We start from the raw sequence: 115343 nt of genomic DNA on the forward strand, positions 1-115343 counted from the left end.
CAAAATCGCGCAATGAATGCAGCACATCTGCTCAACGGTTTGTGAAACGGTAATAAGCTGAACAGAATACGAATGCTGAATCGGCCGCAGGCAATAGCCGCATTGATTGGCGCTTCGTTCTGAAGCGGGAGGGAGCGTAATGCCGCCGGGTGTCCGGATAATCCGGTTTGCATCCGCCAGCTGATTGACGTCTCTGTACACGGTCATCTCGGAGACGCCGAATCTCTCGCTTATGTCAGAGATTTTCAGCGCGCCCTCTTCTTTCAGCCATTCAAGCAAGGTTTGCTGTCTGTGAATCGGAAGCAATTCTGCATCCTCCTTTTTATGCGAATGAGTGATGAACCTCCCTCTAAGAGTAGATGTTTTCACAAATGCACACAAGAGCCTGATGATAAAATATGTGAAAAAATGTTGAACAATCACAAATGTAAAACACGCAGTCAGACTCTGTTATAATAGAAGAGTTGAATGGAGGAATAAACATGAAAGAAACGACCTGCCCGAACTGCGGCAAGCCGATTACAGGCGACATGGTCAGATCATCGATGATCCCGTGCCAGTTTCAGTGCGGGCATTGCCATGTGAAATTGCGTGAATATAAAGTATCAGCTCCGATTATGGCTGCGGCCATTGCGATCACGGTGCTTTTGATTTATCTTGTGCAGATGGCCAGAACCGCCGTCATGCCGATGTTTCCGGCAGCGCGGTATGTGCCGGCCGCCATTTTCGCGCTCGTATGTGCGTATCCGGTGTTTATTGTCAGTGAGCGGCTCATTGCCAAGCTCGTCGTCACAAAAGGACACATTATATACAGAAAGCGGTAAGACACCTTTGATGAGGTGTCTTTTTTTGTTAAGGATTTGTCACAGTCTCTGTGCCAAACTCCTCTTTACTTTTCATTGAATGAGGATTGTAAGCGTTTTATGATGAAGACACAGGGGAGAGAGAAACCCCGTGTCTTATTTATTTTCATCTGAAGGCAGGCAAACAGGGAGGGAATGAACATGCAGCAAGAACAGCAAGCTGGCATGAAAGTGAAGATACAGCGGTTCGGCAGTTATTTAAGCGGTATGATCATGCCGAATATCGGCGCATTTATCGCATGGGGAATTATCACCGCGCTGTTTATTCCGGCGGGATGGTTTCCGAATCCGCAGCTGAATACATTGGTAAGCCCGATGATTACGTATCTTCTGCCGCTTTTAATCGCATATACGGGCGGAAAAATGATCTATGATCACCGCGGGGGAGTCGTCGGAGCGACGGCCGCCATCGGAGTCATTGTCGGAGCGGACATTCCGATGTTCTTAGGGGCAATGATTATGGGACCTTTGGGCGGTTATCTCATTAAACAATTAGACCGTCTGTTTAAAGATAAAGTCAGACAGGGTTTTGAAATGCTGATCAACAACTTCACGGCGGGAATTATCGGCGCGGTGCTGACGATTATCGCGTTTTATGCGATCGGCCCGGTCGTCCTGTCTCTTAACAAATTGCTGGCGGCGGGTGTGGAAGTCATTGTTCACGCGAATTTGCTGCCGATTGCAAGCGTTTTCGTAGAGCCGGCGAAAGTCCTGTTCCTGAATAACGCGATCAACCACGGCATTTTAAGTCCGATCGGAATCGAGCAGGCCGCCAAAGCGGGAAAATCCATTCTGTTCTTAGTGGAAGCGAACCCCGGACCGGGACTCGGTATTTTACTGGCCTATATGTTCTTTGGGAAAGGCTCTTCAAGATCGACAGCTCCGGGAGCGGCGATCATTCATTTCTTTGGGGGGATTCATGAAATCTATTTCCCTTACATTTTAATGAAACCGATGCTGATCCTCGCGGCGATCGCCGGGGGAGCGAGCGGACTGCTCACATTCTCGATCTTTAACGCTGGTCTTGTCGCCGCATCATCTCCGGGAAGCATCATCGCCATTTTGGCGCTGACGCCGAAAGGAAGCTATCTCGGTGTGCTGGCGGGCGTCATCGTGGCCGCGGCCGTATCGTTTATCGTCTCGGCGCTTATTCTGAAATCGTCTAAAGCGGGCGAAGAAGATTTGACAGCCGCGGCGGAAAAAATGCAGGAAATGAAAGGCAGGAAAAGTGAAGCGGCGGCCGCATTGGCAGACAAAGAGGAAGAGCCGGAAAACAGCGCCGCTGATATTTCCGCTGACCAAGTCAGCCGCATTATCTTCGCATGTGACGCGGGTATGGGATCGAGCGCAATGGGCGCCTCCATTTTAAGAAACAAAGTGAAAAAAGCAGACCTGGATATTGATGTGACAAATACGTCGATCAATAATCTTCCGAATGACGCGGATATCGTCATTACGCATAAGGACCTGACTGACCGCGCGAAAGCGAAGCTGCCGCAGGCGGTGCACATTTCGGTTGATAATTTCTTAAACAGCCCGAAATACGATGAACTGATTGAAAAGCTTAAAAACTAATCAAACAGAAAGAGGGATCTTCATCATGGAAGTATTGGCTAAAGCGAACATCAAACTGAACCAGACAGTGAACTCAAAAGAGGATGCCATCCGCCTGGCGGGACAGACGTTGATTGATAACGGTTACGTGAAGAACGGCTATGTGGAAAAAATGTTCGAACGTGAAGAAACATCATCCACGTTTATGGGAAATTTCATTGCGATCCCGCACGGAACGGAAGATGCGAAGGATGAGGTGCTTCATTCAGGCATTTCCGTCATCCAGATTCCGAACGGTGTGGAATATGGTGAAGGCAATACGGCAAAGGTCGTTTTCGGTATCGCCGGAAAAAACAATGAACACTTAGACATCCTGTCAAACATCGCCATCATCTGCTCAGAGGAAGAAAACATCGAACGGCTGATCAGTGCAAAGACGGAAGAAGAACTGGCCGCTATTTTCAGTGAGGTGAACTGACATGATTGCCCTTCATTTCGGAGCGGGAAACATCGGGCGGGGCTTTATCGGCGCCCTGCTCCATCATTCCGGCTATGACGTAGTTTTCGCTGATGTGAATGAAACGATGGTCAGCCTTCTCAATGAAAAGAAGGAATATACCGTGGAGCTTGCCGACGGCGGCAGGCAGACAGAAATCATCGGCCCCGTTTCAGCCATCAACAGCGCGGTGCAAGAACAAGAGCTGTACGGGCTGATCAATGAAGCGGCGATCATTACGACGGCGGTGGGCCCGAACGTTCTCAGGCTCATCGCCCCGTCCATCGCGGAAGGTCTGAAGCGCAGAACGTCCTCTGAGCCTCTCAATATCATTGCCTGTGAAAATATGATCGGCGGCAGCAGTTTTCTGAAAAAAGAAGTTTTCGGACATTTGACGGAAGCGGAGCGGGAACTCGTGAACCGGACAGTCGGCTTCCCGGATTCTGCGGTAGATCGGATCGTGCCGATTCAGCACCATGAAGATCCGCTGAAAGTATCCGTAGAACCGTTTTTTGAATGGGTCATAGACAGAACCGGCTTTGCCGGCGATCAGCCGGTACTTAAAGGCGCGTTGTTTACGGATGATCTTACGCCTTTCATTGAGAGAAAGCTGTTTACCGTCAATACCGGGCATGCCGTCACGGCGTATGTCGGCTATCAGCGCGGATTAAAAACCGTCAAAGAGGCCATCGGCCATCCGGAAATCCGGCGTGTCGTGTACGATGCACTTTCAGAAACGGGCGAGTACTTGGTGAAAGCATACGGCTTTAAGCAATCCGAACACGAGCAGTACATGAAAAAAATCATCAGCCGCTTTGATAATGAATACATCACGGATGATGTGACAAGAGTCGCCAGATCACCGCTCAGAAAACTCGGAGCGAATGACAGATTAGTAGGGCCGGCCAAAAAAATAAAAGAACCGAATGCGCTGGCGGAAGGTATCGCCGCCGCCCTGCGCTTTGACTATCAGGATGATCCGGAAGCGGTTGAGCTGCAAAAGCTTATCGCGGAAAAAGGCACGAGCGGCGTTCTTCAAGACATTTGCGGTATTCAGCCGCATGAACCGCTGCACGGCATCGTGCTCAAAAAGCTCAATCAATAAAAATGAACCCGCGTCGGGGGGACGCGGGTTTTTTCTTGCGTTATAATGAGAGGGAAGGGAGGCTGCGTGATGAATCAGAAGCTATTGCCCCATCGTTTTCCGTTTCTTTTGATTGACGGCACGACGAACAGTGAAGCCGGAAAATGGGCGGCTGCTTACAAAAACATCAGTGAAAATGACTGGTTTATAACTGAATCCCAAAGAGAGATGCCATTTTCGCTCGTCGTTGAAGCAATGGCCCAAACGGCGGCTTGCGCGGGAATTACCGGCGGTGACGGTCTCGGTCTCTTATCCGCGGTGAAGAAAGCGGAAAGGTTAGGTGCCGCTTTGCCGGGAGACCGTCTGGATCTTTTTTTTGAGGTCACGCGAATCAGACGCGGTTTTGTGTTCGGCCGGGCGAAAGCGTCCGTTGCCGGGAAGCCTGTGGCGGAAGCGGAGCTCAGCATATTTATCCAGCCATCGTAAAAAAAGCCGCCTCCACCGGCGGCTTTCGGACAAGCGTGTTATTTTGTATCATAATCTCTCTCACTTTGTGAATTGTCCCTCTGGTCATGTTTGTGTTTTTCGTCATTGGCGTTTTCCTTCAGCTCTTCCAACGGAATCGGATCCGTTAAATCATGATGTTCAGGATTTTCATTCGGTTTGTTCTTTTGTTTTCTTTCTTTCATCCTCCATCACCTCAATATTTCTTTTCCTCAACGCTCGCCCCGCCAAACGCAGGAAGCGGTTTTTTGTTCCTGTGGGTCATATGTATTAAAATAGAGACGACTACAATATAAAAAGTGAGGTACATATATGCCGATACAAAGAGAAGACGCAGATATTAAACTGATCGCGATTGATATGGACGGAACCCTGCTCAATGACGAGCAGCTCATCCCGGAGGAAAACCGGCGGGCGATCAAGGAAGCGGAGGCGAAAGGAATTCACGTCGTCATCAGCACAGGACGCACGCTGATGACCTGCCGCGAACTGGCTGAGTCTCTCGAGCTGTCATCCTTTTTAATCACGGCAAACGGCAGCGAAATCTGGGATTCCAACTTTGAGCTGGTTGAGCGCAAGCTTCTTCATACCGATCATATTCAAAAATTATGGGATCTGAGGAATAAGCACAACACGAATTTCTGGGCCTCTACCGTCGATAGAGTGTGGAGAGGGGAATTCCCGGAAACGATTACGGATCATCAGTGGCTCAAGTTCGGGTTCGAAATCGAGGATGATGAAGTGCGGAATGAGGTGCTGAAAGAGCTCAAGGAATACAAGGAGCTCGAAATCACAAACTCAAGTCCGATCAACATCGAAGTCAATGCCCTCGGTATCAACAAAGCGGCTGCGCTGGCGAAGGTATCGGAAAAACTCGGCTTCACGATGGAAAATGTGATGGCCATGGGTGACAGTCTGAATGACATTGCCATGATCGAAAAAGCGGGTGTCGGCGTCGCCATGGGGAACGCGCAGGACATCGTGAAAGAAACAGCTGACTGGGTGACTGATGTCAACACGGAAAACGGGGTCGCCAAAGCGATCCGCCACTGGGTGTTATAATAGAAAAAAGAGAGAGTCTCAGCATGAGGCTCTCTTTTTTGTTTTGTCAGATTTGTGACTAGGTCCATGGTAGGTTTTCTGACAAAAGGATGTTCAAACTTGTCAGAATTAAATATAATGAAGAGAAATCCAACAATTCGGAATAGTCATTCCAAATATCGGAATGATAATAAAATAAAACGTTTACAATACAGGAGGGAGCTTATGTTTCAGATTGACATCAATTGTGATTTAGGAGAGAGTTTCGGTGCTTATAAAATCGGACTGGATGAAGAGATTTTGGATTATGTGACATCTGCAAACATCGCCTGCGGCTTTCATGCGGGTGATCCTAGCGTGATGCGCAAAACGGTTGCGCTTGCGGCGGAAAAAGGCGTGAAAATCGGCGCTCATCCCGGGCTGTTCGATCTGCAGGGATTCGGGCGGCGGCAGATCGCGATTACGCCCGAGGAAGCGTATGATCTGACGCTGTATCAAATCGGCGCGCTGTCAGGGTTTTTAAAAGCGGAAGGTGTCGAGATGCAGCATGTGAAGCCGCACGGCGCTTTATATAATATGGCCGCCGTCAATCCCGGCCTGTCAGAAGCCATCGCTCAGGCGGTCTGTCATTTTGATCCCGGACTTATTCTTTTCGGGCTTTCCGGAAGCGAGCTGATTAAAGCGGGAGATCGAATCGGACTGAGGACGGCAAGCGAAGTGTTTGCGGACCGCACCTATCAGGAAGACGGCACGCTGACGCCGCGTTCAGAGCCGGATGCGCTGATTCAGGATGACAAAAAAGCGGTCGGTCAAGTGATTCAAATGGTGAAAGACAGCACGGTGACATCACGTAAGGGACAAGCTGTAAACCTGAAAGCGGACACGGTCTGCATTCACGGAGACGGCGCCCACGCGCTGACATTCGCAAAAACAATCAAAAAAGAATTAAAAGCGGCAGACATTCAAATCAGCGCGCTTGCAAAAGACTGAGCAGCAGAGGGAGGAAGACAGCATGGAGCAAAAGAAAAAAACAGCCGGAAAGGCTTCCGGCAAATGGTCGCTTCTTTTAGGCGCGACATTTTTGATGGCGACATCATCAATCGGGCCCGGCTTTCTGACGCAAACGGCCACGTTTACCAATACATTGGCGGCAAGCTTCGGCTTTATCATTTTAATTTCTATTATTTTGGACATCTTCGCGCAAACCAATGTATGGCGGATTATCGCGGTTTCCGGAAAGCGCGGCCAAGAGATTGCCAATATGGTGCTTCCGGGCGCCGGTTATGCCATTGCTTTTCTGGTCGTGCTCGGCGGACTTGCGTTTAATATCGGAAACATCGGCGGCGCGGGTCTCGGTCTTCAAGTATTATTCGGAATCAAACCGGAGATCGGCGCTTTAATCAGCGCAGCGGTCGCGGTGCTGATTTTTGTCATAAAGGAAGCCGGAAAAGTCATGGACCGTTTTATGCAGATCGCCGGAATCGTCATGATCGTATTGACGGTGTATGTTGCCGTAACGACGGGTCCGCCGGTCGGACACGCCGTTGTAAAAACTTTTATGCCTGATCATATCAGTGTGCTGGCAATCGTGACGCTTGTCGGCGGCACGGTCGGCGGATACATTACATTTGCCGGAGGCCATCGCTTGCTTGATTCAGGCATCCAGGGGAAGGAAGTCATTCCTCAGGTGACGAAAAGCTCCGTCACAGGCGTCTTGATTACATCTGTTATGCGGATTGCCCTGTTTCTCGCCGTGCTCGGCGTCGTTTCAAAGGGTCTGCGCATTGATCCTGATAATCCCGCGGCTTCTGTATTCCGGCTTGCGGCGGGAAATGTCGGCTATAAAATTTTCGGCGTCATCATGTGGTCTGCCGCTATCACGTCTGTCATCGGCGCCGCCTATACATCGGTGTCATTCTTCAAATCGTTTTCGGCAAAAATCGAAAAGCACTCACATGGCGTAATTATCGGTTTTATCATCGTATCCACTCTTATTTTTGTCACGATCGGCCAGCCTGCCAAAATTCTGGTCGCGGTCGGTTCGCTTAACGGCTTAATTCTGCCGCTTGCATTAGCGATGATTCTGTTGGGCGCCTATAAGAAAAAAATCGTCGGCGATTACAAGCATCCGATCTGGCTCACGATTGCAGGGGCGATCGTAGTGGTTGTCATGGCGGTTATGGGCATCTATACATTATTCTCGCAAATGCCGCAGCTATGGAGCTGATGATATGAAAAACCATATGAGTGATATGAGTCCCGAAGAAGTCAGACAGCTTATCAGGAAAGGGCAGATGACCGGGCCGACGGCGGGATTGGCCGCTTCTTACGCACAAGCCAATCTCGTCGTTTTGCAAAAGGATCTTGCCTTTGATTTTCTCTTATTCTGCCAGCGCAATCAAAAGCCTTGTCCGGTGCTTGATGTGACGGATGCGGGTTCACCCGTTCCGGCAATAGCGGCGCCGGGAGCTGATATCCGGACGGACTTTCCGAAATACAGGATTTATCGGCATGGCGTGCTTACTGAAGAGGTAACGGATATTACGCCGTATTGGAAGGATGATTATGTCGGGTTTTTGATCGGCTGCAGTTTTTCATTCGAGCAGGCCCTTATCAATCAGCACATTCCAATCAGGCACATCGATGAAGGCGTGAACGTTCCCATGTATAAAACAGACATTGACTGTATTCCGGCGGGCCCGTTTTCAGGAAAAATGGTCGTCAGCATGAGACCGATTCCGGAAAGGCTGGCAGTCCGCGCGGCGCAGGTCACGTCACGTTTTCCCGCCGTGCACGGCGCCCCCGTCCGCATCGGAAATCCGCAAAGCATCGGCATCAGCGATTTGCATCAGCCGGATTTCGGAGATGCCGTAACGGTGCGGGAAGGTGAAGTTCCCGTATTCTGGGCTTGCGGCGTTACACCCCAGGCGGTGATCATGGAAGCAAAGCCTGATATCGTAATAACACATTCACCGGGGCACATGCTGATCACCGATATACAAAATGAATCGCTTACTGTCCTGTAAGTGAGAAAGAATACAACGAGGTGATGACAATGATGCAGTATAGCGGAAATACAGCGCTTGATATACAGCCGTACGGTGATTCCGCCGTTATCATCCGCTTTGGCGGGCACATCAGCGAAGAGGTTAACAGCCGGGTGCAGGCCGCGGCAGCCTGTATGGAAGAACGGCCGTTTCCGGGCTTCGTTGAATGTATTCCGGCATTCACAAGCTTAACGGTCTTTTATGACGTGTCTGCCGTCTCAAACATAAAAAAAGGCGTCTCTCCTTTTGCCCTGGTCAAGAAAGAAGTGACAGAACGTCTCAGCCATATAATGACCGGCCGCAAAAAAGAGCGCCGGGTGATGGAAATCCCCGTTTGCTACGGCGGAGATTTCGGTCCCGATTTAGAAGAGGTCGCTGAAATGAACGATCTGACCCCGGAAGACGTCATCCGCATTCATACTGAAGGCGAATATCTCGTTTATATGCTTGGATTTGCGCCGGGATTTCCGTTTTTAGGTGGAATGTCTGAGCGGATCAGAGCGCCGAGAAAGGCGTCGCCAAGGCCGTCCATCCCGGCCGGTTCAGTAGGAATCGCGGGAATGCAGACCGGTGTGTATCCGATATCCACTCCCGGCGGCTGGCAGCTGATCGGCAGCACCCCGCTCCGGCTTTTCAGGCCGGAAGAACATCCGCCGAGTCTATTGAGAGCGGGTGATACGGTGAAATTCGTCCGGATCACAGCAGAGGAGTACAGCCGCATCAAGGAGGGAGCCGAATGAGTATGAAAGTGGTAAAACCCGGTCTCTTGACGACGGTTCAGGACACGGGGCGGACGGGATATCAGAAATACGGTGTGCTGGGAAGCGGCGCAATGGATACGATCTCTCTGCGCATCGCCAATCTTCTTGCCGGAAATCAAGAAAAAGAGGCGGGGCTTGAAGTTACGCTTATGGGGCCAGGGCCTTCCTTTGAGTTCTCAGAACCCGCGGTTATTGCCGTTACGGGGGCGGATTTCGCCTTTCATATTAATGGGGAGCCCGCCCCTCTGTGGAAACCGGTTTTGATAAAGGAAAACAGCGTCGTCTCATTCGGGCCGTGCAAGATGGGGAGCCGCGCTTATCTCGCCGTCGCGGGGGGATTTGATGTGCCCGCCGTCATGGAAAGCAAAAGCACGTATGTCAGAGCGGGGATCGGCGGCTTTTGCGGAAGAGCGCTGCAAAAAGATGATGAGCTGCCGCTCGGCCGTATGACGCCATGTTCGGAATCAATCGCGTACCGTCTGAGCGATTCTTTCGGACAGTATGGTTTCTCAGCGCCTGATTGGTCTGTCAGCAGCAGAGGGTTTCTGCCGCTGAAAAAAAATCCGGTCATACGAGTGCTTGAAGGCGCTCAATTTCACGCTTTTACAGAAGAAGCAAAATTACGTTTTTATCAAGAGTCATATACGGTCACGCCTCAATCCGACCGAATGGGCTACCGGCTGAAGGGCGCTCCGCTTGAATTGCGGGAGCCGCTGGAAATGGTATCTGAGGCTGTGACGTTCGGAACGGTGCAGGTGCCGCCGGACGGCAATCCGATTATTCTGCTGGCTGACAGACAGACGACGGGGGGCTATCCGCGAATGGCGCATATCATATCCGCCGATCTTCCTCTCGTCGCCCAAACGATGCCGGGGGAACATATTACGTTCCGGGCCGTTTCGCTGGAGGAAGCGGAAATGCTGCTTTTGGAGAAGGAACAGCAGCTGAAGGAGCTGAAAGCAAGGCTCAAAATGGAATGGCTGATCTGACAAAGGGGCTAAAGACCATGGAAAACAAAAACAAAACCGTCATCAAATCAATGGAACTGCTTCATTTGTTTCTCACTGAACCGAGCCTGAGCTTAAATGAGCTGGTTTCTCTATCGGAAATGCCGAAGACTTCGGTTCACCGGATGGCAAGCTCACTGGAGGAAACGGGGTTTCTCACCCGGGCGGCGGACGGCCGTTATCAGCTTGGTCTGATCTTTTTACAATTCGGCCAGCTCGTCTCTGAACGTCTGGATATCAGGGAAATAGCCAAACCGATTATGGAAGAGCTGTGCAGCGAAGTGGATGAGGCCGTTCAGCTGATCATGAGGGACGGGGATGAAGCCATTTACGTCGAAAAAATTGAAGGCACCCAAACCGTCCGCCTGTATACGGCAATCGGCCGCCGGTCGCCGCTGTACGCGGGAGCTTGCGCCAGAAGCATTTTATCGTTTCTGCCGGAAGAGGAGATTGACACATACATTCAGAAGACAAAGCTTGCCGCAATCGCCTCAGGCACGATGACGGATCGGGCTGAACTGCTTCACTCCATTGAAAGATCCTTGCAATCAGGTTATACGATCAGCTATTCGGAATTAGAAGATTATACGGCGGCGATCGGGGCGCCGATTTTCAATCACGAAGGTAAGGTGGCTGCTGGAATCAGCATCGCCGGCTTCGAAGCCCGGTTTTCAGAGGACAGGCTGCCGTATTTAACCGAAAAGGTCAAAAACGCCGCACAGCATATTTCTGAGAAATTAGGTTATTGACCGAGCCAATTTTTCTTCACTCGCGTACATTACAATATCGATAGTAACGAGTGGAGGAAAGTAAATGGGACTTGTTTATACGGCGCTGGGGGATTCTTTGACGACGGGGAGGGGATCCGGGCCGTTTTCCGCCGGTTTTGTCCAGCGGTTCGGGCGCATGATGGCAGAAGATTTACAGACAAGAACCGACGTATCCATCTTTGCCAAATCAGGCCTTGAGACGGGAGAAATTCTCGGGCTTATGTCCTTCCCGTACATTCAGAGGCGGATTCAGGCTGCTGATATGATTACGATTACAGGCTGCGGCAACGATTTGATCGATTCGGTTCAGGCATATCAGCAAACATCGGACGCTTCGGTATTCACCAGCGTGTCCAGTCACTGCCATGAGAACTTTGAAAAGATGATAGCCAAGATTGCTGCCTTAAAAGGGTCGCACCCGTCTCCTTATGAGATCCGCGTCTTCAATTTATACAATCCTTTCCCGGGCATCTCCATTGCAGAAAAATGGATATCCTCTTATAATGCGCACCTCAGCACACTCGCATCGGCGCCGCACGTCAAAATTGCCGACGTCCACAGCGCTTTCAAAGGAAAAATGAATGAATATCTTTCTTATGACCGCGTACACCCCAACAGCAAGGGGTATGAAGTCATGGCATGCGTCCTGCGGGGGCTCGGATACGGAAGCCTCGCCCGCTCATAAACCGCGCGCTCCTTTTCATGGGGAGCGCGCTTTTCGTGCTCCTTAAAACAAACTTAAAATTGTCCGACTTTCGTTCTATCCGCGCAAAAAGTACGCTAGAATAATGGGGGATAAAGACAGAAATAGAATTGTGTTCAAAAAATGATAACAGAAAGGATGGATTGCTTTGCTGCGCGCCTTAAAACTGTCACTCGCGATGCTGATTATTATACTTGCGGCCGCCGCATTTACGTATGCGGAACATACCTCTGTCATACAGCCGGTTATGCTCGTGTTTCTCGGTGCGGTCATGTTCATTCAGGGGCTGGAGGAAAAACGGAAAGAAAACGACGGCTCCGGGAAATTCAATATCTATACCGCCGTTTTTGTATGGTCGATCTCCTTAATCGGTTTTACGCTTCACGCGATCTGAGTCTGATAGATCCTGAAAATGCTCCACAACGGGAAATGGTGAATAAAAACGGTGCAGTAAGGCTTTCCACTCCTGATATTCCGGCGATCCGCGAAAGCCTTTTGTATGATCTTCTAATGTCTCCCATTCCACAAGCAGCAAATATTTATGCGTCTTTTCCATACATTTGGACAAGGAATGGGACAGATAACCTTTCATGCCCGCGATAATCGGCTCCGCCCGGCGGAATGCTTCTTCGAATTCCCCCTCAAGACCTTCTTTTACATACAGCATGGCTGCTTCTCTGATCATCTGAAATTCCTCCTTTTTTTAATAGATACATTGTATAAAAATATGGGCCGTGACGGCCGGAAAAACAAAAAAATTTTAAACGCTATGAGAAAAAAATCCTTGCCAGCCTGATTTGGTTTAGGAGAAAATAACAGTTGGAAGGCAGGGGAATAGACAGTGAAAAAAGGGTTATACCTATTACTTTTACTCGCAGGAATCATAGGTTTGATCGGCTGCTCGAAAACGGAATCGGCCGAAGACAGAATGAAAGATTTCGTAAAAGACTGGAACGGCGGTCATTACGATAAGATGTACCAAAGCCTCACCCAGGATGAAAAGAAAAAACGATCCAAAAAGGATTTTGTAAAACGATATGAAACCATTTATGAACAAGCAGGGGTCAAAAATCTGAAAGTCACTGCCGAAAAACAGGACGAAGACGATAAGAAAAAAGATGACCTCCAGCACATCGATTATAAAGTCAGCATGGATACAAAAGCAGGGAAGGTCGCTTTTGAAAACACGGCCGTCCTGAAAAAAGAGAAAACAGACGATGGAGAATCATGGAACATTGACTGGAATCCTTCTTTTATTTTCAAACAGCTTTCCGATGACAAAACCGTGCAGATCGCAAATGAGGAACCGAAGCGCGGACAAATTTACGACAAAGACGGAAAAGGTCTCGCCGTGAATACCGAGGTGCCGGAAATCGGCATTATCCCTGGAAAACTCGGCAGGGATAAAGACAGCGTGATCAAAAAACTGTCTGAAAAACTGGACCTTTCTGAAGACGATATCAAAAGCAAACTGAACCAGGGCTGGGTAAAAGACGACTCCTATGTCCCGATTCAAAAAATCAGACCGGATGATGAAAGCAAGGTCAAAAGCCTGCTTGCATTAGACGGCGTGACGAAAACGAAAGTCAGCTCCCGCTACTATCCGTACGGCGAAAAAGCGGCCCATCTGACCGGCTATATTAAAACCATCACAGCGGAGCAGCTGAAAAAAGCGAAAGACGGCCAATACAGCGATACTTCCAAAATCGGCATCGCCGGCCTTGAGAATGTATATGAAGACAAGCTGCGCGGCAAGACCGGCTGGAAAATTTACGTCCCGCAAACAGGTGAGGTCATTGCTGAAAAGAAAGCCGAAAGCGGGCAGGATATTCATGTAACGATTGACATGAAAACGCAGACGAAGCTGTATGATTCTATGAAAGATGACAGCGGAGCGGCAGTCGCCCTCGAACCGCAAACGGGAGAGACACTCGCGCTCGTCAGCGCACCGTCTTATGACCCGAACGGCTTTCTTTTCGGCTGGAGCGGAAAAGAGTGGAAAAAGCTGAATGAAGATAAAAACAATCCGTTTTCAGCGAAATTCAACAAACTTTATGCGCCGGGATCAACGATTAAACCGATTGCCGCGGCAGTCGGCCTGACAAACGGCACATTGAAAGCATCGGAAAAGAAAAAAATCACCGGAAAAGAGTGGCAGAAAGATTCGAGCTGGGGCGGTTACCATGTCACACGCGTATCAGAGCGCCTGAATGAAGTGGATCTCGAAAACGCGCTGATCACATCGGACAACATCTACTTTGCGCAAAATGCCATAGATGCCGGAGCGGACGCGTTTACAAAAGGATTAAAAACATTTGGCTTTGATGAAGAGATTCCGTACCAATTTCCGATTGAAAAGTCCTCAATCGCTAACGGCAAGCTTGATTCCGAGATCCTTCTCGGAGATACGGGCTACGGCCAGGGGCAGATGCTGATGTCTCCGCTGCACTTAGCGGCTGACTATACCGCATTTGTAACAGACGGAAATCTCGTCAAACCGACATTGATCAAAGACGGAGAAAAAACACCGCAAATCTGGCATAAGCAAGTGGTGTCGAAAGCCAATGCCGAAGAAATCACGAAAGGGCTGAGAGGCGTCGTTGAAGATCCGCGCGGCTCTGCATATCAGCCGGCCGTAAGCGGCATTACCGTAGCCGGAAAAACCGGTACAGCCGAGCTGAAAACGTCTAAAGAAGATAAAGACGGCAAAGAAAACGGCTGGTTTGTCGGTTACGATTATAAAAAGAAAGACCTCTTGATTGCGATGATGATTCAAGACGTCAAAAAACGCGGCGGAAGCCATTACGTCGTTGAAAAAGCGAAAAAGCAGTTTCAGAATCATTAAATGACGATTTTTGCGGGCTGAAAGGAAAATCGGCCGCCGAAGCAGAATGAAACAGCATGGGCAATTCCTGAAAACAGAGATACAAGAGGCTCTAAGAAAAAGGGGGATTTCACATGCAGCGCATTCAATTGGCTGAAGACCTGGAATTTTCAAGAGTGATACACGGGCTTTGGCGTCTACACGAATGGAATGTTTCAGACGGAGAGCTGCTGAATCTGATTGAATGGTGTATCAGCCAAGGCATCACCACCTTCGATCATGCCGATATATACGGCGGTTATACGTGTGAAAAGCTGTTCGGCGGCGCTTTGTCCCTTTCGCCTTCAATAAGGGAGCGAATCGAAATCGTCACAAAATGCGGGATTGTCATTGAATCACCGGAGCGGCCAGGAAACAAGTCGCATCATTATAATACGTCGAAGTCTCACATCTTAGCGTCGGCGGAGCAGTCGCTTTTGAATCTGAATACGGATTATCTGGATGTGCTGCTCATTCACAGACCGGACCCGCTTATGGACCCGGAGGCTGTGGCTGAAGCGTTTCACGCGCTGAAAAGCTCGGGCAAGGTCAGATATTTCGGGGTATCGAACTTTAAAGCGCACCAGTACAGAATGCTCGAATCCTATTTGGATGATCCGCTCATCACAAACCAAATTGAAATCTCGGCGTACGAGCTGGAAAATATTCATGACGGCACGCTGGATTTCTGTCTGGAAAAACGCATTCCGCCGATGGCGTGGTCACCGCTTGCGGGCGGGAGCGTCTTTACAGGACAATCAGATAAGGACCTCCGAATCCGTGCCGCGCTTCGTTCCGTACAGGAAGAAATCGGCGCCGCTTCCATTGACGAAGTCATGTACGCATGGCTGTTCACCCACCCGGCAGACATCATGCCGATTGTCGGCAGCGGAAAAGAGAACCGCATTTCCGCCGCGGTGCGTGCATCCGCGTACAAACTCAGCCATGATCAGTGGTTCAGGATTTATACCGGTGTCCAAGGCTGCGATATTCCATAAACAGAACAAACGCCCGGAAGGTATCTTCCGGGCGTTTGTTTATGTGGTGTGCAATGTCTAAAAACAAGTAAGGTCACTTTGAAGTATAGCCGTGCGGATCAAGAGTAACAAGCGTCATGGCATATTATCTGACACATTTTTCTTTTTCAATACTGTCACACGGTCCAGTGCCAAATTGCCATTTGAAAATGGTTGAATAATCATTGAAAGCGTTTTATATTATAATTTACACCACTTTCCCCGGCAGCACTCCCCATATGCCATACTTCTCACAACTAGAAAATCTGGAGGCGCGTTTCATGTATATGACAGCGAGAGAACAAAAATTAATGAAACATCTATTACTGCAGAACCGTTACGAGACAGTGCATGAACTGGCAGAAGCTTTACAAGTCAGCACAAGAACCGTTCACCGCGAGTTAAAAACAATCAAACCGATGATGGAATCATTCGGTCTGGCACTTGATAAACAGCCCGGCAAAGGACTGAAAGCGGTAGGAAACCCGGAGGACAAACAAAAACTCCTGTCAGACCTGTCCTATGAACAGCATGAATACAGCGCTGAGGAGCGGAAACTTTTAATTCTATGTTCACTATTAGAGTCGCAAGAGCCGATCAAGCTCTACAGTCTGGCGAACGAATTGCAAGTGACAAACGCGACAATCAGTTATGATCTGGATGAGCTGGAGACCTGGATCGCGCCCTTCGGCTTGACGCTGATCCGAAAAAGGGGCTTCGGCATACAGCTGACGGGTCCGGAAAATGCGAAACGGAAAATCGTCGGCAATCTCATCGTCAACCGGCTTGATATTCAGAGCTTTTTGGAAGCGGTTGAATTCAATATTAAAGGAAAACCTGACGATGCTGAAAAAATGTTCGGGGTCGTAAATAAAGCGGAACTTTTGAAAATGGACCGGCTCTTGATTCAGCTCAAGGAAAAAATCGCGATCGCCTTATCTGACAGCTCATACATGGCGCTTGCGGTTCATTTAACCTTTGCGATGGACCGAATCAGACTCGGAGAAACCATCACGATGGAGGCTTCGGAACTAAAAGCGCTGCAGCAGACGAAGGAGTACGGCTCTGCGATGGAAATGGCAAAAGAGCTTGAAAAAGCGTTTGGCGTTTCAATTCCGGAAGCTGAGATCGGTTATATCACCATTCATTTGCGGAGCGCCAACCGCCAATACAAAACGGAATTCAAACCGGAAAACATTGAAGTTGAAACGGCCTTGCAAACGAAGCAGCTGATCGGCTTCATTTCTGAAAAAATCAAAATTGATCTGACGGAAAACGGTTCTTTATACGACGGTTTAATCGCCCATCTGGAGCCTGCGATCAACCGGGTGAAAGAAAATATCGACATGTACAACCCGATGACCGAGCAAATTAAACGCGACTACTTTCTGCTGTACATGGCCGTAGAAGAAGGAATGGAAAAATTCTTTCCGGGGCTTCTTTTCTCTGATGATGAGATCGCTTTCATCGTTCTTCACTTCGGCTCCGCTCTGGAAATCAAACGGGAAGAAGCGAAGATCAAAGCGCTGATCGTCTGTTCCAGCGGCATCGGGTCGTCCAAAATGCTCGCATCCAGACTGAAAAAGGAGCTTCCGGAAATCCGTTCCTTTGATATGTCTTCCCTCATCGAACTGAAGGACCGAGACATCACCGCGTATGACATGATCGTATCCACCGTTCCGATCCCGTATGGAAACATTGATTACGTCATGGTCAGTCCGCTTTTAAACGAAGAAGACGCTGATCAGGTGAAGCAGTACATCAAAAGAAAAATTCCGCTGATTCTTGACAAAAAAAGAAACGGTAAAAGAGAAGAGAAGCAGCCGGAGACGCCTGATATGCTGGAAGCGGCCGGCCGTATGGCACATTATGCGGCGGTTATCCAAAGCGTGCTGCGGAACTTTTCGATCAAATCCATTGAGTCAAACACGGCGTACGAACTGTTTTTGAATCGTTTGTTTGCCATGCTTGAGCAAGAAGGATTTGTCCGTAATGCCAAACAAACCGCACAGCGCCTTGCAGAGCGTGAACGACAGGGCGGACTCGGCATTCCGGGAACGGCGATGGCGCTGTACCATCTCAAAAATGAAGAAATTGTCACGCCTTTTTTCAAAATTTATGATTTGACAGCTCCATGCAGTGTCAAAGGCATGGACGGAAATTCCCTGACCGTCGGCCGCGCTTTGGTGATGATGGCGCCGGCTGATATGCCCGCTGAAGGGTCGGAAATACTAAGTGCGGTCAGCTCCGCCATCATCGAGTCCGAAGACAGTATAAAAGCCTTCCAGACGGAGGATGAAGCCGATTTATACAAACGTTTAAACAAGCTGTTTTATCATTTCATTCAGGAGAAAGGACAGCGGTAAACAGAAAGCGCACACCTCATATGGGGTGTGTTTTTTTCTGCATGTATGAGGGTAAGGGGAAGGGAAGAAACTAAAAACATGGGACTATTGTATCATTCACGAATGGAATAGTTCTAAAACAAAATTGTTTTACAAGTTATATTTTTTGGTTTAAAATGGGTTGCGTGAGGAAGAAAATCTGACAGAGTTTTTTGTGATTTATGATTATGGGAGATGAAAATATGGAGACATTACAGCATATGATTCTGCATGACATTTCAAATAGCGAAGAGATCGAAGCTGTAAAAAGCGGTGCGCATACCCTGACCTACGCGGAATATCGAAAACGAATCAACCAGCTTGCACAAGCGCTTCTTGATAAAGGAATAAAAAAAGGCGACAGAGTGGCGATGCTTTGCAAAAACGGCCACGCGTCATCCATTGTCATGTTTGCGGCACTCGAAATCGGCGCGGTTGTTGTGCCGGTCAGCTGGCAATTAACACCTTACGAAATGAAAGGCATTTTAGCAGCCTGTGAACCGAAAGCTGTCTTTTTCGGCACTGAATTTAAAGAGATTATGGAAGAAGTTCTTCCTGCGCTGGTATCTTCTCTTAAACTGAAGATCGAGACAGGAACAGCTGCGGAGACAACGCCTGAGTTTGACGCTTTATTGACAGGCTCCGGTGATACACCGGATGTCGAAACGGTGTCTGAAAACGATACGGCATTGCTGATGTTTACCTCAGGTACAACCGGCAATCCGAAACGCTGCATGATCACTCACGGCGGCATATACAACTACGTAAACGCGACATTGGCTTACACGGGGAGAATGCAGCATGTCCGCTTCTTAGCATGCCATCCGAATTACCATACGAGCGCGATTATCTGCCAGATGGTCGGCACGATGAGCGGAACGACATTCATTATGACAGACAATCAGGACCCTGTGGAAAACTTGAAGCTCATCGAAAAAGAAAAAATTCAAACCATCATGGCGCTGCCAGTCTATTTCACATACCTGCTGAAAGCATGGGAAACGCACCAGACTGACATGTCTTCTATCGTTTATATGATGACGGGAGGCACAAAGGTGCCAAGCAGCCTGATCCAGCAGTATCTCGACATCGGCATCCCGCTCATGCACGGATACGGAAGCACGGAAGCGTGGGGCATCAGCTCTTGGAATCCGCAAATGGGAATGGATAAAGCCGCTTCCGCGGGTAAACCGATGGAAGAAGTGGACGTCCGCGTTGTAGATCCGGAAACAGGTGAAGTCCTTCCGCAAGGCTCAATCGGAGAAGTCGTTGTGACAAGTCCGTTTTTATTCAAAGGCTACGAAGGTAACGAAGAAGCGACACGAAAAGTGCTGAAAGACGGCTGGTTCCATACCGGCGATTCCGGCTATGTGGATGAAGACGGATTTATCTTTATCACCGGACGTTATAAAGATGTCATCATCTACGGCGGCGATAATATTTATCCTGACCAGATTGAAGAAGTCATTCAGCAAGTGCCGGGAATTCTCGAAACAGCGGTTGTCGGTATCCCTGATCCGCTCTACGGCGAAAAGCCGAAAGCGTTCATCGTGACAAACGGCAGAGAAGACCTGACAGAAGAAGAAGTGACCCGATTCCTTCAAGAACGTCTTGCTGCCTTTAAAATTCCGGACATTGAGTTCGTCAGCGAACTTCCGAAAAACAACCTTGGAAAAGTGAGAAAAGACGTGCTCCGCAAACAAGCGGTACGTTCATAATAGAGAACAAAAACCCGGCTGCCAGCCGGGTTTTTTTCTTGCGTTCCATGTGAAACATTTTTCTCCGAAAACGTTTTGAACTGTCTCAATCATGTTTATCCGGAAGACAGCAGAGGTAGACAAGAAATATGACAACGAACCAGAAGGAGGAACTTGACATGGAAAACTATCCGAAGGAATTCCCGGCGGAATCACAAAACCGCCAGCCGGGCATTGAAAGCGAAATGAATCCGGCGCCTGTTTACGAATACAAAGAATATAAAGGCGCTGACAAATTAAAAGGGAAAACCGCGCTCATCACAGGGGGCGACAGCGGTATCGGACGCGCCGTTGCGGTTGCTTACGCGAAGGAAGGCGCAAATGTCGCGATCGTCTATTTTGATGAACACGATGATGCGGAAGATACAAAAAAACGAGTGGAAGAAGAAGGCGTAAAATGTCTGTTAATCCCCGGCGATGTCGGTGAGGAAGACTTTTGCAATGAAGCCGTTGAAAAAACGGTTGAAGAATTCGGGCGTCTTGATATTCTCGTGAATAACGCCGCGGAACAGCATCCGAAAGAAAGCATTAAAGACATCACAAGCGAGCAGCTTCACAGAACCTTTAAGACAAACTTTTACTCACAATTTTATTTGACTAAAAAAGCGATTGATTACATGAAGCCGGGCAGCGCGATCATCAATACGACATCCATTAATCCTTACACAGGCAACCCGCAGCTGATTGACTACACGGCTACGAAAGGCGCGATTAACGGTTTTACGAGATCCATGGCGCAAGCGCTCGTCAACGATGGTATCCGTGTCAACGCCGTGGCGCCGGGGCCGATCTGGACACCGCTTATTCCGGCGACATTCTCAGAAGAAACAGTCGCTTCCTTCGGTCAGGATACGCCGATGGGCCGGGCAGGCCAGCCTGTTGAGCATGTCGGCTGCTATGTGCTCTTGGCCTCAGACGAATCCTCTTATATGACCGGACAGACGCTGCATGTCAACGGCGGCAGATTTGTGACCACATAAGGAGGCTGACCGATGACGATATCGAAACATGACGTGAATGCATACTATCAAAAAGCGGGAATCGTTCTGACTGATGATGAAGTCGAAGACATTCAAATCATGGATTACGGCTTAGGCAAGCTTGAGGAAACCGGACTTCAGCTGTTTATTTACGTGAATACCGACCGCTACTGTTCGAAAGAATTGGTGCTCTTCCCGCGCCAGACGTGTCCGGAACACCGCCATCCGCCGGTCGGCGGCGAGAAGGGAAAACAAGAGACATTCCGCTGCCGCTGGGGGAAGGTGTATCTCTACGTGGAAGGCGAAAAGACAGAGAACCCAAGCGTCCTCCCGCCGGAAGAAGACAAGGAATACTACACCGTCTGGCATGAGATTGTGCTTGAGCCGGGCGGACAATACACCATTCCGCCGGATACGAAGCATTGGTTTCAAGCGGGAGAAGAAGGGGCGGTCGTTACGGAAATGTCATCGACAAGCACGGATGATCACGATGTTTTCACCGACCCGCGCATTTAAGGATGAGGCTGCACGCCTCATCTTTTTTTGTATGGAAAAAAATAAATTTACCTGTATAATGGCTAATAAAGGAAAGAAGGTGCGGTCGTGTTTTCCTGTCAAATCCGGGAACATCTGACGATCAGATTGCTTGCCAAAGAAGATACGGACGAATTGTATTCTGTTATGAAGCGAAATCAAAACCATCTCAGCGAATGGCTCAGCTGGGCGGAAGAACTGGCTGACATCGATACGTACCGCGATGTGATCATCCCCGAATGGCGTTATAAATATGCGGAAGAGAATGGGTTTGACGCCGGAATTTTTGTGAAGGGCCGGTTTTGCGGCATGATCAGCATCCATAATGTCGATACAGTCAATCAAAAAGCAGAGATCGGCTACTGGCTGGATCGAGAGCATGAAGGATTCGGCATTATCACCGCAAGCTGCCGGGCGGTCATCACCCATGCATTTCAGGACCTCGGGCTGAACCGCATCATGATCAGTGCGGCTGAAAAAAACACGAAAAGCAGGGCGGTGGCGGAACGGCTCGGATTTCAGAAAGAAGGACTGACGAGAGAAGGCATTTTTGTACAGGGCGCCTATCATGACACGGTGAACTACAGCATGCTGAAGCGGGAATGGAGCGAAGATCGGCAGAAGAGCACATTTCTTGGTTTAAATGTCTCCCCAATGTGGAAAAGTAACAGCGGAGACGTTAAAAAGGAGTGATTCTTCATGAATCAAAATGAAATCAAAGAAAAAGTGCTTGAAGTACTGGATCATCATAAAGTCGGTTCGCTTGCGACGGTAGAGCAAGGCAAACCGCATTCACGCTACATGACATTTTTCCATGACGGCTTAACGATTTACACGCCGACGAGCAAAGACACTCATAAAGCGGAAGAAATTGAAAACAATCCGAATGTTCATATTCTGTTAGGGTATGACTGTGAAGGATTCGGTGACGCTTATGTGGAAGTGGCCGGAACCGCCAAACTGAACAACTCAGCAGATTTAAAAGAAAAGCTGTGGGATCCGAAACTGGAACGCTGGTTTGACGGAAAAGACGATCCGAACCTGGTGATTCTCGAAATTGAACCGAAGCAGATCAAGCTCATGAATGCGGGTGAAAAAACGCCGGCCGAGCTGGAACTTTAATAAATCATTTGATTATTCAGGGGCAATCTGTTATACTTAACTGCTAAGTGACAACATGCAAATAAAAAAGAAAGTAAACTTCTTTTTTCTGTTTTGATATAGAAGCTTCAGGCTTCAACGGACAGCTTGAAAAAAAGCTGAGCTTATTCTTTTCCTTCTGATATTCGCCCCTAACGAAGAGATGGAAAAAAGACTTTTTGTTTTACAATTCACACCGGCGCGGCTTCGGAGCCGCAGTGACGATTGAGAGGTAGGGCTTTCGTTGTCTTGTGTTCAAGAACTTCCATGGTGTTTACTTTCGAAGAATGATTCTGTCGGAACTGTTAATACGAATCACCCGCAGGCTAAGGCGGGCAACCATATATTATTTATTTGCGTAAGAAAAGAATAAGACAAAACCGCGCCGGACATCCGGGCGGTTTTTTTATGTAAACGGCCGAAACCTTGCCGCAGTCTGCAGAGTCTAATCAGTATGAAAAGATTTGGAGGAATCATACATTGCACGTTATTACTTCACAAGTACTGTTTATCTTCTGTTTTCTGCTGCTGATACATTCGATTGAAACGCTTGCCTATGCAACACGGCTTTCCGGCGCGAGAGTCGGATTTATCGCGTCCGCGCTGTCATTATTTAATGTCATGGTTATTGTGTCGCGCATGTCAAACATGGTTCAGCAGCCGTTTACCGGACATCTGATTGATGCCGCCGGATCAAACGCTCTGTCTGTTGTGGGCGCTCAGTTTCGATTTTTAATATTCGGCTCCACGGTCGGAACGATGCTCGGCATCTGTCTTTTGCCGACATTCGTCGCGTTATTCTCCAGGGCGATTATACACTTGGCGGACGGAGGAGGCTCCGTCATGCAGGTATTTAAAAAAGGATTTTCACTGAACGGGCTGAAGCATGCGCGTTCTTATATCAGACTGCCGTCAGTCTCCTATTTAAAGGGGCTTCAATTCCGAATGATCCCGAAACGCTTGTTTGTCATTAATATGGTCATTACGTCTATTTACACGATCGGTGTTCTGTCCGCTCTGTACGCCGGCCTTCTGGCGCCTGAGCACAGCACGACGGCCGTTATGGCATCAGGCTTAATCAACGGCGTTGCGACTATGCTGCTGGCCGTGTTTGTTGACCCGAAAGTCTCCGTACTGGCAGACGATGTGGCGAAGGGCAAGCGCAGCTACGTCTCCTTAAAATGGACCTCATTGACGATGGTCACATCAAGGGTCGCGGGCACGCTTCTCGCCCAGCTTGTATTTATCCCCGGCGCTTATTATATCGCCTGGGTGACGAAATGGATGTAACGCATGAAAAAAGCTCCTCTGCAGAAGAGGAGCTTTTTTATTGATAATTTCTCAGGCCGCGATCATAAATAAAATTACCGAACGGAATAAAGGCCGCGATAAAACCGGCGGCTGACCATTTCACATGCCATTTGACAGTAAACGCCGCATACGCCAGCACCGCCAGATAAATGATAAACAAACCGCCGTGAATGGAACCGGCAATGGTGACGGCGAGCGGATGATGAGCCCAATACTTCAGCGGCATCGCGATAAACAGCAGCACCAAAAGCGACATTCCTTCAATAAACCCCATCGTGCGAAGTCTGCCGATCGGCGTGTGTAACATACAGCTCCCTCCTGTCGGACATCTTTTTTCCTCTATACTATAAGCAAAGGGCAGTCCTAATATGACCATTTCGCGTCAGTTCCTGAAAAAACCTTCATGATTTCAGCCTGTTGTTCTTGTCATTTTTCGGATTTCTCTTGATAATATAGCCAAAAGGGTAAGGAAGGACTACAGTCATGAAACTAGATAATGTGGATCTGAGCATCATTAAAGAGCTGCAGCGGGACAGCCGCCTGTCCATGCGGGAGCTGGGCAGAAAAATCAAATTGTCAGCCCCGTCCGTCACAGAGCGTGTCAGACAGCTTGAATCCTTCGGCGTTATTAAGCGCTATACATTGGACATTGATCAAAAAAAGATCGGGCTCCCCGTCTCCTGCATTGTCGAAGCGACGGTGAAAAACGGAAAATATGATCAATTCAAAACCTACATTCAATCCATTCCCAACATTGAATTTTGTTTTCGGGTCGCCGGGGCGGCGTGTTATATGCTGAAGATTAACGCGGACAGTCTGGAAACGATCGAACACTTCATCAACCGCACCTCTCCGTATGCCCAAACCGTGACCCACGTCATTTTCTCAGAAATTGACACAAAAAACGTCCTCGATTAGAGAGAGCGTGAGGAAGTCTGTTATAATAACAGGATGAGTGTGAAAGAAAGAGAAGTGAAAAGCATGTCAAAAACAGTTGTATTAGCTGAAAAACCTTCAGTCGGCCGGGACTTGGCCCGCGTTCTGAAGTGTCATAAAAAAGGAAACGGATATCTTGAAGGCGACCGCTACATCGTCACATGGGCGCTCGGGCATCTGGTAACGCTCGCTGACCCTGAAGGATACGGCAAAGAATTTCAATCATGGCGGCTTGAGGATCTTCCGATTATTCCGGAGCCTTTAAAGCTCGTCGTCATTAAAAAAACAGGAAAACAGTTCAATGCGGTCAAAGCTCAGCTTGTCCGGAAAGACGTCAGCCAGATCGTAATCGCTACAGACGCAGGACGGGAAGGGGAACTTGTGGCCCGCTGGATTATCGAAAAGGCAAACGTCCGCAAACCGATTAAGCGGCTGTGGATTTCCTCTGTGACGGATAAGGCGATTAAAGAAGGATTTCAAAAGCTCCGCAGCGGCAAAGAGTACGAAAACCTGTATCATTCCGCTGTTGCCAGAGCGGAAGCGGATTGGATCGTCGGCATCAACGCGACCCGCGCCCTGACCACGAAATTTAACGCGCAGCTGTCATGCGGACGCGTCCAGACTCCGACACTGGCGATGATCGCCAAACGAGAAGCGGATATTCAGGCGTTCAAACCCGTTCCTTATTACGGTCTCCGCGCGGCGGCTGATCAGATGACACTGACATGGCAGGATAAAAAAACAAAACAGACAAGAACGTTTGATCAGACGGTGACCGGCCGTTTGGCAAAAGACCTGCAAGGAAAGCCGGCAGTCATTTCAGAATTGAAAAAAACGGCGAAAAAAAGCTTCGCTCCCGGTCTTTACGACTTGACGGAATTGCAGCGGGACGCTCATAAGCGCTTCGGTTTCTCCGCAAAAGAGACGCTGTCCGTGCTTCAAAAGCTGTATGAACAGCATAAGCTTGTCACTTACCCGCGGACGGATTCCAGATTCCTTTCCGCAGACATCGTGCCGACTTTAAAAGACCGTTTAAACGGTATGGAAGTTAAGCCGTACGCCCAGTACGTCAATCAAATACTGAAGCGGGGCGTCAAAGCGCATAAAGGATTCGTCAATGATGCGAAAGTATCGGATCACCATGCCATCATTCCGACAGAGGAGCCGCTGATCCTTTCAAGCCTCAGCGACAAAGAACGAAAGCTTTACGATCTGATTGCCAAACGTTTTCTCGCCGTGTTAATGCCGGCGTTCGAATACGAAGAAACAAAGGTCACAGCCGATATCGGCGGCGAAACATTTACCGCAAAAGGGAAAACGGTTCAATCGCCTGGCTGGAAAGCCGTGTATGATATGTACGAGGATGACGACGATCATGAGGAAGACAAAGACCAGACGCTCCCGGATCTTCATCAGGGTCAGCGCCTCACTGTCTCATCATTGAAAGAAACGAGCGGACAGACGAAACCGCCGGCGCGCTTTAATGAGGGCACGCTGTTATCCGCGATGGAGAACCCAAGCGCCTTTATGCAGGGAGAAGAGAAGAACCTTGTGAAAACATTGGGTGAAACCGGCGGACTCGGAACAGTCGCCACCCGCGCTGATATCATTGAAAAACTGTTCAACAGTTTCTTGATCGAGAAAAAAGAAAAAGATATTTTCATTACGTCAAAAGGGAAGCAGCTCTTACAGCTCGTCCCGGAAGATTTAAAATCGCCGGCCTTAACCGCTGAGTGGGAGCAAAAGCTCTCCGCCATCGCAGCGGGCAAACTGAAATCCGCCGTGTTCATTAAAGACATGAAAACATATGCGGGCAAAACGGTGAAGGAAATCAAAAACAGCAGCCAGACTTTCAGACATGACAACATTTCAGGCACCGCCTGCCCTGATTGCGGCAAAATGATGCTTAAAGTCAACGGCAAACGCGGCACGATGCTCGTATGTCAGGATCGTGAGTGCGGCAGCCGGAAAACGCTGGCAAGAAAAACAAACGCCCGCTGTCCGAACTGTCATAAGAAAATGGAGCTTCGCGGCCAGGGCGAAGGCCAAACCTTCGCATGTGTATGCGGCCACCGGGAGAAACTGTCCGTCTTTGAAAAGCGCAAGGCGAAAGATAAATCCGGACGCGCATCCAAGCGGGACATCAACTCTTATATGAAAAGCCAAAACAAAGAGGAGCCGATGAACAACGCGCTGGCAGAACAGCTGAAAAAACTCGGCCTGGATAAATAGATCAGAGAAAGGCAGCATTTGTAAAGAAATGCTGCCTTTTGTTGTGTTTTTTACTGTAATGGGAATACGATCCATGTGAAGAGGGAAAAGGTGAGAGGCGGCGCTTCCATTTAAAATTTTCCAATGTGAAAAAATGCTAGTATTCTTTTATCGTTTCCTTTATAGTAAAAATACTTTGTGAAAAAATAAGATATGGGTCTAAAAAAGGGTTTGTAAAATAGGAGGATGGACTGTGAAGCAATTCGTTTTTCGTCTGATGATCCTTTTGATTTCGATCGTTCTGACGGCGGGGTGCGCGGAGGCCGGCACTGAAAAACAGACGGCGGCCGAACCGTCCGGACCGCTTCAGCCCGCAGAGCATTTTATTTATCATAAATTGATGAACGGGCGGGGGATGATCCGGACGAACATATCCGGTGAGCCGGAATATTTATCTGAGTCTCTCGGACTATGGATGGCATTTTTGCTGAACAGGAAAGATGAGCGGCAGTTTCAAGCGCAATATCAGCTTCTCACCGATTCGTTTCTGACGAAAAACGGGCTCGTGTCGTGGAAGATTGACGGGAATAAAGCGAGCGGCACCAATGCCTTAATTGACGATTTCAGAATCATGAACTGTCTGAATGAGGCCGGAACCCTGTGGGGAAACAGTGAATACGGGAAAACAGCGGTGCAGATCGGGAAGGCGCTGGAAAAATACAATACAAATGACGGGTATTTTACGGATTATTATGATGCCGCTTCAAATGCCGCATCAAAGACCGTGACCTTGTCCTATGTTGACCCCGGCGCCTTACAGATGCTCAGAGAAAAAGGGATTATCGATGAGAAAACGGAAAACCGGAACCTTGATGTTCTCAATCATGCGCCCCTGAAAAATGGTTTTCTGCCGAAATCATTCAATACCGAAACAAAGGAATACAAATATGACAGCGAAGTGAATGTCATTGACCAGCTGTACGCCGCCGTGAATCTGAAGCGGGGGGATGGCAAGGCTGCCGCGCTGTCAAAATGGATGATAGAGGAATTTAAGTCGCGCGGACAGCTGTACGGACGATACAGCGCAGACACGAAGGAGCCGGCGGTTCAGTACGAATCACCGTCCGTTTACGCCCTGGCCGTTCTTTTTTTAGCAGAACAAAAAGCTGATCCGGCTGTCATCAAGCCGCTTTATGAAAGAATGACTTCATTTGAAACACTGGACACGCTGAAACCCGATTACGGCGGCTATATGAGCGGGAGCGATACACATTCTTTCGATAACCTGCTGCCGCTTCTGGCTGAAAGGAAATTGTTTAATGAAAATATCATTCAATGAATCACAAAAACTGTGCAGCTACACAGCAGTTATGCTGGTGCTGCTGTCTTTTTTTATTTATTATGCGTCTCAGCAATCCGCAGGGCTTCTGATAACCTGCATCACATTGCTTGTTGCGGGAGCCGGTATATGGTTCGGGGCAATCTACGCGCTCGTCATGACCTTACTCGTCTTATTTGTTCTCGGCAGCCTGCTCCTGTGGTTTCAGACCGGGAGCTTTATGGCGTCTGCCGATGCCGAAAGTCTGCAGGTGCTGGTCATTTGGGGGATTGCGCTGCTGCTCTTTTCTTACATAGCGGGAAGGATTCACGAGTTGGCGAAGGGGCTTGAACGCTCAGTGAAACAGCTGCGTGAAGAGATTACGAGCTTTGTCGCCGTCGACAGGGTGACCGGCTTTGACAACCATCTGCGGATGAAGCTGGAGCTTTCTGAGGAAATCAAGCGGGCGGAACGCTACGGCAATTCCTTCGTCTTTTTGCTGCTGCACATGCATTATTTCAAGGAATTCAAATCCCTGTACGGAGAAAAAGAGACCGATCGGCTGCTGGCGTTTATCAGCCGCCAAATCCGGTCAAGCGTTCGGGAAACAGACAAAAAATTCAGGCCGTCCGCCGAACGGTTCGGCATCGTGCTGACCCATACGCCTGAAGAAAACATGCCGGCCGTTCTGGCGAAGCTGAAAAAGGAATTGGATACGTACCGGCTGCAAAACGGTAAATACGTCTCCATCACCTTCCGTGTATGTTACTTGGCGTACCGAAAGGATTTACAAACGGCCGAGCAATTTTTAAATGAACTGGAAAACGAGATGATGATGAATGAACTCTAAATGGATACGTCTCTTACTCTCGGCGCTTTTCATGATTTCGGCGGTTTATGTTCCCCGTCCGGCGGAAGCAAAAGACAAAAAGGACGGCATTCTCATTATTTATACAAGCACGGACGGCAAAGAAACCGCTGAGGTCAAAATGCTTGATCTGACCGCGGGCCATTTCTCATCCGCCGTCACTGTGAAAAGCGACGGAGACATCACAGCCGCGGACTTCAAAAAGAATCGGCGCGTCATCTATTACGGCGTCACGAAAAAAAAGCTCAGCACATCATTTGTGTCACTGATCAGCAGCATGCCGCAGCAGCTTATCAGCATCGGCTATAACGCCGGACAGTTCCGCCAATTTGCGGGGTTGTCCCTGACAGAAAAAGAAACGGTATACCGCATTTACGGCAAAAAAGAAAAAACAGACATGCCGCTTGAAAAAGGGATGTCCGTGCTCGGCGTATCGGGAGTAAAAGGGGAGTCCCTTTATACATACCGGTCCGGTGACGGCGGCACCCGCCCTTTTATGTGGAAAACGGCGCGCTCTGACTATTATTTCGGTGTGACGAGCCTGTTAAATGATTCGTTTCTGACGGCGAAAGCGCTGCGCAGCGCATTCGGAGAATCAGCGGGCGGCACCCTCCTTTATTTACGGCTTGAAGACATCAGTCCGATGTCAGATGAAAGATTGCTTTACGAAGCGGGCGCTTACCTGCATAAAAGACACATTCCGTTTATTCTGGCGGTCATTCCGGTCTATCTCAATCCGGAAAACGGAGAAAAAGTATACCTGGCGGACAAGCCAAAAATGGTCAGCGTCCTGAAAAAACTTCAGCAAATGGGCGGTAGCATCATTATTCACGGCTACACGCACGCATACCGATACAGCGAAACGGGAGAAGGCTTTGAATTTTGGGATGCCAAAGCGGATCAGCCGATTACGTCAGAAAATGCGGATGATACTCCGGTCAAGCTTGAAAAGGAACAGGATTTTCCGAATGAAAAAGCGTACCGGGCGTATGTGAAGCCTTTCCGTGAAAAAGAAAAAATCTACACGAGAACGAAGCTGGAGCAGGCGATTGACGATCTGACAGAGCTCGGCCTTTACCCGCTGTCATTCGAAGCGCCGCACTACACGATGTCTGAAGAAGGCTACAAAATCGCATCTTCTTATTTCTCCAGCATTTTCGGACAAGTGCAGCTCAGCGGCGCGACGTGGAAAACCTCGGGCGCCCCTCCGTTCGTCTCAAAGCCGGCTATGCTGGACGGGATGACGCTGTACCCTGAAACAATCGGTTATGCCGATAACTCAAAGGAAAATCCGCTCGGAGATATGGAGAATCATATTTCTCAGATGATTGATTTCGGCGGCGGAACGGCGGGCGGTTTCTACCATCCGTATCTCGGCATGAAATACCTTCCCGAGCTCGTCAATCAGATGGAGCGGATTCCCGGCGGCGAGTGGCTCGATCTGAAGAAAACGAAGCAAACGGTAACGTCGGACAGCGTCAGGATCAAAACGGACGGAGACGGAACCATTCATGTGGAAAACAAGATTCATCCGGTAACGGCCTTTTTCAATCATCACCAGCAGACGCCTCTTGAAAAAGCGCTTTGGATTCTCTCCGGCGTGGTGTTATTGTTTATCATCATGTTCGCCTGCTACGTCCTTTATTTGCGCGCCACATTAAAAAAACGAATCTTTAAGGAGAGAAGAAGCCTTGAGTAACATTCTGTTTTTTATCTCATTAAGTTTAATATGGGTGATGCTTCTCTATCACATGTTTCTGATGCAGGGCGGATTCAGGCATTATATAACCTTCGAACGGAACATTCCGAAATGGCGCGCAAAGATGGGGGAGCTCCCGAAGGTCAGCGTGCTCATCCCCGCGCATAACGAGGAGGTCGTCATCAGGCAGACGCTGAAGGCGATGGTGAACCTGTATTATCCGAAAGACAGGCTTGAGATCATTGTCGTTAATGATAATTCCTCCGACCGGACGGGAGACATCGTCAATGAATTTTCCCGTCAGTATGACTTCATTAAAATGGTCATCACAAAGCCCCCGAACGCCGGAAAAGGAAAATCTTCGGCGCTGAACTCAGGGTTCGCGGAATCGAACGGAGACGTGATCTGCGTGTATGATGCGGACAACACGCCGGAAAAAATGGCGGTATACTACCTGGTTCTCGGTCTGATGAATGATGAGAAAGCAGGAGCGGTTGTCGGGAAATTCCGTGTCATCAACGCGGCCAAAACGATCCTGACGAAGTTTATCAATATTGAAACCATCTGCTTTCAGTGGATGGCGCAGGGCGGCAGATGGAAATGGTTCAAAATCGCCACCATCCCGGGAACGAACTTCGCGATCAGGCGGAGCATCATCGAACAGCTCGGCGGCTGGGATGATAAGGCGCTGGCGGAGGATACCGAACTGACCATCCGCGTGTATAATCTCGGCTATCATATCCGCTTTTTCCCGGCGGCTGTGACATGGGAGCAGGAGCCTGAGACATGGAAGGTCTGGTGGCGTCAGCGGACAAGATGGGCGCGCGGCAACCAATACGTTGTTCTCAAGTTTTTATCCCAATTTTTCAAGCTGAAACGCAAGCGGATCATCTTCGATCTGTTTTATTTCTTTTTTACGTATTTTTTGTTTTTCTTCGGTGTGATCATGTCAAACACGATTTTTATCATCAATCTTTTTTACGACCTGCATCTGGCTGTCGGGTTTTTGGCGATGATTTTGTGGATACTGGCCTTTTTCCTGTTTATGACTGAGGTCATGATTACTTTAAGCATTGAAAAAACAGAAATGAACAAACAAAACTTCTTTATCGTATTTCTGATGTACTTTACATACTCCCAGGCTTGGATCGTGCTCGTCATCTGGTCATTATTCACAGAGATCAAGCACCGCTTGTTCAAGCAGGAAGTCAAGTGGTACAAAACGGAGCGATACAATCAAAATAAAAGCGGGTGACCTTTTTGAAAAAAGCGATCATATTGATAACTGGCCTTTTGCTATTGATGTATAACGGGCAGGCGGCCGCGGCCCGGGAACTGAAAACGGACGGTTCCGCCCTCGGAACAAGCGCCGGCGCAAAAGAGCAGCAGGCGCTGACTGGCGATCTGATGACACTGTACGGGGCGAAAGACAGCGCAGAGCTGACCTATCAGATTCCTGCGGGAGCTTCGAATGCCGATCAGTCGCTTCTGATTGATTACGAGGCGTCAAACTTATTAATTGCCCCGTCTTCTTTAACCATCGCCATTGATGATGAACCCGTCAAATCCATAAAGCTTGACGGCAGCTCCAAGCGGAAAACGGTGAAGCTCAATCTCAGCAAAAGCCAATCCGCCCAAGGCTATCACAATGTATCATTACGATTTTACGGCGTATTAAAAGAGGGCGTCTGCGTCAGGCAGGATACGTCAGGCAACTGGATAAAAATTTATCCGGACAGCCGCCTTGTGCTTTCAGAAGCAAGCAAGTCAAAGGGAGCGGATCTCGGCCATTTCCCGTATCCGTTTGCCCAATCAGGCAATACGGGTGAAGAAACCGATATTATCCTTCCTGACAAACCGACCTCGGCGGAAGCTGAAGCCGCAGTCAAAACAGAAGGATTTCTGAAAACGGCAGACAGCAGGCTGAAGGTATCCTATGTAAAAGAATCCGATGCCGGCAAAATCAGCAATCCGTCAATTGTCATCGGCGCTGATCAGCATTGGAACGGGAAAATAAAAGAGCTTTTCGAACGGGGGAACTTCAAAGCGGAAGACAACAAACTCCTTCTCGCCGAACGGGTTCTGACATCAGGGGACAAACGGCAGCCCGTCCTGTTTGTCACGGCGCACTCAGACAAAACGCTGGCGGATAAAATCCGCGTCATCACAGACAGCGCTTATTCAAGCCAGCTGGGCGGAGATACTTTGACAATCGGCCGCCTTCAGCCCGCTGCGGAAAAGACAGGCAATAAACTGACATTAGAGGACTTCGGCGCGGGAAATGTAACGGTCGGATCAAACAAAACGGCGTCAGAGCACTTCTTTTACCCTGCGGCGGCCGCTGTTGATAAAGACGGTAAGGTCAAGCTTTCACTTACATTAAAGACGTCGGAATCGATCCGGACGAAGGCGGATTCAGCTAATGACGCCGAGAGAGCGGAGCTGAACGTCATGATCAACGGACAGCCGAATGCGGTGCGCCTTGATGATCTCGGCAATCAAGATAAAGATGGCTTTTACCACGTCTCAATCCTGATTGATCCGAAGCTTTTGCGAAGCAGCAGGTACATTGATCTGCAATTTGTCACATCAGGTTTGAAACATAACAACCCGTGTATCGACCGTGACGAAAATAAATGGGTCTATATTGATAAAAGCAGCATGCTGACGTATCCGGTAAGTGATGCGGCGCAGAAAGCGGATTTCGGGCAATGGCCGCTCCCGTTTGCGGGCGGCGTGAAAGAGAAAACAGTGATCGTCATCCCGGATAATGTAAACATACAGACACTGAAAGAACTTTCTCTGGTGGCGGATTCATTCGGAAACGGCTTTACCGTAAAGACGGCATCAGACATGAAGGAAGCGGATGCCAAAGGCCGGAATGTTGTATTTATCGGAGGCCTGCCGCAAATTCCGCTTTTGAAATCAAACGCCTCTAAGCTTCTCGTGCCGTCAGACCGCAGCGGCGCGTACGATGTTTCTTCGTTTCAGATGCTGAATGAGACAACGAAACAAGTCGCGTTTACCCAGGAATCACCTTGGGACTCCGGCCGAAGCATCGCTGTTTTTGCTCCGTTATCAGGCAGCGGCGCGTCTGTCACAAAAGAGCTGATCAGCTTTTTAGACAGCACAAGCGATGCCGCAACCGTCGTCAACGAAACGGCCGGCAAGCAGCTGTTTTCAAACCATCAGCAAATCAAATCCGACGACAGCAGTCCATCGCCTGATACGAAAAGCCGTTCCGCAGCACTGAACGTCACGTATATCGCTGTTTTCGCTGCGCTTATAATTATTGCGGCCGGTCTGATCTGGCTGACGGCAAGAAGGAAAAAAAGAAAAGCGGACAATGAAAAAAGTGAAGAGTAATGAAGGAAAAAGAGGCCGTTAACAGGCCTCTTTTTTTGTATTTTTATTTCCATTTTTGGCGGTGATTTTTTTATTTTTGAAACAGCATAAAAGCCCCTTTACAACTGAACGGGACGGGAGTATGATCTCTTTTATAATCTATATCGCTTAATCTGTAATCAGAGCGGGGGAACCAATTTGCGGCGCGTGATGCCGCTTGGGGTGAATCCTTTTTCAGGTAGGGCCAACTCTCATCAGCCCGAATCCGACAGCTAACCTCGTAAGCGTTCATGAGAGGAGATGAATGAAACCTGTGCACGATTATGGCGCAGGGGCATCCGTTTGCCTCTGTGTCTTTTTGCTGTGCCGAAATATGGCATGCAATCGTTATTCAGAGACATCATAGCAGTAAGGGTTTGTAAATCAAACGGAAAATGAAAAAAAGGGGAAGACAAAAAATGTACCATTCAATCAAAAGATTTTTGATTGGGAAACCGCTGAAATCACAGGCGGCCGGAGAGCAGAAACTCACGAAACTCAAGGCGCTCGCCATGCTTTCTTCAGACGCGCTGTCATCAGTTGCTTACGGAACGGAACAGATTCTGATCATTTTGGCTGCGGTAAGCGCGGCCGCGTTTTGGTATTCCATTCCGATCGCAGCGGGTGTTCTCATTTTGCTGCTTGCTTTGATTCTGTCCTACAGACAGATTATTTACGCTTATCCGCAAGGCGGGGGCGCTTATATGGTGTCAAAAGAAAACCTTGGTGAGAAGCCGGGCCTGATTGCGGGGGGCTCATTGCTTGTTGATTATATTCTGACTGTTGCGGTAAGCATTTCTGCCGGAACTGATGCGATTACATCGGCATTTCCGGCTTTGCACCCGTATCATTTGCTCATTGCTGTTTTGCTTGTGATTCTGATTATGATTTTAAATTTGAGAGGGCTGTCAGAGTCGGCGTCCATTTTGGCGTATCCCGTCTATCTGTTTGTGGCGGCGCTTGTCCTTTTGATCGTCGTCGGACTGTTTAAGCTCATGACGGGGCAGGTTCATCCGGCCGAGCATACACCGATCGGCACGCCCGTAGCGGGCATCACGCTGTTTTTGCTGCTGAAGGCCTTTTCATCCGGCTGCTCGGCACTGACCGGTGTGGAAGCCATTTCAAACGCGATCCCGGCCTTTAAAAATCCTCCGGCGAAAAACGCGGCCCGCACTTTGGCCATGATGGGGATTCTGCTGGCGATCTTATTTACGGGGATTACGGTGCTGGCGTACGGCTACGGCACGGGTCCGAAGCCTAACGAGACCGTTATTTCACAAATCGCCGCGGAAACCTTCGGACGCCATACGGTGTATTATTTCATTCAAGGCGTTACATCTTTGATTCTCGTGCTTGCGGCAAATACGGGCTTTTCCGCTTTTCCGCAGCTGGCGTTTAATTTAGCGCGCGATCAGTATATGCCGAGAATGTTTACGGTACGAGGCGACCGATTAGGATTTTCAAACGGAATCATCTTTCTCGGTATCGCGTCCATCCTGCTCATTCTTTTATTCGGCGGCCGCACGGAACATTTAATTCCGCTTTATGCCGTCGGCGTGTTCATTCCGTTTACGCTGTCGCAGACGGGAATGTGCATCAAGTGGATCAGGCAGAAGCCGAAGGGCTGGGCGGTAAAAATGCTGATCAACTCATGCGGCGCCGCCATTTCATTTATGGTGCTGTGTATTTTATTCGCGACGAAGTTCAATCTTGTCTGGCCGGTGCTGTTATTCATGCCTGCTGTCGTCATGCTGTTTTTCGTCATTAAAAATCACTACACCGCGGTCGGCGAACAGCTGCGGGTCGTTGATCAGCAGCCTGAGGAAATCAAGGGAACCGTCGTCATCGTGCCTGTCGCCGGTGTCACCACCGTCGTCCAAAAATCGATTCAGTATGCGAAATCATTATCGGATCAGGTCATTGCGGTTCATGTTTCCTTTGACAGAGAACACGAAAAAAAGGTGGAAAAGCGCTGGGAAGAGCTTCATAACGGCGTCCGCCTCGTCACCCTGCATTCCTCATACCGCAGTCTGGTTCACCCGTTTGATAAGTTTTTGGAAACGGTCGAACAAAAAGCGAAAAAAGAACAGTTCTCCGTGATGGTGCTGTTTCCGCAATTTATTACGAAAAAACGCTGGCAGACCATCCTTCACAACCAATCAGCCTTCTTGCTCCGCGTCCGGCTGTTTTGGAAGAAGGACATCATTGTCGCCACCCTGCCGTATCATTTTAAAAAGTAACGGCAAAGACCGCAGGCTGAAATGCCGCGGTCTTTTTTGTAAAGGAGGACGACATGGCACAAGGCGCGTTTGTCATCATACAAAATGAGGAGCGGGACATATTGCTCGTAAAACGAAAAGACGTTCCACTATGGGATTTGCCCGGGGGCGGGATTGAAGAAGGTGAAACACCTGAAGCCGCAGCCATCAGAGAGGCCTTCGAAGAAACCGGTTATAACGTGACCATCCTGCATAAAGCGGGTGAGTATGAAAGGCCGGCATTTGAAGATACACAGCATGTATTCATCGGGGCCATTACCGGAGGAACACCGCTGATGAACGGGCCGGAAACCGCCGCATTACGCTGGTTTCCCCCAAACCGGCGGCCGCTGTTCATGGTGCCGAACAGAAGACGGCAAGTAAAAGACGGACTCAATGGGGCGGCAAATCGTAAGACAGTTCTTAAAGACCGAAATTTGTTATCCATCCTTGATCTGCTGAGAAAAAAGCTGAGAGTATAGCCCGTGTTTCAACCCGTATGAAAAAGGGGATGAATACAGGTAAAAGGAGGATGCAGTATGCCAAGTAAAACAGCAGGACACGTAATGACGGAGCTGCTTGAACAATGGGGAGTCGGTCATATATACGGCATTCCCGGAGACAGCATTAATGAATTTATCGAAGAACTGAGACATGAACGAAATAACCTGACATTCATCCAAACCCGGCACGAAGAAGTCGCAGCCCTGGCTGCCGCGGCTGAGGCAAAACTGACCGGACAGATCGGTGTCTGCCTTTCAATCGCAGGACCGGGGGCCGTTCATCTGCTGAACGGTTTATACGACGCCAAAGCGGACGGCGTTCCGGTGCTGGCGATTGCGGGACAGGTGGCTTCCGGTGAAATCGGCCGTGACAGCTTTCAGGAAATCAAATTAGAGCAAATGTTTGAGGACGTGGCGGTATTCAACCAGCAGGTACATACGGCAGAAGCGCTGCCCGATCTTCTGAATCAGGCGATCCGCACGGCTTACAGCAAAAAAGGCGTTGCCGTTTTAACCGTTTCTGATGATTTATTCGCGCAAAAAATCAAACGGGAGCCGGTTTACACATCGCCGATATACCTCAAAGCCGATATAGAGCCGAAAAAAGAACATCTCGTCACATGCGCGCAATATATTAACAACGCAAAAAAACCGGTCATTCTTGCCGGCCAAGGGTTAAAATCGGCAAAAGAGGAGCTGCTCGCATTCGCCGATAAAGCGGCCGCTCCGATTGTGATTACTCTTCCGGCAAAAGGCGTCGTGCCTGACAGCCATCCCCACTTTCTCGGGAATCTCGGGCAAATCGGCACAAAGCCCGCCTACGAAGCCATGGAGGAATGCGATCTGCTGATCATGCTCGGCACATCGTTCCCGTACAGGGATTATCTCCCGGATGATACGCCTGCCATTCAGCTTGATTCGGATCCGGCGAAAATCGGGAAGCGCTATCCCGTCAATGCGGGAATCGTCAGTGATGCGGCTCTGGGGCTGAAAGAGCTGACGGAATACATTGAATATAAAGAAGACAGAAGATTTTTGGACGCCTGCACCGAGCACATGAAGCATTGGTGGAAGGAAATCGAAAAGGATGAAACCGAAGCGACTCATCCGCTCAAGCCGCAGCAGGTCATTGCCCGGCTTCAGGATGCGGCCGCAGAGGACGCCGTCCTGTCAGTGGATGTCGGAACGGTTACGGTGTGGATGGCCCGCCATTTTAAAATGAAGAAGCAGGACTTTATCGTCTCAAGTTGGCTCGCCACAATGGGATGCGGGCTTCCGGGAGCGATTGCCGCAAGCCTTGCCGAACCTGAGCGGCAGTCCATCGCCATTTGCGGAGACGGCGGATTTTCAATGGTGATGCAGGATCTGCCGACGGCTGTTAAATATAAACTGCCGATTACGGTTGTCGTTTTAAACAACGAAAATCTAGGCATGATTGAATATGAACAGCGGGTCAAAGGCAACATTGACTACGTCACCCAGCTGCAAAATATGGATTACGCCGCTTTTGCAGAAAGCTGCGGGGCAAAAGGCATCAAAGTGACGAAACACGAGGAATTGGCTCCCGCTTTTCATGAAGCGCTCAACTCAAATGAGCCGGTCGTCATCGACGCCGTCATCGGCGACGAGCCGCCGCTTCCGGGAAAAATCACTTACGGCCAAGCGAAGGGCTTCAGCAAATACATGCTGAAAAACTTCTTTGAAAACCAAAAAATCGAAATGCCGTCACTCAAGAAAAGCTTAAAACGGCTGTTTTAAAAAGCGGCGCTTATAATAAAAATAAACAGGCAGCATGCCTGTTTATTTTTTTAGGCTTTCTAATTGATGATTCTTTCTTTAATGACCTCTTCCATGGTAAGGAAGTGGTCAGCGGTTTGAACCCGCTTAGAAGCTTAGAGGACGGGGACCGTAACCGAAAGTATATCGTATTAAAATCTGCGGAAACGGTAAAGGAGATCGTAAATTTCGCAGCTGGCGAGCGATGGCTGATCAAAAAACTCGTGATGGATCAGCGCGGTTTCATCTGAAGAACAGCCAGAGAGCGGTCACAACAGCGATCATAAAGTAATCTCCATCTTTCAGTTTAGTTCCATTTTTGACAAACACATGTGCCGTCCGGTTCGTCTTTGTCCCTTTCGGAGTTTTAAGCGCAATGTTCTTCCCTATATTGTAATAAACAACTTTAAACAAATAATATGCCAGCGAACAGAGTAAAAAGAGCAACATGAACTTGCCAATAAACAATATCATGTTTCATTACTCCCTATTGCAGTTTTTTCGTATGAATATATGACGGAAAAGTCAGGATGTTATATAAAAGGAGAAGTATTTTACCGAGGCTGGTGTTAAACATTAATGAACGGTTCGCCGCAACATCCCCAGATCCGGAACAATTTCAAAACGAAAGAGAAGCCCGAGGATTATTAAAAAACAGCCCCTAATGTGTCCGCTTTTTTTTGAAAATTTGATCCAAGATGAACATAAAGAGGGTGAATAAGAAGGACACCGTAATCATATCTATCAGAAATATATTAGGAGTATCTTTTATTAATAGCAGCCATACCACCTGCAAAACTAAAGAAATAGAAAAATAAGATATATATGTCATGATCCTCATATTTGTTACCCCCTTAGCCTAATTTCTCTTTTGAGATCTTATCCAAATTAGTAAAAAGTATATCCAGGCCCGAAAATAAGAAAGTGATGAACAATGAAAGAAGAATTTCTCCACCTTGAAATATAGATATGTTCTCAATGATATGATTGGAAACGTATTGGATTGAGAAGTAAACAGCAGCCCATGCAAAAATGAATTCAAGGATATAGGCTGACCAAGCAGGTAATGTAAAAACATGAGTCGTTCCTTTTACAATTGCCGTAAGGATTAGCATATAAACTAAAGCTAAGATACTGACGACGACAGAAAATATGTATAAGTCTGAAAGTGAACCATAGATGATATACTCTCCGAAAAAATGATTTACAGTTATAGCTGCAAAATAAATAACTAGGCTGGGTACAGTTATAGCGAAGAACAGGGAGAATCCAATAAGTATGATGAATGCTGCATGAGCTAAGCGGTTTGGCGGTGTATCCACGATCTCTTTTTTTAATAGAAACATAAAAATAAGAGATGAAATCACAAGGCAGCATAAGAAAGTGAGCAAAACAGTAAAAAAGACAGTCATGTGACATCTCCAATGAAAAAGTGCTATTAGAGTGAATCTAACAGCACTTTGCATTTACTTCATACGTATTTTCCTGACGATCATTTATGAATGATTTTAAAAAGCTTTCATTGCTAAAGTTGTCAAATGAGCGAGGTTTTTAGCCTGGCTGTCAGAAAGTCCGGACTTTTTAAGTGAGAGATAAAGATTCTTTTCCACATCAGTCCAGTTTAAGGCGACATACTCGTTCAGCATTTTCTTTAAAACCGGTTCTATATGTTGATTGAAAACGGATTCGAGTTCATTTCTTATTTTCTTTCCTGCTAATTTTTCAACAAGATTGAATAATTTTGTTTTATTTTTCAGCACTTCTCTGATTACATCTTTGACTGGTTTTGACACAGATGCATCGCTTTGTGCTTTAAGTCCGTAGGAAAATTGCGTATCAGTCTGATAAAAAAATGATTTTGTCGTTCCAGTGGCATTGGCAGTATTATGATGATTTTCTTTAGCTAAGGATGCGGGGACAAAAGCAGTAGTTACAAGGGCTAAAGATGCGGCAAACAGAATGCCTTTAGCTGCGTGTCTAATGGGAAATCCTCCTTTAGAAATGTAGTGTAGAGAGAAATGAAAGACTATGTATTTAGGCGGGACCTTTATGATCCGCTTTGAACATTTTTCCCTCTCAGATACCATTCTATCAATAGGTATTTTTTGGGTAAATAGGATTTTAATACGATATTTTTCTCGCAATTCAAAATCTTCTTTGGCAGGATTTATTTTAGCTGCAGTTTCGTGAAATAGAACATGGGCTGGAGCCTGCATGTATAGGCTGATTGAGGCGGAATCACATTTATCGGAGCGGTTTTTATAATGCAGGCTTAGGTAAAAAAATAAACAGGCGGCATGCCTGTTTATTTTCGTTTGCGTGAAAGAGCGAAGAAAAACGGGAAGGCGGAACCGGCCAAAAACGTACCGAATAAAAACATGCCTCCGATGAACACATGGTAGTTCACCCCGCCGATCCAAAGCCCCGTGATTAAGGAAACGATACTTAATGCGATCATCACAAAGCCGGGAATCAGACGTTTCTTACCCGTTGTCCGATAAGCAAAAAGAGAACAGAAGATGCCGATGACAATCGGCACAATCCACAGATAAAAAAGGATAAATACTGACATAAGCAAAACTCCGATTTTTCTTCTATCATACCAAAAACGCCCGGAAAAAGATACGAACGGCACCCGGCGTCAAAAGAAAAACCGGCCGCTGACGGCCGGTTTTTTTCTAACGGAATGAATCGTAAATCACAAACAGATTAAGCGCGATCACCAAAACCGCAATCAGCCAGGCGAGAGCCGTCACCCATTTTCGGTTCGTCAGGGCGCCCATCAGGCGTTTGTTGCTTGTAAACATAATCAGCGGCACGAGTGCAAAGGAGATGCCGAATGAAAGAACGACCTGGCTCCATACGAGCGCTTCTGTGGCGTTGACCCCCGAGATAATGATGATCATCGGCGGAATGATGGTAATGAAACGCCGCAAATAAAGCGGGATACGGTAACGGATGAAGCCCTGCATGATAATATCGCCTGACAATGTGCCGACAGAAGAGCTTGAAAGCCCTGCGGCCAGCAGCCCGATCCCGAAGAGAATGGCTGAAGCCGGTCCGATATAGTGGCCGAATTGCTGATAAGCCACGTCTAAATCTTCTACATACAGCCCGTTCTTGAAGAAAAGCGCGGCGGCGACGATTAGCATGCTTGCGTTAATCGCCCCGGCGATCACCATCGCGATGAGAATGTCAATCGTCTCGAATCTAAAAATCTTTTTCCGCTCATTATCCGTTTTTCCGACGACACGGCGCTGTGTCAGTGCGGAATGTAAGTAAATGGCATGCGGCATCACGGTTGCGCCGAGTATCCCGGTTGCCAAGAGCACACTGTCCATTCCGTCAATTTTCGGGATAAACAGCCCTTCGAGAACAGAGCCGGCGTCAGGTTTGGCAAAGAAGGTCTGCAGAGCGAAGGCGATCACCACGACAAACAGAAGTCCGGCGATGCCCGCTTCCAGCGCCCGGTAACCCCGGCGTTGCAGCTCTAAAATCGCGAATGATCCGATCGCCGCGATAATGGCCGCTTCAACCATCGGTATGCCGAACAGCAGGTTGAGCCCGAGCGCCGCCCCGATAAATTCTGCCAGGTCAGTTGCCATAATCACCAGTTCACCCTGTATCCACAGCCCGGCGGATACCCATTTCGGATACCGGTCTCTGGCGATTTCCGGAAGGTTTTTACCCGTGGCAATGCCGAGCTTCGCGGAAAGAACTTGGATTAAAAAAGCCATCAAGTTTGAAAAGAGGATGACCCACAGCAGCATATACCCAAATTTCGAACCAGCTGAGATATTCGTAGCGAAGTTTCCCGGATCAATGTAGGCAATCGCCGCGATAAAGGCTGGGCCTAAGAAAGGCAGAAGCCGCTTGAATCCCTTGCTTTTGCCGTCAAGTGCATCCTGCACGGCTTTTGCTTGCAGTGATTGTGCTGAGATGTCTTTGCTCATTATGTCTCACCTAAATTCCGATAGATTTTTAGCTAAATAACAAAAAGTTTCCTAGATGCAAATTATTTTATCTACATCATAAATCCGCTATTATGAGATGTCAAGTTCTTTATGTTCAATAAACCGGCACATTGATGCCCTGTTTTATCTATGATATGTATCCCGCCGAAGAAAGGTCCGAAAATGAAAACGGCATCGTTCCGGGAAAGAAGCGATGCCGTTCGCAAAGCGTGTTTCCGCCTCCAATCATGCACGGATGCGTGGAGCGTTCTTTTAAAAAGGTGAAAAGAGGACACTTGCCTATATAACTTCACAACTTTCTGTCCGGTGCAACTGATCCTGAGAAAAAGACGCTGTATTTCCTCCGTTTTCCCGGGTAAATAGAATAATAATGTTTCTTTCCATTGGAAGATAAAACCTTTCTGTACCATTCAAATGACCTCCGGAAAAACTCCGGCCGCTCTGAATAAACGTTTGAATCAACGATATATCAGTGATTCCAGTCCAATAAACGGCTGTTATCTATCAAAAAAAGAATCGGAATGGTCACTTGCGAAGAAAAGAAGTTGGAGCATTAGACTTATTTCAGTCTCCCGGGCAAAAAAGTATAATAACGTCAGGAAAGCTTTCCGGCCATATGATAAAAGAGGGGGAATTTTCTTGGTACGTCGTTTGTCGATCATTTCTTTAGCCATGATTTTTGCTGTTTCTTTATTCGCTTTTGGCGGCTCTGCATCAGCAGCAGCTTTCAAACCTAAAGCTGAACCGGACGTTTCCATTTTAGCCAGCGGGGGCACAGTCGGTATTTACGGTGCTAATATGCGCTCATGCTCTAAGGTCAGCTGTTCAACGATCACAACATTCTCAAGCGGTAAAAAAATTACAGGTTCTTGGGTCACCGGAGAATATGTTCAAGGCCACTACACCAATTCCAATAAATGGCTGAAAGTCACGTATGCAGGAGCGACAGGCTACGTTTCAGTCACCACACTATCTTATTATTACGGTTTATAAGCAGAAAAACCTCGTTCTCTTGAGAGCGGGGTTTTTCTATATTCCGATTCAATTTCCGCGTTTCGTTTCATCCTCGTGTTTCATCAGCTGATCGATTTCTTCCTTAGAAGCGTTTTTTTTCCACTCTTTCGCCTGACTTGTCGCAATGGGAATAGCCCGTCCTTCTTCATAACCCTCATCTACCATCGCATTCGCGATTTCGATCGCTTTTTTCTTCACAGGTTCCTCGAGATTCTTCAATGATTGCGGATAATCCTTCATAGACCAAGGCATGTCTATCACTCCTTTATGAAAAGTGTTTCCCGCCTGAAGAAAAAGAAAACCGCCTCATCAAAAAGAATGACAGCTATTTTTACGAGAGACCAGCAATTTCCGAATAAAATATAAAGGATAAAGAAGCAAGTACAGATTGAATGCCCACCACATGAGATCAAAATCACCGATAAATACCCAAAAGGCAATCGCTTGCAGGCCTGAACAAAAGGTCAGCACAAGTGATATTAATGCGAAATGGCGCCATAACGAATGTTTCCGTTTATAAAGAAACAAGCTGTACAGCCCGGTCAATGAAATGAAAATATCTAGGGGAAAGAATGACCAGTTCCAGGCCATTATCATGGCGTTATCATAATCTTTAAACGCCATGTTTTTTGGAATCCACTCAAAAAAAGTAACAATCCAATAAATGATAAATCCAATATCTGTAATGAGGAAGAGAACCTTTAACCCTTTCATCATCTGTTTCTGTCCGTATGAACGCTGATGCCGTTTGATGACGTTTCACTTTCAGAAATAAAGTTTAAGGAAACGACACCGATGATGATCAGAAGAACAGAGACAGCTTTTATGACAGAGAACTGTTCATGAAAGAAAAAAATTCCGATCATGGAAATCAGCACGATCCCCATTCCCGACCAGACCGCATACGCGATGGAGACACTTATATATTTCAAAGTCAAAGTAAGAAAACAAAGGCTGCCGATATAAAACAATAACAATAAAATACTTGGAACAAGTTTTGTAAATCCATTTGATAATTTCATGCTGACCGTACCCAATACTTCAAAAATGATCGCTAAACTTAAATAAATCCATTGCATACAGCATTCTCCTTCAATCGTATTATTCAAAATTATACAATATATAGAATTTGAAGAAAATTAATCAATGGAATGTTTTCCGGATAAAAAGTCCGGCCGGGTGTAAAAAGAAAACGCCATAAAGGTATACTATGTAGAAAGAAATCAGAAAGGACGTGCAGGACGGGTGACAGAAGAGCGGACAGACCTGGAAAGACAACTGAGAGACATTCAAAAATGGGAAAAGGCGCAGCAGAGGGCGATGTTCTGGCAAACATTCACCCGCTTGCCGTTTCAGCTTTTGGACAAGCTGACACCGCAATTTATTCAGAGGAAAATCGGACTCATTCTCGATGAAACGGGAACGTTTATTCAGTCAGGCGGACAGTACCTTACATCAGAAAAGCGCATCATGAAAAAGTTTCAAAAACGGCTGCCGCACGGTACATGTCAAACGCTTCACGACATCCGCAATGCGCCGCTTGCCGTCATGGACGAAATCGCAGAAGCCATAGCGCGTACAAGCGTAAAGGCCGCGACGGTGCAGGGAGCCGCAACGGGAGTCGGCGGCGTGTTTACGCTTGCGGCAGACATTCCGGCGATGCTCGGCCTGTCCTTAAAGACGCTGCAAGATATCGCGGTTGCTTACGGCTTTGATCCGAAAGACAAAAAAGAACGCGTGTTTATCGTCAAATTGCTTCAGCTTGCATCCAGTGACGTCATCGGAAAAAAAGCGATCCTGCAAGATTTACGGCAATATGATCAAAACGACCAAACCTATCAGCGCGTCGCCTCGCAAATCCAAGGCTGGCGGGAAGTCGTTTACAGCTACCGTGATACGTTCGCCGCGAAAAAACTGCTGCAAATGGTTCCGGCCGCAGGCATCATCTTCGGCGCGTCCGCCAACCGTTCAGCTTTAGAAAGCATCGCGGAAACAGGCATCATGCTTTATAAAAAACGCCGGATTCTAAAACGCATGAACGATACAGAATGATAAAAAACCACCCGAAAACACATTCAATGTGTTTTCTTTGTTTAGCAGTTCTGAAATCGGGAAACCAACAACCAACACCAATTAAAGGAGGAATTCAAAAATGGCACAAGATAATAACAAAATGAGCAGAGAAGAAGCAGGTAAAAAAGGCGGAGAAGCTACAAGCAATAACCATGACAAAGAATTCTATCAGGAAATTGGTCAAAAAGGCGGAGAAGCCACAAGCAAAAATCACGACAAAGAATTCTATCAGGAAATCGGTGAAAAAGGCGGAGAAGCCACAAGCAAAAATCACGACAAAGAATTCTATCAGGAAATCGGTGAAAAAGGCGGAGAAGCCACAAGCAATAACCATGACAAGGAATTCTATCAGGAAATCGGCCAAAAAGGCGGAGAAGCTACAAGTAAAAATCATGACAAAGAGTTTTATAAAGAAATCGGCCAAAAAGGCGGAAATAGACGAAGCAGCTAATAAAAGCATAAAAGGCAGACAACCTGCAGATCAAAAGCGATCCGGCACATCAGCCGGATCGCTTTTGATTTTGGGAAAATCTTGATCTGAGCCGCAAAACCGATACAATAAAATGAAAAAGGGGTTTTTCACTCGTGTCTGACATGCTGAATTTGCTCGCTATCGCCAATAAAGTCAAAGAAAAACACGACAATTTTTCAATCGCGGAGATCAATGACCACTGTGTGCGCCTCGCAGTGTTTAAGGGAGAATATGACTGGCACCATCACCCTGACTCAGATGAATGGTTCATCGTTCTGGAAGGTGAGCTGCTGATCGATTTTAAGGACAAAGAAACCGCAGTGCTCAAAGCAAATGACAGCCTGCTCATCCCGAAAGGCACGATTCACCGCACCCGCTCTTACGTCAGAACCGTGAATCTCTGTGTCGAGCATACGCATGCGAAAACAGTCATCACAGAGGAACGGTCATGCTGATCAAAAAGATTGTATGTGAAACAGACGCTGCAAACGCTGAAGCATTTGCGCAAGCACAGTCAAGGTGGGGAGCATTATCATGTGTAAATGGCTTCGTCAGACAGGCCGGCGGCTGGCGGAAAAACGCAGACGGCCTGTTCATCGCAGAGATCATCAGCGTTTGGGAGGACAGACAGGCCTATGATGATTTTATGGAGAACGAACATGACCGCATATACGAAGAAAACGAGCAGAAGGCTGCGATTCTATCAATGGAAGTGATGCTGTACGAGGGGGATGAACCTTTCATTCACGAGCTGTTACATCACCTGGACATCCGATACGAACCGGATTGGACAGTTGTGCGCACATAAAAAAAGCCCCTTTAGAGGCTTTTTTATTTTCGTCCGGGAAGCGTGTTGTGGACATACGGCGGGACGGGGTCCAGCTTAGCTATTTCGCCGTGCGCTTTCGGTTCCTTTTCGTATTCAAATGGTTCTCCGTCCGGCGCTGTTTCCTTCAGCCAATTTTGTTCAGCGCTTTCTGCTCCATCTGAGAAATGAATAAGCTTATGGGAGAATGACTGTTTTTCCAGCGCCTTCGGGAATGTCGAAGGAACGATCGGACCTTCCTGTTCTTCTAATTCTTTAATGGCCGCAAGCCATTGGTTTTGATGCATGGTATCGCGGGCCAATAAAAAGCTGAGCATATCTTTCACGCCTTTATCATCGGTCATTTCATACAGGCGTGCGACTTGAAGCCTTCCTTGTGATTCGGCGTTCAGATTGGCGCGGAAGTCTGCCAGAAGGTTTCCGCTTGCGACGATATAGCCTGCGCTCCACGGAACGCCCGTGCTGCTCTCCGGCATGGCGCCGAGTCCTGAGACAATGGCATGATGCGGGTTCATCCCGCCTAAAATGGACCCGATGACCGGATCATCAGCCGCTTTTTCCTGCTCTGCCAGCGGGGCGTCTTCTAACAGTCTCGCAATCATCGTCGCGATCATTTCGACATGGCCGATTTCTTCCGTCGCGGTATCCATCAGAAGATCCTTATATTTTTCATTGCCCCGTGTATTCCATCCTTGGAACAAATATTGCATGGCGACGGATATTTCCCCGTATTGTCCCCCTAAAATTTCCTGCATCTTTTTTGCGAACAGCGGGTCAGGACGATCCGGTTTAGCCGGATGCTGCAGTTTTTTCGTATGTGTAAACATGTCTCCATCTCCTTTTTTGCTCTGTCCCTATTTACTTCCCCGGCGGGAAAAGGGATGAAACGGAGATGGGCGTATTGGTCCTGCTAAGGCTCGCGGCGCAAGGATAACAAATCCTGCACAAGCCCGCGGCCGATCACCTGTTCATATTGTCCGTAAATCGGGTCGAGGCGTTTCATCCATGTGTTCTTTTCCGCTTTGCTCAGCACATGAATATGAATGGATGAATTCTTCTTTATCTCTTCAAGCTGGTCTTTATTCATTTTCTCAGCGGAGGCTTCGTTCCATTCCGTCGTTTCTCTCATCGCCTCCGTTAAGATGGTTCTCGTTTTTTCTGTCTGTGAATTCCAGAAATGCTCGTCGGTCATCACGGCATAACCGAGGTACCCGTGATTGCTGATTGTCAAATAATCTTGAACATTATAAAATTTTTTAGAATAGATATTTGAAATCGTATTTTCCTCTCCGTCTACGAGATTGCTTTCCAAGAGCTGAAACGTGGAATTAAAGGAATCCTGCCGCGGGTGCGCGCCGAGCAGGCGGTACTGGTCCTCGATCACGCTGCTCGGCATGATCCTGAGCGCCTGTCCTTTCAAATCGTCCGGAGAGAAGATCGGCCCTTTATTTGACGTGAGCTGCTTAAACCCGTTCGTCCAGTACGCCAGTCCTTTCAAATGATGCTTTTCTAAAGAAGCGAACAGGCGCGTGCCGATTTTGCCGTTGAGGCCTTCTTGCACGGCTTTATAGTTTGTAAACGCGTACGGCAGATCCAAAACACCCCATTCGGGAGACAGTGATCCGAGCTTTGAGGTGGAGGGGGCGATGAATTGCACGTCCCCGTTTTGGAGGGCGTTTATTTCTTCATTATCTGAATAGAGGCTCCCGTTTGGAAATACCTCTACTTTAATGGTGCCGCCGGACTTTTGATAGACCAGGTCGGCAAATTTATTCGCCGCCCGCCCTTTAGGCGTGTTTTCAGCCACGACATGGCTGAATTTGAAAACCATTTGATCTTTCAGGCCTTCCTGTTCGTCATCATAATACGGTTCTTCCGTTGAGAAACGATCATGAAAGCCGATGAATAAAGCGGTTCCGATACCGAGTACCATCAGGCTGAGACAAGTCAGCAAGCTTTTCATCGAAAACCCCCTCCGCCATTTTCTATAACAAGCATAATCGGGCGGGCCGTTTTCGTAAAGAGACGGAAAGGAAGAGGCCAATGACGAAAAAAAAGCTTACCATCCGCTGGAAAATCACCATACTTTCTTATATCGTCGTGCTTTTTACCTTTTTGATCGTCGGCATCGTGCTGGTCGGCAATATCCAGCATACAGAGGAGCGTGAGCTGAAAAAACGGCTGATGAATACCGCGCGGACGGTATCTGAGATGACCGATGTCAAACGCGCCCTGGAGCAGAAAAAACAAAGGGAAGACGTGCGCCATGCGGTCGAAGAAATAAGGATCATCAATGAAGCGGACTACATCGTCGTCATGGATATGGATCATATCCGCTATTCACATCCCGTCAGCACAATGATCGGAAAGCGTTCAAGGGGTGAGGACGAAGCCGCGGCGTTCGCCGAGCACATTTATTTTTCCGAAGCAAAGGGAGAGATCGGCACCGCCGTCCGCGCTTTTTATCCCATCAAAGACCGGGATTTGAATCAGATCGGCGTTGTCCTTGCCGGTAAAACGCTGCCCGGATTCGGTGAAATTCTTCTTCAGCTGAAACATGAAATACTGTTTATCGTTCTGCTGGCGCTCGGGTTCGGACTGGCCGGCTCCTTTTTGCTGGCCCGCCACATCAAAAAACAAATGTTTTGGCTCGAGCCCCATGAGATCGTGAGAATGTATGAGGAACGGACCGCTACGTTTCATTCGATGAATGAGGGCGTCATTGCGATCGATAATCAGCATCACATCACCATTTTTAATGAAAAAGCGAAGCAGATATTCAATGTCAGACAAGAGACCGACGGCAGGCTGATCTGGGACGTGTTAAAAGATTCGCGGCTCCCTGAAATCGTCGAGCGGAACCGAGCCGTATATAATGAAGAAATCCAAGTCAGCGGAAAGGTGATCATGAGCAGCAGAATTCCGATTGTCATGAAAAAGAAGGTCATCGGAGCCGTCGCCATTTTTCAGGACAGGACGGAAGCGGCGAAAATGGCGGAAGAACTGACAGGTGTGAAAAATTTTGTCGATGCGCTCAGAGTCCAAAATCATGAACATATGAACAAGCTTCACACCATCGCGGGGCTGATTCAGCTCGGAAAATCAGAAAAAGCGCTCCGGCTTGCTTTTAAGGAATCATCAGAACAAGAAAGCGTCACTGATTTTCTTCATCAGGCCATTCAGAATGACGCCGCGGCGGGGCTGCTGTTAAGCAAAATCAAAAGAGGAAAAGAGCTTGGCATTTCTGTGAAAATTGATGAAAACAGCAGTTTCTCGGCATTTCCGGAGCATGTCGACCAGCATGACATCGTCGTCCTGCTCGGCAATTTAATTGAAAATGCGTTCGGCGCATTCGAAACAGCGGACACGGAGGACAAACATATTGACATCAGTATCGAGCAAAATGATGAAGTGCTTGCTATATTAATAGAAGACAACGGAAGCGGGATTTCCGATCAGCACATCCCGCGCCTTTATGACAAAGGGTTTACCGTCAATAAAACGGGAGGAACGGGATACGGCTTGTACCTCGTCAAACAAATCGTCGACAAAGGGATGGGCGTGATTGAAGTCGACACACGGCAGGGACAGGGAACGGCATTTTCTATATTATTTCCGATGAAGGGGGAGAAATCATTCGATGGACATCAAGGTGCTGCTTATTGAAGATGACCCGATGGTGCAGGAGGTGAATAAAGAATTTATCACCGGTGTTTCAGGGTTCAGCGTCATCGCCACGGCCGCTGACGGAGACGAGGGAATCAGGCTTATAAAAGATCTGCGGCCCGGGCTCGTGGTATTAGACGTATACATGCCGAAAAAAGACGGAATTAAAACGCTCCAGGAAATCAGAAAACAAAAGCTCGAAGTGGACGTCATCATCGTCTCGGCCGCAAAAGACAAAGAAACAATCCAGCTTATGCTGCAAAACGGTGCGGCCGACTATATTTTGAAGCCGTTTAAGCTGGAGCGGATGAGGCAGGCGCTCGAAAACTATAAACAATATAAACGGAAAATTGAAGAGCATGACACCATGTCGCAAGAGCAGCTTGACATGCTGCTGAAAATTCCGCAAAATCCGTCCCGGGATCTGCCGAAGGGGTTAAACCATTTTACGATGAATGAAATTTTGACCTATATGAAACAGCAGACGGAGCCGCTTTCAGCTGAAGAAGCCGCCAAAGCGCTCGGAATCGCAAGGGTGACGGCGCGGCGTTATCTTGATTTTCTTGAGAAGGACGGTCAGATTAAGCTCGACATTCAATACGGGGGAGTGGGACGGCCGGTTAACCGCTACAAATTCGTCCGCTAGCCGAGACCAAAAAGACCAAAATGTCCGTTATGATCATAAGCTTCCCCTCTTCGTATGAAAACGCTATCATTTTTGTATAGACGCAGCGAGAGGCAAGGGGGAGTAGGAATGAAAATTTTCAAAAATCTTACGGTGCAGGTCATCACGGCGGTGATCATCGGCGTCATTGTCGGACTCGTTTGGCCTGAGGCCGGGAAGCAGATGAAGCCGCTCGGCGATACATTTATCAATGCGGTAAAAATGATTATCGCACCGATCATATTCCTGACGATCGTGCTTGGCATCGCCAAGATGGGAGACATGAAAAAAGTCGGCAAAGTCGGGGGAAAAGCATTTATTTATTTTGAAGTCGTGACCACCATTGCCCTTATTATCGGACTTCTGGTCGTCAATATCATGAAACCCGGTGAGGGCCTTGATTACAGCAAGCTTGAAAAAGGGGATGTCTCTCAGTACACCCAAAACGGGGGACAGGGGATTGACTGGATTGAATTTATCACTCACATCGTTCCGTCAAATATGGTTGACGCTTTCGCAAAAGGCGACATTCTTCAGGTCTTATTCTTTTCTGTTTTATTCGGTGTCGGCCTGGCGGCGCTCGGTGAAAGAGGCAAAAGCATTATTGATTTCTTTGATAAACTGTCGCACGTTTTTTTCAAAATCATCGGCTACATCATGCGCGCGGCGCCGATCGGCGCATTCGGGGCCATGGCCTATACGATCGGGCACTTCGGCCTTGATTCCATCAAGCCGCTGGCGAGTCTGATGCTGTCTGTATACGTTACGATGTTCCTGTTTGTATTTGTCGCTTTGAATATCATTTGCAAACTATTCGGTTTCAGCTTGTGGAACTATCTCCGTTTTATTAAAGATGAACTGCTCATCGTTCTCGGCACAAGCTCTTCTGAGTCCGTCCTTCCGCGGATGATGGATAAAATGGAGCGTTACGGCTGTTCCAAATCGGTTGTCGGCCTTGTCATTCCGACGGGATATTCTTTTAACCTGGACGGCACCTCGATCTATCTGTCCATGGCGACGGTTTTTCTGGCGCAGGTGTTCGGCGTTGATCTTACCATCGGCCAGCAGGTTACGATCATTCTCGTGCTGATGCTGACATCAAAAGGCGCGGCGGGCGTAACCGGAAGCGGATTTATCGTGCTCGCCTCCACTTTATCGGCGCTTCAGGTTATTCCGCTGGAGGGACTGGCGCTGCTCCTCGGCGTTGACCGCTTTATGAGTGAAGGAAGGGCGATCGTCAACCTGATCGGAAACGGAATCGCCACCATCATCGTAGCCAAGAGCGAAAATGAGTTTGACGAAGCGAAAAGCACACAGGCCGTAAAAGAAATGAAAACGGCGGTATAAAAGGAAAGGAACGGCATGCATCCGGCATGCCGTTCTTTTTTTCGGCCGCCATGAGTAAAAAAGATAAATTTGTTTAAATTTATTAGGAGGTGGACAAAGACCTTAGCGTCATTTTGTTATATAATTTACAATTAGAGAGTGAAAGATGAAATCTAAGGGCTTTTTGTCCTAGCAGGAGTGTATAAATGGCGGCTATTTTTAAATTTTTTCAGCATCCGGGTGTCAGACGTTTTTCCGTTTTTCTTGTTTTGACTGGGGTGTTAGTTGTATTCCGAAGTATGATTAATTTGATTTTGCTTACGTTTATTTTTACTTTTCTGATGGATCGGCTGGAGACTGTCATCCGGCATGTGTTGAACCATTTTTTCCGGATCAGCCAGAGGGTGGTCATCACCATTTTATATATTGCGCTGGCTGTCGGGGCGACTGTCGGAGGCTTTGTCTTTTACCCGATTGTTGCCAAGCAGATTGAACAGCTGATTAAGCAGATCAAGCACATCGCGTATCATCCCGATGTCATTCCGTTTTATGATGAGATATCGAGCGTGTTCGGCGATATCAATATCGGTTCCTATGTAAAAGAAGGTTTTAATGTACTGTATACATACTTGGCCGATATCAGCACTTTCGGTTTGCAGGTCGTGATGTCACTGATTCTCAGCATGTTTTTCCTGTTCGAGAAAAAGCGGCTCACGGAGTTTATGAAAAAATTTCAGCACAGCAAGCTGTCTGTTTTTTACTACGAACTTGCTTATTTCGGCAGCAAATTTGCGAGAACATTCGGCAAAGTGCTTGAAGCCCAATTTATTATCGCGCTGGTGAACTGTATCCTCACCTTGATCGCATTGGCGATTCTGCATTTTCCGCAGCTGTTCGGCCTGTCCATCATGGTCTTTTTCCTCGGGCTCATTCCCGTGGCGGGTGTGGTGATTTCGCTCATTCCGCTCAGCATCATCGCGTATACGACGGGCGGCGCTGCGTACGTCATCTACATCGTGCTGGTCATTTTCGTCATTCATGCGATTGAGACGTACTTCCTTAATCCGAAACTGATGTCAGCAAAAACGGAACTGCCGATCTTTTTTACCTTTACGGTTCTGATTTTCTCAGAACATTTCTTCGGCATTTGGGGCTTGATTATCGGAATTCCGATTTTTGTGTTCCTGCTTGATATTCTGGATGTCGTCAATAATGAGGAGAAGGAAAAAAACGGACCGGTCCCGGATAAGACATAACGACGGCTCCGGCTCTTCACGAATATATGACTAATGTTATAATGCAGACAGTGCCTATGTACGGGCACTGTTTATTTTTTGTGAAAAAGGAGGAAGGCTGTATGACTGAGCCGATTTTACATATTGAAGGCCTTGACAAAACAATAGGCAAAAAGCACATTTTAAAAAACATCAGCATGGATGTCAGGCAGGGCGAGATCATCGGTTTGCTCGGTCCGAACGGGTCGGGAAAAACCACACTTATCCGAATCATCGTCGGCCTTTTAAAGAAAAACAGCGGCACGATTACAATTAACGGCTTTCAGCACGATGCTGATTTCGAAAAAGCGCTTGAATCCGTCGGAGCGATCGTGGAAAATCCTGAATTCTACCCGTACCTGACGGGGTGGGAAAATCTGAAGCACTTTGCCAACATGCACAAAAACATCAAAGAAGACAGGCTTCAGGAAGTCATCGAGCGGGTCGGGCTCACAAATGCCGTTCATGACAAAGTTAAAACGTATTCCCTTGGCATGCGTCAGCGTCTCGGGATTGCACAGGCCATTCTTCACCGTCCGAATCTGCTCATTTTAGATGAACCGACAAACGGGCTTGATCCCGGCGGAATGAAGGATTTCCGCGATCACTTAAAGGAACTCGCGGAGCTTGAAGGGACGAGCATCCTTTTTGCGACGCATTTATTGCGTGAAGTGGAGGACCTTTGCGACCGTGTCATCATCATTCAAAAAGGTGAGATCAAAACAGAGGTTGTTCTGCGCGGCGCTGCGGAAAAAGAAGAAAAAGCCATCCTCGACATTCAGCCGGCTGACGAAGCCTTCGAATGGCTGTCCCAGCAGCAATTCGTTCCGGAGAAAAACGGCGGGAGCATTACCGTCACCGTAGCGAAGAAGGACATCCCGGCATTAAACCGTGCGCTCGTCGGACAAGACTTTCTCGTGTATTCCATCATGCCGTATGCGGAATCGCTGGAGGATGAATTCATGAAAGTGACGACGGCGCTTCAAGAGGAGGGGGAGACGAATGTTTAAATTGACAGCGAATGAGCATATGAAACTCTTTAACCGAAAAGTCTCATTAGTGGCGCTGATTCTGATGGCCGTTCTCCAATTTATTATGGCGCTTGTCATTAAACGGCTTGTCATCAGTTCCGGAACGGATGAGAATTTCATCGGCTATATGGCGTACGCCCCCGGGCTGAATATTCTGCTTGAGGCATTAACGATCGTGATCGCGGCAACGATCATTTCCGCTGAATTTGATAAGAAAACGATCAAATTTTTGTTAATCCGCCCGGTAAAGCGGGAGCGGATTTTTGTATCTAAACTCATTACCGTATTTTTGGTCAGCTTGTACCTGTATGCGGCGTACTATATTCTGTCTCTGCTGTTCGGCATGGCTTTCTTCGGAGTGTCGGTGACATCTGAATCAGGGACGCTTCTTGTGAACACCCTGAAAGTAATCGGCACGAACTGGGTCGAGGCGTTTGCGATGGCATGCTTTGGCTTGTTGTGTTCTTCTGTATTCCGAAACAGCGCAACGGCCGTCATTTTGTCATTTATCGTGCTGTACGGCGCAAAATCACTTGTGACGATTATGTCGCTCTTCCAAAACAAATGGGGAAGTTTTCTGCTGTTCGCAAATACTGACCTGACGCAATATATGAGCGGGGCGAAGCCGCTGTTTGCGGGAATGACGCCGTTATTTTCCGCAGGCATTATCATTATCCATATCGTATTCTTCTTAGCCGTCGCTTGGTGGAGCTTTTGCAAACGCGATGTTCGGGTATAAAGTAAAGGAATGACATTTTTGTGAAAAAGATCACGATAAATCAATAATTTATGCTATTTTGATTTATAATAAAGGTAATGACGGAGGTGCTCACTTGAGAAATTTTATTACCGCATTACCGATTGTGTTATTGCTTGGTTTTTCCTTTGTGTCATTCATGTTTCAATTCGAACATCTTGTTTATTTCAGGCTTGCGCTGGGTTTGTTTTCTACAGTGGGGCTGTTTCTCTTATATAAAATGAAGACGGGATTCCGTTATTTCATCATCTACCTGTATGCAAGCTGGATCGTGCTTGCGGCGGTTACCGCGTTTGAAGAGCCGATTTTTTCAAGCTTTTTCTTTGGCGGGCTTGTGATGACGATGGGTTATCTCACATATATGCTGATTTATCTCGGGCTCAAGCAGGACCGCGGCCCGGAAGCAGTCTGAACGCGCTATTCTATGGAATAGCGTGTTTTTTTGTACAGCCTTACAGTTGCGAAACGAGACTTGAATCTCTATAATACTTATTAACTTTATCGGAATTATAATGGGGGGATTCCAGTGTCTTTATGGATACAGAATGAACGGCAGCGGGAATGGATGGAAAAAATCGGCCTGCTTGCAGACGAATTTCAAAAAACAGCCGCGCTTGATGATGAGGCGGGCCGTTTTCCCGCGGAGAAAATTCAAAGACTGCGCGACGCGGGATATACGGCGTTAACGGTACCTGAGGCATTCGGCGGTGCAGGCATTTCCGTTTATGAGATGGTGCTGTTTCAGGAACGGCTGGCGCGGGGAGACGCGGCCGTCGCTCTCGGAATCGGCTGGCATTTATCCGTCATGGGTGAGCTCGGAGAAGGAAACAGCTGGGATGAAGGTGTCTTTTCATTTATCACAAAAGAGGTGAAAAAGGGAGCCGTCCTGAACAGGGCAGCGACGGAACGGCAGACCGGCAGTCCGACGAGGGGAGGAAGACCCGGCACTTCCGCTGTCAAAAAAGACGGAAAATGGGTGCTGAACGGCCGAAAAACCTTTACAACCCTTTCGCTGACTTTGGATTATATGCTTGTGACGGCATGGATTGAAGAAAAACAAACGACCGGTGTTTTTCTCATTCATAAAGATCAGGCAGGCGTTTCAGTCGAAGAAACATGGGATATGATTGCCATGAAGGCGACCGGAAGCCATGATCTCCTTTTAGATCATGTCACGGTCAGTGACGAGCGGCTTGTGGAGCTTATCAGCGGGCCGAGAGCGGCGAAAGTGAATGGCTGGCTGCTTCACATTCCCGCTGCTTATCTGGGCATCGCTCAAGCGGCAAGGGACTATGCCGTCCGGTTTGCATCTGAATATTCGCCGAACAGCCTGAACGGACCGATTAAAGACGTGCCGGCCGTTCAGCAGCGTGTCGGGGAAATGGAGCTTGAATTGTTAAAAGCGAGACAGTTTCTCTTCACGGCGGCGCAAATGTATGATGACCCGAAACGCCGCCCTTTCATCAAAAGCGAGCTCGGCGCGGCTAAACATATTGTGACAAATGCCGTCCTTTCTGTTGTTGACAAAGCAATGAGAATCACCGGCGCAAAAAGCCTGGAGCGAAATAATCCGCTTCAGCGGTATTATCGGGATGCCCGGGCCGGCCTTCACAATCCGCCGATGGACGATGCGGTCATCGGCAAATTAGCGGCGGAAGCCTTTGAGCAATAAAAAAAAGAGCCTGAAAAAGGCTCTTTTTATGTATGGCTGTTGTGCCTGAGCAGTTTTTGATGCTTGCGGTCAATTCTGTCATAGATCACATTCATCAGCTTTTGATTATTCATAATGGCCGCCTTGTTTTCTTTTATCAGCTGTTCGTATGTTTTTATTTTACGTTTCGCCATGAGCCCGCACCTTCCTTACATATTTGTATTCGCTTTCTAATTCTCCGAGCGATAATTCATATAAATGCCGTTCCGACTTTTTGTATATTCCGTTATTGATCAGCAAATGGATCAGATGTTTTTTTCGTCCTTCAACTGATGATCTGAGCTGAGGAGAAGACCTCATGATTACCCTCCTAATCAAATGATATTGAGAATCATTATCAGTTAATGAAAGTATACAATGGACATATTCATATGTAAAGGAAAAATACCGCCAATTTTTCGACAAATAGTTTCCCGGGGAATAATGCTGTCGAATATTGCATTTGGTCAGATCAAAGCTGCTATTTTTCCGCTTTTCCATCCATACTATGAATGAGAATGGAGGAGTCCTTACATGAATGATCAAACGGCAAACTTAAAACGGGGCGAAAAAGGCGCGATTCTTAATATCGCCGCGTACCTCATCCTTGCCGCCGTCAAACTGGTGATCGGTCTTATTTATCATTCCGAAGCGCTCAGTGCGGACGGGTTAAATAATGCCACGGATATTGTCGCATCACTGGCTGTGCTGATCGGGCTCCGGATTTCCCAGCGCCCCGCGGACAGTGATCATGCCTACGGACATTATCGGGCTGAAACAATTTCTTCATTAATTGCGTCTTTTATTATGATGGCGGTCGGTATTGAAGTGCTGATCGGAGGAGCAAAGGCGATTGTCAGCGGAACGGAGGCCGAGCCGAGCTTCATTGCGGCATGGACGGCGCTAGGAAGCGCGATTGTCATGTACGGCATGTATGTATATAACAGCCGTCTTGCGGATCGGGTTAAAAGTTCTGCGCTTCATGCGGCGGCGAAAGACAGCCGTTCTGACGCCTATGTCAGTATTGGGGCGTTGATAGGCGTCTTAACGGCCCGGCTTCATCTGCCGTGGATTGATCCGGTCATTGCTTTTCTGATCGGAATTATCATCTGTAAGACGGCATGGGATATCTTCAAAGATGCTTCCCACTCATTAACGGACGGGTTTGATCTGAAAGATTTGGAGCCGTATAAACACACAGTGAAAGAAATAAAAGAGGTCAGCAGGCTGAAGGATGTGAAAGCAAGGTATTTGGGGAGCACGGTTCATGTGGAAATGGTCATTACGGTAGATCCGGGACTGTCTGTGAAAGAAGGCCATGAAGTAGCCGATGAAGTCGAATATGCAATAAAACATGAACATGATGTGACTCATGTCCATGTCCATGTAGAGCCTGAAGTCATAAACAAAGATCGTGAAACGAATTAAATATGCTGTGATAAAAACTCTGTGACTTCTTCGGGCGTTTTCGCGTTTGCGCTGTGAAGATGCGCTTTCTTTTCGCCGTTTTTAAAGATCAGAAGGCTCGGTATGCCCATTACCTGATATTTGTCGGCAAGCTCAGGGAGCTCGTCTCTGTTCAGCTCATACCAATCATTTTGATTATATTCTTCCAAAATATCGCCGATGAACATATTCATGCGCGTGCAGTCAGGGCACCAATCAGCGAAAAATTTCACGATGATTTCCTTGTCGGATTGAATAAGTTCATTAAATTGTTCTGTTGTACTGATTTTTTTCATATGACACATCTCCTTTTCCATGCCATTTTAATATAAAATAAAAAGGAATTACATACAAATGCTTTCATATTCAGAATGCCCAAAAATAATTAGATCATTTTCTGAGGAAAGTGATAAGATAGTAAAGATGAATTGTTGTGGGGGGAATATCCATTGAAAACAAGTCTAGGATTGGTGTACGGCGGAAAGTCAGCCGAACACAATGTATCGCTGCAGACAGCATTAGCTGTAACAAAAGCGCTTAATACTGAGAAGTTTGATATACATCCGATTTACATCACTGAAAAAGGAGAATGGCAAAGAGGCCCGCTGCTGACTGAGCCGGTTTCCAACGTGAAAATGCTTCAGTTGGAACAAAACGGTGAAAGTTTCGCTCTATCAGCATTGAACCGGGAAATGTTTCCTGAAGCGTCGCCTGACGAAAAGGCGCCGATCGATGTCGTATTTCCGCTTCTGCACGGACCGAACGGTGAAGACGGCACCATTCAGGGACTGCTGGAATTGCTGAACGTTCCTTATGTCGGCAACGGAGTGCTTGCATCATCAGCCGGCATGGATAAAGTCATCATGAAGCATTTGTTCGCTCAAGCGGGGCTTCCGCAGGCGAAGTACGCCGCTTTCTTAAAAAAGGACTGGAAACAGACGCCGGACAGCTGCTTACAGCAGGTTGAAGAGAAGCTGGGATATCCGTGCTTCGTCAAACCGGCGAACCTCGGGTCAAGCGTCGGAATCAGCAAATGCCGAAATCGCGAAGAGCTTGAAAAAGCCTTCGAACTGGCTTTTGAGTATGACCGGAAAATTGTGGTGGAAGAAGGAATCGCCGGCAGAGAAATCGAAATCGGCGTACTCGGAAATGACGAACCGAAATGTTCCGCCGTCGGTGAAATCGCGCCGAAAACCGACTTTTACGATTACAAAGCGAAATATGAAGACGGCGACACGGATTTAATGATTCCCGCGCAAGTGACGGATGAACAATATGCGGAAATCAGCGAGATGGCGATTAAAGCCTTCAAAGCGATTGACGGATCAGGCCTTGTCCGCGCCGATTTCTTCCTGACCAATGACGGTCAAGTGCTCATTAACGAAGTGAACACAATGCCGGGCTTTACGCCATTCAGCATGTTCCCGCTGCTTTGGAAAGAAGCAGGCGTAGATTACAGTGATCTGATCGAACAGCTGGTTGAGCTGGCAAAAGAACGCCATGCCGAAAAACAGCTGATTAAACATACATTTTAATGAAGACGGACACTGCCTGAAGGGGCAGTGTCTTTTCCCGTAACAGACAACATTTTCAGAAAGCGAGGTGCCACCTTTGATAAAGCGAACTGTAAAACGAATCGCCGACATGGTCAAAGGCACACTGACAAACCCTGTATTTGAACAAACAATGATTGAGGGCGCCGCAACCGATACGCGGACTTTGGAAAAAAATCAGCTGTTCATTCCTTTAAAAGGCGAGCATTTTAACGGCCATACCTTTGTGCCGCAAGCATTCGAAAAAGGCGTTTCCGCGGTGTTGTGGGACCGCTCTGAACCGAATCCGCCGGAAGAGCGTGCCGTCATCCTTGTCGATGACACGCTGGAGGCGCTGCAGACATTGGCGAAAGCTTATTTGAAAGAACTCGGCACACGGGTCATCGGGGTGACCGGGAGCAACGGAAAAACGACAACGAAAGACATGCTTCACGCCGTTCTCAGTACTCAGTACCGTGTTCACAAAACCGCCGGCAATTTCAACAACCATATCGGCCTGCCGCTGACCGTGCTTGCCATGCCTGAAGATACAGAAATCGCCGTTTTAGAAATGGGAATGAGCGCGAGAGGCGAAATTGATTTTCTGAGCCGTCTTGCTGAACCGGAAGCTGCCGTCATTACCAATATCGGCGAATCCCACATGCAGGATTTAGGCTCAAGAGAAGGAATTGCGGAGGCGAAACTTGAAATTATAAACGGACTTCGGGAAGACGGCGTTCTGTTTTATTTCGGGGATGAGCCGCTGCTCCGCGAAAAGGCGTACACTTGCCGGACAACGACATACGGCGCAGGCGCTGACAATGATCTCCGTCTGAAAGAAATAAAACAGGCGGAAGAAGGCACGTACTTCAGTATCGACGGGATCGAACGTTCTTTCTTTATTCCGGTTCTCGGCAGACATAATGTGATGAATGCCATGGCCGCATACGCCGCCGGCATCTATTTCGGCATTACGCCGGAAAATGCCGCTCTGGGACTGAGCCGCCTGAAGGTGACGGGGATGAGATTGGAACTGGTTAAAACGGAAAACGGCATCTCGATCGTAAACGACGCGTATAATGCGAGCCCGACGTCAATGAAAGCGGCGGTCGAATTAATCGAAACGATGAAAGGCTATCGGAAGAAAATGCTCGTGCTCGGTGATATGCTTGAACTCGGTGATGAAGAAAAAGCATTCCACGAAGAATGCGGAGCTGCGATCAATCCGGCGGAAATTGACCATGTATTTACTTACGGCACACTCGGCGCATTCATCGCAGACGGAGCGCGCCGGCATTTTGAAGAAGGGCGCGTCAGCCATTATCTCGACAAAAAAGAACTGCTTCACGCCATACAGGATATGGCCGCTTCCGGCGATCTCCTTCTGTTTAAAGCATCGAGAGGTATGAAGCTCGAAGAAATCGTTAAAGATTTATTAGAGAAGAACTGAAAAAATACTGATCAGCATTATAAAAATATACAAAAATGAAGAAACTAATTCAGGGTGAAATAATTCTGTCCGTATGAAAAAGAAAGGCCGCCGGCTGGGAAATCCCGTCCGGCGCGGGGTCCGGCCTCGTTTGCGGGAAGAATCCGGTCAGGCCGCTTCCGGCCGCCTGACCATCTCGCCTTATTGAAAAACACATAGTGTAATGGTAAGATTAAACGTAAAGTAATTCGGGCTTTGTATACGTATGATCCTGTCCTTTGGATGAAAGGGCAGTTTTTAGTGGTAAATCACGACATTACTGAAACAGCAATCAGAAGGAGTTTGAATAATTTGACTATAACGTTTCAAGATTTCCAATTAAGTTCTGATCTCATGAAATCAATCAATCGTATGGGATTTGAAGAAGCAACACCGATTCAGGCACAAACGATTCCGCTCGGACTTTTAAATAAAGATGTCATCGGACAAGCGCAAACAGGTACAGGTAAAACAGCTGCGTTCGGTATACCCCTTGTTGAAAAAATGAACCCCGAGTCTCCTAATATTCAAGCAATCGTAATCGCGCCAACCCGTGAATTAGCCATTCAAGTATCTGAAGAGTTATATAAAATCGGACAAGATAAGCGTGCGAAAGTGCTGCCTATTTACGGCGGTCAGGATATCGGACGTCAGATCCGCGCATTGAAGAAAAACCCGCATATCATCGTAGGTACGCCGGGGCGTCTTCTTGACCATATCAACCGCCGCACGATCCGTTTAAACAACGTGAACACGGTTGTCATGGACGAGGCTGATGAAATGCTGAACATGGGATTCATTGATGATATTGAATCCATTCTCTCAAACGTGCCGAGCGACCACCAAACGCTCTTATTCTCAGCAACAATGCCTGCGCCGATCAAACGGATCGCAGAGCGTTTCATGACTGAGCCGGAACACGTAAAAGTAAAAGCGAAAGAAATGACTGTGTCCAACATTCAGCAGTTCTACTTGGAAGTGCAGGAGCGCAAAAAATTCGATACGCTGACTCGTCTTCTTGACATTCAGTCTCCGGAACTTGCGATTGTATTCGGCCGTACAAAACGCCGTGTTGACGAATTGACGGAAGCGCTGAACCTTCGCGGATATGCGGCTGAAGGAATTCACGGCGACTTAACGCAGGCGAAGCGTATGGTAGCGCTCCGTAAGTTTAAAGAAGGTGCGATCGAAGTGCTTGTAGCGACTGACGTTGCTGCCCGCGGACTTGATATCTCAGGTGTTACCCACGTTTACAACTTTGACGTGCCTCAAGATCCTGAAAGTTACGTTCACCGTATCGGAAGAACGGGACGCGCAGGAAAAACGGGTATGGCGATGACGTTTATCACACCGCGTGAGAAAAACATGCTTCGCGCGATCGAACAAACGACAAAACGCAAAATGGACCGCATGAAAGAGCCGACGCTTGACGAAGCATTAGAAGGTCAGCAGCAGGTGACGGTTGACCGTCTGCGCACGGCGATCAGCGAAAACAACCTGAACTTCTACATGACGGCAGCTGCGGAATTGTTAGAAGATCATGATGCAGTGACAGTTGTGGCTGCAGCCATTAAAATGGCGACAAAAGAGCCGGACAGCACGCCTGTACGCCTCACTGATGAAGCGCCGATGGTCAGCAAACGCTATAAAAACCAGCGTACTTCTAAGCGCAGAGACGGCCAAGGCGGCGGCTACCGCGGCGGCAAAGGGAAAAACAACAACCGTTCTTCCTACGATAAAAAACGCTCAAGCGACCGCCGTTCTTCAGGTGACAGACGCCAGAAAAAATCATACTAAAACACAGGAAGCGGACCCTTTTACGGGGTCCGCTTTTTTTTGATATGCCGGAAAGTGAATCTTTTTTGCAAATCAGCCGTATTTGTATGTATGATAAAAAATGGGAGGTAGGTATGTTGAGAGCACAGCCAAAAAATCGAATCAGTCCAAGCGGCTTAAAAGTCTGGCGTCTTCAGGAAATCATCCTGTCCGCCTTCTGTCTTCTGGCCGTTATAGCAGCAGCTGTTTTAAGCCATTTCTTCCATTGGCCGTATTGGATCACCGGAGTCCTCGGCATCATTTGGGTCATCGGTTCAGTGATATCCGTCTATGCCATACCGAAAATCAGGCACAGGATCTGGCGCTATGAGGTCCATGAAAATGAAATTGATATTCAATCCGGCATTTTTATAGTCAAACGGGTCATTGTGCCGATGGTGAGGGTGCAGCACGTAGATACTTCACAAGGCCCGCTCCTCAGAAGGTACCGCCTGGCCTCAGTCAAAATCTCCACGGCGGCAACCGTTCATTCCATTCCGGCGCTTGATATGGAGGAAGCTGACCGGCTGAGGGATTCCATTTCCCGTCTGGCAAGGGTGACGGAAGATGATGTCTGAACCGAAACGTCTGCACCCGGCGGCCGTGATTTTGAACTTATTCCATATTATTATCGAAACCATTAAAAACATTATTCTGCCATTTTTTCTCGTCTATATTGTTAATTCCAACCACTTCATCCGCTTTTACGGAGGCATTGCGCTCGCTGTCCTGCTTATCTGGCTGATTACGGCAAGTGTGATCGAGTGGAGAAAATTTACATACCGGATTGAGGACGGAGAATTCAGAATTGAAGAAGGCTTGTTTTTTACGAAAAAGAGATACATCTCCATTGACCGGATTCAATCAATGAATACGAGTGCCGGCATCGTTCAGCAGCTTTTTAAGCTTGTTAAGCTTCAAATCGAAACGGCCGGCGACGGGAAAAACGCAGAGGCCGTCTTATCCGCCATTACTGTGGAAGAGGCGGAACGGATCAGAGCGGCTGTTTTTCAGCAAAAAGCGGAGCAAGAAGAACGAGGGGAGACCGCAGCGGAGCAGGAGCCGATCCGCGGGGAAGATGTGCAATCCGTTTACCGCCTGTCTGTGGGTGAGCTGCTTATGGCCGCCTCAACATCCGGGGGGATCGGTGTCATCATCTCAGCGGTATTCGCTCTCTTTTCTCAGCTTGATGAAGTACTTCCGATGGACTGGCTCTACGACAGGTTTTCTTTTCTCAAGCATGCGAGCATCGGCATATACGCCGTGATCATTTTTATAGGATTGTTCATCGCCTGGCTGTTAAGCATCGCCGGTATGATGATCAAGCATGCCAACTTTAAGATAGAAAAAAAGGAACACGAATTGGTCATTACGAGAGGAATTATTGAAAAACATCAAGTGACCATCCCGCTCCGTAAAATCCAAGCCATTAAAATTAAAGAAAATGTGATCAGGCAGTTATTCGGATACGCGACGGTTGCGATTGTCAGCGCCGGAAGTGCGGGGAATGAGAAAGAAGGAGCTCAGACAATTCTGTTTCCGATCATCCGCAAATCAAAGCTCGTTGTGATGCTGAACGGTTTCACACCGGATTACGTACTGGAAGAAAACCGGAATCATTTGCCGAAAAGGGCGCTGCGCCGGTATTTATTCCGCTCCGTTATCTTCTCGGTTTTCGTGATCATTCCGCTTTGTATTCTGTTTAAACCGTGGGGGTATGCATCGCTCCTTGTGCTTCCCGTCGAACTGGTGCTGGGCTACGCCTCATTTAAGAGCGCGTCATGGTGCTTAAACGGCGGCAGGCTGCAGCTCACCACACGGCTGATCGGGAAGACGACCACGATTATGCTGAGAAGAAGAATGCAGATGTTTGAAGTCAGCCGCTCCTTTCTGCAAAAAAGAAGGCGGCTCGCATCCGTGGCTACCGCAGTGAAATCAGCTCACCACATGGAGCATGTCATGCTGAAGGATGTCAGCGAGGAAGATGCAGAACGCATCGGGCGCTGGTATTCATATGAAAAAGCGGACGGTTAATACCGCCGCTTTTTTTGCTGCACGCATAAAAAGGAAAGCAAAAATCCGCCTGCCAGTCCGAACAAATGCGCCATAATGTTAATATTAGAATTGATAAACGTCGACAGTACCGCGATGATAAGCAGGGTCATAATCATTTTCGACTGGTCCCGGCCGATCAGCTCCTTGCGGAAAACAGTCAGAAACACATACACGCCGAAAAGTCCGAAAATCGCGCCGGATGCGCCGACATGCACATAATCAAGCGGTTCGGCAAGATATGTGCCGATATTGCCGATAATGCCCGATGCGATGTACACAATCAGAAAACGGACTTTTCCGAGCATCTGCTCCAGCGGGGGCGCGAATAAAAAGAGAGACATGGAGTTAAACAAAAGGTGAGTGAAATTCGCATGTAAAAACATCGGTGTCACCAGCCGCCACCATTCTCCCGAGGAAACGCCGTAATTATAGCCGGTCACTGCATCTGACCACATCATGACGGAATGAAGCGGCATACTGAAAAACAGCCACAAGAACGCCTGCAGCGCCAAGATACAGCTGACGGCCGGATAACGTCTGATAAAAGTCTGGAAATTTTCCGTACGTATAAACATCGCAAGCCCCTTTGCATCTGATTTGTTACATATATAGTAACACGTTTATGACATAAACCGTTTTTTAGTACGGACTTTTAGGAGGAATTCACATGATTTTCGGAATCGGAATCGACATCGTTGAACTGCACAGAATTGAAAACATGCTCAGCCGGCAGGCGAGGTTTCCGCAAAGAATATTGACGGAGGCTGAATACGTCCGTTTTACATTGCTGTCGGACAAAAGGAAAATTGAATTTCTCGCGGGAAGATTTGCGGCAAAAGAAGCCTTTTCGAAAGCATACGGAACGGGTATCGGCAAAGAGCTCAGCTTTCAGGATATCGAAACCGGAAACGACACGGCGGGCAAGCCGGTGCTGACCTGCGCCAAGCTGGACGGCGCGGCGGTTCACGTCTCCATTACCCATACAAAAGAATACGCCGCGGCACAGGTCGTGATTGAAAGGTTGTCACGCTAGTCTGCATATTAGCCGAAACCCCTTCATATATTTGATAGTGCATTAAGGGAGACAAGTTGTTTGAGGCTTTTATGGTACGCGTCCGTCCGTTCAGGGCGTACCGTTAAAGTCAAACAAGCGATTTCTTCCCTTTACATCAATTGAGAAGAAGGGGTTGAAAAAAGGTGAGAAAAAGCTTTGTTTTGCTTTTAACGGGACTGCTTGCCGTCCTTATTCTTTCGGCCTGCGGCCAAAAATCACAGGAAGATATCGTGAACGGTTTAGATAAGAAGGCGAAAGAATACACCTCGTACAAAGCGAAAGCCAAAATGACCATTCAGACGGGGAGTGATCCGCAAGTATACAATGTGGAAATCTGGCATAAAAAACCTTCCCTGTACCGGGTCTATCTGGAAAATCCGAAAAAAGACCAAAACCAAGTCATTTTACGGAACGCCAACGGAGTCTTTGTCCTTACGCCGTCTTTAAATAAGAGCTTCAGGTTCCAAAGCGACTGGCCGAATAACAGCAGCCAAGTATATTTGTTTGAGTCACTTGTAAAGGACGTGCAGCATGACAAAGACGCCGTCTATTCCGCCAAAGATAAAAAGTACACGTTTGAAACAAAAACAAACTATCAGCACAACAAAATGCTGCCGACTCAGGAAATCACTTTCAACAAAAAGGACATGAGCCCTTCGCTCGTCAAAGTCATGGATACAGACCGGAAAGTGATGGTAAAAGTCGAATTCAAAAGCTTTGAATTCAACAAGCCGTTTGATAAAGACTCTTTTGACGAGAAGAAAAATATGACGCTTTCCCAGATGGACGTCGCCACAAGCGCCAAGCCGTCTGATTCATTTGCGGTCAAAACACCGCTTCAAGTGCCGGCCGGCGTCAAAAAGCTTGAAGAGAAAGATATTTCAACGGCGGACGGCAAACGGATCGTCATGACTTACGGCGGAGAAAAATCCTTCACCCTTATTCAAGAAAAAGCCCATATCGCAAAAGCCGCCTCTGCCGTCACGCTGAAAGGCGAACCGGTTAATCTCGGCTTCACGGTGGCCGCATTATCTGATACGTCTTTAACGTGGACATATGACGGAGTGGATTATCTTCTGTCATCACAGGATCTGACAAAGGATGAAATGGTGGCCGCCGCCAAAAGCATGCAGGGACAGTCGTCAAAATAATGTCAAAAAAGAGGCCGCCGCTGTCGGTCTCTTTTTTGATTCCATTTCACTTTGCAGAATAATTTTAGTATGATAATAACAATATGAATTGAAAATAATGCTAGGAAGTGTATCGAATGAACACAGCATCCTTTTACAGAGAAACGTGGGCGGAAATCAACCTGTCCGCGATTAAAGAAAATGTCACGCATATGAAAAAACACATCGGGCAAAACGTCCATCTCATGGCGGTTGTAAAGGCGAACGCTTACGGCCACGGAGATTTGGAAGTTGGGAAAGCCGCGCTTGAAGCGGGTGCCTCTTGTCTTGCCGTAGCCATACTGGATGAAGCGATTTCATTGAGAAAACGGGGCATTACAGCGCCGATTCTTGTGCTTGGCGCCGTGCCGCCCGAATATGTACAAGCAGCTGCCGAGTATGACGTAACACTCACGGGATATTCTGTTGAATGGCTTCAGGAAGCTGCGCGCCACCTCGGAGGTGCCACATTGCCGTTTCATCTGAAAGTCGATACCGGCATGAACAGACTCGGAGTCAAAACGGAGGAAGAAATCCAAAGCGTGTTAAAAATCCTCAGCCAAAATCCCGGTTTAGTCTGTAAAGGCGTTTTCACCCACTTTGCTACCGCGGATGAGAAAAACAGAGATTATTTCCTCTTCCAGTTTGACCGCTTTAAAACATTGATCGCTCCGCTCCCTTTAAAAGAATTGATGGTGCACTGCGCGAACAGCGCCGCCGGACTTCGCCTTAAAAAAGGCTTCTTTAACGCGGTTCGTTTCGGCATCAGTATGTACGGGCTTCGTCCTTCTGCTGACATCCAAAGCGAAATTCCGTTTCAATTAAAGCCGGCTTTTGCGCTGCACTCTGTGTTATCCCATGTGAAAAAGATCCGCAAAGGGGAAAGCGTCAGCTACGGCGCAACATATACCGCAGAGAAGGATCAATGGATCGGAACGGTTCCCATCGGCTATGCAGACGGGTGGCTCCGCAAGCTGAGCGGCACGTCTGTGCTGATCGGCGGCAAACGGATGAACATCGCGGGAAGAATCTGCATGGATCAATTGATGGTCGAATTAGATCAATCTTATCCGCCGGGCACCAAAGTCACCCTGATCGGCAGCCAGAAGGAAGAAACGATCACGATGGATGAAATCGCAGGGCGGCTTGAGACGATTAATTACGAGGTCCCTTGTACCATTAGTTCCCGCGTTCCCCGTATGTTTTTGGAAAATGAGAGTATAATGGAAGTAAGAAATCCTTTACTGCAAGATAATACAAACAAGTAGCCGTCATCCGGAAAAAGAGAATTTATAAAACAGCTTTGCTTGACGTTTGAATAATGGTATCATTATGTCTGGATGGATGAATTGGTCGTATCCGTAAGTTTGGTGGAGGTGTATGTTTTTTGTCTGAATCCAGCGCAAGAACCGAAATGAAAATCAGCTTGCCCGAAAACTTAGTAGCTGAATTGGATGGTGTAGCGATGCGGGAGAAACGAAGCAGAAACGAACTGATATCACAAGCAGTGAGAGCGTATGTCAGCGAACGGACAACTCGCCATAACCGTGATTTGATGAGACGCGGGTATATGGAAATGGCGAAAATCAACTTGAATATCTCTTCTGAGGCTCACTATGCTGAGTGCGAAGCAGAAACGACCGTTGAGCGCTTAGTCAGCGGAGGATAATCATTTTGATTGTAAAGCGCGGCGATGTTTATTTTGCTGATTTATCTCCTGTTGTTGGCTCAGAGCAAGGCGGCGTACGCCCGGTTTTAGTGATCCAGAATGATATCGGAAATCGCTTTAGCCCGACTGCTATTGTTGCAGCCATAACAGCCCAAATACAGAAAGCGAAATTACCAACCCACGTCGAAATTGATGCAAAACGCTACGGTTTTGAAAGAGATTCCGTTATTTTGCTGGAGCAAATTCGGACGATTGACAAGCAAAGATTAACGGATAAAATAACTCATCTGGATGATGAAATGATGGATAAGGTTGATGAAGCCCTGCAAATCAGTTTGGCACTCATTGATTTTTAGTCATATTTTGGTTGCTCATATAGAGCAACTTTTTTTGTTTTCGAAAAACATAAGCGCTATAATAAAGAAATAATCAAACAAAATTTGTTGTTTTGTGTCGGGAGGTCAGTGAAACCCATGTCGAATCAGAAAGTGTATCAGTTCATTATTGATCAGCATGATGAACTGCTTGATACTTGGACAGCCAAACTAAAAGAAGTAGGCAATCAGGAAGACTATCAGCTTACGAATCACATATGTGAAAATATTTGTAAAGATTATATAGACATTCTTTTATTATCGACAAAAAATGACGAGGCTACGGAAGAGCAGATCAGTGAACTCGCACTGCGCGCCGTTCAGCTCGGCCTGTCGCTGAAACTTCTTTCAGCCACCCTGTCAGAGTTTTGGAAACTGCTTTACGAAACGATGGTCGATCTTAATATGGCCGATCAGGACAGAGCAGATTTGATTTTGGAAATAGACAGCTTTTTCAATCCGATCAACACGGAAATCTTAAATCAGTATTCTATCTCCTGGGAAAAAACGGTTACTTTGCAAAAAATCGCGCTTCAGGAATTGTCGGCTCCGCTGATCCCGGTATTTGAGCATGTAACGGTCATGCCGCTTGTCGGGACGATTGATACGGAGCGTGCAAAGCATATTATGGAAAATCTGTTAAACGGCGTCGTAAAGCACCGTTCACAGGTTGTATTAATTGATATCACGGGCGTGCCGGTCGTTGATACGATGGTGGCGCACCATATTATTCAGGCATCAGAAGCGGTGAGGCTTGTCGGCGCGAAATGTCTGCTCGTCGGAATCCGTCCGGAAATCGCGCAGACGATCGTTAATCTGGGAATTGATTTGTCGCAGGTTATTACGAAGAATACCCTTCAAAAAGGAATTCAAACAGCGCTTGAAATGACAAATCGAAAAATCGTTTCATTGGGGGAATAACATTGTGAGACATCCAAAAATCCCGATCCTGAAACTGTATAACTGCTTATTGGTATCCATCCAATGGGAGCTTGACGACCAGACAGCTTTGCATTTTCAAGAAGATCTGCTGAACAAAATCTATGAAACCGGCGCAAACGGGGTCGTCATTGACCTGACATCCGTTGACATGATTGATTCATTTATCGCGAAAGTGCTCGGCGATGTCATCACCATGTCTAAATTGATGGGCGCAAAGGTCGTATTGACGGGAATTCAGCCGGCTGTGGCGGTCACATTGATTGAACTCGGAATCTCACTTGAGGAAATTGAAACGGCGCTCGATTTAGAGCAAGGGCTTGAGACATTGAAGCGGGAATTGGGGGAATAGCGATGAACGACCAATCCTGTGTGAAAATCATGACAGAATGGGATATCGTAGCCGCCAGACAGCTTGGCCGCAACGTTGCGAAGGAATTAGGCTTCGGCACGGTGGACCAGGCCAGAATCACGACGGCTATCTCAGAATTGGCCAGAAACATTTACTTATATGCAGGCAAGGGCCAGGTCAGCATAGAACAAGTAAACGACAGAGGGAAAAAAGGCCTTAAAATTATAGCAGAAGACAAAGGACCCGGAATCCCCGACATCCGTAAAGTGATGGAAGACGGCTTTTCAACGTCAGGCGGACTGGGAGCGGGACTTCCGGGCGTCAAAAGGCTGATGGACGAATTCAGCCTGCAATCTGTTGCAGAGGAAGGAACAGAGATTCAAGCCGTAAAATGGCTTCGGTAGGAGGTTAGAACGTGGATTTCAGGGAGGTTATAGAGCAGCGGTATCATCAGCTGCTTAGCCGATATATAGCCGAATTAACAGAAACATCTTTATATCAAGCCCAAAAATTCAGCCGAAAAACGATTGAACATCAGGTTCCTCCGGAGGAGATCATCAGCATCCACCGAAAAGTGGTAAAGGAACTGTATCCGGATCTGCCGGAAGATGTTTTTCATTCGCTGGATTTTTTAATAGAAGTCATGATTGGCTACGGGATGGCTTATCAGGAACACCAAAGTCTGAGAGATATCCAGCAGGAGCTTCGTTCAGAAATTGAAATTGCCGCAAATGTTCAGCAGACGCTGCTGGGCACAAAAATTCCTGAAGAAGAAGAACTGGATATCGGGGCGATCAGCGTCCCCGCCAAGCAAATGAGCGGGGACTATTATCACTTTGTCAAAGACAAGGAATCGATTAACATCGCGATAGCCGATGTCATCGGAAAAGGAATACCCGCCGCATTGTGCATGTCGATGATCAAGTATGCCATGGACTCTCTTCCGGAGATCGGCATTCACCCCTCCCAAGTGCTGAAAAATCTTAACCGCGTTGTAGAACAGAACGTGGACTCAAGCATGTTTATCACCATGTTTTACGCAAACTACAATACGAAAAATCACCAATTTACATATGCTTCTGCGGGGCATGAACCGGGCTTCTACTACTCTGAAAAAGAAAAAAAGTTTTATGATCTGGAGGCAAAAGGATTGGTGCTGGGAATTTCCCAGGATTTTGATTACAGCCAATATGAACAGCACATGAACGAAGGAGACATGATCGTTCTTTTTTCTGACGGCGTCACCGAATGCCGTACCGAAAACGGTTTCTTAGAACGCAGCGACATTCAGCGCATGCTGGAAGAACATATGGACTGCTCCGCGCAGGATATGGTCAAAAATATTTACGACAGCCTGCTGAGACTTCAGGACTTTCAGCTTCATGACGATTTTACGTTAATTGTTTTGAAAAGAAAGGTTTAAAAAAACGGCAGCACGGGTAAAAAGCCATTAGCACGAGTAAGGATAACTTTCAGAGGTGATACGATGAATTTAACGGTAGATATGAAGGAGAATCTTTCAGATATACAAATCAATATCGCTGGAGAAATCGATGTATACTCAGCTCCGGTGGTTCGTGAAAAGCTGATGCCCCTGGCAAACGAGGGGAAGGACATGAGAATCTGCTTAAAAGATGTAAACTATATGGACAGTACGGGTTTAGGCGTTTTTGTAGGCGTGTTTAAAACGGTGAGCAAGGAAGGCGGCTCTCTGAAGCTTGAGAATCTTTCCGACCGGCTCGTCCGTCTGTTTGAAATTACGGGGCTTAAGGACATCATCGACATTTCGGCAAAGTCAGAAGGTGGCGTGCAATGAGTACATCAGTTGATTATATAGAGATGAAAATTCCGGCCGAACCGGAATATGTAGGAATCGTCAGGCTTACATTATCAGGAGTCGCCAGCAGAATGGGCTATACCTATGATGACATTGAAGATTTAAAAATCGCTGTCAGCGAAGCTTGTACAAACGCTGTCCAGCATGCATACAAAGATGAAAATAAGGGAGAAGTATCCGTGCGGTTCGGTGTGTTTGAGGATCGGCTGGAGGTCATTGTCGCCGATCAGGGAGACAGCTTTGATTTTGATCAGAAGCAGCAGGATCTCGGGCCGTACACACCTTCGCACACAGTCGATCAATTGTCAGAAGGAGGGCTCGGTCTGTATTTAATGGAAACGCTCATGGATGAAGTCAAAGTTCAAAGCAACTCTGGCGTAACCGTGGCGATGACAAAGTATTTAAATGGGGAGCGAGTTGATCATGGCACAACCATCAAAAACTACGAAACTAACTAAAGATGAAGTTGATCGGCTCATACGCGACTTTCAAACACATGATAATAAAGAAGCCCAGGAAACACTCGTCGAGGTGTATACCAATCTCGTCGAAATGCTGGCAAAGAAATATTCAAAAGGAAAAAGCTTTCACGAAGATCTCCGCCAAGTCGGGATGATCGGACTTCTCGGAGCCATTAAACGGTATGATCCCGAGGTCGGCAAATCCTTTGAAGCATTTGCGATTCCGACCATCATCGGCGAGATCAAACGCTTCCTCAGAGATAAAACATGGAGCGTACACGTCCCGAGACGGATTAAAGAACTCGGGCCGCGCATTAAAATGGCGGTGGATCAGCTGACGACAGAGACGCAGCGGTCGCCGAAAGTCGAAGAAATCGCAGCCTTTCTCGATGTGTCAGAAGAGGAAGTGCTTGAAACGATGGAGATGGGAAAAAGCTATCAGGCGCTTTCTGTCGATCACAGCATCGAAGCGGATGCGGACGGAAGCACCGTCACGATTTTAGATATCGTCGGGTCGCAGGAGGAAGGATACGAACGCGTCAACCAGCAGATGATGATCAAAAGCGTGCTTCATGTGCTGTCCGACCGCGAAAAACAGATTATCGATCTAACATTTGTGCAAAATAAAAGCCAAAAAGAAACAGGGGACATTCTCGGAATATCTCAAATGCACGTCTCGCGCCTGCAGCGGAAAGCGGTGAAAAAACTGAGAGAGGCCTTGATTGGAGATCCCTCCATGGAGCTAATGTAATGATTCAGGTTGAAGAAAATGAACATGTTCAAACTCTTGTATACCAATTAAATAAAGAAGGCAAGTCCATATGCGGCGACAGCTTTTTTATGAAGGCGAATGAAGAAGAATTAGTTTGCGCGGTAGCGGACGGTCTCGGCAGCGGATCTCTTGCCAATGAATCCTCGTCAGCCATTAAAGACATCGTGGAAACGTATGCGGATGAGGATGTGGAAAGCATCATTGAGCGCTGCAATCAAGCGATGAAAAACAAAAGAGGGGCGACTGCCTCCATCTTAAAAATCAATTTCATCAAAAGGGAATTGACATACTGCTCGATCGGCAACGTCCGTTTCTTCCTGCACTCCCCATCAGGCGAAGTTTTTCATCCGCTGCCGATTTCGGGTTACCTCTCAGGCAAACCGCAAAGATACAAAACGTATACGTCATCATACGAAAAAGGGGCGACATTCATCATCTACACGGATGGGCTTGAGGTTCCGCATATCCGCACCTGCTTAAAGCAGGGACACTCAATAGAAGAAATATCAAAATCACTTCATCCGTACACAACATCCAGACGTGATGATTTGACCTATATTCTCGGGCAGCTTTTATCGTAAGGCTGCTTTTTTTATGTTCCGCCGTTTTTTGATACACTAGAGAAAGAAAGAAGAGATGGAGGCTTTTGTGATATGGAAACGTTAGCCCTTTTGAAAAAACAAATTGCTGAAGAAACAGCGTTATCCCAAAAACATGTCGAAAGTGTCATCCGCCTGCTGGAAGACGGCAATACCGTCCCGTTTATTGCGCGGTACCGAAAAGAGCAGACCGGCTCAATGGACGAGGTGCAGATTCAGGCAATCTCCGAGCGGTGGCAATACATACAAAACCTGACGCAGCGGAAAGAAGAAGTCATCAGATTGATCTCCGAGCAGGACAAGCTGACAGACGGGCTGAAGCAAAAAATCGAGCAAGCGGTCAAGCTTCAGGAAGTCGAGGATTTATACCGCCCCTTCAAACAAAAACGGAAAACAAAAGCCACCGTCGCCAAAAGCAAAGGCCTTGAACCGCTTGCGGACTATATTCTTTCTCTCCCGAAAGAAAACCGCCTTCACGACGTCGCTGATCAATATATCAGTGCAGAAAAAGAAGTCGCTTCAAGAGAGGAAGCCATTGAAGGCGCGAAGCACATCATAGCCGAACAAATCTCGGATGATCCTCATTTCAGAAAGTGGATCCGCCAGGAAACGTATAAAAAAGGAATTCTCACTTCCGCGGCAGGCAAGTCAGCCGCAGATGACGAGAAAAACGTCTATGAGATGTACTACGAGTACGAAGAGCCGATCCAAAAGGTCGTTCCTCACAGAGTGCTTGCGATGAACCGCGGTGAAAAAGAAGGCATTTTAAAGATTGCGATCGAACCGCCCGCCGATCAGATAAAAGCTTATTTAGAAAAGCAAATCATCAAACACCGTGAAACACCTGTGAAAGAAACGCTGAAAGAAGCCATTGAGGACAGTTATAAACGCCTGATCCAGCCGGCTATTGAACGCGATATCCGCAAAGAACTGTCAGAAAAAGCAGACGCGCAGGCGATCCATATTTTCGCTGAAAACCTGCGTAAGCTCCTGCTGCAGCCGCCGATGAAGGGAAAAGTCGTGCTCGGCGTCGATCCGGCCTTCCGCACGGGGTGCAAACTGGCAGTCGTTGATGAGACGGGAAAAGTGCTGAAAATCGATGTCATTTACCCGCACGCTCCCGTCAAAAAGACAGCGGAAGCCCGAAAAAAAATCAAAGAATTGCTGGATCGGTACGAAGTCGAGGTTGTGGCGATCGGAAACGGCACGGCATCACGGGAGACAGAGCAATTCGTCGTTGATGTGCTGAAAGAAACAGAGCGGGACATTTATTATGTCATCGTCAATGAGGCCGGAGCAAGCGTGTATTCCGCGTCAGAAATCGCCCGTGAGGAATTTCCGGATTTTCAGGTCGAAGAGCGCAGCGCCGTCTCCATCGCGCGGAGATTGCAGGATCCGCTGGCCGAGCTTGTGAAAATTGATCCTAAATCCGTCGGTGTCGGGCAATACCAGCATGATGTCAGCCAAAAGCATTTAAACGAATCTCTCCGTTTTGTCGTAGAGACCGTCGTCAACCAAGTCGGGGTGAATGTCAATACAGCATCAGCCGCGCTGCTTCAATATGTAGCCGGGTTATCCAAAACCGTTGCCGGCAATATCGTCAAAAAAAGGGAAGAGCTCGGAAAATTTACAAACCGCAAAGAGCTGAAAGATATCCCGCGTCTCGGCGCAAAAACATATGAACAGTGCATCGGCTTTTTGAGAGTGCCCGGAGGACGGGAGCCGCTCGACCGCACCGGGATACACCCGGAAAGCTATAAAGAGACAAAGGCGCTGCTCAAAAAACTGCAGCTCACTGCGGATCAGATCGGAAGCGCGGACGTAAAAGAGAAAATCAGCGCACTGCCGCTGTCTGAAACGGCTGAGGAGCTCGGTATAGGGGAGATTACGCTTACGGATATTTGCGGGCAGCTGACAAGGCCGGAGCGAGATCCCCGTGACGAAGTGCCGAAGCCTTTGCTGAAAAAAGACGTTCTGCAGCTTGAGGATTTAAAGGAAGGAATGGAATTGCAGGGCACCGTCCGGAACGTTGTGGACTTCGGCGCTTTCGTCGATATCGGCGTCAAGCAGGACGGGCTTGTGCACATCTCAAAACTGAGCAATCAATTCGTCAAACACCCTCTCGACGTCGTATCGGTCGGAGACATCGTCACCGTATGGGTTGAAGGGGTGGACGTGCAAAAAGGCAGAGTGTCGCTGTCTATGGTAAAATAAAAGCACTGCTTACGAGCAGTGTTTTTTTCTGTAGAAATACCAGCACTGGTTCAGCAGTTTGATTTGGTAATTGTCCTTTTCTAAAAACGCTTTTTGCATTTGTTTCATCAGCCAATTCGGCATGGCTCATTCCTCCTCAGCTTTTAGTTAGAGGTCGGTTTTAACACATTGTATGCGAACGGTGAATTGTCCCGTTCAATGTTTTTAAAGCGGGGTGCACATATGGATAACGAACAACTTCAAAAGCTGACGGAAGACATCTCTGCACAGGATTTCGGAAAGCCGTTCCGTCACCGGGCCTTTTTCAATGACCGGCTGAAAACGACAGGCGGCCGGTACATGCTGTCTTCCCATAACATCGAATTAAACCGCAAATATCTTCTCGAACACGGGCAGAGCGAGCTGATAGGCATCATCAAACACGAGCTGTGCCATTATCATCTTCATCTTGAGGGAAAAGGGTACAAGCACAGAGACAAGGATTTCAGAGACCTGCTTCAGAAAGTCGGAGCGCCAAGATTCTGCACGCCGCTGCAAACCAAAAAGACACAAAAGAAAACATATATGTATAGATGCGAGGCCTGCGGCCAACAGTATATAAAGAAGCGGGCAATGAACCCGGAAAGATATGCCTGCGGAAAGTGCAGAGGAAAAATCAAAAGAATTTTTTAAAAAGGCTTGACTCATTTCAATGATCTGTGTTAAATTATAAAAGTCGTTGAGAGACAACGATGCTTTCTCAAAAAAATAAATGTTGCTTATTGACACAATATGTCGCATCATTTATAATAAAGAAAGTCTGATCATTCCACAGTAGCTCAGTGGTAGAGCTATCGGCTGTTAACCGATCGGTCGCAGGTTCGAATCCTGCCTGTGGAGCCATTATGGAGAAGTACTCAAGTGGCTGAAGAGGCGCCCCTGCTAAGGGTGTAGGTCGCGTAAGCGGCGCGAGGGTTCAAATCCCTCCTTCTCCGCCAGATAAGTTCTCAACCAGACGGCCCGTTGGTCAAGCGGTTAAGACACCGCCCTTTCACGGCGGTAACACGGGTTCGAATCCCGTACGGGTCACCATTTACCTTCGTTGGGCTATAGCCAAGCGGTAAGGCAACGGACTTTGACTCCGTCATGCGTTGGTTCGAATCCAGCTAGCCCAGCCATTTTATTTAAAAATTTTGAATCACTTTTAGAGCGAGCCATTAGCTCAGTTGGTAGAGCATCTGACTTTTAATCAGAGGGTCGAAGGTTCGAGTCCTTCATGGCTCACCACTTGTCACGCGGGTGTGGCGGAATTGGCAGACGCGCTAGACTTAGGATCTAGTGTCTTACGACGTGGGGGTTCGAGTCCCTTCACCCGCACTTTCTTTTCAAAGTGCTGATCATCATCACTAGCTTATATGCTTAGTGGAAAGACAGCTTCATAGCACGCGGTCGTGGCGGAATGGCAGACGCGCTAGGTTGAGGGCCTAGTGGGTGAATAACCCGTGGAGGTTCAAGTCCTCTCGGCCGCATCCCAATGATACCAAGGGTTTAACTACCTTTGGTATTTTTTGTGTTTTATGATTGTTACCAAATGTGTCCATTAACTTGAAGTGAAGCGCTTCTGTATTGTAAGTCTTTAATCTAATGGGTACTTCCCGGTATCTCCATTCATCCTTCTGCTGAATGCGTTCGGTGTAAGTATATGATCATGCGATTGATAACGTAATAAAGAAGTATAAGACCTCTTTAAGTGAAATAGGAAGGGATACTGATGATGTCAAAAGGGGTAATGCCGTAATTCGTGTATAATGATAGTGGGAAATATATTCAGTTTGCTTTTTATAATGGTGGCTCACTCAATTATTCCTCGTATGAATACTATGAAAAAATGGGGAATGATTATGAGGAAATGGAGCATATACCTGCGACTGAAGAGTATGACCGTCTAGGCTTGTATAAGAAAACACCAGATTATGAAGAGGTTAAAGGTAAGGAAACGAAAACTAAGGAGTAGACTTTATGTCTGTTCTTTTTTTGTTAAATAATGTTCAGCTTATCGCAGAATTTGCAAAATACAAGGATAAAATCACAATTGTTTTATAAATTAATATAAAGAAAAGAATCACAGGAGGTTATTTGGGTGTCTGTATTAGATACTAGGTGTGTCAACCAGCTTTATTTAACTCTTTCTAATATATTGAGTATCTCGGAGTCAGATCTTAGACAATATGTAATTGATAAAAAATTTGAATTACTAGATATAGCGTGGTCTGAAATTGATATTGATGAATTCTTTAAAACGGTAAAGTCAAATGTAAATAGGCTTAAAGGCAACATTATTGAATCGGTAACGATTTCACATTTATCTTCAAGGTTAGAGTATGAATGCAATAAAGAAAATATATATAACCTATACAGTGCTTTAACTGGTGAAACTAAATTAAGAAAATATTTAAGTGATGTAGGGATTGAGTGTATACATGAAAGTGACGTAATCTCAGTATTTTTCCATGGAGAAAGGATTGATTGGAAGCAATACGAACAAACACCTGTTGTTTTGATGTTACAAAAGCGACTAGGCGTTACAAGTTCAGCAGATAAATGTATAAATGGGTTTCTTTTCAGTGGGGATATACATAAAAATATGAATGTAACTCATATTGCACGTATCCCCGAGTTTTTAGAAAACTTATTAAGGATTTTAAAAGTCCATGAAGCAATCTATTTTTGGGAAAGAAATGCTCAACCTTATGAAATAATATTCAAAGAAAAATTCAGTGGTATTATCTATGATGGAGATGATAGTCTTTCACTAGAGGATAAGAATATAAAGACAATAAAGCATTGTATAAGTTTTCTTGGTAGGAATTTATTTAATGAATGGAATCAAAATGATAATCCTATTATCAGGTTGAAAGATGATAATGATGTTTTAGCAGACCAAATTATTTCATCAAGGAATCTGAAGACAAATAGAATAATATTTAAGTAATTTTTTCTAAGCTAATTAAAGGTATTTTCGAAAGCGCACCAGAAAATTTCTGGTGTGTTTTTATTTTTGCTTTCAAACCACAACGTGCTGGTAATGACATGGTTACTCTTATATCGTTATATCTCACTGCAACAATCATGTTAAAACACTTTCGTAGATGTCTATGTTCATCCTTGTCAAGAAACAAAAGACTTACAATAACCGCAATAAAGACGAAAAGAATAATTTCTTCAATAGATAAAACGTACCTTTGTGCATTTTAACTTTGTCAAAAAATGTTCGACCTTCCATAATAATATTAACGTATATATTTCACCATTTTTTATTGGAGGAATTTGATTGCACCGGATTCTCTTCGATGAAAACCAAAAAATTCCGTACGACCTAGTCACTCAAAAATTGAACAATTGGTATACTTTTATTAAAAATGATCAAGTTGAACAGGTTGAGCATATAAAAAAAGAAGTGGAAAAAGAATTAGTGAATATGGAAGAAAATCAAGATGCTCTATTATACTATCAATTGCTTGAATTCCGAAACGAGATAATGTTGACTTATATGGAATCGAAAAGGATTGATGATTTAAATAGTGCATATGAAACAATAAAAGAAATGGAAGAGCAGGGACAATTAACAGGAGTGCTTATAGAATTGCTGAAACAAAACTTTCCGAAGAGGAAGATGAAATAGAGAAAGCTGAATTTTTTTCAAGGTTTCGTAAGTTTATTATTATATGAAACAGACTTACTTTTCTAAAATTATGCAAATCGTGCACTAAAAATATTTAGAGAGTATGAAGAGTATGCTGTTCAGACTGTGCGGTGTCAATTTATTGTAGCAGGAAACCTGATCGATTCTTTGGAGTATGAAAAAGCCTTGGAACATTTTTTGAATTCCTTGGAAATTGCCAAGGGAAAACATTGAACATTTAATTGCAATGTCACACATGAATATTGGAATTTGTTATGATAAATTGAAAGAATATAAAAAGGTTTCACAACATTTGGTCTTAGCATTAGAAATTTCCAGAAAATTAAAACAGACTTTCCTAACAAAGACGTTATTCACTTTAACCTATGTTGAAGCAAAACAACAAAATTATAATGTTGCTTTGATATACTTTAGGAAAGGGCGTTTTATTGCCGTTAAAAGTGATGATAAGGAATACTCAGCGAAGTTCAAATTATTAGAGAGGTTATTTTTTTCTGATGGTGAGACTCAACTAATAAAGAATGCATTTTCGTATCTGGCTTCGAGAAAGATGTTTGCTGATGTTGAAAATTTCTCGATTGAAGTCGCTGATTATTTTCATAAACAAGGAAATTTAATGCTCTCTAATGAATATTATCGGATGAGTATTGAAGCAAGACGAAAAATTAAAAAAGGAGAGATTATTGATGAAAATCAGCCGAATTCTATTGGCAGCAGTGATTTTAGGTAGAGTGTTTTCAATAACTTATTTACAAAGTGATCATAATAATGAGATCAAAGTTGCTTCAGATAGGGTAGGTGCATAGACAAATTAATAAGGAAGAAAGCTTTGTCCTATTTCTGGATTAAGCTTTTTTTATTGTTAGATATTCACAGCATTAATACCTTGCTTAATGAAATATAGGATTGTAAAGACATGGATCATTTGTAATAATTGGTTTAAGTGAAGAGGTTGATGATGAGGACACAGCCGTCTGCCCTTATTATGGAATTGATTCAGTTATTGAGAAAGTGCTGTTTTGCCCCTAACAGAAGAGGTTCTAAAAGGAATGCGTAAGAGAAGGTTCGTCTTTACAGGTTTGTCTGTTCTTTTTTAACATTGTACATTCACACAAGGATAGTGTGATTATACTAACACCTTGCAAATAAGCATACCTTACGATTTAACCTTACTATTAAAGGAGAAGGAAATGGAACAAACACAATTTGATACTAGCAAGTTTATTTCTGATATAGTTCAAAAAAATATGGAGACTATATTAAATGGAATTATTAAATTTGGTAAGGATAAAGTAGCTGATATCCAGGTTAATACTCAATATGCATACAAAACTTACCTGACCAGGGCTGCAAAAAAATATGGTGAGGTTAAAACCCTTATTCATAGAACAAATCCAATAAATCTCTATGAATTTTATGTTTATACTAATTTAAAGTGTGAGAAAGATATTATTTCAGCAAAAGATATAAATGATTTACTGAGATATAATAGATGTAATATGGTTTTAGGAAGTGGTGGAACTGGGAAGTCCACTTTATTTAAGCACTTGTTTCTAAGCTCTTTGATGCATACTGATAAAATTCCTATATTTGTTCCACTTAGAAATGTTAATGGGACAGATTATTCATTGATTGATTGTATATATGAAGAATTGGTGACTCTTGGATTTACATTAGAAAAAGATTATTTTATGCATTCTTTAGATAAGGGTGTGTACATATTTTTATTCGATGGTTTTGACGAGGTAGAAGACAGCAGACAGACTAAGATGATCAGAGAAATAGATAAATTAACTTGTAAGTATAATGAAAACTATTATCTTGTATCCTCAAGACAATCCGATAGTGTATCAATGGGGTGGGATGGTTTTTCTGAATTAACTATGTTACCACTTACTAAAGAAAAATCTATTGAGTTAATAGAAAAACTTCCATACGATAATGAGATAAAGGATGGGTTTTTAAAAAAGCTAAAAGAAACACTGTATGATGACCACGAATCTTTTTGTAATAATCCATTATTATTAACTTTAATGTTAATGACTTTTGACGAATTTGCAGATATTCCTCAAAAAATCCATGTTTTTTTTGGTCAAGCATTTGATGTTTTAAACCTTAAACATGACGCAATAAAACCTTATAAAAGGCCAAAGAAAACTGATTCTGATAACTTAGGGTCTGATGGTTTTACAAAGATACTAGAAACAATATCAGCACTAAGCTATTTGCAGAATAAAATCTCTTTTAACAGTTCAGAGTTAAATGATTTTATTGTTAAAGCAAAAAAAATTGAACGATTAGATTTCAATACAGAAGACTATAAGTCTGATTTAATTCAGGCAGTCTGTATTTTAGTTTTGGATGGTCTAAAATACATTTATTTACATCGTTCGTTTCAGGAATATTTCACTGCAAAATTTATCAGTAGACAATCTGAAGATAGACAGAAAAAATTACTTATGAAGATTCTTTCCTCTGGTAGAGTTACTAGAAGTGAACAAGTATTAAATATTTTATTTGATCAAAATAGAGCTATGGTTGAAAAACTATTAATTATCCCGTTGTTAAAAGAATTTCGCGAAGAGATAACAGGTTTAAACAATGAGGAAATTTTCGAATATTATATTGAAAAAAATTTTGAGATGGTTAGATTTAATTTAAATGTTTATAGTGATGGTCGTATCGGGCTAATCCCACGACTATTTATGAGGAGACATAAACGTTCAATTGCTTCACTGCTATCTTTAGTTAATAATGTTTATTTTAGATCCGAATTGCCTGTTCATGCTGTGCGTAAAATTTTCTTTGATTCTATAGAGAAAGTAGATCTATTCTTAAGTCTACTTGGTATAAGTGATGATCATAAGAAAGAAGCACTCGAAGAAATAAGCAATAAAAATAATATTGTTTTCAGTATACCACAAGTACACCTTATTACAGCTATGAGAGCTATGGATTCATATTTAAAACGTGATATGATGAGATGTTTTGGTAATATTACAGTTGTGTTAAAAAACACTTTAAACATATTGGAACAAATTGAAAAAGAACATCAAGAAATAGAACTAATTGCTGACGACTTATTTGATTTTTAAAGAAGAAGGGTTTTATTAAAATTAAATTTAAAGAGAAAGCAAATACATTTGATTTAATGTAAATTGGAACTCATATCCACAGTGAAAATGCATTTCTGCTTCACTAATATAAGATGTTTATAGCGTATGTTATGCCCATTTACTGCCCAGAATTAACAACAAATTATGAATATTAGTATAAACGAAATAAATAAGTGTTATAAATAAAGGCTTTTATAAATGAAGATACGTTTTCACTAGGTTGAGGGCCTAGTGGGTGAATAACCCGTGGAGGTTCAAGTCCTCTCGGCCGCATCTCAATGATACCAAGGGTTTAGACAACTCTTGGTATTTTTTTGTTACCTTGACAACTCACCAAGATAAGTAAAATAAAAAACGAAGGGCTTCATTACTCCCAATTACTGTCCAGAAATATGAAAAAACATCAAAAAGGTGTAAATAATGATAATGAGCGCTGTATAACCCTTAAATATAGGACATGATAATATTTCATAAGGCTGAGGGGAAAAGAGCAAGAAAAGCAGGAGCAGAAAATTGGAGAAAAGTTATTACTAATCGGTTTGATTTGCATCATATAGGATTTAATACAAAAACCTTTTATTTCCAGAAAAAGAGAAGATGAAAAACCTGGAGTGAATTTATCACAAAATTACAGAAAATAAGGATCTATTTGTAAAACCAAAAAATGATGAAATTACGGAAAGGTAATAAGTGATTACCTTTCCGTAATTCGTTAATTATTTCTTTGGGCAATTTTATATTTCATCTTAACACTGCCACCTTGAGCCGTTGGTGAAGCTGTAAATGTGTAATTGTATGTCCAACCAAACCAACCATTTTTAACCTCGGCAGAAATGTTGCCTTGCTTGCCTGGTGCGATGGTTCTTGAGACTTTTCCATCAATTGATATTTTTATGTCATTACTTCCGTTATTCGAAATCCAGAAGTTTACTTGTGCTCCGTCATTCTCATCTAATTCGAACTCCCGACTCCAGCTTGATTGATCAACAGAGCCCTCTGAAACCTCCTTGTCTAGAGCTTTGAATACCCCACTTTTAACTGCATAATTTTTCGGCGATACACTTGTAGTCGACTCCGCAAAAGCAGGTATAGTACAAGTTCCAACAATTACACCAGCTATCAGAGTCGATGTTACTCCTTTGAAAATGGATTTAAGATTCACGATCAAGCACTCCTTTTAATTTCATTTATTACACATACATATTCCATATGCACAATACAAATAATACCATGTAAAATAATTACAGTAAACGTTCTTTTGGATAATAATGTTTGTAACTCAACTTTTGTACCCCAAACATCCCAAATCAGACAAGTAAACCTTGATATAGCTAGGTAAGTGGAAATTGCGATCTTCTTATTGAGGCACTGCTACTAGCAAAGATTTTCCGATACCCGCACAACGAAAAAACTATCGCACCTAGTGGGCGAGACTACGTTACTTTTCTTGTTAGTGGTTTCTTAGGTCTTAGCTGAAATTACAAATTTAAAGCTAATATTTTCAGTGATTGTGCCCAAAATTCATGAAAAAGAAGAAAACAGGTGGAAATGAAGATAAAGAATGCTTTATTTATAAGGTTTATGTAATACTTGATACGTTTTCATTAGGTTGAGGGCCCAGCGGCTGAATAATCCGTGAAGGTTCAAGTCCTCTCGGCCGCATCCCAATGATACCAAGGGTAATAGAGAGACCCTTGGTATTTTTTTTGCGCTTATTTTTAAATGATCTACTGCCCACTTACCTAAAGTAAGTCATCTGCAGTAGACATCGCACAAATATTTTCATCATTTATAGTTAGCTTACTAATGCCTCAAACTCCAATTTGCAAAAGTAGAGAAAGTGCTGCTAAGCATGGAAGAAAACCAAGACTTCTAGGAGAATGTTTGCTGATGTTGAAGATTTTTCGATTGAAGTCACTGATTATCTCATAAACGAGGAAATTTAATGCTCTCTACGAAAATTAAAAAAGGGGAGATGATTGATGAAAATCAGCCGGGTTCTATTGGCTGCAGTGATTTTAGGTAGTGTATTTTCAATCACTTATTTCAAAGTGATCAAAATACTCAACGTATCTGGACAATACTTTGCTTGGTTCTTATTTGTCGATAGTCGCAGTAACGAAAGCACTAAACAACACATTAAACAGATTCTTTTGATATGACGGACACATATGACAGTTTGCGATTGTCGAAATTCAATGTATAACCCTTGTTCAACTTACCAAGTTCAGTTAAAAGTTTGTTAAAATTGTGATAAATGTAAGAAAGGATTAAATGTTCATACCGAAACATTGGGATTAAAGGGAAGGGGAAACAAATACATGTCGATTTACCATAAAGTAATTGGAGATGGATATCCGATCGTTATGTTGCATGGTTGGACACTTGACCATCAGGTGATGTTAAATGCAATGGAACCGTTATTCGAGAAACGAAGCGGTTGGAAGAGAATATACATAGACTTACCGGGTATGGGACATTCTAAGCCACAACCGTCTATTCAGAACTCTGATGATGTTTTAGAAGCGATATTGCGTCTTTTGGACGAGATTATTCCTGATCAACAGTTTATTGTTTGCGGTAATTCATATGGAGGGTACATTGCCAGAGGTATCGTTCGTTCACGTAAGGAAACAGTTCGTGGATTACTGCTGATGGCACCATTAACTATACCCGAATTCGATGAAAGGGTAGTACCGCAGAAGACTGTTCTAAAAAGAGACAGCGACTTGATATCACATTTGTCTTCAGAGGAGGCGGATGAATTTTGCTCTATGGGGATTGTGCAAGGTAAAACTGAATGGGAGAGGTTTCGGGATGAAATTTTACTTCCATCTAAACAAACAAATTATGAATTCGTAAACAACATTCGTCAAAATGGATATGGGTTTACCTTCGATATTTCATCTAAACTTGAGTATCCCACGCTAATTATCACAGGGCGTCAGGACAATGTAGTCGGATACCATGATGCGTGGCGGCTACTCGAAGATTACCCAAGGGCAACTTTTGCAGTACTTGATATGGCTGGTCACAACCTGCAAATCGAACAAACCGATGTATTTAATTCATTGGTTCACAACTGGTTAAACAGACTTGAGTCGGAAAATTTTCGGTTGGTATAACTTTCCATAACTATAAGTTTACTGTTGCAATTACCAATTAGTTAAACAATAATTAAGATAAGCAATATTGGGGTTTCCTGAAATTTTAGTAATTATTAGTCTTTATTGTCATTGGGGATCATTTAATCATTGAACAAAAATAAATCCATTATTTCATACCCTGTGCTACTTATTTCTGTTGTAGTCTGTATACTGATTAATAGGTAAGGAAAGTCGAAAAGGTATACGAAATTCGTCATACAAATTAAAGTTTTGAATGAAAGAGCAGGATTACTCCTGCTCTTTTTCTTTCTAATTGGGCTAGATTAAACGCAGACGGTTATTCCTTGGGAAAAACAAAAAAATTTCTTCTATCCATTGACTAGCTTGGCTTTAGCCTGGTTTCTATCACCCCGTTGGGCTTGTCAGGTTTTAAAAAGGTATGCTACGTTTATAGTGTTTTGTTTCACCTGATTGTGGGGTAATAAAGATAGAATCAGTAAATAATTCTTAGGAACGACCTCAATCTTATAATAAACATATTGGAAGACGTAATGGAAGATCTAAAATAAAGGTTTAGGCTACTTTGAAGAAATAAAAGTTTTTTTTCGATTGTGATCATATTCACAATAGAGCTGTATGAAGGGGAATCATTTCTCCAAATCGTCTGCAGAAAATACCGACCACAGCCCAAGGATATCTCACTAACCGCTTAGGCTGGTATTATCTGTTGGCTGTTTCTCTTTTTGTTGCTTCTTGTATTATTTTTAGCCCAATCGGCAAAAATAAGTTAAGGAAACCAGCGAAAACACTTAATTTCATCCTTCTTTCCTGGTTTACAATGTTATTTGGCGCTGATATGGATATTAGTCTAGTCTTGTAAGGTACAGTTGAACCAATCAGCCACTATGCCGTTAGCTCTCCATCAGGTGAAACAGAAACCCCCGGACTTTTAGAGAAGCATTACGCTATACATTCTGGGACTGCATGCTCGGACCGTTTACGCGCTTGTATAATGTGGATTTGATAATTAAGGAGTCGATATTATTAAATGAAGTTTAACAAGAAAAAAATTAACGTTGTAGACATTCAAAAAGCGAAGAAAAGCGTGTTTGCTACAGGGATAGGAAACGCGATGGAATGGTTTGATTTTGCTTTATATTCTTATTTGGCAGTTATTATTAGTAAAAACTTTTTCAGTCCAGTTCAAAACGATGAATTAAAGTTAATATTTACTTTTGCTACATTTGCAATTGCCTTCTTACTTAGACCGGTAGGCGGAATTATTTTTGGTAAAATGGGTGATAAATTTGGTCGGAAAATAGTATTAACAATTACTATTTTAATGATGGCTTTATCTACTTTAATAATTGGTGTGCTTCCTACCTATGATCAGATTGGGGTATGGGCCCCTATATTATTACTCTTTGCCCGTATTCTGCAAGGCTTTTCTGTGGGTGGAGAGTACGCTGGGGCAATGGTATATATCGCAGAATCTTCTCCAGATAATAAACGTATAAGGTTAGGCAGCGGTTTAGAAATCGGCACATTATCTGGTTATATAGTAGCTTCTGTTTTAGTTACAGTACTTTTCTGGACTTTATCTGATGTTCAAATGAATAGTTGGGGATGGAGAATTCCTTTCTTCTTAAGTATTCCAATAGGATTATTTGGTTTATATTTGAGAAGTCATCTAGATGAATCACCAATCTTTGAAAGTGACATCTCTGAAAACCAAGAACAACAACCAGGTTTATTAGAAGTCATTAAAACATATAAAAAAGATATCTTTTTATGTATCGTATTTGTGGCATTTTTCAATATAACCAATTACCTATTATTAGGGTATATGCCCTCTTATTTAGATGAGAACCTTGGTATAAGTGATAATATAAGTACACCGGTTACAGCAATTGTATTGATTATTATGGTACCGTTCGCTTTAACTTTTGGTAAACTGGGAGATAAATTAGGAAATAAAAAAGTTATAACAATTGGATTAGTATTAGGAATTGTATTTTCGATTATCTCTTTTCAATTTCTTAATATGGGGAATATAACATTCTTATTTATAGGACTTTTAATGTTAGGTATAGTATTATCTGTATACGAAGGTACTATGCCAGGATCTTTACCTACGTTGTTCCATACGGACATTAGATATCGTACATTATCCTGGACATTCAACTTATCAGTTTCTATTTTTGGCGGAACAACACCTTTAGTTGCTTCTTGGTTAACCCATGTGACAAGAAACAATTTGGCGCCGGGTTTCTATTTATTGGCAGTCAGTTTAATTGGCTTAATAGTTGTGTTAACCTTATTTAAAGATACTTCAGGTAAATCTTTAAAAGGTTCTTACCCAACAGTTGCTTCTAAAGCTGAGTTTCAAGAAGCTGTTGAAAATCCAAAAGATTCACTGTGGTGGAAAATGGAACAAACAGAAAAGGAATGAAAAAAACATCCATTTAATTGACCGACTACTCGAAATACAGACTCAGAATAAGCTGGGATTATCCGAGCAGCAATGACTGCAGCTCTTTTATACTCTGGAGGGCTTACTGCTTTGCAAATGCAGCGTTGCTATTCTCGATCGTCATTATTTTATTGGTTGTGTCCTAATAATAAAACATTGACGCAAGAACGAAGAGAAATTAAAAGGTCCGGGCAATACAGCAAAATAAGAAGCAAGAAGCTTTGTTATGCCAGTTCTTCTCCCGAAGGAGAGCTGGCTTTTTATTTTCTGTACGGGGTCCAAAGCAGAAAACGAGAACTTGTACGCTAACTAATCAACAAAGGTTTTTTGGATATGAAGAGGGCGAACTGGTGAAAAAATGGAGTTTGTTGTGGAGTTAGCTTTTCAATTAGGGACATCTCAACAACAAAATAATAACCAGCCCGATTAAAAAGCTCATCAAAAGTTCCATTATTCCAATATACGATCCACTCAATTATTTGAGTGGATCTGTTTGTTTTTTATTTATTTGCAGCAGTCTCTATGTGACGAAACAATAAATGGATTAAAACCCTTTACGCAGCCAGGTTGCGGCGAGATCAATTGCTCCGCGCGCAGCTTCAGTTTTAGCTAAGGCGTTGAGCATCACGAAATCGTGAATGATACCTTGGAAACGTACGGCAGTGACCGGAACACCAGCTTCACGAAGTTTATTGGCATATGCTTCTCCCTCGTCACGAAGTACATCAGCTTCAGCTGTGATAATCAATGCAGATGGAAGCCCTTGAAGCTGCTCAGCAGTTGCACGCAGAGGTGATGCTGTAATTTCAGCACGCTCGTTCGAATTGGTTGTGTACTGATCCCAAAACCACATCATCGCGTCCTTGCGTAAAAAGTATCCTGCAGCAAACTGGTGATAGGATTCCGTATCGAAAGAAGCGTCTGTTACCGGATAGAAAAGTAATTGTTGCCGGATATTCAAGTCACCTCGTGCTTTGGCCATTAGCGTGACAGCAGCAGCCATATTGCCTCCAACACTATCACCTGCAATTGTTAAACTCTCGGGAATCATGCCGTTCTCACGGCCATTTTCAGATGCCCACTTCACTACTGCATAGATTTCTTCAATGGCTGTCGGATATTTTGCTTCTGGAGATAAGGTGTAATTTGGAAAGACAATAGCAGCTTGTGCTCCGACTGCTAGCTCACGGATGAGCCGATCATGTGTATGCTCATTACCAAATACCCAGCCGGCCCCATGAATGTACACGATGACAGGAAGGTGCGCAGGCGCATTCTGCGGGCGCATTATTCTTACTGATACCTGTCCGCTCGGTCCTCCTGAAATCATAACATCTTCAATATCAACTGGCAGTTTATCAATTGGGTCAGATTGAACCTCATCTACAGCTTCTCGTCCTTTCTCAGGTCCAAGGTCGAATAGATAGGGTGGGTTCGCGGTTGCTTCTGCAAATTCTTGAGCTGCTTTTTCTAATTGTACTTTCTTTAACATCAATCTCACTCCTTATTTGAAGGCTGGTCACCTATATGTTTTAATCAAATTTTTTGCCTATTGATCTTGGCATCTTTCGTCTTACATTGCTGTTGTAATGATTTGTACATCAATATTTCCGCGAGTAGCTTTAGAATATGGACATACTTGATGAGCTGCATGTGTTAATTCTTCCGCTTGCTCTTGAGATACCCCTTGAATTTCCACCTCCAGAACAACTCCGATTTTATAACCATTATCACTTTCATCTTTTAATAAACTTACTTTACCGGTAACAGCTGATTCGATTTTTAATCGTTGTCTTTGGGCTGCTAAATGAAGAGCACTGTCATAACAAGCTGAATAGCCTGCCGCAAATAATTGTTCTGGATTTGTAGCCGCGGATACTTGATTTGGTTTTGGCATAGCTAAATCCAAATCAATAATAAGATCATTAGATGTTACATGACCTTCTCTTCCGCCTTTTGTTGTAGCTTCTGCTGTAAAATATACTGTCATCATCAAACACTCCTATAAATTAAATTTAACACAATTGAATTTTAATCAATCTAATCAGCGTTGTCAATTAAATTTTTTGAAATTAAATTGTCCTAAATTGAAATTCGCAATTAAAATCCTCTAAATGAATGATTAGACTAAAATAAAGAACAGTTTTCGGCAGTTTAAAGTTAGTGTACATAATAACCATATTGAGAAGGTGGCTCAATAAATCTATGAGTCGGTCTAAACAATATAGTAGAAGTATCTATATCGGTCATAATAAGAATGCACCTCAAACACATTTTGGTTATAAATAAAGTTTCCATGTATATAAGTTATGATTAATTAAATTGTTAGTCATTCAATTTTACTTAATTTAATTCTTATGCTATTATGTGTAGTAATGAATATAAATATTGTGAGGGATTTAACATGAAGAATGATAAATTACTGTTAAGTAATCATCTATGTTTTGCGATTTATGCAGCTTCCCGTGAAATGATAAAGTTATACCATCCTCTCTTAAAAGAATTAGGAATTACGTATCCACAGTATTTGGTTCTTCTTGTTTTATGGGAGAAGGAAAAAATATCTGTTAAAGGTTTAGGCGAAGAATTATATCTGGACTCCGGAACATTAACTCCAGTTTTAAAACGACTTGAGGAGCGAGGTCTTATTATAAGAGAGCGTTCAAAAGAGGATGAACGAAGTGTAATTATTACGTTAACAACTGAAGGGAATGAGTTTAAAGAAAAAGTCACAATGATCCCTAATGCAGTATTTGATAAAACCGGTTGTAATGAAGAAGAAATTAAAAGTTATAACAAGGAAATTCGTAATTTACTTCACATGCTGACAACTGAGCAATAGTTTTATGAATATAGATGGTGGGCCAAGCGGGTGAATAACCTGCGGAGGTTCAAGTCCTCTCGGCCGATCCCTATGATACCAAGGGTTTTGACACCTTTGGTATTTTTTGTTTATAGACTTACTATAGTAGGTCGTATGATTTGTCAGTCACCTTCATCCTTCTGCTGACTGCGTGCGGCGGTAGTAAATAGGATAATGCAATTAATGAAGTGATTAAGCAGGAGAAGAAAGTCAGAAAAGAAATGCGAGCAGATTCAGATGAGTACAAAAGAGATAACGCCATAATTCTTGTATATGATGACGGCAAGTATATTCAGCTTGCGTTTTATCAGCCAGAAGAAAGTTCTCGCAAGCTTACTGCTTAAAAAGCCATTTTTTCAATCAAAAAATCAATATCAATTCGGGGCTGGATTCAATATGATCCAGTCCCTTTTTGTTTTATTGATCTTTCTTATCCCCAGTCTGATAAAAGATTTTCTGTGAATCATTTAACAATTATTGGCCGATTTTTCTTTTTCGATAATATCCTTCACCACATCCTCAATTGTTATATGTCCAAGAGCTTTTTCCAAGGCAGATTGGGCGATTTCAAATATTGGACCAATTGTACTTTGTATGTTCCGGCCTACAGGACATTGAGGATTGGGATTTTCATGTATACTAAACAATTCTTTATCTTGAACAACATTAACTGCTCTATAAACATCAAGTAAGGTGATTTCAGTTAAATCCTTCGCTAATTCAGCTCCTGCAATACCTGGCCGTACATTTACTAAACCTGCTTTTTTCAGCATCCCCATAATTTTTCTTATTAAGGCGGGATTTGTATTTACACTTCCAGCTAAAAATTCAGAAGTGCTAATTCCGTCTTCATTTATTTCAATAAGAGCCAATATATGAATTCCTACAGCAAAACGGCTGCTAATAGACATGATTTCTTCACCATCCTAATTACTTTACACTCTTTATAGTACACTTGTAACTGAATGTATTACAAGTTTATTTCACTCTAATATGCTCAATTAACAAGGTGATAAAAGTATTGACAAACAAATAAGGTGTAACTAAAATTATTACATGTAATCAATTTGGTTACATTTAAAATTTTGAATGATTAGGAGGACTTTAAATTGAAAATTGGAATCATTGGTGCAACCGGAAAAGCTGGAAGTCTTATCTTGAAAGAAGCGGTAAGCAGGGGCCATGAGGTAACTGCAATTGTAAGAGATGCTGCAAAACTTAAAGAGGAAAAGGTTTCAATCATTGAAAAAAATATAATTGATCTTACATCGGATGATCTAAAAAAGTTAGATGTAATAGTTAATGCCTTCGGAGCTCCATTAGGAGAAGAACAGGCACATGTAGATGCTGGCCGGGCATTAATTAGGGCATTAAAAGGAATGGGTACAAGAGCAGTAATTGTAGGCGGAGCAGGGAGTCTTTATGTAGACGAAAATAAAACTGTCAGTGTAATGGATACACCTGATTTCCCGGAGATTTTTATTCCAACAGCTAAAGGGCAAGGTCGTAACTTGCAAGAACTAAAGGAAACTTCTGATATGAACTGGACATTTATCAGTCCTTCAGCGGTATTTGACCCAGACGGGAAAAGAACTGGGTTTTATCAGTCAGGAAAAGATCATCTTCTTGTGAATTCGAAAGGCGAAAGTTATATCAGCTATGCAGACTATGCAATTGCAGTATTGGATGAAATAGAAAATCCAAAACATATAAATGAACGCTTTACAGTTGTGGGAGAAGCTGAATAAGTTACTGAGTAGAAACAAAGGGCGCCATTAGCGTCATCGCTAATGGTATCTTCCTCCTAAGAATGTACGGAGACATTGAAAAACTTTGCAATCAGAGTAGCTGATTATTTTTATGAAAAAGGGGATTTATCACGTTCCAATGAATATTATCGAGCTGATGACAGAGTAGGGGCTTAGTGAGTTGGATCAAAAAATAAATAGCTCTGACTAAAACCTTTGCGGGTTAGTTAGAGCTTTTGTAAACCCACTCGTTTTCGTGAGTGGGCTTTTTAAAAATACACCTATCAACATGATATTTATTATTAAGTACGGTAAGGGGTCCGTCAAAACTTCTAATTTCTAAATAAAGGTTCTCACAAAAAAACCTGCCGCACGTTTAACAAATAAAACCCTGAATGAAACATGATATTAATTTGCAGTTATTTCCGTTTCGTGCTATGATAAAGGAGAATTATTTTTGTTCGTGTAAAGGATAGTATGAATATCGACTTTTCGTCTTGATGATACTTTGGGCAAGGATAGTAATACAATGTGTAATACACTAGGAGGCAACAAAAATGGAACAAGGTACAGTTAAATGGTTTAATGCAGAAAAAGGTTTTGGATTTATCGAACGTGAAAATGGAGACGATGTATTCGTACACTTTTCTGCAATCCAAAGTGACGGATTCAAATCTTTAGACGAAGGTCAAAAAGTAACGTTTGACGTTGAGCAAGGTGCTCGTGGAGCTCAAGCTGCTAACGTTCAAAAAACTGCTTAATCTTCAATCGTTTATACAAACAGGCTCTTTATATAGGGCCTGTTTTTTTATGTTCTCTGTATCATACTGAATAAAAAACCCTACTCAACGTTCGAGTAGGGACAGATGCTACAAGGTAAGAAAAAGGTTTAAAACCTCAAAGGATTGTTTACAGTATAACATACCGGATTGACGATATGTGGAATATATATAGATGATTTGTTTTTATGTTCTCAAGGTAACGGTATGTTATTCTTTGTTACAATTCGCATATCTTTTTTATGAAATAAGATAAAAAACTGCTATTCACTGTCGCAAGAGATGTAAGAAATTCTGAAAGATAAAGGGGAGAGTGGTTGTTTTTTCTTCCGGAAATAATCACTTAGACCTAAAACAATGAAAGCCCTGCCTCTCTTCCATCGTTACGGCTCCTTGTCCGTGCCAGGGTGAATCAGGATTACAAAAATCAAGTGACTATTTCATCGAGAATTCAAGTGTTCGTTGAAGAAAAAAATAAAACAGATTAGATTGAGGAGTAATAAAAGCGGTTAATGTTTAAAAAGTAAGTTGAAGAAGTTGAACGTCTGATCGTAATACTCTGAAAAACTTATCTGTCATTAACCTTAACAGAAACTTTTTATTTGTTTTTCAGTGATTCCTTTAATGACTTCCAGTTCACTAATCAAAAATTCATATGCATTATCCAACATTTTTTTTTCGCTTGAATTAAGTGCTTTTTCTTTCTTCATACGCATTAAATCACGTACAACTTCAGCGCCTTCTTGTGATTAAACAGGGGATACTAATATTAACTCTTTAAAATCATTCTCATGCCGTCTTGAAAATTGACAGTATACCTGTAAGGGTATAATATTGATTCACAAACATTATCTAGTTAATAATGTAGTGTGATAAAGCGCAGTATGAAATGATAGTGGATAACATGCAAATATATAAATTTCAAAGAAGGAGTTCAACGCATGGAATATGATCAAAAGATTAAAAATCGCTTACGCCGGATAGAAGGACAGATAAAAGGTGTATTGACCATGATGGAACAAGGAAAAGATTGCAGAGAGGTTGTGACCCAATTAGCTGCTTCACGTAATGCGATCGATCGAGCAATGGGTTTGATTGTGAGCACAAACCTTGAACATTGTGTTCGTGAAAGTTTAGAAAAGGGAGAAGACACACAACACTTAGTAAAAGAAGCGGTCGACTTATTGGTAAAGAGCCGATAAAAAAATTCATCAACCTATCATCTTTAAGGTTGACGAATTTTTATATTTATTATAATATACCCCTACCGGTATTTTATATATTGAATTGAATAATAGGAGATCTTTCGAAAAAATTTTTAATTTCAATATACCCCCAGGGGTAATAGTGATTGGTCAGGAGAATAAACATGACAAAACAAACAAAACGCACAACAATTGTTTTATTTAGCGGGGAATATGATAAAGCAATGGCAGCCTATATTATTGCAAATGGTGCTGCTGCCTACGATCATGAAGTGACGATCTTCCATACTTTTTGGGGATTAAACGCTTTACGTAAAGAAGAGCTGATTCCAGTGAAAAAAGGATTTCTTGAAAAAATGTTTGAAAAGATGATGCCTCGCGGTGCCGATAAGATGGGTTTATCTAAAATGAACTTTGCAGGTATGGGCCCTAAAATGATTAAAAATGTGATGAAAAAACATAATGCACTTACGTTGCCTCAGTTGATTGAGATGGCTCAAGAACAAGGTGTAAAGCTCGTAGCTTGTACGATGACAATGGATCTTCTTGGTTTACAGGAAAAAGAACTATTAGATGATATCGACTATGCTGGTGTAGCTGCTTATTTGGCAGACGCTGAGGAAGGCAATGTCAACTTATTTATCTAATGTGATCCATTGCAATTGAATAAGTGAAGGGGGGATATAACACTATGAATAGTGGAGTAATGTTCAATACTTTGGATCGTATTTCGACGTTTTTTCCCATTGCATGGTGTTAAACAAATAACAACTGCTGATTTAAAATCGGAGGCGGAAAACAAAGACAAACAGTTTATAGATGTGCGAACTTCTTATGAGTTCCGTACAAGGCATATTAAAGGATTCAAAAATATTCCTTTGTCTATCTTGCCTCGTCAAACTCATCAACTTTCGAAAGACAAAGACGTCTTTGTGATCTGTCAAAGCGGAATGAGAAGTGTAAAGGCAAGTAAAATATTGAAGAAACAAGGGTTTAAAAACATCACAAATATAAAAGGCGGTATGAATACATGGTATTAACATCCAGGGAATAACTTTTTGCATATTTATATACCCCCGCCCCTATATAAGAAAAGGAGGAAAAAAACCGTGAAAGCAAATATTGTATTAGACGCTAAAGGTTTGTCATGCCCAATGCCTATCGTAAAAACAAAGAAGAAAATAAAAGAATTAAAAGCTGGTGACCTATTAGAAATTCAAGCAACAGATAAAGGATCGGCGGCAGATCTGCAAGCATGGGCAAAAAGCTCAGGCCATGAATATCTAGGTACTGAAACAGAGGGAGAAGTCCTTCGTCACTTTCTTCGAAAAGGAGGAGAGCATTCATCAGAAAATGCATCTTCAATTCCTGAGATTTCATTAGAAGCTTTCACACAGAAAGTGGATCGTGATGAGTCTCTTCACATTTTAGATGTACGAGAGATAGAGGAGTATGAAGAAGCCCATATCCCCGGAGCGGTGCATATCCCTCTTGGCGAAGTGGAAAAGCGCTTTAACGAATTAAACAAAAATGATGAAATTTATATTATTTGCCATTCAGGAAGAAGAAGTGAAATGGCAGCTCACACCATGAAAAAACAAGGTTTTAAAAAGGTTATTAATGTTATTCCCGGTATGCGGGACTGGACAGGTAAAACAGAAAAAGGAGGTATGTAAACATGACCGTGCAAGCACTTACCGCAAAAGAAGTCACACAAAAAATCTTTCACAAAGAACCTTTATTTATTTTGGATGTACGTAATGAAAATGACTTTAGCGATTGGAAGATTGAAGGACATGATTTTGACCATTTAAATGTACCGTATTTCGATCTTTTAGATGGCGTAGAAGATATCTTGGAGAAAATTCCTTCTGATAAAGATGTGCTGGTCGTTTGTGCAAAAGAAGGTTCATCTGTCATGGTATCCGAAATGCTTTCTGAAGCAGGTCATTCTGTATCCTATCTTAAGGGCGGAATGAAAGCATGGAGCGAACATTTAGAGCCGGTAAAAGTCGGGGATTTAAAAGATGGCGGTGAGATGTATCAGTTTGTTCGAATCGGTAAAGGCTGCCTATCATACATGGTCATTTCCAATGGTGAAGCGGCGATTATTGATGCGACGCGTATGGTAGATTTCTTTTTGGATTTTGCGAAGGAGAAGAGTGCGACGATTACTCACGTATTTGATACACATCTTCACGCGGACCATATTTCAGGCGGCAGAGTCATTGCTGAAAAAACAAAAGCAGCCTACTGGTTACCGCCTAAAGATGCTGAAGAAGCGGTATTCGATTATCAGCCGTTGGAAGAAGGGAACGACATGACCATCGGAAATACAAAGATTAAAATTCAACCGATTTATTCTCCGGGGCACACGATTGGTTCCACTTCTTTCATTGTCGATGATCAGTATCTTCTTTCAGGTGATATCTTGTTTATTGATTCAATTGGCAGACCAGACTTAGCCGGTATGGCAGAAGATTGGGCAGGAGATTTAAGAACAACGCTTTATAGCCGTTACAACGCGTTGTCACAGGATTTAATTGTATTACCGGCACACTTTATGATCATTGACGAGCTAAATAAGGATGGAAGTGTTGGTAAAAAACTAAGTACATTATTTAGCGAGAACCATGGTTTGAACATTGCGGATGAAACAGAATTCAGACACTTAGTAACAGATCATTTGCCTCCGCAGCCAAATGCATACCAAGAGATTCGAGAAACAAACATGGGGAAAATCAGCCCAGATGAAGAAAAACAGCGTGAAATGGAGATTGGTCCAAACCGCTGTGCAATACGGTAACTCAAGTTTCTATTAAAAAGAGGAGAGATGAACATGAAATCAGATAAAGTATTAGACGCAAAAGGCCTGGCATGCCCAATGCCAATCGTCAGAACAAAGAAAGCGATGAATGAACTGGAATCAGGTCAAATATTAGAAGTGCATGCAACAGATAAGGGAGCTAAAAATGATCTTGCAGCTTGGTCTAAATCAGGCGGGCATGATCTTTTAGAGCAAACTGATGAAGGCGATGTATTAAAATTCTGGATTAAAAAAGGCTAATGAATGTGAAAGGGTATCGAATACAAAGATGCCCTTTTTCTTTGAAAGGAGGAACCAAAATGGATATTGCTTTTATCACAACTCTTTTCATTATAGGGTTTATTGGTGCCTTTATTTCCGGAATGATGGGTATTGGCGGATCAGTTATTAATTATCCAATGCTATTATACATTCCTTCTTTAGTGGGAGTGATGTCATTAACTGCCCATGAAGTTTCAGGGATAGGGGCTATCCAAGTTTTCTTTGCGACACTTGGGGGTGTTTGGGCTTATCGTAAAAGTGGTCTTCTAAATAAAGCATTAATTATGTACATGGGAAGCAGCATCCTTTTAGGGAGTGTATTGGGGAGTTACTTTTCTCATTATATATCTGAAAAAGGAATTAACTTTATATACGGAATTCTGGCTATACTAGCAGTTATTTTAATGTTTATACCTAAAAAAGGACAAGAACATAGCGAAGACGAAGAAGTGATATTTAATAAATGGTTGGCTTCGTCCCTAGCGTTTCTCATTGGCGGCGTATCAGGTATTTTAGGAGCTGGCGGCGCCTTTATCCTGGTTCCCATTATGTTATCGATTTTAAATATCCCTGTTAGAATCACAGTCGCTTCATCTCTTGCGATTACATTTCTTTCATCTATTGGCGCAACAGTTGGAAAAGTAATCACGGGCCAGGTTCTTTTTACACCGGCTCTGGTTCTTATGATTGCCAGTTTGATTGCTTCTCCTATTGGCGCATCAGTTGGGCAAAAAGCAAATACAAAATTCCTGCAATGGATTTTAGCGTTATTAATAAGTGCGACAGCTATTAAAATTTGGTTAAAGCTCCTTTGATATGAGTCAGCGGGTAAAATGAAAGATTAAAAGATTCATCACCCGTTGGTTTCTTATTAATTCTTTTTGATAATGGTGACTTGGGCAAGTCTTGACTATAGTAACGTGAAAAACATTTGACTTAGTTGCGTCCAGTATTTTTTTGCATTTAGGACAGCGTTATGGAACACTATAAACCTGTACGTTTTAAAACGAAGATGGTGATTTTAACAAACATGGCACCCAAGACATGTCATGTAACTTTCTGGTGATGAAAAAAACGACTCCATTTTTACTCCACAATATGAATTAATCTTTGTAAAATAACATGATCAATATAAACAAACACTAATATATAAAGGTTTTGTAATAGAAAACACAGTTTCACTTTATTGATGGCCCAGCGGGTGAATAACCCATGGAGGTTCAAGTCCTCTCAGCCGCATTAAATGATACCAAGGGTTCTGACACTTTTGGTATTTTTTTGTTTGCGGCTGCGCCGTTACTTAAAGCAAGTCGTCTGGTTTCCAGCTATCTTTTTTAAAGCCCTTTTTCAATTAATGAAATGATAAAATAGGAGAAGAAAGCCAGAAAAGAAATGAGAGCAGATTCAGATGAGAAACACAAGAATAACTCATCGTGATCGTATTCGTACACATTTTTACAGAGGAGGACAATTATGATTGGAATACTGGCAGGAATGGGGCCAAAATCTACTGGGCCATTTGTAGATAAAGTCGTAGATGAGTGCCAAAAAATATATGGAGCAATACATGACATGGATTTTCCACATATGATGATTTATTCCTGTCCGACACCTTTCTATATGAATAAACCTCTCAATCATACAGACATGGAAAATGCAATTATTAAGGGTGCTGTAAAGCTTGAAAAAACGGGTGTTGATTTTATTGCCATCCCATGTAATACCGCACATCTCTATTTTAATCAAATAAAAAAATCGATTTCAGTCCCTTTACTGAACATGATTGATGAAACCATAAAAAAAATACCTAAAGGCTCAAAAAAAGCAGCTCTTTTAGCCACCGTTCCTACGGTTCAATCTGGAATATTTCAAGAAGCGTTAAACAGAGAAGGTTATGATTTTTTACATCAAGATAGTTGGCAAATCTATGTCGATCAAATAATAGAAAAAATTAAACAAGGTCAAATCGATGAGGCTGGTACATTATATGATGAATTACACCATGACTTAGCAGAAAAGGCTGATACGGTTATCATTGCATGTACGGATTTAAATATGGTCACGGACCAAAAAAGAAGCAGACTTACTATTGTTGATTCATCAGCCTGTCTCGCTCAAGCCATTGTAAATAAGTATGTATCATTAACAAAATAAGTCATCTGATTTATCAGCAAATTCAGGGCGCTTTTTTTCCGTTAAAGCGCCCGGCTTCGGCAGATGCATGATCCTCAATTACTTCTTTGAATGTAACTTCCCCGTGTTATTGTTCTTTTAACATTGAATACTTTCGATACGTTTTATAGAAACTGCAGCCAAATAGAACAGCCATAAGGGCGGGAAGCGACCTCAACAGGGCAAATGGAGTTTCAAATAAAAATGCTTTCCAAAACATTGCGCTTTCCATACTCCACAGACCTTCAGTTAAATATAAACCCGAATCCTTGTAAATCAAATAAGAATAAAACAAGCACAGTAAACCAAAACAAGATGAAAACCCCATTAGTCTTTTATAATAATTACTCTTTGATTGGCGATCCGAAAAGATTTCATTTTGATCATCATTTTCTTTTTGCCAATACCGAGTTCCGCTAAGCCATGGGCTGTTTATATAAACCCAGCCGAAGTCTTCATAGATTTCTTTGTACTCTTTAAATTTTTTCTTTGATAAACAATCTTGATAATCCAGTCTCATCACATATTTTTTGTCGGTTTTTTCGAAAGTGTATATTCCTAATCCGCTGATATTTGTACAGCGATAGCCTTTTTGTAGTTGCTCGTTCAGCCATTGCTCCTCTTTTTCAATATCAAAAAACATCTTAAATTTCTTCATTCGATTCACTTCCTTCGTGCAGGGATAAAATATGCAGTAACCTGTTTTGTTCCATCTTCAAAATGGCGCTTCCTTCCGCAGTTATCTTATAGACTTTTCTCCGGCCTGATTCTCCAACAGGCTCAATCCAGCCATGCTTATTCAAATTTTCAATCGCGCCGTATAATGTGCCGGCTGCTAAAATAACAGTTCCGTTACTCATCTTTTCGATCTTCTGCATGGCGGCATAGCCATGAAGCGGCTCACGGAGAGCTAATAAAATATAATGCATGGTTTCAGACAGCGGTAATAATTTATGTTTCATATCCTCATCCTCTATTCAGTTCGACTATATAGTTAAACTTAATACAGTACAACTGAATAGTCAATGGCCTTTTCAAAATTTGTAAAAGGAACTTGAAAATCAAATCTAAAAAGTCGCTTTCTTTACGTAATGGGAAGCGACTTCTGGGGCAGTTCTATTCAATAACTGGCCCGATTGAACGCATTAAAAATACCAAGGGTTTGAGTCCCTTGGTATTTTTTGTTCATTGTATGATGATGTAAACTTCTTGCTTATTTAGCGCTGTCGTTCCAGTTTTTCTCTATAAATGTATTCGCAGGCTGTAAGTTGGTTTTGTTTGCAATTTCAATGACAGCGGGAACCACGGAAGGGTCTGTTTTGGAGAAGTTAGGAATCCGCGGATCTAACCGGAAAAAGCGATCTCCCAGCAGATTCGCGCTGACCATGGATTCATAGTAGCCATTTCCGCCGGAGATCATCTGAAGAAATGGCAGTAAAGGTTCATTAGGCGACCTGTCCAAAAGGACTCCCCAATTTGGAGGAAGGTTCTTCAGATTTTCGGGACGTATGTTATCCGCACTTACCATTCCCCATCCCCTCGTATCTCTTCTTAACCGAGTCGGGGCTTCACCTGTACCGATGGATAGCGCCGCAATTTGATCCAATGGCACGTTGGCTTTACCAACCGCAAACGCGATACTGGCCGTACTGGGGTTCGTTGCCACTACATATCCGTCCACGTAGTTTTGATAGGCGCGCTGTGTCGCGGGAGCACCGCTGCTCCGCAGTATGACATCACTCACTTTCTCATTTAAATAGGGAGAGCCGGGAAAGTTGTGAAATAATACGGGCGTCCAACGATCCAGTGCCGGGGAGTATAATTTGAATGAAGGGACAACAATTCGTTTTCTTACATCTTTAAGACGAAGGCCTGGCGGGAAAAAGTTTCGTACCGCTTTAATAAAACCGGAATAGGGTAATTGCTGATTGAAAACAGGTCCGCCCGGCCGGGAAGTGCTGAATGCGGGCAGGATTTCATCCTCAAAATACTGAAGTGTTTCCTTCGGAGATCTTCCGCTTGCTAATGCCAAGGCAGTAAATGAACCGATTGAATTTCCCGCAAATACATGGGTTCGGCTTATTAATGCCGGATTTTCTTCAGCCAGTCTGTTCAATAGTTGTAAACTTAAAGCACCTAAGGTACCGCCCCCGTCAAAGGTCATGATCCGATATTTTGCCAAAGCTGATTTCTCCTTTCTGATGAAAACTATCATTCAGTATATGTTCAGCCAGAGTCTATTGTATGGATGAATGAATATCTCTTTATCTTAAAAATGGTTTGATTATCAATCCGTCGAGTCGGGAAAGGATATGTTTTTTATTTGAAGAGGTTTTTTCCGGGAAGAAGGAGAATTATTATTTAAAAATAAAAGGGGGAAAATACTTGAATACAATTGACCTTATTGTTTTACATTTTGAAGAGGTAAGACGGCGAAGCATCAAGTTATGGACAGCTGTACCTGAGGAAAAAATGGACTGGCGCCCGGATTCCGAAGCCATGTCGTGCAAGGAAATGATAAGACATGTATTAGAAGCGGAATTTCTTTATCATCAGATTTTAATGAAAAATATGAGTGAGTTTTCAGAGGAAACTATTAATCCTTATGAATCAAAAACGTTTACCACAGTAAGCGAAGAATTAGAATTTGCAAAACCGTATCGGGCCGCGTTTTTGACATTCATCAAATCGTTAAACGAAACAGATTTAACAAATATAAAGATTGACAGGTCTGATGTTGGATATATTCGCGAACTGGGAGACATGTTATTAAGAATCGCTTACCATGAGTCTGTACATACGGGTCAGCTTTTAGACTACCTCAGAACTGCTGAGGTTGACAGGCCTTTAATTTGGGACTAGTTAAATGATTGAGTTTTACACGGGAAGGGGAAATAACGGAAGCCTTAACTTCACCCAAAGTTAAGGCTTTTTATAAATTGTTAAAACAAACATGTTGCCGTTGTTTTAATGATCTGTTCCCCAAACCGCTTTCCGATAATTTTCCGGATCAGTATCACCTTCTGTATTAATGATTAACACATTAGATGACTGATCTAATTCTAATTTCTTCTTTATCTGTTCCATTGAAGTATTTCTACTTAACTCATGCAGCAAACCTAATGGTACGGAACCTGACTCACCAGAAATAATCTTTGGATCCGAATCAATAGGATTACCCAATATTCTCATCCCCAATGCGCTTATCTTGTCATTACAGGAAAAGAAATAATCACTGCTTGTTCTCAAAATGTTCCAACCGAATGGGTTGGGTTCGCCGCAGGCAAGCCCAGCCATCATTGTAGAAAGATCACCGTATACTCGGACAGGTGATCCAGAGGCGCTTTGGGCTGACTGGTACAGACAATTTGCGCTTTCGGGTTCAACTATGGAGATTATGGGCTTATTCCCGCTTTTTACATTTAATAGGGAAGCTGCCATTGAAGCAGCGAAAGATCCCACTCCAGCCTGAAGGATAACATGACTGATTGTATTGAAGAAATCTTCATTTTGTTTGTATATTTCTGCCATAATTGTTGTATATCCTTGCATGATAGAGAGAGGAATTTGCTGGTATCCTTCCCAAGCCGTATCCTGAACTAAAATCCAATGATGTTTCTCAGATAAATCTGCCGCCATTTGAACAGTGTCATCATAATTTAAATCTGTAATGTACGCATCAGCACCTAAATGTTTAATGGCTTCCAATCTCGCGGGAGAAGAACCTTTCGGCATATATACCTTTGCTCTCTGTCCAAAAAGAGAAGCCGCCCATGCCAGTCCCTTTCCGTGATTACCGTCGGTAGCTGTAGCAAATGTAGCAGAAGGAGCGCTTTTTACAAATTCAACCAATTCGTTAAAATGAATGGAATTAAGGTCGATTCTAAATTTTTCACAATAGTAAGAAGCAATCGCATATGAAGCACCCAAGCTTTTAAAAGCATTAAGGCTAAACCGTTTAGATTCATCTTTGACATAAAGACTGTTTATGCCGAGATATTGTGCGAGACCTCTTAACGAGTGAAGCGGTGTTGCTTGATAGCCGGGAATGCCGGAATGAAAATGAAGCGCTTTTTTTGTTTCCTCTGCAGAGAAATAGGAAGATTCCTGAGGTAACGTATCAGATCTGAAATGATTCGAAACCCAATCAATATTCGCAAACAAATTTCTTCACCCTTCCAATATGTGATATATCACATTATACATGGATCGGAATGTAAAGCAACTCTTCTTTTTCGCAAACGATATACTGAAATGTGGTATATTACATGTAAAATGATGTTTTAAAGAGGTGGAAACGTGACAATGAACCAACAGCACCAATTAAAACGAACATTTATGAAAGTTGAAGCTTATCAGTTTCTGAGAGAGTGGATTATAACAGGTAAGCTTGAGCCGGGAGAAAGACTGAGAAATCAAGATCTATCTGAGACACTCGGAATCAGCCGCACGCCGGTCCGGGAGGCGCTGCTTCAGCTTGAAAATGAAGGTCTTGTCATAACGAAAGCCAATCGGTGGACAGTGGTAGCACCTATTGACCTGGAAAATGCGAAAGAGGTTTACTCGGTCGTTTGGTCTCTCGAGTGTCTCGCTTTTGAACAGGCACTTTCAAGATTTACGCAAGATCATATAAACGAGATGGAAAAATTAAATAAGCAAATGAATGCAATCATGGAGATGGATGATAAGGTAAAAGCGCTGGAATTGGATAATGCCTTTCATCAAAAGATCATTGAAGTCTCAAATAATACTGAACTGCAGAAATTACTGCAAGGACAAAAAACGAAAATACAGAGAATTGAAATTCGGTATTTCAGTCAAAATCACGCAATGAATGCATCCTGCAGTGAACACTATCAAATATTAGACGCAATGAGGAATAAAGATCTTAAACAAGGACTGAATGCCATAAGGAGTAATTGGGAAAACAGTCTGACTCGAATCATTTTAAACAGCCAATTAAAAGCCTGACAACTCGTCAGGCTTTTTTGTATGAATTTTTCATTTGACTAATATGAGATATGTGATATATTACTCTTAACTGAAAGCAATTCAGTTTTTTCGTGAAGAATATTTTGAATCTTATATCAATAAGGAGAAGGTGATTATTATGTTAAAAGCAGTTTTCACAGAAAAAGCACCAAAAGCGATCGGACCTTATTCTCAAGGCATTAAAGTACAAGATTTTTTATTTTTATCAGGACAGCTTCCTGTTAATCCAAACACGGATGAAGTTCCGGCTGATATTAGGGAACAAACGATTCAAGTTTTAAAAAATATTGAATCCATTCTGAAATCAGAGGATTTAAAAATTGAAAATATAGTGAAAACGACTATTTTCCTTAAAAATTTAGGTGATTTTCAAGCTGTTAACGAGGAATATGGTAAATATCTTGGAGACCATCGTCCTGCGAGATCCACAATTGAAGTAAGCCGGTTGCCTAAAGATGTACAGATTGAAATTGAAGTCATCGCGTATTCCGGATAAATATATACGAGTGAAAAGCTGCCCGACTTCATGGTAATTCGTGATATTCCAGAGCATGACATTCTTTTTTCGGGAGGATAAATATGTCTATAGAACAGGATGTGGATGTGCGGTGCCGGAGTTCTTCATCGAATAATGCCTCTTATGAAGATCCGGCTAAATGGTGCAGGCAAAATACAATTTGGGTCTTAGGCCTGTTTGGCACAGCAATAGGCGCGGGCGTGCTTTTTTTGCCAATTAATGCGGGAATAGGGGGCATTCTGCCTCTGATGATCATCACTGTTCTCGCTTTTCCGATTACGTACTTTTCTCACAGAGCTTTGGCCAGATTTGTTTTATCAGCAGGTTCTGCAACAGACGGGATTTTAGCGGTGACAGGAGAATACTTTGGAGCGAAAGCAAGAAGAGTATTCACTGTCATTTATTTTCTTGCGATTTACAGCATCCTGTTAATGTATTCAGTTGCCATTACAAATACAGCTCAGAGCTTTATTGTGAATCAAATGAACATGTCAGAGCCGCCAAGGGGTTTAACTGCCGGATTTCTGATAGCAGGATTACTATTTATCGTGCGTTTTGGTCAGGATGCGGTCATGAAGACTATGAGTTTGTTAGTTTATCCATTTATAGGTTCGTTATGTTTGATGGGGATCTATCTGATACCTAAATGGAATACAGCCATTTTGGATGTCACACACTTATCATTATCCGGATCAGGACAAGGGATGTTCATGACGGTATGGATGACATTCCCTGTCCTGGTGCTTTCATTTAATCATTATTCAATGATTTCACCATTCGTTGTAGCTCAAAGGCAGTGTTATGGAGACAAATTTGCTGATGATAAATGTGCCCAAATACAAAAATACAGTTATATATTGATGACGCTTACTGTTTTATTTTTTGTATACAGCTGTGTATTCAGTTTGTCGCCGGCAGATCTTGCTATGGCAAAGAAACAAAACATCTCAATTCTCACTTATCTCGCCAACCATTTTCATTCAGTGTTTATTGCTTGTCTTTCCCCGATTATCGCATTTGTCGCAATTACGAAATCCTTTTTAGGACATTATATAGGAGCCTATGAGGCCATGCGGGATATCATTGTTGAGGTTTTTCCATCAAGAAATAATAAGAAAAAAACAGATTTTATCATTCTGTTTTTTATGTTTGTCACTTGCTGGCTAATAGCTTATATCAACCCAAGTATTCTAGGCATCATTGAAAGCATCAGCGGACCGATAGGGGCTGTTATTCTATTGCTGCTCCCTATGTATGCCATTCGTAAGCTGCCAGTATTAAAAATGTATCGAAATAAAATCAGTAATGTTTTTGTTACGATTATTGGTGTCATCACTGTTTCGGCAATTATTTTTGCTTTATTTTAATTATTTTTTGTAAACGCTTTCTATTTAATGATTATATTGGAGTGGTCTTTATGAATGATATCACAATGAAAGATCAATTAATAAAATGGAGACATGACCTCCATATGATACCTGAAACAGCTTTTGAAGAACACATGACCTCAGCGTATATTGCTGAAGAATTAAAAAAAATGGGAGTAAGCGTTTGTTTGGGTCTGGGCGGAACAGGTATAGTCGCCACCTTAAAAGCGGGAGAAGGATCAAAGGTTATAGGAATCAGAGCGGAACTGGACGCATTACACTTCACTGAAGCAGCAGATCATTCGTATGTGTCTAAAAATAAAGGGAAAATGCATGCCTGCGGTCATGACGGACATATGGCAATCCTTCTTGGGACAGCTAAAATATTGAGTGAAAGACAACATTTTAACGGCACCGTGTGTTTTATTTTTCAACCGGCGGAAGAACCGGGCAAGGGTGCGAGGGCTATGATTGAGGATGGACTTTTTGAACAATTTCCGCTCGATGAAATTTACGGATTGCATAATATGCCTGGATTGCCGGCGGGTACTTTTGCAACCCGCCCCGGGGGAATTATGGCCGGTGAAGATAACTTTGTCATCCGGATTAAAGGAAAAGGCGCTCATGCAGCCCGCCCTCATATGAGTATTGATCCATTGGTCATAGCGTCGCAAATTATTCTCGCCTTACAGACTATTGTGTCCAGAAATTTAGATCCAAGCGTTCCTGCCGTTATATCCTGTACGGAAATCGTAACAGACGGGGTGAGGAATGCGATTCCGACTTATGTGGAAATCAAAGGTGATACGCGGAGTTATTCTCCTGACATCCGACGTTTTCTCGAAGAAAAAATGAGGACTATCAGTACCGGGATTTGTGAGATGCATGGTGCGGAGTGTCAGTTTGAGTATACACATGAATTTGCTCCAACGACGAATTGGGAAGAATATGTCGGGTTTACTGTTGAAGCTGCTGCCAAAACAGCCGGAAAAGAGAATGTCACTTCTAACATAAATCAGATGATGATTTCAGAAGATTTCTCGGCTTTTTTAGAGAAGGTTCCCGGTGTATTTGTTTTTCTTGGCAATGGGGATGAGCATGATCAAAAGGGCCATATTCCATTACACAGCCCGTCATATGATTTTAATGATGACATTCTTTTAACCGGTGCAGCGTATTTTGCGGAATTAGTTAAAATTCGCTTATCCTAAAACACATGAAACAAAGAAAAACAGCAATTACTGAATCAGTCAGTGCTGTCTTTCTTTGTTTTTTTGTTTTTTATAAGCCAGCGGCGTCATCTTCATGGCATGTCTGAACCTGCTGATGAAATAACTTGTGCTGTTAAAACCAACTTGATAAGAAATGTCTGTCACACTCGCATCTCTTTGCTGCAATAAATATAAGCTTTTTTGAATTCTGTAATCTATAACGTAGTGTAACGGAGAACATTTTAAAAAGCGCTTGAAATAGCGGCAGCACTCAGAACGGCTTAGCTGCCCGGCTTTCGCAATATCCTCCAATGTGATTTTTTCAGCATAATGCTGATGGATCCAGCTCAGCATATTCTTCATCCTTTGGTTCTTCAACCATTCTGTTTCGATACATTCAAGGTGGAAGCAATTGGCGATTAAGTGTTTCCAAACAGACGTAAGTTTCATCGTGATATCTATTTCATAAAAGGGTGATTTTTGCTCGATGCATTTGTGGATCTCTAATACAGCATTCAGAATATTTTTTTCTAAAGGGTCGTCTGCGTGGATATATAAGTAAGGGACATTCGTTGCGTGAATCAAAGGTTTTACATAGGTCGTGTAGAGTTCCTGTGATAAAACGAAATGCGGGGAGACATTTAAACAGATATAAAGACAATCTGAACTGCCATGCTCCTTTGTCATATGCAGGCAGCCGCTGTTAATAAACAGCCCGTCGCCTTGACGGACAACCACCCATTCCTCATTTACTTGGAACAGCGCTTCTCCTTTTATTATAAGCACGAATTGAATTTCATCATGCCAATGAAGGGGAATATATCCGTGCAAATGGTTCTTAATGGTTTTTTCATAGCAAGCAACCGGCATAACAATTGTATGGTGTTTCGTCAAATCTTGCAGACTGTCATCCATCAGAAAGTTTTGCGTTTGCATGTTAAACACCTCAATATACTTATATTTTTAAATCCAATATTGGTATTAAGATGATGAATTCTCATATATCATAACATTATTGTTATATCTATGAAGCGATTGACTCAGTACAGGGAGGAATGCAAAATGGCATCTGAACATGTGAACCTTTACATTAATTCTGAACGTTTACTCAGCCGTCTTAAGGAGCTTGGTGAAATCGGACGTGACCGCAATGACAGACTCACAAGGTTAGCTGCTTCCGATGAAGATAAGGCGGGACGGGACTTATTGGTAACATGGATGGAAGAAGCAGGCTTAGAGGTTATGATTGATAAAATCGGAAATATTTTCGGGGTATGGTACGGTTCTGATCAGAATAATGATGCGCCCATTATGATCGGCTCTCATATCGACACGGTCATCAACGCGGGTATTTACGATGGATGTTACGGGGTTATTTCGGGACTTGAAGTCATAAACGCTTTAAAGGAGTCCGGCTTCAAACCGGAGCGTCCGATTGTCATGGCGGCTTTTACCAATGAGGAAGGTGTGCGATATACTCCAGATATGATGGGATCACTCGTATTCGCCGGAGGACTTTCTTTAGAAAAGGCGCTTCAGACCCGCGGTACGGATGGGACGAAACTGGGTGAAGAACTTAAACGTATAGGATATGAGGGAACAGAAAAGCCCGGCTTTTTAACACCGCACGCCTTTATTGAGCTCCATGTTGAGCAGGGGCCGATTTTAGACAAAACAGGCATTCCGGTCGGTGCCGTTGAGAATTTGCAAGGGATTTCCTGGAAGCGTATAACGGTTCAAGGCGTTTCAAATCATGCCGGGACAACTCCGACTGATATGCGTCAGGATGCCGGGCATGCAGCCGCACAAATCATAACGTATTTGCGCAAACGTGCCAATATGTCTAACGGCCAAACTGTCGCCACGGTCGGAACAATCAGTTTTGAGCCAAATGCTATCAATGTCATTCCATCATTGGCAGCACTTACAGTTGATTTGCGAGATCCGGACGAAAAGAGACTTCAAGAAGAAGAATCAGCACTGGACGATTACCTGAAAGATTTGGAAGAGGCTGAAAACGTATCTATCACATCTGAACAATTAGTCCGTTTCAATCCCGTTGTATTTGATAAAAACATTGTTGCATTAATTGAGCGGGCTGCCAATAAACGCGGACTGGAGTCAAAACGGATGACATCCGGTGCCGGGCACGATGCACAAATGATGGCCCGCATCTGTCCGACGGCTATGATTTTCGTTCCCAGTATAGAGGGGATCAGCCATAATCCTGAAGAATACACGAAAGATCATGACTTGGCTGCAGGTGTCAATGTATTATTAGATGTCGTTAGTGATCTTTCTTCTAACTAAGGAAACGAGAACATCAAGGAATACAAATCGAGATAAAGAGTGAAGATAGAGAGTGTCGTACAGAAAAGCCCTTCTCATCATTGATATCTCTGATGAAAGTTCAATTTTTCCCGGCGTATCAATCATGCCAAAGGTTTAACCGCCTTTGGCTTTTTTTATGTCAACTTTTGCGTCTGTTAAAATTGTTTTATAAACGGTGTGATCATATAATTGAATGAAAAAGGATGCATATCATGCCGATCAATTCTTTTGAAAACTATCCGATGAGCTGGAAGCCGGCGATTGATAAAACGGAAAAACCCATTTATAAAGCGATTGCAGAGAAATTAGAACAGGATATATTACAAGAAGTTTTATTACCCGGAACCAAACTGCCTCCTCAGAGAGAACTGGCTGATTTTTTGGATTTAAATGTAAGCACCATTTCAAAGGCTTTTAAAGTCTGCGAGTTAAAGGGTCTGCTGAGTGCCTCTGTCGGGAGCGGGACATTTGTTGCTTATGATGCGTTATCGAATGCGTATCTGCTGGAGGATACAAAGCCGAAGCATCTGATTGAAATGGGGGCGACGCTTCCGGATCAGGCTTCTTATGAGCCGCTGCTGCTCCAGCTGAAAAGTATGCTGCAAGAGGAAGATTATGAAAAGTGGTTTGGCTATGGCCGGACGGGTGAAAGTCTTTGGCATAAAGATGCGGCTGTTAAGCTGATTCGAAGAGGCGGATTTGAAACGTCCGTTGATCACATTTTATTTGCAAACGGCGGGCAAAATGCGATTGCCGCGGCATTGGCGAGTCTTTGTAAACCGGGTGACCGCATTGGAGTTGATCACCATACATACCCAGGCTTGAAAACGGCCGCTTCAATGCTGAGTGTGCAAATTGTGCCGATCAAATCAGAGAACAATGAAATGAGCCCTGTCTCATTTGAGTACGCGTGTAAAAATGAAAATATTAAAGGCATCTACCTCATCCCGGATTATCATAATCCGACAGCGTCCTTTATGTCTGTTGAGAATCGAAAAATGATCGCGAAAATCGCAAAAAAATATAACCGATTCATTATTGAAGATGCCTCGTACCATCTTCTTGGCAAGAATCCGCTTCCGGCAATCGCATCATTTGCACCGGAACAGGTCATTCACATTGCCGGTTTATCAAAATCACTGGCACCAGGGTTAAGGATGGCGTATGTCGCCGTCCCGAGTCAATATAAGGAGCCGATTTCAAAGGCGCTTTACAATTTAAATATAACCGTTTCCCCGCTGTTAGCAGAACTCACTGCACGCACAATCGTATCGAATCAATTTGAAATCTTAATTGACAGTCATCGTGAACAGACTATTCGCAGAAACAAAATGATCGATCAATATTTAAACGGCTATACGTGTGCAGGTGCTGAGACGGGAATCTTTCGATGGTTGCTGTTACCCGGAAATATGACAGGTGCTGCATTTGAAAAATCAGCCGCACAGCATGGAGTGCAAGTATACGCGGCTGAACGTTTTGTCGTCGGGAACAGTTGTCCGGAAAGGGCTGTAAGGGTGTCTGTCTGTGCACCGAAAACGCTTGGGAAGCTTGAGCAGGGACTGCTGATTCTTAAACGCCTGCTGGATGAGCTTATCTAATATTGTCCGCCATACAATTACTATATTGTATGGTTTTTTTGTGCGTGTTATGATAATCCAAATCTGTTGGAGGTTATAGAAAGGCAGGTCGGATTATGCTTCACAAAGACAGTGCAAAAGGGTCAGATACTCAATCGGCATTATTGGAGCAATTCATAGGTTCTTCTGATAAACAAAAAAGATTATATAAGCGTACTTTGTTTGTCGTCAGTCTTTCACAAATTTTCGGCGGCGCAGGGTTGGCGGCCGGAGTGACTGTCGGTGCGCTTATTGCACAGCAAATGCTTGGTACAGATGCGTTTGCCGGTGTGCCCTCTGCTTTATTTACCTTAGGATCAGCAGGCGCCGCGTTATTTGTGGGGAGGCTTTCTCAGCGTTACGGCCGCCGGACAGGTCTTTCAGCCGGATTTATGATTGGCGGACTGGGAGCGATAGGAGTCATCATTGCGGCTATTTTAAATAGTGTGTTTCTGCTGTTTGCTTCTTTGATTATTTATGGTGCGGGAACAGCGACAAATCTGCAGGCCCGTTATGCGGGTACGGACTTGGCAAATCATAAACAGCGGGCGACTGCTGTCAGTATGACTATGGTTTTTACCACATTCGGTGCCGTTGCAGGCCCGAATTTAGTGAATGTAATGGGGAACTTCGCTCGCTCCATTGGTGTTCCGTCACTGGCGGGTCCATTCATTTTAGCGGCGGCAGCATATATGTTGGCAGGTGTTACTCTTTTCATCATGCTACGTCCTGACCCTTTAGTCATAGCAAGAACAATAGAAATTGCCGGCCAAACACCTGATGATAGAGGACAAGTGACCGCCGACGAACACACAGAGAACAAAAAAGGTATTATTGCGGGTGCGGCGGTTATGATTCTTACTCAAATTGTAATGACTGCTATTATGACAATGACACCGGTCCATATGAGACATCACGGCCATGGCTTAGGAGCGGTAGGTCTTGTTATCGGTTTTCATATAGGCGCCATGTATCTCCCTTCTTTGGTGACAGGTGTGCTTGCGGATAAATTAGGCCGTACTGTAATGGCTGTATCTTCCGGAATGACGCTGCTTTTGGCAGGGCTCATATCAGCATTTGCACCGGGAGATTCTATGATTCTTATGGTCATTGCTCTGTCTTTGCTCGGGTTAGGATGGAATTTTGGTTTGATAAGCGGAACGGCACTGATTGTTGATTCAACTGAAACGTCAACACGGGCTAAAACCCAAGGTACTGTGGATGTTTTGATTGCGTTGTCCGGAGCCGCCGGCGGAGCATTGTCCGGAATGGTCGTAGCAGGTGCCGGTTACCTGACATTATCACTTGGCGGAGGGATATTATCGTTATTATTAATCCCGGTGGTGATATGGTCGCTTGGAAGTAAGGAATAGTATCTTATGTTTAAAAGCAGTGCGAGGCTCCCGTGGTTGAAAAACCCATGAAGCGTAAGTCCTCCCGGCTGCATCTCAATGATACCAAGGGTGTAACGGCCTTTGGTATTTTTTATGTTCTCTTTTATTTTTAAAGTTTACTCTTATTTGCTCTGCTCAATAGACTGTCGTTTTTAAAAAAGGTTCTAAAACGATACAAATGATGCGTTTGAACGGTTGTAAGTTTGATGTATTACAAAAAATAGCTGTTATATCCCTTTATATTCTTTATAGTAAATATACGGAAAATAAATAAGCGGTTAAAAATATTTTTAGTAAAGGAGAGTCATGTGGAAGAAGTTAAAGTTGTATACGCATTGATCAGAAATGAGTTCAATCAGATAGTAATGGCAGATAATCATGAGGGGCA

Annotated in this window: 120 protein-coding genes, 7 tRNA genes, 8 pseudogenes and 1 riboswitch (2 of these 136 only partly in view); of the genes and pseudogenes, 106 read left to right on the plus strand and 29 right to left on the minus strand. The window is 44.4% G+C overall.

The window, feature by feature from the left end:
- Positions 1-306: the 5' portion of a DeoR family transcriptional regulator gene (locus L3V45_RS02050; RefSeq protein ID WP_014304349.1), read on the minus strand. 267 nt of this gene lie to the left of the window's left edge; the window shows 306 of its 573 coding nt (coding positions 1-306); it begins with the start codon at positions 304-306; its stop codon lies beyond the left edge, outside the window.
- Between the two features lie 176 nt (positions 307-482).
- On the opposite strand from L3V45_RS02050, the gene L3V45_RS02055 reads away from it, so the two are divergent.
- From L3V45_RS02055 to L3V45_RS02075, 5 genes are all read left to right on the plus strand, one after another.
- The gene (locus L3V45_RS02055) at positions 483-824 is read left to right on the plus strand and encodes a hypothetical protein (protein WP_003156306.1); all 342 of its coding nucleotides are present in this window, start codon (positions 483-485) and stop codon (positions 822-824) included.
- Positions 825-998: 174 nt separating this feature from the next.
- Positions 999-2438 (plus strand): PTS mannitol transporter subunit IIBC, encoded by a 1440-nt coding sequence (locus L3V45_RS02060; RefSeq protein WP_024084890.1) that lies wholly within the window; start codon positions 999-1001, stop codon positions 2436-2438.
- 25 nt (positions 2439-2463) lie between these two features.
- The gene (locus L3V45_RS02065; protein ID WP_003156302.1) at positions 2464-2895 is read left to right on the plus strand and encodes a PTS mannitol transporter subunit IIA; all 432 of its coding nucleotides are present in this window, start codon (positions 2464-2466) and stop codon (positions 2893-2895) included.
- A 1-nt stretch (position 2896) separates the two neighbouring features.
- Complete coding sequence (locus L3V45_RS02070; protein WP_032857712.1) at positions 2897-4018, plus strand: mannitol-1-phosphate 5-dehydrogenase; 1122 nt, start codon at positions 2897-2899, stop codon at positions 4016-4018.
- A gap of 69 nt (positions 4019-4087) precedes the next feature.
- Positions 4088-4483, plus strand: a complete 396-nt coding sequence (locus L3V45_RS02075; RefSeq protein ID WP_003156298.1) for a 3-hydroxyacyl-ACP dehydratase FabZ family protein — start codon at positions 4088-4090, stop codon at positions 4481-4483.
- A gap of 38 nt (positions 4484-4521) precedes the next feature.
- Here L3V45_RS02075 and L3V45_RS02080 read toward each other — a convergent pair whose 3' ends face one another.
- Positions 4522-4686, minus strand: coding sequence for a hypothetical protein (locus tag L3V45_RS02080; protein WP_003156294.1), 165 nt, complete (start codon positions 4684-4686; stop codon positions 4522-4524).
- Between the two features lie 127 nt (positions 4687-4813).
- On the opposite strand from L3V45_RS02080, the gene L3V45_RS02085 reads away from it, so the two are divergent.
- The 9 genes from L3V45_RS02085 to L3V45_RS02125 all read left to right on the plus strand — a co-directional run bounded on the left by L3V45_RS02085 (position 4814) and on the right by L3V45_RS02125 (position 12224).
- A complete protein-coding gene (locus L3V45_RS02085) occupies positions 4814-5563 on the plus strand; it encodes a Cof-type HAD-IIB family hydrolase (protein WP_003156292.1) in 750 nt (249 codons plus the stop codon).
- A gap of 204 nt (positions 5564-5767) precedes the next feature.
- Positions 5768-6532 carry a 5-oxoprolinase subunit PxpA gene (locus L3V45_RS02090; protein WP_003156290.1) on the plus strand — a complete coding sequence of 255 codons (765 nt, stop codon included), beginning with the start codon at positions 5768-5770 and terminating at the stop codon, positions 6530-6532.
- 22 nt (positions 6533-6554) lie between these two features.
- Entirely contained in the window at positions 6555-7769 is a 1215-nt protein-coding gene (locus L3V45_RS02095; RefSeq protein WP_003156289.1) for an NRAMP family divalent metal transporter, read from the plus strand.
- Between the two features lie 4 nt (positions 7770-7773).
- The gene (locus L3V45_RS02100; RefSeq protein WP_060657797.1) at positions 7774-8568 is read left to right on the plus strand and encodes a putative hydro-lyase; all 795 of its coding nucleotides are present in this window, start codon (positions 7774-7776) and stop codon (positions 8566-8568) included.
- 29 nt (positions 8569-8597) lie between these two features.
- Positions 8598-9329, plus strand: a complete 732-nt coding sequence (pxpB, locus tag L3V45_RS02105) for a 5-oxoprolinase subunit PxpB (protein ID WP_024084894.1) — start codon at positions 8598-8600, stop codon at positions 9327-9329.
- A 2-nt stretch (positions 9330-9331) separates the two neighbouring features.
- Positions 9332-10339 carry a 5-oxoprolinase subunit C family protein gene (locus L3V45_RS02110; RefSeq protein ID WP_088005481.1) on the plus strand — a complete coding sequence of 336 codons (1008 nt, stop codon included), beginning with the start codon at positions 9332-9334 and terminating at the stop codon, positions 10337-10339.
- Positions 10340-10356: 17 nt separating this feature from the next.
- Positions 10357-11106: an IclR family transcriptional regulator gene (locus tag L3V45_RS02115; protein ID WP_236837234.1), complete on the plus strand. Its 750-nt coding sequence runs from the start codon at positions 10357-10359 to the stop codon at positions 11104-11106.
- Between the two features lie 64 nt (positions 11107-11170).
- On the plus strand, positions 11171-11812 hold the full coding sequence (locus L3V45_RS02120; protein ID WP_236837235.1) for a spore germination lipase LipC: 642 nt from the start codon (positions 11171-11173) through the stop codon (positions 11810-11812).
- A 196-nt stretch (positions 11813-12008) separates the two neighbouring features.
- Complete coding sequence (locus L3V45_RS02125) at positions 12009-12224, plus strand: YczI family protein (RefSeq protein ID WP_369719110.1); 216 nt, start codon at positions 12009-12011, stop codon at positions 12222-12224.
- Here the strand turns inward: L3V45_RS02125 and L3V45_RS02130 are convergent.
- On the minus strand, positions 12195-12515 hold the full coding sequence (locus L3V45_RS02130; RefSeq protein WP_003156282.1) for an antibiotic biosynthesis monooxygenase family protein: 321 nt from the start codon (positions 12513-12515) through the stop codon (positions 12195-12197). The genes L3V45_RS02125 and L3V45_RS02130 overlap by 30 nt on opposite strands.
- A gap of 156 nt (positions 12516-12671) precedes the next feature.
- Here L3V45_RS02130 and L3V45_RS02135 point away from each other — a divergent pair, with 156 nt between their 5' ends.
- The 9 genes from L3V45_RS02135 to L3V45_RS02175 all read left to right on the plus strand — a co-directional run bounded on the left by L3V45_RS02135 (position 12672) and on the right by L3V45_RS02175 (position 23794).
- Positions 12672-14675 (plus strand): penicillin-binding transpeptidase domain-containing protein, encoded by a 2004-nt coding sequence (locus L3V45_RS02135; protein WP_072588294.1) that lies wholly within the window; start codon positions 12672-12674, stop codon positions 14673-14675.
- Positions 14676-14788: 113 nt separating this feature from the next.
- Complete coding sequence (locus L3V45_RS02140) at positions 14789-15691, plus strand: aldo/keto reductase (RefSeq protein ID WP_236837236.1); 903 nt, start codon at positions 14789-14791, stop codon at positions 15689-15691.
- 299 nt (positions 15692-15990) lie between these two features.
- Positions 15991-18075, plus strand: coding sequence for a BglG family transcription antiterminator (locus L3V45_RS02145; protein ID WP_003156277.1), 2085 nt, complete (start codon positions 15991-15993; stop codon positions 18073-18075).
- 221 nt (positions 18076-18296) lie between these two features.
- A complete protein-coding gene (locus L3V45_RS02150; RefSeq protein ID WP_015388698.1) occupies positions 18297-19811 on the plus strand; it encodes a class I adenylate-forming enzyme family protein in 1515 nt (504 codons plus the stop codon).
- A gap of 158 nt (positions 19812-19969) precedes the next feature.
- Positions 19970-20830, plus strand: a complete 861-nt coding sequence (locus L3V45_RS02155) for an SDR family oxidoreductase (protein WP_015388697.1) — start codon at positions 19970-19972, stop codon at positions 20828-20830.
- A gap of 12 nt (positions 20831-20842) precedes the next feature.
- Complete coding sequence (locus tag L3V45_RS02160; RefSeq protein WP_014304360.1) at positions 20843-21346, plus strand: D-lyxose/D-mannose family sugar isomerase; 504 nt, start codon at positions 20843-20845, stop codon at positions 21344-21346.
- An 87-nt stretch (positions 21347-21433) separates the two neighbouring features.
- Positions 21434-22057, plus strand: coding sequence for a GNAT family N-acetyltransferase (locus tag L3V45_RS02165; RefSeq protein ID WP_014304361.1), 624 nt, complete (start codon positions 21434-21436; stop codon positions 22055-22057).
- Positions 22058-22063: 6 nt separating this feature from the next.
- Positions 22064-22486, plus strand: a complete 423-nt coding sequence (locus L3V45_RS02170) for a pyridoxamine 5'-phosphate oxidase family protein (protein ID WP_003156270.1) — start codon at positions 22064-22066, stop codon at positions 22484-22486.
- A gap of 498 nt (positions 22487-22984) precedes the next feature.
- Positions 22985-23794 carry a lipid II flippase Amj gene (locus L3V45_RS02175; RefSeq protein ID WP_014304362.1) on the plus strand — a complete coding sequence of 270 codons (810 nt, stop codon included), beginning with the start codon at positions 22985-22987 and terminating at the stop codon, positions 23792-23794.
- Positions 23795-23831: 37 nt separating this feature from the next.
- Here L3V45_RS02175 and L3V45_RS02180 read toward each other — a convergent pair whose 3' ends face one another.
- Positions 23832-24122, minus strand: a complete 291-nt coding sequence (locus L3V45_RS02180) for a DUF3817 domain-containing protein (RefSeq protein WP_003156265.1) — start codon at positions 24120-24122, stop codon at positions 23832-23834.
- Positions 24123-24298: 176 nt separating this feature from the next.
- Here L3V45_RS02180 and L3V45_RS02185 point away from each other — a divergent pair, with 176 nt between their 5' ends.
- From L3V45_RS02185 to L3V45_RS02230, 10 genes are all read left to right on the plus strand, one after another.
- Positions 24299-24733, plus strand: coding sequence for a transcriptional regulator LrpC (locus tag L3V45_RS02185; protein WP_003156263.1), 435 nt, complete (start codon positions 24299-24301; stop codon positions 24731-24733).
- 63 nt (positions 24734-24796) lie between these two features.
- On the plus strand, positions 24797-26983 hold the full coding sequence (locus L3V45_RS02190; RefSeq protein ID WP_058906724.1) for a DNA topoisomerase III: 2187 nt from the start codon (positions 24797-24799) through the stop codon (positions 26981-26983).
- A 232-nt stretch (positions 26984-27215) separates the two neighbouring features.
- Positions 27216-28301, plus strand: coding sequence for a hypothetical protein (locus L3V45_RS02195; protein ID WP_014304364.1), 1086 nt, complete (start codon positions 27216-27218; stop codon positions 28299-28301).
- Positions 28282-29130, plus strand: coding sequence for a diguanylate cyclase domain-containing protein (locus L3V45_RS02200; protein WP_014304365.1), 849 nt, complete (start codon positions 28282-28284; stop codon positions 29128-29130). The genes L3V45_RS02195 and L3V45_RS02200 overlap by 20 nt, the downstream gene beginning before the upstream one ends.
- A complete protein-coding gene (locus L3V45_RS02205; RefSeq protein ID WP_070081380.1) occupies positions 29120-30847 on the plus strand; it encodes a DUF2334 domain-containing protein in 1728 nt (575 codons plus the stop codon). Before L3V45_RS02200 ends, L3V45_RS02205 begins: the two co-directional genes overlap by 11 nt.
- Positions 30840-32102 carry a glycosyltransferase family 2 protein gene (locus tag L3V45_RS02210; protein WP_085341740.1) on the plus strand — a complete coding sequence of 421 codons (1263 nt, stop codon included), beginning with the start codon at positions 30840-30842 and terminating at the stop codon, positions 32100-32102. Before L3V45_RS02205 ends, L3V45_RS02210 begins: the two co-directional genes overlap by 8 nt.
- A gap of 5 nt (positions 32103-32107) precedes the next feature.
- Complete coding sequence (locus L3V45_RS02215; protein WP_236837237.1) at positions 32108-34213, plus strand: cellulose biosynthesis cyclic di-GMP-binding regulatory protein BcsB; 2106 nt, start codon at positions 32108-32110, stop codon at positions 34211-34213.
- 134 nt (positions 34214-34347) lie between these two features.
- Positions 34348-34494, plus strand: a riboswitch (cyclic di-AMP (ydaO/yuaA leader).
- Positions 34495-34650: 156 nt separating this feature from the next.
- Complete coding sequence (locus tag L3V45_RS02220) at positions 34651-36471, plus strand: APC family permease (RefSeq protein WP_003156252.1); 1821 nt, start codon at positions 34651-34653, stop codon at positions 36469-36471.
- Between the two features lie 53 nt (positions 36472-36524).
- Positions 36525-36971 (plus strand): NUDIX hydrolase, encoded by a 447-nt coding sequence (locus L3V45_RS02225; protein WP_139885538.1) that lies wholly within the window; start codon positions 36525-36527, stop codon positions 36969-36971.
- A gap of 57 nt (positions 36972-37028) precedes the next feature.
- Positions 37029-38750, plus strand: a complete 1722-nt coding sequence (locus L3V45_RS02230; protein ID WP_103695304.1) for a pyruvate oxidase — start codon at positions 37029-37031, stop codon at positions 38748-38750.
- Between the two features lie 261 nt (positions 38751-39011).
- On the opposite strand, the gene L3V45_RS02235 is transcribed toward L3V45_RS02230, so the two are convergent.
- From L3V45_RS02235 to L3V45_RS02255, 5 genes are all read right to left on the minus strand, one after another.
- Positions 39012-39242 carry a hypothetical protein gene (locus L3V45_RS02235; RefSeq protein WP_109567722.1) on the minus strand — a complete coding sequence of 77 codons (231 nt, stop codon included), beginning with the start codon at positions 39240-39242 and terminating at the stop codon, positions 39012-39014.
- Between the two features lie 380 nt (positions 39243-39622).
- On the minus strand, positions 39623-40180 hold the full coding sequence (locus L3V45_RS02240) for a hypothetical protein (RefSeq protein ID WP_109567723.1): 558 nt from the start codon (positions 40178-40180) through the stop codon (positions 39623-39625).
- A gap of 96 nt (positions 40181-40276) precedes the next feature.
- A complete protein-coding gene (locus L3V45_RS02245) occupies positions 40277-40984 on the minus strand; it encodes a hypothetical protein (protein ID WP_236837238.1) in 708 nt (235 codons plus the stop codon).
- Between the two features lie 89 nt (positions 40985-41073).
- Positions 41074-41340 carry a hypothetical protein gene (locus L3V45_RS02250; protein WP_003156241.1) on the minus strand — a complete coding sequence of 89 codons (267 nt, stop codon included), beginning with the start codon at positions 41338-41340 and terminating at the stop codon, positions 41074-41076.
- A gap of 106 nt (positions 41341-41446) precedes the next feature.
- On the minus strand, positions 41447-42724 hold the full coding sequence (locus L3V45_RS02255; protein WP_088037511.1) for an Nramp family divalent metal transporter: 1278 nt from the start codon (positions 42722-42724) through the stop codon (positions 41447-41449).
- Between the two features lie 657 nt (positions 42725-43381).
- Between L3V45_RS02255 and L3V45_RS02260 the strand changes: the two genes are divergently transcribed.
- Positions 43382-43735 (plus strand): hypothetical protein, encoded by a 354-nt coding sequence (locus L3V45_RS02260; protein WP_007410203.1) that lies wholly within the window; start codon positions 43382-43384, stop codon positions 43733-43735.
- 57 nt (positions 43736-43792) lie between these two features.
- Here the strand turns inward: L3V45_RS02260 and L3V45_RS02265 are convergent.
- From L3V45_RS02265 to L3V45_RS02275, 3 genes and pseudogenes are all read right to left on the minus strand, one after another.
- A pseudogene (locus L3V45_RS02265) lies at positions 43793-44008 on the minus strand (DUF2188 domain-containing protein); the annotation flags it as partial.
- A gap of 57 nt (positions 44009-44065) precedes the next feature.
- A complete protein-coding gene (locus L3V45_RS02270; protein WP_015388684.1) occupies positions 44066-44473 on the minus strand; it encodes a DUF5360 family protein in 408 nt (135 codons plus the stop codon).
- Positions 44470-44835 (minus strand): DMT family transporter, encoded by a 366-nt coding sequence (locus tag L3V45_RS02275; protein ID WP_017419236.1) that lies wholly within the window; start codon positions 44833-44835, stop codon positions 44470-44472. The genes L3V45_RS02270 and L3V45_RS02275 overlap by 4 nt, the downstream gene beginning before the upstream one ends.
- A gap of 166 nt (positions 44836-45001) precedes the next feature.
- Between L3V45_RS02275 and L3V45_RS02280 the strand changes: the two genes are divergently transcribed.
- From L3V45_RS02280 to L3V45_RS02295, 4 genes are all read left to right on the plus strand, one after another.
- Positions 45002-45808, plus strand: coding sequence for an EcsC family protein (locus tag L3V45_RS02280; protein WP_003156231.1), 807 nt, complete (start codon positions 45002-45004; stop codon positions 45806-45808).
- Between the two features lie 100 nt (positions 45809-45908).
- Positions 45909-46280 (plus strand): glucose starvation-inducible protein GsiB, encoded by a 372-nt coding sequence (gene gsiB, locus L3V45_RS02285; RefSeq protein WP_003156229.1) that lies wholly within the window; start codon positions 45909-45911, stop codon positions 46278-46280.
- A 134-nt stretch (positions 46281-46414) separates the two neighbouring features.
- Positions 46415-46756, plus strand: a complete 342-nt coding sequence (locus L3V45_RS02290; RefSeq protein ID WP_003156227.1) for a cupin domain-containing protein — start codon at positions 46415-46417, stop codon at positions 46754-46756.
- Positions 46750-47109, plus strand: a complete 360-nt coding sequence (locus L3V45_RS02295; protein ID WP_052587159.1) for a DUF4937 domain-containing protein — start codon at positions 46750-46752, stop codon at positions 47107-47109. The genes L3V45_RS02290 and L3V45_RS02295 overlap by 7 nt, the downstream gene beginning before the upstream one ends.
- Positions 47110-47132: 23 nt before the next feature.
- Here the strand turns inward: L3V45_RS02295 and L3V45_RS02300 are convergent, their stop codons facing one another.
- Both L3V45_RS02300 and L3V45_RS02305 read right to left on the minus strand, forming a co-directional pair.
- Positions 47133-47954, minus strand: a complete 822-nt coding sequence (locus L3V45_RS02300) for a manganese catalase (protein ID WP_003156225.1) — start codon at positions 47952-47954, stop codon at positions 47133-47135.
- An 83-nt stretch (positions 47955-48037) separates the two neighbouring features.
- The gene (locus L3V45_RS02305) at positions 48038-49090 is read right to left on the minus strand and encodes a TRAP transporter substrate-binding protein (RefSeq protein WP_003156223.1); all 1053 of its coding nucleotides are present in this window, start codon (positions 49088-49090) and stop codon (positions 48038-48040) included.
- Positions 49091-49170: 80 nt separating this feature from the next.
- Here L3V45_RS02305 and L3V45_RS02310 point away from each other — a divergent pair, with 80 nt between their 5' ends.
- The 8 genes from L3V45_RS02310 to L3V45_RS02345 all read left to right on the plus strand — a co-directional run bounded on the left by L3V45_RS02310 (position 49171) and on the right by L3V45_RS02345 (position 57517).
- On the plus strand, positions 49171-50793 hold the full coding sequence (locus L3V45_RS02310; RefSeq protein WP_014304391.1) for a two-component system sensor histidine kinase DctS: 1623 nt from the start codon (positions 49171-49173) through the stop codon (positions 50791-50793).
- Entirely contained in the window at positions 50768-51439 is a 672-nt protein-coding gene (locus tag L3V45_RS02315; protein ID WP_003156219.1) for a two-component system response regulator DctR, read from the plus strand. The genes L3V45_RS02310 and L3V45_RS02315 overlap by 26 nt, the downstream gene beginning before the upstream one ends.
- 108 nt (positions 51440-51547) lie before the next feature.
- The gene (gene dctP, locus L3V45_RS02320) at positions 51548-52804 is read left to right on the plus strand and encodes a C4-dicarboxylate transporter DctP (protein WP_012116859.1); all 1257 of its coding nucleotides are present in this window, start codon (positions 51548-51550) and stop codon (positions 52802-52804) included.
- Between the two features lie 185 nt (positions 52805-52989).
- Positions 52990-54039, plus strand: a complete 1050-nt coding sequence (locus tag L3V45_RS02325; protein WP_003156215.1) for an AI-2E family transporter — start codon at positions 52990-52992, stop codon at positions 54037-54039.
- Between the two features lie 101 nt (positions 54040-54140).
- On the plus strand, positions 54141-55067 hold the full coding sequence (locus tag L3V45_RS02330; RefSeq protein ID WP_069013422.1) for an ABC transporter ATP-binding protein: 927 nt from the start codon (positions 54141-54143) through the stop codon (positions 55065-55067).
- Positions 55068-55086: 19 nt separating this feature from the next.
- Complete coding sequence (locus L3V45_RS02335; protein ID WP_088005483.1) at positions 55087-55827, plus strand: DUF2705 family protein; 741 nt, start codon at positions 55087-55089, stop codon at positions 55825-55827.
- Between the two features lie 94 nt (positions 55828-55921).
- Positions 55922-56257, plus strand: a complete 336-nt coding sequence (locus L3V45_RS02340) for a hypothetical protein (protein ID WP_003156210.1) — start codon at positions 55922-55924, stop codon at positions 56255-56257.
- 114 nt (positions 56258-56371) lie between these two features.
- Positions 56372-57517, plus strand: a complete 1146-nt coding sequence (locus L3V45_RS02345) for an acyl-CoA dehydrogenase family protein (protein WP_048367693.1) — start codon at positions 56372-56374, stop codon at positions 57515-57517.
- A 26-nt stretch (positions 57518-57543) separates the two neighbouring features.
- Here L3V45_RS02345 and fbpB read toward each other — a convergent pair whose 3' ends face one another.
- Both fbpB and L3V45_RS02355 read right to left on the minus strand, forming a co-directional pair.
- Complete coding sequence (gene fbpB / locus L3V45_RS02350) at positions 57544-57690, minus strand: Fur-regulated basic protein FbpB (RefSeq protein ID WP_003156206.1); 147 nt, start codon at positions 57688-57690, stop codon at positions 57544-57546.
- Positions 57677-57856, minus strand: a complete 180-nt coding sequence (locus tag L3V45_RS02355) for a Fur-regulated basic protein FbpA (RefSeq protein ID WP_003156203.1) — start codon at positions 57854-57856, stop codon at positions 57677-57679. The genes fbpB and L3V45_RS02355 overlap by 14 nt, the downstream gene beginning before the upstream one ends.
- 213 nt (positions 57857-58069) lie before the next feature.
- Here L3V45_RS02355 and L3V45_RS02360 point away from each other — a divergent pair, with 213 nt between their 5' ends.
- The gene (locus L3V45_RS02360; RefSeq protein WP_003156201.1) at positions 58070-58963 is read left to right on the plus strand and encodes a cation diffusion facilitator family transporter; all 894 of its coding nucleotides are present in this window, start codon (positions 58070-58072) and stop codon (positions 58961-58963) included.
- On the opposite strand, the gene L3V45_RS02365 is transcribed toward L3V45_RS02360, so the two are convergent.
- A complete protein-coding gene (locus tag L3V45_RS02365; RefSeq protein ID WP_003156200.1) occupies positions 58960-59277 on the minus strand; it encodes a thioredoxin family protein in 318 nt (105 codons plus the stop codon). The genes L3V45_RS02360 and L3V45_RS02365 overlap by 4 nt on opposite strands.
- 153 nt (positions 59278-59430) lie before the next feature.
- On the opposite strand from L3V45_RS02365, the gene L3V45_RS02370 reads away from it, so the two are divergent.
- The 5 genes from L3V45_RS02370 (at position 59431) to L3V45_RS02390 (ending at position 65830) form a co-directional block, all read left to right on the plus strand.
- Positions 59431-60516, plus strand: a complete 1086-nt coding sequence (locus tag L3V45_RS02370; RefSeq protein ID WP_119891452.1) for a D-alanine--D-alanine ligase — start codon at positions 59431-59433, stop codon at positions 60514-60516.
- 76 nt (positions 60517-60592) lie between these two features.
- Entirely contained in the window at positions 60593-61963 is a 1371-nt protein-coding gene (locus L3V45_RS02375; protein WP_003156198.1) for a UDP-N-acetylmuramoyl-tripeptide--D-alanyl-D-alanine ligase, read from the plus strand.
- A gap of 330 nt (positions 61964-62293) precedes the next feature.
- Positions 62294-63778, plus strand: a complete 1485-nt coding sequence (cshA, locus tag L3V45_RS02380) for a degradosome RNA helicase CshA (RefSeq protein ID WP_003156196.1) — start codon at positions 62294-62296, stop codon at positions 63776-63778.
- Between the two features lie 116 nt (positions 63779-63894).
- Complete coding sequence (locus L3V45_RS02385; RefSeq protein WP_003156195.1) at positions 63895-64374, plus strand: PH domain-containing protein; 480 nt, start codon at positions 63895-63897, stop codon at positions 64372-64374.
- The gene (locus L3V45_RS02390; protein WP_003156194.1) at positions 64364-65830 is read left to right on the plus strand and encodes a PH domain-containing protein; all 1467 of its coding nucleotides are present in this window, start codon (positions 64364-64366) and stop codon (positions 65828-65830) included. Before L3V45_RS02385 ends, L3V45_RS02390 begins: the two co-directional genes overlap by 11 nt.
- Here the strand turns inward: L3V45_RS02390 and L3V45_RS02395 are convergent.
- Positions 65827-66426 (minus strand): rhomboid family intramembrane serine protease, encoded by a 600-nt coding sequence (locus L3V45_RS02395; RefSeq protein WP_003156193.1) that lies wholly within the window; start codon positions 66424-66426, stop codon positions 65827-65829. The two genes, L3V45_RS02390 and L3V45_RS02395, sit on opposite strands and share 4 nt — an antisense overlap.
- A gap of 92 nt (positions 66427-66518) precedes the next feature.
- On the opposite strand from L3V45_RS02395, the gene acpS reads away from it, so the two are divergent.
- From acpS to L3V45_RS02465, 14 genes are all read left to right on the plus strand, one after another.
- Entirely contained in the window at positions 66519-66884 is a 366-nt protein-coding gene (gene acpS / locus L3V45_RS02400) for a holo-ACP synthase (RefSeq protein ID WP_003156192.1), read from the plus strand.
- Between the two features lie 164 nt (positions 66885-67048).
- The gene (locus tag L3V45_RS02405; protein WP_003156191.1) at positions 67049-68056 is read left to right on the plus strand and encodes a LolA family protein; all 1008 of its coding nucleotides are present in this window, start codon (positions 67049-67051) and stop codon (positions 68054-68056) included.
- 116 nt (positions 68057-68172) lie between these two features.
- Positions 68173-69342, plus strand: a complete 1170-nt coding sequence (alr, locus tag L3V45_RS02410) for an alanine racemase (RefSeq protein ID WP_003156189.1) — start codon at positions 68173-68175, stop codon at positions 69340-69342.
- A gap of 119 nt (positions 69343-69461) precedes the next feature.
- Entirely contained in the window at positions 69462-69743 is a 282-nt protein-coding gene (endB, locus tag L3V45_RS02415; RefSeq protein WP_003156188.1) for a type II toxin-antitoxin system antitoxin EndoAI, read from the plus strand.
- 5 nt (positions 69744-69748) lie between these two features.
- On the plus strand, positions 69749-70099 hold the full coding sequence (gene ndoA, locus L3V45_RS02420) for a type II toxin-antitoxin system endoribonuclease NdoA (RefSeq protein ID WP_003156187.1): 351 nt from the start codon (positions 69749-69751) through the stop codon (positions 70097-70099).
- A 117-nt stretch (positions 70100-70216) separates the two neighbouring features.
- On the plus strand, positions 70217-71038 hold the full coding sequence (locus L3V45_RS02425) for an STAS domain-containing protein (RefSeq protein WP_003156182.1): 822 nt from the start codon (positions 70217-70219) through the stop codon (positions 71036-71038).
- 4 nt (positions 71039-71042) lie between these two features.
- Positions 71043-71408, plus strand: a complete 366-nt coding sequence (rsbS, locus tag L3V45_RS02430) for an RsbT antagonist protein RsbS (protein WP_003156180.1) — start codon at positions 71043-71045, stop codon at positions 71406-71408.
- 2 nt (positions 71409-71410) lie between these two features.
- Positions 71411-71812 (plus strand): anti-sigma regulatory factor, encoded by a 402-nt coding sequence (locus tag L3V45_RS02435; RefSeq protein ID WP_003156178.1) that lies wholly within the window; start codon positions 71411-71413, stop codon positions 71810-71812.
- An 11-nt stretch (positions 71813-71823) separates the two neighbouring features.
- The gene (locus L3V45_RS02440; RefSeq protein WP_025853725.1) at positions 71824-72831 is read left to right on the plus strand and encodes a PP2C family protein-serine/threonine phosphatase; all 1008 of its coding nucleotides are present in this window, start codon (positions 71824-71826) and stop codon (positions 72829-72831) included.
- Positions 72832-72894: 63 nt separating this feature from the next.
- On the plus strand, positions 72895-73224 hold the full coding sequence (gene rsbV, locus L3V45_RS02445) for an anti-sigma factor antagonist RsbV (protein WP_003156176.1): 330 nt from the start codon (positions 72895-72897) through the stop codon (positions 73222-73224).
- Positions 73221-73703 (plus strand): anti-sigma B factor RsbW, encoded by a 483-nt coding sequence (rsbW, locus tag L3V45_RS02450; protein ID WP_003156173.1) that lies wholly within the window; start codon positions 73221-73223, stop codon positions 73701-73703. The genes rsbV and rsbW overlap by 4 nt, the downstream gene beginning before the upstream one ends.
- On the plus strand, positions 73669-74457 hold the full coding sequence (sigB, locus tag L3V45_RS02455; RefSeq protein ID WP_003156171.1) for an RNA polymerase sigma factor SigB: 789 nt from the start codon (positions 73669-73671) through the stop codon (positions 74455-74457). Before rsbW ends, sigB begins: the two co-directional genes overlap by 35 nt.
- The gene (locus L3V45_RS02460) at positions 74457-75059 is read left to right on the plus strand and encodes a phosphoserine phosphatase RsbX (RefSeq protein WP_003156170.1); all 603 of its coding nucleotides are present in this window, start codon (positions 74457-74459) and stop codon (positions 75057-75059) included. The genes sigB and L3V45_RS02460 overlap by 1 nt, the downstream gene beginning before the upstream one ends.
- A 72-nt stretch (positions 75060-75131) precedes the next feature.
- Positions 75132-77291 carry a Tex family protein gene (locus tag L3V45_RS02465; protein ID WP_160249101.1) on the plus strand — a complete coding sequence of 720 codons (2160 nt, stop codon included), beginning with the start codon at positions 75132-75134 and terminating at the stop codon, positions 77289-77291.
- 9 nt (positions 77292-77300) lie between these two features.
- On the opposite strand, the gene cmpA is transcribed toward L3V45_RS02465, so the two are convergent.
- Positions 77301-77414 (minus strand): cortex morphogenetic protein CmpA, encoded by a 114-nt coding sequence (gene cmpA / locus L3V45_RS02470; protein ID WP_003156164.1) that lies wholly within the window; start codon positions 77412-77414, stop codon positions 77301-77303.
- Between the two features lie 99 nt (positions 77415-77513).
- Between cmpA and L3V45_RS02475 the strand changes: the two genes are divergently transcribed.
- From L3V45_RS02475 to L3V45_RS02535, 13 genes and pseudogenes are all read left to right on the plus strand, one after another.
- Complete coding sequence (locus L3V45_RS02475; RefSeq protein ID WP_014304406.1) at positions 77514-77963, plus strand: SprT family protein; 450 nt, start codon at positions 77514-77516, stop codon at positions 77961-77963.
- 135 nt (positions 77964-78098) lie between these two features.
- A tRNA-Asn gene (locus L3V45_RS02480) sits at positions 78099-78173 on the plus strand.
- Between the two features lie 4 nt (positions 78174-78177).
- Positions 78178-78268, plus strand: a tRNA-Ser gene (locus L3V45_RS02485).
- A gap of 19 nt (positions 78269-78287) precedes the next feature.
- Positions 78288-78362, plus strand: a tRNA-Glu gene (locus L3V45_RS02490).
- Positions 78363-78373: 11 nt separating this feature from the next.
- Positions 78374-78448, plus strand: a tRNA-Gln gene (locus L3V45_RS02495).
- A gap of 33 nt (positions 78449-78481) precedes the next feature.
- Positions 78482-78557, plus strand: a tRNA-Lys gene (locus L3V45_RS02500).
- Between the two features lie 8 nt (positions 78558-78565).
- A tRNA-Leu gene (locus L3V45_RS02505) sits at positions 78566-78647 on the plus strand.
- Positions 78648-78715: 68 nt separating this feature from the next.
- A tRNA-Leu gene (locus L3V45_RS02510) sits at positions 78716-78799 on the plus strand.
- A 272-nt stretch (positions 78800-79071) separates the two neighbouring features.
- Positions 79072-79284: a cystatin-like fold lipoprotein gene (locus L3V45_RS02515; RefSeq protein ID WP_069473160.1), complete on the plus strand. Its 213-nt coding sequence runs from the start codon at positions 79072-79074 to the stop codon at positions 79282-79284.
- Positions 79285-79410: 126 nt separating this feature from the next.
- Positions 79411-80262 (plus strand): hypothetical protein, encoded by an 852-nt coding sequence (locus tag L3V45_RS02520; protein WP_069473161.1) that lies wholly within the window; start codon positions 79411-79413, stop codon positions 80260-80262.
- Positions 80263-80610: 348 nt separating this feature from the next.
- A pseudogene (locus L3V45_RS02525) lies at positions 80611-81703 on the plus strand (Rap family tetratricopeptide repeat protein).
- Positions 81660-81779, plus strand: a complete 120-nt coding sequence (locus tag L3V45_RS02530; protein ID WP_076982802.1) for a phosphatase — start codon at positions 81660-81662, stop codon at positions 81777-81779. The pseudogene L3V45_RS02525 and the gene L3V45_RS02530 overlap by 44 nt, the downstream one beginning before the upstream one ends.
- Before the next feature lie 384 nt (positions 81780-82163).
- Positions 82164-84068: an NACHT domain-containing protein gene (locus L3V45_RS02535; RefSeq protein ID WP_069473162.1), complete on the plus strand. Its 1905-nt coding sequence runs from the start codon at positions 82164-82166 to the stop codon at positions 84066-84068.
- Between the two features lie 733 nt (positions 84069-84801).
- Here the strand turns inward: L3V45_RS02535 and L3V45_RS02540 are convergent.
- Entirely contained in the window at positions 84802-85251 is a 450-nt protein-coding gene (locus L3V45_RS02540; protein ID WP_069448575.1) for a hypothetical protein, read from the minus strand.
- 709 nt (positions 85252-85960) lie between these two features.
- On the opposite strand from L3V45_RS02540, the pseudogene L3V45_RS02545 reads away from it, so the two are divergent.
- From L3V45_RS02545 to L3V45_RS02570, 6 genes and pseudogenes are all read left to right on the plus strand, one after another.
- Positions 85961-86115 (plus strand): annotated as a pseudogene (locus tag L3V45_RS02545) (tetratricopeptide repeat protein); the annotation flags it as partial.
- Positions 86072-86199, plus strand: a pseudogene (locus L3V45_RS02550) (hypothetical protein). The pseudogenes L3V45_RS02545 and L3V45_RS02550, both read left to right, overlap by 44 nt.
- Positions 86171-86295: pseudogene (locus L3V45_RS02555) on the plus strand (IS1595 family transposase); the annotation flags it as partial. The pseudogenes L3V45_RS02550 and L3V45_RS02555, both read left to right, overlap by 29 nt.
- A gap of 115 nt (positions 86296-86410) precedes the next feature.
- A complete protein-coding gene (locus L3V45_RS02560) occupies positions 86411-87214 on the plus strand; it encodes an alpha/beta fold hydrolase (protein WP_014304407.1) in 804 nt (267 codons plus the stop codon).
- Between the two features lie 625 nt (positions 87215-87839).
- Positions 87840-88206: pseudogene (locus L3V45_RS19605) on the plus strand (BCCT family transporter); the annotation flags it as partial.
- Between the two features lie 38 nt (positions 88207-88244).
- Positions 88245-89648: an MFS transporter gene (locus L3V45_RS02570; protein WP_003156158.1), complete on the plus strand. Its 1404-nt coding sequence runs from the start codon at positions 88245-88247 to the stop codon at positions 89646-89648.
- 565 nt (positions 89649-90213) lie between these two features.
- On the opposite strand, the gene L3V45_RS02575 is transcribed toward L3V45_RS02570, so the two are convergent.
- Positions 90214-91161 (minus strand): alpha/beta hydrolase, encoded by a 948-nt coding sequence (locus L3V45_RS02575; protein ID WP_015388665.1) that lies wholly within the window; start codon positions 91159-91161, stop codon positions 90214-90216.
- Between the two features lie 81 nt (positions 91162-91242).
- A complete protein-coding gene (locus tag L3V45_RS02580) occupies positions 91243-91662 on the minus strand; it encodes an organic hydroperoxide resistance protein (protein ID WP_014304409.1) in 420 nt (139 codons plus the stop codon).
- A 411-nt stretch (positions 91663-92073) separates the two neighbouring features.
- Between L3V45_RS02580 and L3V45_RS02585 the strand changes: the two genes are divergently transcribed.
- Both L3V45_RS02585 and L3V45_RS02590 read left to right on the plus strand, forming a co-directional pair.
- Positions 92074-92511, plus strand: a complete 438-nt coding sequence (locus L3V45_RS02585; protein ID WP_003156155.1) for a MarR family winged helix-turn-helix transcriptional regulator — start codon at positions 92074-92076, stop codon at positions 92509-92511.
- A 200-nt stretch (positions 92512-92711) separates the two neighbouring features.
- Positions 92712-92876, plus strand: coding sequence for a cystatin-like fold lipoprotein (locus L3V45_RS02590; RefSeq protein ID WP_300949938.1), 165 nt, complete (start codon positions 92712-92714; stop codon positions 92874-92876).
- A 123-nt stretch (positions 92877-92999) separates the two neighbouring features.
- Here the strand turns inward: L3V45_RS02590 and L3V45_RS02595 are convergent, their stop codons facing one another.
- On the minus strand, positions 93000-93443 hold the full coding sequence (locus tag L3V45_RS02595) for an Rrf2 family transcriptional regulator (RefSeq protein WP_046559367.1): 444 nt from the start codon (positions 93441-93443) through the stop codon (positions 93000-93002).
- Between the two features lie 198 nt (positions 93444-93641).
- Here L3V45_RS02595 and L3V45_RS02600 point away from each other — a divergent pair, with 198 nt between their 5' ends.
- Both L3V45_RS02600 and cspC read left to right on the plus strand, forming a co-directional pair.
- A complete protein-coding gene (locus L3V45_RS02600; RefSeq protein WP_003156145.1) occupies positions 93642-94280 on the plus strand; it encodes an NAD(P)-dependent oxidoreductase in 639 nt (212 codons plus the stop codon).
- 557 nt (positions 94281-94837) lie between these two features.
- The gene (gene cspC, locus L3V45_RS02605) at positions 94838-95041 is read left to right on the plus strand and encodes a cold shock protein CspC (protein ID WP_003156143.1); all 204 of its coding nucleotides are present in this window, start codon (positions 94838-94840) and stop codon (positions 95039-95041) included.
- 602 nt (positions 95042-95643) lie between these two features.
- Here the strand turns inward: cspC and L3V45_RS02610 are convergent.
- Positions 95644-95805, minus strand: a pseudogene (locus L3V45_RS02610) (CarD family transcriptional regulator); the annotation flags it as partial.
- 195 nt (positions 95806-96000) lie between these two features.
- Here L3V45_RS02610 and L3V45_RS02615 point away from each other — a divergent pair.
- The 8 genes and pseudogenes from L3V45_RS02615 (at position 96001) to L3V45_RS02650 (ending at position 101506) form a co-directional block, all read left to right on the plus strand.
- Positions 96001-96261, plus strand: coding sequence for a metal-sensitive transcriptional regulator (locus L3V45_RS02615; protein WP_003156141.1), 261 nt, complete (start codon positions 96001-96003; stop codon positions 96259-96261).
- 167 nt (positions 96262-96428) lie between these two features.
- Positions 96429-96911, plus strand: a complete 483-nt coding sequence (locus tag L3V45_RS02620; RefSeq protein ID WP_043866856.1) for a DsrE/DsrF/DrsH-like family protein — start codon at positions 96429-96431, stop codon at positions 96909-96911.
- Between the two features lie 66 nt (positions 96912-96977).
- On the plus strand, positions 96978-97304 hold the full coding sequence (locus L3V45_RS19570) for a rhodanese-like domain-containing protein (RefSeq protein WP_076983187.1): 327 nt from the start codon (positions 96978-96980) through the stop codon (positions 97302-97304).
- Positions 97305-97373: 69 nt separating this feature from the next.
- Positions 97374-97940 carry a sulfurtransferase TusA family protein gene (locus L3V45_RS02630; protein ID WP_003156138.1) on the plus strand — a complete coding sequence of 189 codons (567 nt, stop codon included), beginning with the start codon at positions 97374-97376 and terminating at the stop codon, positions 97938-97940.
- Positions 97941-97962: 22 nt separating this feature from the next.
- Positions 97963-99070 (plus strand): annotated as a pseudogene (locus tag L3V45_RS02635) (MBL fold metallo-hydrolase); the annotation flags it as partial.
- Positions 99071-99103: 33 nt separating this feature from the next.
- Positions 99104-99331: a sulfurtransferase TusA family protein gene (locus L3V45_RS02640; protein ID WP_003156135.1), complete on the plus strand. Its 228-nt coding sequence runs from the start codon at positions 99104-99106 to the stop codon at positions 99329-99331.
- Between the two features lie 59 nt (positions 99332-99390).
- A complete protein-coding gene (locus L3V45_RS02645) occupies positions 99391-100167 on the plus strand; it encodes a sulfite exporter TauE/SafE family protein (RefSeq protein WP_003156134.1) in 777 nt (258 codons plus the stop codon).
- Between the two features lie 658 nt (positions 100168-100825).
- Positions 100826-101506, plus strand: a complete 681-nt coding sequence (locus L3V45_RS02650; protein ID WP_024084924.1) for an aspartate/glutamate racemase family protein — start codon at positions 100826-100828, stop codon at positions 101504-101506.
- 106 nt (positions 101507-101612) lie between these two features.
- On the opposite strand, the gene L3V45_RS02655 is transcribed toward L3V45_RS02650, so the two are convergent.
- From L3V45_RS02655 to cotR, 3 genes are all read right to left on the minus strand, one after another.
- Positions 101613-102182, minus strand: a complete 570-nt coding sequence (locus L3V45_RS02655) for a DUF2812 domain-containing protein (RefSeq protein ID WP_003156130.1) — start codon at positions 102180-102182, stop codon at positions 101613-101615.
- Positions 102169-102486 carry a PadR family transcriptional regulator gene (locus L3V45_RS02660; RefSeq protein ID WP_014304415.1) on the minus strand — a complete coding sequence of 106 codons (318 nt, stop codon included), beginning with the start codon at positions 102484-102486 and terminating at the stop codon, positions 102169-102171. Before L3V45_RS02660 ends, L3V45_RS02655 begins: the two co-directional genes overlap by 14 nt.
- A 251-nt stretch (positions 102487-102737) precedes the next feature.
- Positions 102738-103706, minus strand: coding sequence for a sporulation hydrolase CotR (gene cotR / locus L3V45_RS02665; RefSeq protein WP_003156127.1), 969 nt, complete (start codon positions 103704-103706; stop codon positions 102738-102740).
- Between the two features lie 203 nt (positions 103707-103909).
- Between cotR and L3V45_RS02670 the strand changes: the two genes are divergently transcribed.
- Positions 103910-104386, plus strand: coding sequence for a DinB family protein (locus L3V45_RS02670; RefSeq protein WP_032856992.1), 477 nt, complete (start codon positions 103910-103912; stop codon positions 104384-104386).
- 105 nt (positions 104387-104491) lie between these two features.
- On the opposite strand, the gene L3V45_RS02675 is transcribed toward L3V45_RS02670, so the two are convergent.
- On the minus strand, positions 104492-105688 hold the full coding sequence (locus tag L3V45_RS02675; RefSeq protein WP_024084928.1) for a diaminopropionate ammonia-lyase: 1197 nt from the start codon (positions 105686-105688) through the stop codon (positions 104492-104494).
- Between the two features lie 141 nt (positions 105689-105829).
- Between L3V45_RS02675 and L3V45_RS02680 the strand changes: the two genes are divergently transcribed.
- From L3V45_RS02680 to L3V45_RS02695, 4 genes are all read left to right on the plus strand, one after another.
- On the plus strand, positions 105830-106495 hold the full coding sequence (locus L3V45_RS02680; RefSeq protein ID WP_041482351.1) for a GntR family transcriptional regulator: 666 nt from the start codon (positions 105830-105832) through the stop codon (positions 106493-106495).
- A gap of 139 nt (positions 106496-106634) precedes the next feature.
- Positions 106635-107012 carry a RidA family protein gene (locus tag L3V45_RS02685; RefSeq protein WP_003156121.1) on the plus strand — a complete coding sequence of 126 codons (378 nt, stop codon included), beginning with the start codon at positions 106635-106637 and terminating at the stop codon, positions 107010-107012.
- Between the two features lie 77 nt (positions 107013-107089).
- A complete protein-coding gene (locus L3V45_RS02690) occupies positions 107090-108400 on the plus strand; it encodes an SLC5/6 family protein (RefSeq protein WP_196479392.1) in 1311 nt (436 codons plus the stop codon).
- Positions 108401-108450: 50 nt separating this feature from the next.
- A complete protein-coding gene (locus L3V45_RS02695) occupies positions 108451-109611 on the plus strand; it encodes a M20 aminoacylase family protein (RefSeq protein WP_024084931.1) in 1161 nt (386 codons plus the stop codon).
- A 39-nt stretch (positions 109612-109650) separates the two neighbouring features.
- On the opposite strand, the gene L3V45_RS02700 is transcribed toward L3V45_RS02695, so the two are convergent.
- On the minus strand, positions 109651-110547 hold the full coding sequence (locus L3V45_RS02700; RefSeq protein ID WP_003156118.1) for an AraC family transcriptional regulator: 897 nt from the start codon (positions 110545-110547) through the stop codon (positions 109651-109653).
- Between the two features lie 126 nt (positions 110548-110673).
- Between L3V45_RS02700 and L3V45_RS02705 the strand changes: the two genes are divergently transcribed.
- From L3V45_RS02705 to L3V45_RS02720, 4 genes are all read left to right on the plus strand, one after another.
- Positions 110674-111921 carry a Zn-dependent hydrolase gene (locus L3V45_RS02705; RefSeq protein ID WP_024084932.1) on the plus strand — a complete coding sequence of 416 codons (1248 nt, stop codon included), beginning with the start codon at positions 110674-110676 and terminating at the stop codon, positions 111919-111921.
- A 233-nt stretch (positions 111922-112154) separates the two neighbouring features.
- Positions 112155-113543 carry an aminotransferase-like domain-containing protein gene (locus tag L3V45_RS02710; RefSeq protein WP_236837239.1) on the plus strand — a complete coding sequence of 463 codons (1389 nt, stop codon included), beginning with the start codon at positions 112155-112157 and terminating at the stop codon, positions 113541-113543.
- Between the two features lie 92 nt (positions 113544-113635).
- Positions 113636-114934 carry an MFS transporter gene (locus L3V45_RS02715; protein ID WP_088037521.1) on the plus strand — a complete coding sequence of 433 codons (1299 nt, stop codon included), beginning with the start codon at positions 113636-113638 and terminating at the stop codon, positions 114932-114934.
- 329 nt (positions 114935-115263) lie between these two features.
- Positions 115264-115343: the 5' portion of an NUDIX hydrolase gene (locus tag L3V45_RS02720; RefSeq protein WP_095324161.1), read on the plus strand. It continues 169 nt past the right edge of the window; the window shows 80 of its 249 coding nt (coding positions 1-80); its start codon is at positions 115264-115266; the stop codon falls past the right edge of the window.

This window comes from Bacillus sp. R45 (genome assembly GCF_021729365.1).
GTDB lineage: Bacteria > Bacillota > Bacilli > Bacillales > Bacillaceae > Bacillus > Bacillus velezensis.

Coding starts and splice junctions, on each gene's coding strand:
- L3V45_RS02315 (WP_003156219.1), top strand. CDS start 50,768: ATGGACATCAAGGTGCTGCTTATTGAAGATGACCCGATGGTGCAGGAG.
- L3V45_RS02055 (WP_003156306.1), top strand. CDS start 483: ATGAAAGAAACGACCTGCCCGAACTGCGGCAAGCCGATTACAGGCGAC.
- cspC (WP_003156143.1), top strand. CDS start 94,838: ATGGAACAAGGTACAGTTAAATGGTTTAATGCAGAAAAAGGTTTTGGA.
- L3V45_RS02205 (WP_070081380.1), top strand. CDS start 29,120: ATGAACTCTAAATGGATACGTCTCTTACTCTCGGCGCTTTTCATGATT.
- L3V45_RS02170 (WP_003156270.1), top strand. CDS start 22,064: ATGAATCAAAATGAAATCAAAGAAAAAGTGCTTGAAGTACTGGATCAT.
- pxpB (WP_024084894.1), top strand. CDS start 8,598: ATGATGCAGTATAGCGGAAATACAGCGCTTGATATACAGCCGTACGGT.
- L3V45_RS02685 (WP_003156121.1), top strand. CDS start 106,635: ATGTTAAAAGCAGTTTTCACAGAAAAAGCACCAAAAGCGATCGGACCT.
- L3V45_RS02115 (WP_236837234.1), top strand. CDS start 10,357: ATGGAAAACAAAAACAAAACCGTCATCAAATCAATGGAACTGCTTCAT.
- L3V45_RS02465 (WP_160249101.1), top strand. CDS start 75,132: ATGGAAACGTTAGCCCTTTTGAAAAAACAAATTGCTGAAGAAACAGCG.
- L3V45_RS02585 (WP_003156155.1), top strand. CDS start 92,074: ATGAAGAATGATAAATTACTGTTAAGTAATCATCTATGTTTTGCGATT.
- L3V45_RS02475 (WP_014304406.1), top strand. CDS start 77,514: ATGGATAACGAACAACTTCAAAAGCTGACGGAAGACATCTCTGCACAG.
- cmpA (WP_003156164.1), bottom strand. CDS start 77,414: ATGCCGAATTGGCTGATGAAACAAATGCAAAAAGCGTTTTTAGAAAAG.
- L3V45_RS02190 (WP_058906724.1), top strand. CDS start 24,797: ATGTCAAAAACAGTTGTATTAGCTGAAAAACCTTCAGTCGGCCGGGAC.
- L3V45_RS02530 (WP_076982802.1), top strand. CDS start 81,660: ATGAAAATCAGCCGAATTCTATTGGCAGCAGTGATTTTAGGTAGAGTG.
- L3V45_RS02360 (WP_003156201.1), top strand. CDS start 58,070: ATGAATGATCAAACGGCAAACTTAAAACGGGGCGAAAAAGGCGCGATT.
- L3V45_RS02435 (WP_003156178.1), top strand. CDS start 71,411: ATGAACGACCAATCCTGTGTGAAAATCATGACAGAATGGGATATCGTA.
- L3V45_RS02110 (WP_088005481.1), top strand. CDS start 9,332: ATGAAAGTGGTAAAACCCGGTCTCTTGACGACGGTTCAGGACACGGGG.
- L3V45_RS02120 (WP_236837235.1), top strand. CDS start 11,171: ATGGGACTTGTTTATACGGCGCTGGGGGATTCTTTGACGACGGGGAGG.
- L3V45_RS02330 (WP_069013422.1), top strand. CDS start 54,141: ATGACTGAGCCGATTTTACATATTGAAGGCCTTGACAAAACAATAGGC.
- L3V45_RS02075 (WP_003156298.1), top strand. CDS start 4,088: ATGAATCAGAAGCTATTGCCCCATCGTTTTCCGTTTCTTTTGATTGAC.
- acpS (WP_003156192.1), top strand. CDS start 66,519: ATGATTTTCGGAATCGGAATCGACATCGTTGAACTGCACAGAATTGAA.
- dctP (WP_012116859.1), top strand. CDS start 51,548: ATGAAAATTTTCAAAAATCTTACGGTGCAGGTCATCACGGCGGTGATC.
- L3V45_RS02580 (WP_014304409.1), bottom strand. CDS start 91,662: ATGATGACAGTATATTTTACAGCAGAAGCTACAACAAAAGGCGGAAGA.
- L3V45_RS02300 (WP_003156225.1), bottom strand. CDS start 47,954: ATGTTTACACATACGAAAAAACTGCAGCATCCGGCTAAACCGGATCGT.
- L3V45_RS02240 (WP_109567723.1), bottom strand. CDS start 40,180: ATGACTGTCTTTTTTACTGTTTTGCTCACTTTCTTATGCTGCCTTGTG.
- L3V45_RS02680 (WP_041482351.1), top strand. CDS start 105,830: ATGAACCAACAGCACCAATTAAAACGAACATTTATGAAAGTTGAAGCT.
- L3V45_RS02325 (WP_003156215.1), top strand. CDS start 52,990: ATGGCGGCTATTTTTAAATTTTTTCAGCATCCGGGTGTCAGACGTTTT.
- L3V45_RS02575 (WP_015388665.1), bottom strand. CDS start 91,161: ATGTTAAAGAAAGTACAATTAGAAAAAGCAGCTCAAGAATTTGCAGAA.
- L3V45_RS02070 (WP_032857712.1), top strand. CDS start 2,897: ATGATTGCCCTTCATTTCGGAGCGGGAAACATCGGGCGGGGCTTTATC.
- L3V45_RS02645 (WP_003156134.1), top strand. CDS start 99,391: ATGGATATTGCTTTTATCACAACTCTTTTCATTATAGGGTTTATTGGT.
- L3V45_RS02140 (WP_236837236.1), top strand. CDS start 14,789: ATGCAGCGCATTCAATTGGCTGAAGACCTGGAATTTTCAAGAGTGATA.
- L3V45_RS02655 (WP_003156130.1), bottom strand. CDS start 102,182: ATGAAGAAATTTAAGATGTTTTTTGATATTGAAAAAGAGGAGCAATGG.
- L3V45_RS02275 (WP_017419236.1), bottom strand. CDS start 44,835: ATGCAATGGATTTATTTAAGTTTAGCGATCATTTTTGAAGTATTGGGT.
- gsiB (WP_003156229.1), top strand. CDS start 45,909: ATGGCACAAGATAATAACAAAATGAGCAGAGAAGAAGCAGGTAAAAAA.
- L3V45_RS02310 (WP_014304391.1), top strand. CDS start 49,171: ATGACGAAAAAAAAGCTTACCATCCGCTGGAAAATCACCATACTTTCT.
- L3V45_RS02695 (WP_024084931.1), top strand. CDS start 108,451: ATGAATGATATCACAATGAAAGATCAATTAATAAAATGGAGACATGAC.
- L3V45_RS02560 (WP_014304407.1), top strand. CDS start 86,411: ATGTCGATTTACCATAAAGTAATTGGAGATGGATATCCGATCGTTATG.
- L3V45_RS02620 (WP_043866856.1), top strand. CDS start 96,429: ATGACAAAACAAACAAAACGCACAACAATTGTTTTATTTAGCGGGGAA.
- sigB (WP_003156171.1), top strand. CDS start 73,669: ATGGCACAACCATCAAAAACTACGAAACTAACTAAAGATGAAGTTGAT.
- L3V45_RS02060 (WP_024084890.1), top strand. CDS start 999: ATGAACATGCAGCAAGAACAGCAAGCTGGCATGAAAGTGAAGATACAG.
- L3V45_RS02235 (WP_109567722.1), bottom strand. CDS start 39,242: ATGATATTGTTTATTGGCAAGTTCATGTTGCTCTTTTTACTCTGTTCG.
- L3V45_RS02460 (WP_003156170.1), top strand. CDS start 74,457: ATGATTCAGGTTGAAGAAAATGAACATGTTCAAACTCTTGTATACCAA.
- L3V45_RS02335 (WP_088005483.1), top strand. CDS start 55,087: ATGAAACTCTTTAACCGAAAAGTCTCATTAGTGGCGCTGATTCTGATG.
- L3V45_RS02615 (WP_003156141.1), top strand. CDS start 96,001: ATGGAATATGATCAAAAGATTAAAAATCGCTTACGCCGGATAGAAGGA.
- L3V45_RS02250 (WP_003156241.1), bottom strand. CDS start 41,340: ATGTCAGTATTTATCCTTTTTTATCTGTGGATTGTGCCGATTGTCATC.
- L3V45_RS02245 (WP_236837238.1), bottom strand. CDS start 40,984: ATGCAGGCTCCAGCCCATGTTCTATTTCACGAAACTGCAGCTAAAATA.
- L3V45_RS02125 (WP_369719110.1), top strand. CDS start 12,009: ATGCTGATTATTATACTTGCGGCCGCCGCATTTACGTATGCGGAACAT.
- L3V45_RS02155 (WP_015388697.1), top strand. CDS start 19,970: ATGGAAAACTATCCGAAGGAATTCCCGGCGGAATCACAAAACCGCCAG.
- L3V45_RS02355 (WP_003156203.1), bottom strand. CDS start 57,856: ATGAGGTCTTCTCCTCAGCTCAGATCATCAGTTGAAGGACGAAAAAAA.
- L3V45_RS02295 (WP_052587159.1), top strand. CDS start 46,750: ATGCTGATCAAAAAGATTGTATGTGAAACAGACGCTGCAAACGCTGAA.
- L3V45_RS02700 (WP_003156118.1), bottom strand. CDS start 110,547: ATGCAAACGCAAAACTTTCTGATGGATGACAGTCTGCAAGATTTGACG.
- L3V45_RS02185 (WP_003156263.1), top strand. CDS start 24,299: ATGAAACTAGATAATGTGGATCTGAGCATCATTAAAGAGCTGCAGCGG.
- L3V45_RS02150 (WP_015388698.1), top strand. CDS start 18,297: ATGGAGACATTACAGCATATGATTCTGCATGACATTTCAAATAGCGAA.
- L3V45_RS02365 (WP_003156200.1), bottom strand. CDS start 59,277: ATGAAAAAAATCAGTACAACAGAACAATTTAATGAACTTATTCAATCC.
- L3V45_RS02660 (WP_014304415.1), bottom strand. CDS start 102,486: ATGAAACATAAATTATTACCGCTGTCTGAAACCATGCATTATATTTTA.
- L3V45_RS02095 (WP_003156289.1), top strand. CDS start 6,555: ATGGAGCAAAAGAAAAAAACAGCCGGAAAGGCTTCCGGCAAATGGTCG.
- L3V45_RS02225 (WP_139885538.1), top strand. CDS start 36,525: ATGGCACAAGGCGCGTTTGTCATCATACAAAATGAGGAGCGGGACATA.
- L3V45_RS02230 (WP_103695304.1), top strand. CDS start 37,029: ATGCCAAGTAAAACAGCAGGACACGTAATGACGGAGCTGCTTGAACAA.
- L3V45_RS02640 (WP_003156135.1), top strand. CDS start 99,104: ATGAAATCAGATAAAGTATTAGACGCAAAAGGCCTGGCATGCCCAATG.
- L3V45_RS02180 (WP_003156265.1), bottom strand. CDS start 24,122: ATGTTACACACGCCGATCGGCAGACTTCGCACGATGGGGTTTATTGAA.
- L3V45_RS02710 (WP_236837239.1), top strand. CDS start 112,155: ATGCCGATCAATTCTTTTGAAAACTATCCGATGAGCTGGAAGCCGGCG.
- L3V45_RS02595 (WP_046559367.1), bottom strand. CDS start 93,443: ATGTCTATTAGCAGCCGTTTTGCTGTAGGAATTCATATATTGGCTCTT.
- L3V45_RS02425 (WP_003156182.1), top strand. CDS start 70,217: ATGTCGAATCAGAAAGTGTATCAGTTCATTATTGATCAGCATGATGAA.
- L3V45_RS02535 (WP_069473162.1), top strand. CDS start 82,164: ATGGAACAAACACAATTTGATACTAGCAAGTTTATTTCTGATATAGTT.
- L3V45_RS02080 (WP_003156294.1), bottom strand. CDS start 4,686: ATGAAAGAAAGAAAACAAAAGAACAAACCGAATGAAAATCCTGAACAT.
- rsbV (WP_003156176.1), top strand. CDS start 72,895: ATGAATTTAACGGTAGATATGAAGGAGAATCTTTCAGATATACAAATC.
- L3V45_RS02090 (WP_003156290.1), top strand. CDS start 5,768: ATGTTTCAGATTGACATCAATTGTGATTTAGGAGAGAGTTTCGGTGCT.
- rsbW (WP_003156173.1), top strand. CDS start 73,221: ATGAGTACATCAGTTGATTATATAGAGATGAAAATTCCGGCCGAACCG.
- L3V45_RS02705 (WP_024084932.1), top strand. CDS start 110,674: ATGGCATCTGAACATGTGAACCTTTACATTAATTCTGAACGTTTACTC.
- L3V45_RS02130 (WP_003156282.1), bottom strand. CDS start 12,515: ATGATCAGAGAAGCAGCCATGCTGTATGTAAAAGAAGGTCTTGAGGGG.
- L3V45_RS02305 (WP_003156223.1), bottom strand. CDS start 49,090: ATGAAAAGCTTGCTGACTTGTCTCAGCCTGATGGTACTCGGTATCGGA.
- L3V45_RS02200 (WP_014304365.1), top strand. CDS start 28,282: ATGAAAATATCATTCAATGAATCACAAAAACTGTGCAGCTACACAGCA.
- L3V45_RS02270 (WP_015388684.1), bottom strand. CDS start 44,473: ATGATGAAAGGGTTAAAGGTTCTCTTCCTCATTACAGATATTGGATTT.
- L3V45_RS02390 (WP_003156194.1), top strand. CDS start 64,364: ATGATGTCTGAACCGAAACGTCTGCACCCGGCGGCCGTGATTTTGAAC.
- L3V45_RS02065 (WP_003156302.1), top strand. CDS start 2,464: ATGGAAGTATTGGCTAAAGCGAACATCAAACTGAACCAGACAGTGAAC.
- alr (WP_003156189.1), top strand. CDS start 68,173: ATGAACACAGCATCCTTTTACAGAGAAACGTGGGCGGAAATCAACCTG.
- L3V45_RS02100 (WP_060657797.1), top strand. CDS start 7,774: ATGAAAAACCATATGAGTGATATGAGTCCCGAAGAAGTCAGACAGCTT.
- L3V45_RS02085 (WP_003156292.1), top strand. CDS start 4,814: ATGCCGATACAAAGAGAAGACGCAGATATTAAACTGATCGCGATTGAT.
- L3V45_RS02160 (WP_014304360.1), top strand. CDS start 20,843: ATGACGATATCGAAACATGACGTGAATGCATACTATCAAAAAGCGGGA.
- fbpB (WP_003156206.1), bottom strand. CDS start 57,690: ATGGCGAAACGTAAAATAAAAACATACGAACAGCTGATAAAAGAAAAC.
- L3V45_RS02145 (WP_003156277.1), top strand. CDS start 15,991: ATGTATATGACAGCGAGAGAACAAAAATTAATGAAACATCTATTACTG.
- L3V45_RS02570 (WP_003156158.1), top strand. CDS start 88,245: ATGAAGTTTAACAAGAAAAAAATTAACGTTGTAGACATTCAAAAAGCG.
- L3V45_RS02650 (WP_024084924.1), top strand. CDS start 100,826: ATGATTGGAATACTGGCAGGAATGGGGCCAAAATCTACTGGGCCATTT.
- L3V45_RS02395 (WP_003156193.1), bottom strand. CDS start 66,426: ATGTTTATACGTACGGAAAATTTCCAGACTTTTATCAGACGTTATCCG.
- L3V45_RS02220 (WP_003156252.1), top strand. CDS start 34,651: ATGTACCATTCAATCAAAAGATTTTTGATTGGGAAACCGCTGAAATCA.